Annotated in this window: 106 protein-coding genes, 2 tRNA genes and 2 riboswitches (2 of these 110 running past the window's edge); of the genes, 68 read left to right on the plus strand and 40 right to left on the minus strand. The window is 54.8% G+C overall.

The annotated features are described in order from the left end of the window. Positions 1-921 carry the end of an OmpA family protein gene (locus tag CA832_RS05425; RefSeq protein ID WP_088340512.1) on the plus strand. The gene continues 1,014 nt to the left of window position 1, outside the view, so the window shows 921 of its 1,935 coding nt (coding positions 1,015-1,935); its start codon lies beyond the left edge, outside the window; it ends in the stop codon at positions 919-921. Between the two features lie 3 nt (positions 922-924). Here the strand turns inward: CA832_RS05425 and CA832_RS05430 are convergent, their stop codons facing one another. From CA832_RS05430 to CA832_RS05470, 9 genes are all read right to left on the minus strand, one after another. Beyond that, positions 925-1,116, minus strand: coding sequence for a hypothetical protein (locus tag CA832_RS05430; RefSeq protein WP_088340513.1), 192 nt, complete (start codon positions 1,114-1,116; stop codon positions 925-927). 104 nt (positions 1,117-1,220) lie between these two features. Next, positions 1,221-2,474, minus strand: a complete 1,254-nt coding sequence (locus tag CA832_RS05435; protein ID WP_088340514.1) for an NRAMP family divalent metal transporter — start codon at positions 2,472-2,474, stop codon at positions 1,221-1,223. Between the two features lie 40 nt (positions 2,475-2,514). Further along, positions 2,515-3,150 carry a SanA/YdcF family protein gene (locus tag CA832_RS05440; protein ID WP_088340515.1) on the minus strand — a complete coding sequence of 212 codons (636 nt, stop codon included), beginning with the start codon at positions 3,148-3,150 and terminating at the stop codon, positions 2,515-2,517. Positions 3,151-3,259: 109 nt separating this feature from the next. Further along, on the minus strand, positions 3,260-4,552 hold the full coding sequence (locus CA832_RS05445; RefSeq protein WP_088340516.1) for an OmpP1/FadL family transporter: 1,293 nt from the start codon (positions 4,550-4,552) through the stop codon (positions 3,260-3,262). 352 nt (positions 4,553-4,904) lie between these two features. After that, complete coding sequence (locus tag CA832_RS05450; protein ID WP_088340517.1) at positions 4,905-6,152, minus strand: S8 family serine peptidase; 1,248 nt, start codon at positions 6,150-6,152, stop codon at positions 4,905-4,907. 305 nt (positions 6,153-6,457) lie between these two features. Next, the gene (locus tag CA832_RS05455; RefSeq protein ID WP_158211884.1) at positions 6,458-7,135 is read right to left on the minus strand and encodes a DUF481 domain-containing protein; all 678 of its coding nucleotides are present in this window, start codon (positions 7,133-7,135) and stop codon (positions 6,458-6,460) included. Positions 7,136-7,282: 147 nt separating this feature from the next. Continuing rightward, the gene (locus CA832_RS05460) at positions 7,283-8,044 is read right to left on the minus strand and encodes a DUF6090 family protein (RefSeq protein ID WP_088340519.1); all 762 of its coding nucleotides are present in this window, start codon (positions 8,042-8,044) and stop codon (positions 7,283-7,285) included. 43 nt (positions 8,045-8,087) lie between these two features. Next, positions 8,088-8,273: a hypothetical protein gene (locus CA832_RS05465; RefSeq protein ID WP_088340520.1), complete on the minus strand. Its 186-nt coding sequence runs from the start codon at positions 8,271-8,273 to the stop codon at positions 8,088-8,090. Positions 8,274-8,376: 103 nt separating this feature from the next. Further along, positions 8,377-10,746, minus strand: coding sequence for a thrombospondin type 3 repeat-containing protein (locus CA832_RS05470; protein ID WP_088340522.1), 2,370 nt, complete (start codon positions 10,744-10,746; stop codon positions 8,377-8,379). A 410-nt stretch (positions 10,747-11,156) separates the two neighbouring features. Here CA832_RS05470 and CA832_RS05475 point away from each other — a divergent pair, with 410 nt between their 5' ends. Further along, positions 11,157-13,025 (plus strand): DUF885 domain-containing protein, encoded by a 1,869-nt coding sequence (locus CA832_RS05475; RefSeq protein ID WP_088340523.1) that lies wholly within the window; start codon positions 11,157-11,159, stop codon positions 13,023-13,025. A 6-nt stretch (positions 13,026-13,031) separates the two neighbouring features. On the opposite strand, the gene arsB is transcribed toward CA832_RS05475, so the two are convergent. From arsB to CA832_RS05490, 3 genes are read right to left on the minus strand one after another with little or no spacing between them, the layout of a single operon-like run. Continuing rightward, positions 13,032-14,072: an ACR3 family arsenite efflux transporter gene (arsB, locus tag CA832_RS05480; protein WP_088340524.1), complete on the minus strand. Its 1,041-nt coding sequence runs from the start codon at positions 14,070-14,072 to the stop codon at positions 13,032-13,034. A 2-nt stretch (positions 14,073-14,074) separates the two neighbouring features. After that, a complete protein-coding gene (locus CA832_RS05485; protein WP_088340525.1) occupies positions 14,075-14,707 on the minus strand; it encodes an arsenate-mycothiol transferase ArsC in 633 nt (210 codons plus the stop codon). A gap of 29 nt (positions 14,708-14,736) precedes the next feature. Next, the gene (locus CA832_RS05490; RefSeq protein ID WP_088340527.1) at positions 14,737-15,069 is read right to left on the minus strand and encodes an ArsR/SmtB family transcription factor; all 333 of its coding nucleotides are present in this window, start codon (positions 15,067-15,069) and stop codon (positions 14,737-14,739) included. Between the two features lie 635 nt (positions 15,070-15,704). On the opposite strand from CA832_RS05490, the gene CA832_RS05495 reads away from it, so the two are divergent. The 5 genes from CA832_RS05495 to CA832_RS05515 all read left to right on the plus strand — a co-directional run bounded on the left by CA832_RS05495 (position 15,705) and on the right by CA832_RS05515 (position 19,328). Continuing rightward, the gene (locus CA832_RS05495) at positions 15,705-17,003 is read left to right on the plus strand and encodes a tyrosine-type recombinase/integrase (RefSeq protein WP_158211885.1); all 1,299 of its coding nucleotides are present in this window, start codon (positions 15,705-15,707) and stop codon (positions 17,001-17,003) included. A 216-nt stretch (positions 17,004-17,219) separates the two neighbouring features. Next, entirely contained in the window at positions 17,220-17,399 is a 180-nt protein-coding gene (locus tag CA832_RS15300; RefSeq protein WP_088340530.1) for a helix-turn-helix domain-containing protein, read from the plus strand. A gap of 11 nt (positions 17,400-17,410) precedes the next feature. Beyond that, entirely contained in the window at positions 17,411-17,815 is a 405-nt protein-coding gene (locus CA832_RS14920) for a hypothetical protein (RefSeq protein ID WP_143542337.1), read from the plus strand. Positions 17,816-18,376: 561 nt separating this feature from the next. Then, the gene (locus CA832_RS14925) at positions 18,377-18,736 is read left to right on the plus strand and encodes a hypothetical protein (RefSeq protein ID WP_143542338.1); all 360 of its coding nucleotides are present in this window, start codon (positions 18,377-18,379) and stop codon (positions 18,734-18,736) included. Positions 18,737-19,061: 325 nt separating this feature from the next. Beyond that, positions 19,062-19,328 carry a hypothetical protein gene (locus tag CA832_RS05515; protein ID WP_088340535.1) on the plus strand — a complete coding sequence of 89 codons (267 nt, stop codon included), beginning with the start codon at positions 19,062-19,064 and terminating at the stop codon, positions 19,326-19,328. A gap of 3 nt (positions 19,329-19,331) precedes the next feature. On the opposite strand, the gene CA832_RS05520 is transcribed toward CA832_RS05515, so the two are convergent. Next, positions 19,332-19,976, minus strand: coding sequence for a hypothetical protein (locus tag CA832_RS05520; RefSeq protein WP_088340536.1), 645 nt, complete (start codon positions 19,974-19,976; stop codon positions 19,332-19,334). 260 nt (positions 19,977-20,236) lie between these two features. On the opposite strand from CA832_RS05520, the gene CA832_RS05525 reads away from it, so the two are divergent. Continuing rightward, the gene (locus CA832_RS05525) at positions 20,237-20,863 is read left to right on the plus strand and encodes a hypothetical protein (protein WP_088340537.1); all 627 of its coding nucleotides are present in this window, start codon (positions 20,237-20,239) and stop codon (positions 20,861-20,863) included. Positions 20,864-20,898: 35 nt separating this feature from the next. On the opposite strand, the gene CA832_RS05530 is transcribed toward CA832_RS05525, so the two are convergent. From CA832_RS05530 to mutS, 3 genes are all read right to left on the minus strand, one after another. Beyond that, a tRNA-Leu gene (locus CA832_RS05530) sits at positions 20,899-20,983 on the minus strand. A gap of 46 nt (positions 20,984-21,029) precedes the next feature. Next, a tRNA-Gly gene (locus CA832_RS05535) sits at positions 21,030-21,102 on the minus strand. A 183-nt stretch (positions 21,103-21,285) separates the two neighbouring features. Then, the gene (mutS, locus tag CA832_RS05540; protein ID WP_088340538.1) at positions 21,286-23,901 is read right to left on the minus strand and encodes a DNA mismatch repair protein MutS; all 2,616 of its coding nucleotides are present in this window, start codon (positions 23,899-23,901) and stop codon (positions 21,286-21,288) included. Between the two features lie 146 nt (positions 23,902-24,047). Between mutS and CA832_RS05545 the strand changes: the two genes are divergently transcribed. Continuing rightward, positions 24,048-24,575 (plus strand): RNA methyltransferase, encoded by a 528-nt coding sequence (locus tag CA832_RS05545; RefSeq protein WP_088340539.1) that lies wholly within the window; start codon positions 24,048-24,050, stop codon positions 24,573-24,575. A 115-nt stretch (positions 24,576-24,690) separates the two neighbouring features. Here CA832_RS05545 and folK read toward each other — a convergent pair whose 3' ends face one another. Beyond that, positions 24,691-25,842, minus strand: a complete 1,152-nt coding sequence (gene folK / locus CA832_RS05550) for a 2-amino-4-hydroxy-6-hydroxymethyldihydropteridine diphosphokinase (protein WP_088340540.1) — start codon at positions 25,840-25,842, stop codon at positions 24,691-24,693. A gap of 98 nt (positions 25,843-25,940) precedes the next feature. Here folK and sppA point away from each other — a divergent pair, with 98 nt between their 5' ends. The 3 genes from sppA (at position 25,941) to CA832_RS05565 (ending at position 31,236) form a co-directional block, all read left to right on the plus strand. Then, positions 25,941-27,695: a signal peptide peptidase SppA gene (sppA, locus tag CA832_RS05555; RefSeq protein WP_088340541.1), complete on the plus strand. Its 1,755-nt coding sequence runs from the start codon at positions 25,941-25,943 to the stop codon at positions 27,693-27,695. Between the two features lies 1 nt (position 27,696). Next, positions 27,697-28,407 carry a queuosine precursor transporter gene (locus tag CA832_RS05560; protein ID WP_088340542.1) on the plus strand — a complete coding sequence of 237 codons (711 nt, stop codon included), beginning with the start codon at positions 27,697-27,699 and terminating at the stop codon, positions 28,405-28,407. Positions 28,408-28,521: 114 nt separating this feature from the next. Then, entirely contained in the window at positions 28,522-31,236 is a 2,715-nt protein-coding gene (locus CA832_RS05565; protein ID WP_088340543.1) for an AsmA-like C-terminal region-containing protein, read from the plus strand. 1 nt (position 31,237) lies between these two features. Here the strand turns inward: CA832_RS05565 and CA832_RS05570 are convergent, their stop codons facing one another. Beyond that, entirely contained in the window at positions 31,238-32,032 is a 795-nt protein-coding gene (locus CA832_RS05570; protein ID WP_088340544.1) for a DUF2797 domain-containing protein, read from the minus strand. Between the two features lie 63 nt (positions 32,033-32,095). Here CA832_RS05570 and CA832_RS05575 point away from each other — a divergent pair, with 63 nt between their 5' ends. From CA832_RS05575 to CA832_RS05585, 3 genes are all read left to right on the plus strand, one after another. Then, a complete protein-coding gene (locus tag CA832_RS05575; RefSeq protein ID WP_088340545.1) occupies positions 32,096-33,625 on the plus strand; it encodes a GH3 auxin-responsive promoter family protein in 1,530 nt (509 codons plus the stop codon). 154 nt (positions 33,626-33,779) lie between these two features. Beyond that, positions 33,780-34,295, plus strand: coding sequence for a hypothetical protein (locus tag CA832_RS05580; protein WP_088340546.1), 516 nt, complete (start codon positions 33,780-33,782; stop codon positions 34,293-34,295). A gap of 136 nt (positions 34,296-34,431) precedes the next feature. Further along, positions 34,432-35,004 (plus strand): hypothetical protein, encoded by a 573-nt coding sequence (locus CA832_RS05585; RefSeq protein ID WP_233131736.1) that lies wholly within the window; start codon positions 34,432-34,434, stop codon positions 35,002-35,004. Here CA832_RS05585 and clpX read toward each other — a convergent pair. The 7 genes from clpX to CA832_RS05620 all read right to left on the minus strand — a co-directional run bounded on the left by clpX (position 34,979) and on the right by CA832_RS05620 (position 42,038). After that, on the minus strand, positions 34,979-36,214 hold the full coding sequence (clpX, locus tag CA832_RS05590; protein WP_088340549.1) for an ATP-dependent Clp protease ATP-binding subunit ClpX: 1,236 nt from the start codon (positions 36,212-36,214) through the stop codon (positions 34,979-34,981). The genes CA832_RS05585 and clpX overlap by 26 nt on opposite strands. Before the next feature lie 70 nt (positions 36,215-36,284). Then, entirely contained in the window at positions 36,285-36,965 is a 681-nt protein-coding gene (gene clpP, locus CA832_RS05595; RefSeq protein ID WP_088340550.1) for an ATP-dependent Clp endopeptidase proteolytic subunit ClpP, read from the minus strand. Positions 36,966-37,083: 118 nt separating this feature from the next. Continuing rightward, entirely contained in the window at positions 37,084-38,406 is a 1,323-nt protein-coding gene (gene tig / locus CA832_RS05600; RefSeq protein ID WP_088340551.1) for a trigger factor, read from the minus strand. Positions 38,407-38,505: 99 nt separating this feature from the next. Further along, positions 38,506-38,853 carry a phage holin family protein gene (locus CA832_RS05605; RefSeq protein ID WP_088340552.1) on the minus strand — a complete coding sequence of 116 codons (348 nt, stop codon included), beginning with the start codon at positions 38,851-38,853 and terminating at the stop codon, positions 38,506-38,508. A 68-nt stretch (positions 38,854-38,921) separates the two neighbouring features. Then, positions 38,922-40,424 (minus strand): SGNH/GDSL hydrolase family protein, encoded by a 1,503-nt coding sequence (locus CA832_RS05610; protein ID WP_088340553.1) that lies wholly within the window; start codon positions 40,422-40,424, stop codon positions 38,922-38,924. A gap of 130 nt (positions 40,425-40,554) precedes the next feature. After that, positions 40,555-41,325: an alpha/beta fold hydrolase gene (locus CA832_RS05615; protein ID WP_088340555.1), complete on the minus strand. Its 771-nt coding sequence runs from the start codon at positions 41,323-41,325 to the stop codon at positions 40,555-40,557. Next, positions 41,322-42,038, minus strand: a complete 717-nt coding sequence (locus tag CA832_RS05620; protein WP_088340556.1) for a pyridoxine 5'-phosphate synthase — start codon at positions 42,036-42,038, stop codon at positions 41,322-41,324. The genes CA832_RS05615 and CA832_RS05620 overlap by 4 nt, the downstream gene beginning before the upstream one ends. Before the next feature lie 88 nt (positions 42,039-42,126). On the opposite strand from CA832_RS05620, the gene CA832_RS05625 reads away from it, so the two are divergent. From CA832_RS05625 to murI, 8 genes are all read left to right on the plus strand, one after another. Then, positions 42,127-42,783 carry a CBS domain-containing protein gene (locus CA832_RS05625; RefSeq protein WP_088340557.1) on the plus strand — a complete coding sequence of 219 codons (657 nt, stop codon included), beginning with the start codon at positions 42,127-42,129 and terminating at the stop codon, positions 42,781-42,783. 4 nt (positions 42,784-42,787) lie between these two features. Continuing rightward, positions 42,788-43,660: an NAD kinase gene (locus CA832_RS05630; protein ID WP_088340769.1), complete on the plus strand. Its 873-nt coding sequence runs from the start codon at positions 42,788-42,790 to the stop codon at positions 43,658-43,660. A 115-nt stretch (positions 43,661-43,775) separates the two neighbouring features. Beyond that, a complete protein-coding gene (gene porG, locus CA832_RS05635) occupies positions 43,776-44,471 on the plus strand; it encodes a type IX secretion system protein PorG (RefSeq protein WP_088340559.1) in 696 nt (231 codons plus the stop codon). Between the two features lie 9 nt (positions 44,472-44,480). Continuing rightward, complete coding sequence (locus CA832_RS05640; RefSeq protein ID WP_088340560.1) at positions 44,481-45,221, plus strand: isoprenyl transferase; 741 nt, start codon at positions 44,481-44,483, stop codon at positions 45,219-45,221. Between the two features lie 4 nt (positions 45,222-45,225). Next, positions 45,226-47,856 carry a BamA/OMP85 family outer membrane protein gene (locus tag CA832_RS05645; protein WP_088340561.1) on the plus strand — a complete coding sequence of 877 codons (2,631 nt, stop codon included), beginning with the start codon at positions 45,226-45,228 and terminating at the stop codon, positions 47,854-47,856. Positions 47,857-47,953: 97 nt separating this feature from the next. Continuing rightward, positions 47,954-48,778 carry an OmpH family outer membrane protein gene (locus CA832_RS05650; RefSeq protein WP_088340562.1) on the plus strand — a complete coding sequence of 275 codons (825 nt, stop codon included), beginning with the start codon at positions 47,954-47,956 and terminating at the stop codon, positions 48,776-48,778. 47 nt (positions 48,779-48,825) lie between these two features. Beyond that, entirely contained in the window at positions 48,826-49,335 is a 510-nt protein-coding gene (locus CA832_RS05655) for an OmpH family outer membrane protein (RefSeq protein WP_088340563.1), read from the plus strand. A gap of 67 nt (positions 49,336-49,402) precedes the next feature. Beyond that, positions 49,403-50,191, plus strand: a complete 789-nt coding sequence (gene murI / locus CA832_RS05660; protein WP_088340564.1) for a glutamate racemase — start codon at positions 49,403-49,405, stop codon at positions 50,189-50,191. Here murI and CA832_RS05665 read toward each other — a convergent pair. Next, complete coding sequence (locus CA832_RS05665; protein WP_233131737.1) at positions 50,188-50,700, minus strand: dihydrofolate reductase; 513 nt, start codon at positions 50,698-50,700, stop codon at positions 50,188-50,190. The two genes, murI and CA832_RS05665, sit on opposite strands and share 4 nt — an antisense overlap. Before the next feature lie 103 nt (positions 50,701-50,803). Here CA832_RS05665 and CA832_RS05670 point away from each other — a divergent pair, with 103 nt between their 5' ends. Then, positions 50,804-51,904: an aminotransferase class V-fold PLP-dependent enzyme gene (locus tag CA832_RS05670; protein ID WP_088340565.1), complete on the plus strand. Its 1,101-nt coding sequence runs from the start codon at positions 50,804-50,806 to the stop codon at positions 51,902-51,904. 164 nt (positions 51,905-52,068) lie between these two features. Next, complete coding sequence (locus CA832_RS05675) at positions 52,069-52,368, plus strand: isoamylase early set domain-containing protein (protein WP_088340566.1); 300 nt, start codon at positions 52,069-52,071, stop codon at positions 52,366-52,368. Between the two features lie 217 nt (positions 52,369-52,585). On the opposite strand, the gene CA832_RS05680 is transcribed toward CA832_RS05675, so the two are convergent. From CA832_RS05680 to CA832_RS05700, 5 genes are all read right to left on the minus strand, one after another. Next, positions 52,586-53,410 carry a thymidylate synthase gene (locus tag CA832_RS05680; protein ID WP_088340771.1) on the minus strand — a complete coding sequence of 275 codons (825 nt, stop codon included), beginning with the start codon at positions 53,408-53,410 and terminating at the stop codon, positions 52,586-52,588. 111 nt (positions 53,411-53,521) lie between these two features. Next, positions 53,522-54,898, minus strand: coding sequence for a NupC/NupG family nucleoside CNT transporter (locus CA832_RS05685; RefSeq protein WP_233131738.1), 1,377 nt, complete (start codon positions 54,896-54,898; stop codon positions 53,522-53,524). A gap of 40 nt (positions 54,899-54,938) precedes the next feature. Beyond that, positions 54,939-55,574, minus strand: a complete 636-nt coding sequence (locus CA832_RS05690; protein WP_088340568.1) for a bifunctional nuclease family protein — start codon at positions 55,572-55,574, stop codon at positions 54,939-54,941. A gap of 85 nt (positions 55,575-55,659) precedes the next feature. Then, positions 55,660-56,628: an electron transfer flavoprotein subunit alpha/FixB family protein gene (locus tag CA832_RS05695; RefSeq protein WP_088340569.1), complete on the minus strand. Its 969-nt coding sequence runs from the start codon at positions 56,626-56,628 to the stop codon at positions 55,660-55,662. Between the two features lie 36 nt (positions 56,629-56,664). Continuing rightward, the gene (locus CA832_RS05700; protein WP_088340570.1) at positions 56,665-57,411 is read right to left on the minus strand and encodes an electron transfer flavoprotein subunit beta/FixA family protein; all 747 of its coding nucleotides are present in this window, start codon (positions 57,409-57,411) and stop codon (positions 56,665-56,667) included. A 180-nt stretch (positions 57,412-57,591) separates the two neighbouring features. Here CA832_RS05700 and CA832_RS05705 point away from each other — a divergent pair, with 180 nt between their 5' ends. The 4 genes from CA832_RS05705 (at position 57,592) to CA832_RS05720 (ending at position 64,873) form a co-directional block, all read left to right on the plus strand. Next, positions 57,592-58,569 (plus strand): pyruvate dehydrogenase complex E1 component subunit beta, encoded by a 978-nt coding sequence (locus CA832_RS05705; protein WP_088340571.1) that lies wholly within the window; start codon positions 57,592-57,594, stop codon positions 58,567-58,569. Positions 58,570-58,724: 155 nt separating this feature from the next. After that, on the plus strand, positions 58,725-61,226 hold the full coding sequence (locus CA832_RS05710; protein ID WP_088340572.1) for a DUF5686 family protein: 2,502 nt from the start codon (positions 58,725-58,727) through the stop codon (positions 61,224-61,226). Between the two features lie 111 nt (positions 61,227-61,337). Continuing rightward, complete coding sequence (locus CA832_RS05715; protein WP_088340573.1) at positions 61,338-63,731, plus strand: sodium-translocating pyrophosphatase; 2,394 nt, start codon at positions 61,338-61,340, stop codon at positions 63,729-63,731. A gap of 143 nt (positions 63,732-63,874) precedes the next feature. Continuing rightward, the gene (locus tag CA832_RS05720; protein ID WP_088340772.1) at positions 63,875-64,873 is read left to right on the plus strand and encodes an App1 family protein; all 999 of its coding nucleotides are present in this window, start codon (positions 63,875-63,877) and stop codon (positions 64,871-64,873) included. 6 nt (positions 64,874-64,879) lie between these two features. Here CA832_RS05720 and CA832_RS05725 read toward each other — a convergent pair whose 3' ends face one another. Next, positions 64,880-65,494: a deoxynucleoside kinase gene (locus CA832_RS05725; RefSeq protein WP_088340574.1), complete on the minus strand. Its 615-nt coding sequence runs from the start codon at positions 65,492-65,494 to the stop codon at positions 64,880-64,882. A gap of 304 nt (positions 65,495-65,798) precedes the next feature. Between CA832_RS05725 and metK the strand changes: the two genes are divergently transcribed. The 15 genes from metK to CA832_RS05805 all read left to right on the plus strand — a co-directional run bounded on the left by metK (position 65,799) and on the right by CA832_RS05805 (position 85,806). Then, positions 65,799-67,055 (plus strand): methionine adenosyltransferase, encoded by a 1,257-nt coding sequence (gene metK / locus CA832_RS05735; protein ID WP_088340576.1) that lies wholly within the window; start codon positions 65,799-65,801, stop codon positions 67,053-67,055. Positions 67,056-67,130: 75 nt separating this feature from the next. After that, a riboswitch (SAM riboswitch) is annotated at positions 67,131-67,242 on the plus strand. Between the two features lie 84 nt (positions 67,243-67,326). Further along, positions 67,327-70,734, plus strand: a complete 3,408-nt coding sequence (gene thrA, locus CA832_RS05740) for a bifunctional aspartate kinase/homoserine dehydrogenase I (protein WP_088340773.1) — start codon at positions 67,327-67,329, stop codon at positions 70,732-70,734. Positions 70,735-70,753: 19 nt separating this feature from the next. After that, the gene (locus CA832_RS05745; RefSeq protein ID WP_088340577.1) at positions 70,754-71,932 is read left to right on the plus strand and encodes a trans-sulfuration enzyme family protein; all 1,179 of its coding nucleotides are present in this window, start codon (positions 70,754-70,756) and stop codon (positions 71,930-71,932) included. 27 nt (positions 71,933-71,959) lie between these two features. Then, complete coding sequence (locus CA832_RS05750; RefSeq protein WP_088340578.1) at positions 71,960-72,367, plus strand: RrF2 family transcriptional regulator; 408 nt, start codon at positions 71,960-71,962, stop codon at positions 72,365-72,367. Positions 72,368-72,536: 169 nt separating this feature from the next. Beyond that, on the plus strand, positions 72,537-73,160 hold the full coding sequence (locus tag CA832_RS05755) for a phosphoadenosine phosphosulfate reductase domain-containing protein (protein ID WP_088340579.1): 624 nt from the start codon (positions 72,537-72,539) through the stop codon (positions 73,158-73,160). A gap of 68 nt (positions 73,161-73,228) precedes the next feature. Continuing rightward, the gene (locus CA832_RS05760; RefSeq protein WP_088340581.1) at positions 73,229-75,328 is read left to right on the plus strand and encodes a HEPN domain-containing protein; all 2,100 of its coding nucleotides are present in this window, start codon (positions 73,229-73,231) and stop codon (positions 75,326-75,328) included. Beyond that, positions 75,312-76,100 carry a uroporphyrinogen-III C-methyltransferase gene (gene cobA / locus CA832_RS05765; RefSeq protein WP_088340582.1) on the plus strand — a complete coding sequence of 263 codons (789 nt, stop codon included), beginning with the start codon at positions 75,312-75,314 and terminating at the stop codon, positions 76,098-76,100. The genes CA832_RS05760 and cobA overlap by 17 nt, the downstream gene beginning before the upstream one ends. Continuing rightward, positions 76,097-76,690, plus strand: a complete 594-nt coding sequence (locus CA832_RS05770; RefSeq protein ID WP_088340583.1) for a precorrin-2 dehydrogenase/sirohydrochlorin ferrochelatase family protein — start codon at positions 76,097-76,099, stop codon at positions 76,688-76,690. The genes cobA and CA832_RS05770 overlap by 4 nt, the downstream gene beginning before the upstream one ends. Further along, the gene (locus tag CA832_RS05775; protein ID WP_088340585.1) at positions 76,687-77,751 is read left to right on the plus strand and encodes an NAD(P)/FAD-dependent oxidoreductase; all 1,065 of its coding nucleotides are present in this window, start codon (positions 76,687-76,689) and stop codon (positions 77,749-77,751) included. The genes CA832_RS05770 and CA832_RS05775 overlap by 4 nt, the downstream gene beginning before the upstream one ends. Positions 77,752-77,904: 153 nt before the next feature. After that, a riboswitch (SAM riboswitch) is annotated at positions 77,905-78,014 on the plus strand. A 91-nt stretch (positions 78,015-78,105) separates the two neighbouring features. Next, the gene (locus CA832_RS05780) at positions 78,106-79,173 is read left to right on the plus strand and encodes a homocysteine S-methyltransferase family protein (protein ID WP_088340774.1); all 1,068 of its coding nucleotides are present in this window, start codon (positions 78,106-78,108) and stop codon (positions 79,171-79,173) included. Then, positions 79,170-81,851, plus strand: coding sequence for a methionine synthase (metH, locus tag CA832_RS05785; RefSeq protein WP_088340587.1), 2,682 nt, complete (start codon positions 79,170-79,172; stop codon positions 81,849-81,851). The genes CA832_RS05780 and metH overlap by 4 nt, the downstream gene beginning before the upstream one ends. Positions 81,852-81,880: 29 nt before the next feature. Then, a complete protein-coding gene (gene metF, locus CA832_RS05790; protein ID WP_088340588.1) occupies positions 81,881-82,831 on the plus strand; it encodes a methylenetetrahydrofolate reductase [NAD(P)H] in 951 nt (316 codons plus the stop codon). Between the two features lie 49 nt (positions 82,832-82,880). After that, entirely contained in the window at positions 82,881-83,978 is a 1,098-nt protein-coding gene (locus CA832_RS05795; RefSeq protein WP_088340589.1) for an acyloxyacyl hydrolase, read from the plus strand. Then, positions 83,975-84,736, plus strand: coding sequence for a head GIN domain-containing protein (locus tag CA832_RS05800; RefSeq protein ID WP_088340590.1), 762 nt, complete (start codon positions 83,975-83,977; stop codon positions 84,734-84,736). The genes CA832_RS05795 and CA832_RS05800 overlap by 4 nt, the downstream gene beginning before the upstream one ends. Further along, positions 84,733-85,806 (plus strand): serine hydrolase domain-containing protein, encoded by a 1,074-nt coding sequence (locus tag CA832_RS05805; protein WP_233131739.1) that lies wholly within the window; start codon positions 84,733-84,735, stop codon positions 85,804-85,806. Before CA832_RS05800 ends, CA832_RS05805 begins: the two co-directional genes overlap by 4 nt. Before the next feature lie 50 nt (positions 85,807-85,856). Here CA832_RS05805 and CA832_RS05810 read toward each other — a convergent pair whose 3' ends face one another. Beyond that, the gene (locus CA832_RS05810) at positions 85,857-86,342 is read right to left on the minus strand and encodes a hypothetical protein (protein ID WP_198944442.1); all 486 of its coding nucleotides are present in this window, start codon (positions 86,340-86,342) and stop codon (positions 85,857-85,859) included. Between the two features lie 205 nt (positions 86,343-86,547). On the opposite strand from CA832_RS05810, the gene CA832_RS05815 reads away from it, so the two are divergent. The 3 genes from CA832_RS05815 to CA832_RS05825 all read left to right on the plus strand — a co-directional run bounded on the left by CA832_RS05815 (position 86,548) and on the right by CA832_RS05825 (position 88,983). After that, positions 86,548-87,243, plus strand: coding sequence for an SIMPL domain-containing protein (locus CA832_RS05815; protein WP_088340591.1), 696 nt, complete (start codon positions 86,548-86,550; stop codon positions 87,241-87,243). A 192-nt stretch (positions 87,244-87,435) separates the two neighbouring features. Continuing rightward, on the plus strand, positions 87,436-88,200 hold the full coding sequence (locus CA832_RS05820; RefSeq protein ID WP_088340592.1) for an SOS response-associated peptidase: 765 nt from the start codon (positions 87,436-87,438) through the stop codon (positions 88,198-88,200). A 72-nt stretch (positions 88,201-88,272) separates the two neighbouring features. Then, positions 88,273-88,983 carry an SIMPL domain-containing protein gene (locus tag CA832_RS05825; protein WP_088340593.1) on the plus strand — a complete coding sequence of 237 codons (711 nt, stop codon included), beginning with the start codon at positions 88,273-88,275 and terminating at the stop codon, positions 88,981-88,983. A gap of 15 nt (positions 88,984-88,998) precedes the next feature. Here the strand turns inward: CA832_RS05825 and gldA are convergent, their stop codons facing one another. After that, a complete protein-coding gene (gldA, locus tag CA832_RS05830; protein ID WP_088340776.1) occupies positions 88,999-89,904 on the minus strand; it encodes a gliding motility-associated ABC transporter ATP-binding subunit GldA in 906 nt (301 codons plus the stop codon). 389 nt (positions 89,905-90,293) lie between these two features. On the opposite strand from gldA, the gene CA832_RS05835 reads away from it, so the two are divergent. The 5 genes from CA832_RS05835 (at position 90,294) to CA832_RS05855 (ending at position 95,021) form a co-directional block, all read left to right on the plus strand. Beyond that, entirely contained in the window at positions 90,294-91,124 is an 831-nt protein-coding gene (locus tag CA832_RS05835) for a prephenate dehydratase (RefSeq protein WP_088340594.1), read from the plus strand. After that, on the plus strand, positions 91,121-92,311 hold the full coding sequence (locus tag CA832_RS05840) for a pyridoxal phosphate-dependent aminotransferase (RefSeq protein ID WP_088340595.1): 1,191 nt from the start codon (positions 91,121-91,123) through the stop codon (positions 92,309-92,311). The genes CA832_RS05835 and CA832_RS05840 overlap by 4 nt, the downstream gene beginning before the upstream one ends. Further along, positions 92,308-93,174: a prephenate dehydrogenase gene (locus CA832_RS05845; RefSeq protein ID WP_088340596.1), complete on the plus strand. Its 867-nt coding sequence runs from the start codon at positions 92,308-92,310 to the stop codon at positions 93,172-93,174. Before CA832_RS05840 ends, CA832_RS05845 begins: the two co-directional genes overlap by 4 nt. 3 nt (positions 93,175-93,177) lie before the next feature. Beyond that, positions 93,178-94,260, plus strand: coding sequence for a bifunctional 3-deoxy-7-phosphoheptulonate synthase/chorismate mutase type II (locus CA832_RS05850; RefSeq protein WP_088340597.1), 1,083 nt, complete (start codon positions 93,178-93,180; stop codon positions 94,258-94,260). Between the two features lie 86 nt (positions 94,261-94,346). Further along, positions 94,347-95,021, plus strand: a complete 675-nt coding sequence (locus CA832_RS05855) for a head GIN domain-containing protein (protein ID WP_088340598.1) — start codon at positions 94,347-94,349, stop codon at positions 95,019-95,021. Between the two features lie 75 nt (positions 95,022-95,096). Here the strand turns inward: CA832_RS05855 and CA832_RS05860 are convergent, their stop codons facing one another. Further along, entirely contained in the window at positions 95,097-95,537 is a 441-nt protein-coding gene (locus CA832_RS05860; RefSeq protein WP_088340599.1) for a hypothetical protein, read from the minus strand. Positions 95,538-95,630: 93 nt separating this feature from the next. On the opposite strand from CA832_RS05860, the gene rsgA reads away from it, so the two are divergent. The 6 genes from rsgA (at position 95,631) to CA832_RS05890 (ending at position 102,634) form a co-directional block, all read left to right on the plus strand. Beyond that, complete coding sequence (gene rsgA, locus CA832_RS05865; protein ID WP_088340600.1) at positions 95,631-96,560, plus strand: ribosome small subunit-dependent GTPase A; 930 nt, start codon at positions 95,631-95,633, stop codon at positions 96,558-96,560. A 1-nt stretch (position 96,561) separates the two neighbouring features. After that, a complete protein-coding gene (gene dtd / locus CA832_RS05870; protein ID WP_088340601.1) occupies positions 96,562-97,014 on the plus strand; it encodes a D-aminoacyl-tRNA deacylase in 453 nt (150 codons plus the stop codon). A gap of 79 nt (positions 97,015-97,093) precedes the next feature. Continuing rightward, complete coding sequence (locus CA832_RS05875) at positions 97,094-99,025, plus strand: DUF3857 domain-containing transglutaminase family protein (protein ID WP_088340602.1); 1,932 nt, start codon at positions 97,094-97,096, stop codon at positions 99,023-99,025. A gap of 8 nt (positions 99,026-99,033) precedes the next feature. Next, positions 99,034-101,073 carry a DUF3857 domain-containing protein gene (locus tag CA832_RS05880; protein WP_088340603.1) on the plus strand — a complete coding sequence of 680 codons (2,040 nt, stop codon included), beginning with the start codon at positions 99,034-99,036 and terminating at the stop codon, positions 101,071-101,073. Further along, positions 101,039-101,365 (plus strand): nucleotide pyrophosphohydrolase, encoded by a 327-nt coding sequence (locus CA832_RS05885; protein WP_088340604.1) that lies wholly within the window; start codon positions 101,039-101,041, stop codon positions 101,363-101,365. The genes CA832_RS05880 and CA832_RS05885 overlap by 35 nt, the downstream gene beginning before the upstream one ends. 39 nt (positions 101,366-101,404) lie before the next feature. After that, complete coding sequence (locus CA832_RS05890; protein WP_088340605.1) at positions 101,405-102,634, plus strand: 3-phosphoshikimate 1-carboxyvinyltransferase; 1,230 nt, start codon at positions 101,405-101,407, stop codon at positions 102,632-102,634. A 97-nt stretch (positions 102,635-102,731) separates the two neighbouring features. On the opposite strand, the gene CA832_RS05895 is transcribed toward CA832_RS05890, so the two are convergent. Both CA832_RS05895 and CA832_RS05900 read right to left on the minus strand, forming a co-directional pair. Further along, entirely contained in the window at positions 102,732-103,088 is a 357-nt protein-coding gene (locus tag CA832_RS05895; protein ID WP_088340606.1) for a VOC family protein, read from the minus strand. 9 nt (positions 103,089-103,097) lie between these two features. Next, complete coding sequence (locus CA832_RS05900) at positions 103,098-103,529, minus strand: META domain-containing protein (RefSeq protein WP_088340607.1); 432 nt, start codon at positions 103,527-103,529, stop codon at positions 103,098-103,100. A 263-nt stretch (positions 103,530-103,792) separates the two neighbouring features. Between CA832_RS05900 and queA the strand changes: the two genes are divergently transcribed. The 6 genes from queA to CA832_RS05930 all read left to right on the plus strand — a co-directional run bounded on the left by queA (position 103,793) and on the right by CA832_RS05930 (position 109,628). Then, entirely contained in the window at positions 103,793-104,842 is a 1,050-nt protein-coding gene (gene queA / locus CA832_RS05905) for a tRNA preQ1(34) S-adenosylmethionine ribosyltransferase-isomerase QueA (RefSeq protein ID WP_088340608.1), read from the plus strand. Between the two features lie 21 nt (positions 104,843-104,863). Next, complete coding sequence (rlmN, locus tag CA832_RS05910; protein WP_088340609.1) at positions 104,864-105,913, plus strand: 23S rRNA (adenine(2503)-C(2))-methyltransferase RlmN; 1,050 nt, start codon at positions 104,864-104,866, stop codon at positions 105,911-105,913. Between the two features lie 94 nt (positions 105,914-106,007). Further along, the gene (locus tag CA832_RS05915) at positions 106,008-106,985 is read left to right on the plus strand and encodes a polyprenyl synthetase family protein (RefSeq protein WP_088340610.1); all 978 of its coding nucleotides are present in this window, start codon (positions 106,008-106,010) and stop codon (positions 106,983-106,985) included. Positions 106,986-107,199: 214 nt separating this feature from the next. Further along, entirely contained in the window at positions 107,200-107,760 is a 561-nt protein-coding gene (locus tag CA832_RS05920; RefSeq protein WP_088340611.1) for an RNA polymerase sigma factor, read from the plus strand. Beyond that, positions 107,747-108,475: a hypothetical protein gene (locus tag CA832_RS05925; RefSeq protein ID WP_088340612.1), complete on the plus strand. Its 729-nt coding sequence runs from the start codon at positions 107,747-107,749 to the stop codon at positions 108,473-108,475. Before CA832_RS05920 ends, CA832_RS05925 begins: the two co-directional genes overlap by 14 nt. Before the next feature lie 85 nt (positions 108,476-108,560). Beyond that, the gene (locus tag CA832_RS05930) at positions 108,561-109,628 is read left to right on the plus strand and encodes a porin family protein (protein WP_088340613.1); all 1,068 of its coding nucleotides are present in this window, start codon (positions 108,561-108,563) and stop codon (positions 109,626-109,628) included. A gap of 44 nt (positions 109,629-109,672) precedes the next feature. Here the strand turns inward: CA832_RS05930 and CA832_RS05935 are convergent, their stop codons facing one another. Next, a complete protein-coding gene (locus CA832_RS05935) occupies positions 109,673-109,924 on the minus strand; it encodes a zinc ribbon domain-containing protein (protein ID WP_088340614.1) in 252 nt (83 codons plus the stop codon). 115 nt (positions 109,925-110,039) lie between these two features. On the opposite strand from CA832_RS05935, the gene dnaG reads away from it, so the two are divergent. Beyond that, entirely contained in the window at positions 110,040-112,016 is a 1,977-nt protein-coding gene (gene dnaG, locus CA832_RS05940; RefSeq protein ID WP_088340615.1) for a DNA primase, read from the plus strand. Between the two features lie 56 nt (positions 112,017-112,072). Here the strand turns inward: dnaG and CA832_RS05945 are convergent, their stop codons facing one another. Further along, a complete protein-coding gene (locus CA832_RS05945; protein WP_088340616.1) occupies positions 112,073-112,702 on the minus strand; it encodes a response regulator in 630 nt (209 codons plus the stop codon). A 175-nt stretch (positions 112,703-112,877) separates the two neighbouring features. Next, a complete protein-coding gene (nadE, locus tag CA832_RS05950; protein ID WP_088340617.1) occupies positions 112,878-113,675 on the minus strand; it encodes an NAD(+) synthase in 798 nt (265 codons plus the stop codon). An 85-nt stretch (positions 113,676-113,760) separates the two neighbouring features. On the opposite strand from nadE, the gene gldB reads away from it, so the two are divergent. The 3 genes in view from gldB to CA832_RS05965 are tightly spaced (at most 12 nt apart) and all read left to right on the plus strand, a layout consistent with a single transcriptional unit that may run on beyond the window. Next, the gene (gldB, locus tag CA832_RS05955) at positions 113,761-114,723 is read left to right on the plus strand and encodes a gliding motility lipoprotein GldB (protein WP_143542342.1); all 963 of its coding nucleotides are present in this window, start codon (positions 113,761-113,763) and stop codon (positions 114,721-114,723) included. Between the two features lie 3 nt (positions 114,724-114,726). Next, on the plus strand, positions 114,727-115,083 hold the full coding sequence (gene gldC, locus CA832_RS05960; RefSeq protein WP_088340619.1) for a gliding motility protein GldC: 357 nt from the start codon (positions 114,727-114,729) through the stop codon (positions 115,081-115,083). 12 nt (positions 115,084-115,095) lie between these two features. After that, positions 115,096-115,343 carry the 5' end (the start) of an ATP-dependent 6-phosphofructokinase gene (locus tag CA832_RS05965; protein ID WP_088340620.1) on the plus strand. The gene runs 1,072 nt beyond the window's last position, so the window shows 248 of its 1,320 coding nt (coding positions 1-248); the start codon lies at positions 115,096-115,098; its stop codon lies beyond the right edge, outside the window.

Here is a 115,343-nt window from a genome sequence, read left to right on the forward strand (position 1 = left end):
AGCCTGTTTTTTGCGTCCGATGTCTTTTACGGCCTTGGGGGCATGGATGTGTATAAGGCTGAGGAGCAGGAGGACGGGGTGTACAGCATCCCGGTAAACCTGGGCCCTGAACTCAATACGCCCCACGACGAGTTCGGCTTTATCATCCGCCCGGGAGGTGCTGGCTACCAGGGCTACTTCACCTCCAACCGCCCGGGGGGCACTGGCAGTGACGACCTTTACGGGTTTGCGGTAAACAGCAAGCCAGGTCTTAAAACCCTGGTGGTCCGCGGAACCGTGGTAGACGGATCTTCGGCCGAAGGCATTGATAAAGCACGCATACGGATGGTAGACGCATCAGGTGCTACTATAAAGGAGGCGTACACGCTGGCCGACGGATCGTTCTTTATGGAAATCCCCTGGCGCGACAACGTCCGGGTGTTGGTAGACAAAGAGCGGCATACATCGGCAGTATTAGGACCCTTCGGGACAGCCAATACCGAGGACACCACAAAGGCAGTGGAAGTAACCCTGACCCCTGTGAGCTCTTTCGTACGTGACCGGGAAGGGCATCATGAACTGAAAGCGGAGCGTTTCTTCTTCGACAAAGGGAGCGCCCAGCTCACGGCCGAAATCGCTTCTTTGCTCAATCCTGCGGCCGAGGCCCTCAAGCAGTTCCCTTCTATGCAAATCCGCATAGAGGCCCATACCGACAGCCGCGGCAGTACCCAGGCCAACCTGGCGCTATCCCAGCGCAGGGCACTGGCCATTCGGGATTACCTCTTATCACAGGGGGTGGCGGCAGACCAGATCACTTCGGCAGAAGGCCTGGGGGAAAGCCAGATCATTAACAACTGCACAGACGGGGTCTACTGCCTGGAGGTACTACACCGGCAAAATGAGCGCTACCCACTCATTGTAGAGAACTTCGAGAATCTGTAATTTTTAGTGGCTCAGGCGGCACTCGGCGCAGTCTTTCACTTCGCCGTAGTAGGTGTCCCTGTATTTATGAAGGGTCTTAAGCGGGATACCCAGCAGGGATTTACGGATGTAGGTCACACGGGTTTGCAGGGTTCCCATGTCTTTGTGGAATCGGGTTTCATTCTTGGTGCTGCGCGTAATGCGGATCAACTTCATGCTAGTGGTTTGAACTGCAAAACTCCCAAAATGAGGCGCTCATGTCAAGAAATGGATGTTAAACCTTTGTTATTCCGCAGGAATTGGGCCGGAATTAAAAAGAACTACCCCACCATCAGCCACAGGTAATACAGGGCAAAGAAAGAAAGGAAGAGAATCCCGGCATAGGTTAGCCAGCGCAGGGCCCTGCCAGGCCTGGAAGCCTCCGGGAGGTCCTCGCTTTGCACGTTTTTCAGGTTCATATAGCCCACCAAAGGGGCCAGGACAAAGGAAATAAAGGTGGCCAGGGCCACCAACTGCCCCATATTGGCACTCAGGGCCGTCAAAACCAGGTAATTGACCCCGGTGAGTCCCAAAATGGCTGCGGCGTAATGCCACTTCTCAGTGTAGCGCTTGCGCTTGGGCTGAAGGTATTCCAGCACATCGATGCTTACGCGGGCGATGGCATCGTGCGCGGTCATACACGTACTGAACATGGTGGCAAAGGCCGATACGGCAATAAAAATATAGGCCCATTCCCCTATATGGGTGGTAAAGAGCTGCACCACCTGGTCTGCAAAGATTACCGCGCTGCCGCTGAGTTCCGTCCCGGTGCCGTAGAGGGTCCTCAGCCCTATGATGAGGAAAAACACTGCGAGCAGGGCCGTGGTGATATACCCGGTATTGAATTCCTGGAGGGCTTCCTTAAGGCTGGGTTTCCCGCCCAGACGCTTGTATTTTTCAAGGCTCCAGAGGCTGATCCAGCTGCTGGCTTCCACTGCTGTTGGCATCCACCCGATAAGGCTGATGAGAAACAGGACCCCGACGTTGTCCAGGATGGGCGGGCGCACAAACCCGGGAGTGGCCTCCACGGCGGGTTTGTACAGGACAAGGACTGTGGTAACCAGCAGGGCTGCAAACAAAATGGTAACCACGAACTTCAGGGTGGTTTCCAGCAAACTATAGCGCCCTATGATGAGGGCGGCGCTGATAAAGGCAAACAACCCCAGGGCAATCAAGCTTACCGGGACGCTGCTGATGTTGAACAGGTTGGCCAGCAGCCCGGCCGTAACGACATACAGGGCGGCCAGGATGGTAAAGGTGGTAACCAGGGTGATGCCGGCATACACCCACATATACGCCTTGCCCCGCCTGGCATACCCTTCAATCAGGCTTTTTCCGGTAACGTTGGTGTAGCGGATGCCGAATTCGAAGAAGGGGTATTTAAGCAGGTTGGCCAGCAGGATGGGGATAATCATCAGCCACCCGTAGGTAGCCCCGGCCTGGGTGGAGAGGACCAGGTGGGAAGTCCCGATGGCCATGCTGGCAAAGAGCAGCCCGGGTCCCAGGTTTCGCAAGAGGGTTTTCAGTCGGTCCATAGTAGGTTGGCAACCCGTCTAAAATACGAATTCGGGCCGATTATTCGATGCGGATACGGTTTCCGTAAAACCGGGGTTCGGTGTTCAGGGCCAGGTCCAGGAAAACCTTTACCCGCGCCAGGTACTCGCGGGAGCGCACCTTAAGCCCCTGGGTGCCTTCCACTGCCTGCGCACTGAAACCGATGGCTTTCAGGCCTTTTTTGTGAGCCAGGTAGACGGCCCGTTTGACGTGGAATTCCTGGGAGATCACCGTGACGGAATCCAGGCCAAAGATGATCCGGGCGCGGATCATGGAATCCAGGGTGCGAAAGCCGGCGTAATCCATAAAGATGCGGTTCTCCGGGATCCCCCCGGCCACCAGGTCTTTCTTCATTGTGTCCGGCTCGTTGTAGTAGATGCTGCCATTGTCCCCGCTAACCAGGACATAGCCAATCTTGCCCGCCTTGTAAAGCGCCAGGGCAGCATCAATACGGTATCGGTAATAAGGGTTGATGCCGCCTTCGGGCCGGTGGCGGGCGGTGCCCAGTACCAGCCCCACCTTGTTGTAAGGGATGGCCTGCGCGTCGGAGTAGATATAGTCTTTAGCCCCCCATTCCACCAACAGGTGCGATCCGAGGATTGCCAGGAGGGGAAGCAGGGCCAGCAGGCCCAGGCGTTTTGCCCATTTTGAGATCATAGCGGCGGTTGCTATGGATTAAAAATACGCATTTCGGGCGGTTTGCACAGAATGCAATTCCCCGGAAGCACCAGCCCCCGGGGAATAACAATCCAACATGCAGTTTGGCTTACCAACTGTACTTGGCACCAAACATCAGCATGGAAGTGGTCATATCATAAGACACTTCACTGCCTGGGAGCGCACCCAGGGGCGGAAAATTCTGTGCTTGTGTGGGATCAAGAATGGGACCGGAGGTAGCATCGCCTGATGATCCGTAATGGAAAACCCCGTCAATGGTGAAGCGGTCGCTCAACTCATAGCCCAATCCAAACTGGAAGGCATTCTTGATAATAGCTGTCGCCGGCACGCTGAAGAAGGCCAACTGCTCCTGAATGGGGTTGGAGCTATAGGTATATCCTACCCTGAGTGGGAGCCGGTTGATGCCCTTGTACTGAATCCCGGCGGAGATAATGTTGATATTTTCCCAGCCAAACCCGGCTACTGAGCCAGTTTGGGTCCATCCGGAAGCTTCGAAGCCGTCTGTGTTTTCGTAATCGACCAGGCGGTAGTCCAGGGCCAGGTCTACATTACCCAGGGAATACCCGAGGCCAAAAGACCATATAGCCGGGTAATCCAGGTTGAATTCGTTGGTGCCTGTGGTGCCATCCAGGTAAACATTTTCGAACTCAAAGTCCCCGAAGGTCTGGGTAGTCTTGTAGGAAGCTCCTGCTTTGAATCCTTTGCCGGAATCAAAAAAGACCCCTACCTGTGCGCCAAAACCAAATGCGGAAGAGGCTCCGTCCGTGCTGGGATAGCCTGCTGTCTGACTGGGATTGGCAGTTGGGTTTGGTGTAAGGTCCAGGGAGCCGATATTGAAGGTGGGCTGTACCCCGACAGAAAATTTATCGGAGAGCTCATAGGCATAGGCAACTCCTACCTGGAATAAACTGTAATTGGACTCCACCCGGCCAAAACCCCTCTGGTTTTGAGGGAAGTTGATCGGGTTGGTGCTGCTTTCCGGGAAGGTTACCCCAAAGCCGCTGATTCCAAAGGCGGAGAACCCGAAGTGGTGCCTGGTTTCCGAGCCTACCTTATAGGCTAAAGCCGGCAGAGGGGAGACACCCCGGTCGTCCTCAGTGGTGCCGCTGAAAGTAGCACCGGATCCCGGATCAGTAACCGAAGAACTCAATTCCGGGGAGGAGAAGAACAACCCGATGTCAAAACGCAATTCGTCCTGGTCAAATGCAGTTATGGAGGCTGGGTTCCATTGCATGGCTCCGGAAATATCCAAGGGTTGACCTGTGGCGGCGCCCCCCATGGACATGTTTACCGAACCTACACCCTGCATGATATGCCCGGCCTGCGAAAAGGCCCAGGGAATGCAGCAAAAAACCAATAAATAGGTGCTGAGAATTCTCATCGTATAAAGATTTAATAGTTTCCTTTTAATGAACCCGGAAAGGGTTCGTCAGGAAACGGCTGAGGTTGGATTGCGCATGCAAGGTAGGTTCGAAAACCAGGGAAATTCATGATAAATATCATGCCCGGAAGAGGGCTAAGGGCCCGCTATAGCAGGGATAAGCACGTGTGGGTGTTTTGATGGCTTTTCGGAATAACAGTCTGCTGCTGGCTTCTTTCAGGGGATGGGGATAGGTTGTAGGTGGGGGGGCGGGGTCCCCGTAAAATTGCATTCTATTAGCCCGTCGGCGTTGGTATACAGAACAAAAAAACCGGGGCTGACATGCCCCGGTTCAAAATCCATTCAGGTGGTCTTACCTGGATGCAATCGGATCGGCATTTCCGTCCGGGTCTCCATTGACATTTCCGCTGGTTGAAACATTCCCCCAAAGCAGGATCCCGCAGACATGTGGCGAGGCCATGGAAGTGCCGCTAATGGTATTGTAGCCGCCGTCCTTCCAGGTAGATTTGATGGCTACGCCAGGAGCGCAGTAATCTACGGGCGGGTTTCCATAATTGGAGAAGGAGGCAAAGTTGTCATTGCTGTCCATGGCAGAAACCGTATAAATATTGTTGCCATTGGCCCTTGCGGGGGAGTGGTTGTTGGCATCATCACTTTCGTTGCCGGCCGCCAGGGCAAATTTAACCCCTCCCTGTGCTGCTGCTTCCACAGCGGCGTCCAGGGCGGTGGAAATAGGCCCGCCAAGGCTCATATTGGCCACATCACCATTTCCGGCATTGGCTCCTACAAAGTCCACGCCGGCAATCACTCCGGAATAGGAACCGCTCCCGCGGGCGCCCAGTACTTTTACGGGTACTACGGTGGCTCCGGCGGCAACCCCTACCACGCCAACGGAGTTGTCGATAGCTGCAATGGTCCCAGCCACGTGCGTGCCGTGACCGTTGCCATCGTCCAGACTCCTGCCGTCCTTACCGCTGGTAAAGGCATTAAAGCCCGCCGCGGCATCTACATTCAGGTCTTCGTGGTCCAGGTCGATCCCGGTATCCAGGATATAGGCTTTCCCGCTTCCGGTATACGTCTGGCCTCCACCTACGCGAGTAATGCCATAAGGGGTATCCTGGCCAGTGGAACCACCTCCGCCGCCTCCGCCATTTCCGGGACCTTTTCCGGGGGGAGGTGCCAGGATAATCAGGTAATCCTGTTCTATGGTCTTAACACGCGGGTCGGCACTTAAAAGGGTCAGTTGCTGTTCGGAAAGTTTGGCGCTGAACCCTTCCACGGAAAAGGCATATACGGATTTAATGGCTTCCGAATTCAGACCCGCCTTGGCAAACTGGGAGAGGAGTTGCAGTTTGCTGTTTTGGGTGGCGCTTTTATAGGCAGAGGGGCCTTTTGCGGATTTGGGGGAATCCAGGGTCCCGGGCTGCAGGGTAACTACATACTGCCCCGGAATGGCCTGGAAGTTTTGTTCCACCAGCAGGGCGTTCTGGTTTTCGAGGGTTTCGAAGATAGCTTCGTTCCCTCCCCGCTCGCAGGACGCTAAAAAGGCGAAGGCGGCCAACAGACTGCAACCCACGCCGGTTTTAAAGGATCTTTTCATGAATAAAAGGTTGTAATTAATGATTAGAATTTAACAATCGGAGCTTAAGATAGTTAAATTTTTAACATTCTTAACGATATGTTAATAAATAGGAAATAACTTACAAATAGCCCTTGGCAAGGGTTATTTGATGTGGGTTCAAGGCTATTAGTAATGAAATCGGTTGTTATCGGGATTTTATGGGAAAATTCCCGTACTGCTGGCCGATGGCAGGGAGATCTGGTATCTTGTTGATGGGGGGCGCCCCTAAAGCAATCGAACCTCCCTTGCTGCCTGTCGGTGTCCCTTCTTCAAACCCAGAACCCTTAAATCGAAAAACTCAGCCCGAAGTACACATTGGACGAACTGTCCGACACCCCGGCAGGGGTTTCACTCATCAGGAAGTAGTTGTACGAACCAGAGATACTTATGACTTCGCTTATCGGCACCTCAATTTTGAATTGCTGCAGGATCCTGTGATTACTGATGGCCCGGTATAGCGGCTGGAAATAAATCGTGTTGGTAAGGCTCACTTTTTCGTCTTTGGTAGTCAGGGAAAGGGAGAAGTAGGCGTTGTGGCGCCAGTTGTAGTTTTTCTGGTCAAAACCGGAACTCTCCTCAATCTCGTACATCACCGACTGCCCCAGGTAGGCGCTCAGGTGGTCCTTGTCCACCACTTTGAGGCGGATCCCGGCCCCGGCCAGAAAGCGGGAGTCGATGACCAATAGTTTGTTGTTCTGGTGCTGCAGGAAGGCCTCCGTCCGGAAGAGCTGGCTGATCTTGCGGTTGTACCGCCCGTGCAGCAGCCAGGAATTCTGGTAATCCTGGTCCTGGGTGCTGACCAGGCTGTAATTGCCCAGCACAAAGAATATTTCCCTGAGGTCCCGGGACTTCCATTGCCAGGTGGTATTTGCGCTCACCGAGTACACATAGTCGTCGTTTTGCTTGGAATAGTTAAACCAGGCGTCGGCTACCATAGCAAAGCGTACGGAATCCGTCTGCATTCGGCGGGTTTCGATGTTGACCAGTTGGGCGCTGGCCCATTCAGATACGAATAAAGTAAGGAGCAACAGACCCAGTCTACTGCATCGCGAATACGATTGGATTCGAAAAGGGTTTTTGGAAAGGAAGGTGCTCATAGACGGAAGCTTCTATTCATTCGATACGGGTTCTATCAATTCCAGGATGCGTTCTGAGGCCTCGAGCAGCTCGCCGTAGAAGCGTTCCAGTTGAGTGGCCTGGTAATTACGGGAAACAAGCAGGGTTTCAAGGATCGCATCGGCAAGGAAAGTTTCTGGGTCAATGGCGCGCAATGGTCTGGGGTCGTCCGCATATTTAGTGCTTAAGAATTCAAACTCATTATCCTTTTGAAAGGTTTCCGGGTAGTGATTAGTGATGTAAGGTTCGAACTTGGATTGGATATGCGTGTTTGAAATATGTTCCCGTTCATTGGTCCGCGCAATCAGGGCGTAATAGTTTAATATCGCCGTTTGCAAGTCCTGTTGGAGGAAGGGGATTTCATTCGATTGGGTAAGGGTCTGAAAAGCATTGGTGTTCGGACGGAATTCGTGTTCGAGAATCAGCAGGAGCAAATACGTTTTTAAGGCAGGGTCTACCGGAATAAGTGTTTTCATCTGCAGGAATGCGGAGTCCGATGCCATCCGGTTCTGGGTCATCGTAGACCTGAGGGCCTGTAGCTGCACCTGATCCTCTTTTATGTTCTGGCTCAGCACCGTCAGGTGGGTTTCAATGGAATGGGCTAACTGCCTTTCTTCACTCCAGGCATTGATCTGAAGGGCAATAAGGATACCGATCACTACCAGTACAATCTCCCCGGTAGCATAAAGCAAATAGTTCCGCAGCCGGTTCTCGGCGAGCAGCCGGCGCCGGATAAGTCGAAAAAAGCGCAACATGGGCCCTGTAAGTCGGTTGCCTGGGGGGCAACCTTCCCCAAACTTACTCCTTGGAAGTCAGTGAGAGGTTGATCACGATGGCCATCAGCAGCCAGATCATCCAGGTTTCCCCATGGCTCATTTCATAGGTGGAACCCGCCGCCCGGGCGATAAATAAAATAACGTAAACGACAATCGGAGAAGCCACCAGGCTGATGCCCAGTTTAGTAAGCGTCTTTTTGATATCCATGATTCGGTTGGTTTGAAGTTAAAGTAGTTAATTTTTTTGAATGTGGTGATCAAAATATCCTCACCCAGGTTATGTAGGATTTTATAATTCCGATTGATCCGAATTATTCACAATTCAAGGAATATATGTCTTCAGAATCTTTGAGCCAACCTACAGGAATATCATCTAATTGTGATTGCGATACTTTTATACAAGTCAAAGGGTTATTCGTAACATTTAATTGTGTTAGGCCAACAAATTCACTAACATCAAACGCTGTGAAATTGCAATTGGATATGTCAATTTGAGCCAAGTTGGTTACGTCATTTAATGAGGCAGGATCTGACAAGTCAAGAAATATGGTGCTTAGGTTCGGATTATTACTGGCGTTAATTATTTCCAGGTTGTTCCCTACTCCTGCATCAAAACTTATAGATTGTAAGAGATTATTATTTGATATGAAACAACTTTTGATGCCCTGTAATCCGGGAAGGGTAACCGTCGTGGGATTGTTGGAGAAGGTTAATTGGGTTGGATAGCCATCATCAAGTGTCAGATTCCTGAATACATTATTATCGCTGATTTCCAATTCCTGACTACGACTTTCTACCATATAAACGTCCGACAGACTTTGATTGTTTGAAATTGTGATTCGATTCATCTGGCTAAAAGAGAAATAAACAATTTCTAGATTTTCATTATTTGTTATGGACACATTTTGACTTGGTAAGCTGAAGTTTTCAGAGATATCGATTCTTTGAAGTTGGTTGAGACCATTGATATCCAGCCCATTACTGAATATTATCGAACCATTGAAATTTAAATTCACTAAAGCTTTACAGGCTTCTAATCCTGTGAAATCAACTTCCACCGGGTAGGGTCCGGGAAAATCTCCAGCGTTGATGCCGAGGCTTACTATCCCACTTAAATTAGCCGTCAAAACATAGTCGTCCAGAAAATCATCATAACCTTTGTCGATAAGGAATTGCTCGAAGCCGTCGTCTGGCACAAAAGTTACTTCACATCCGCTGTTGTTAACTTGTGATCCTTCGGGTGTATCCGGACAATTATCCAAGTTATCTGTCACACCATCCTGGTCGGTATCTTTCTGACTTTCGGAACACCCCAATTCGTCTACCATTTCTCCGACCGGGGTATCCGGGCACTGATCCTGGGTGTTTGAAACGCCATCTCCATCGTCATCCTTCTGACTTTCAGCACATCCTTGACTGTCCACAGGTTCTCCTGTGGGTGTTGCGGGACATTGGTCTTCAGCATCATTCACCCCGTCGTTATCTGAGTCTTTCTGGCTGTCCGAACAACCATTTTCATCTACTGTTTCCCCCACAGCAGTCCCAGCGCAATTGTCTCTATCATCGGTTACTCCATCTGCATCTGAGTCTTTCTGGCTATCCGAACAACCGTTTGCGTCTACGGACTCTCCTGATGGGGTGTTCGCGCATTGATCCCGGTCATCATTCACACCGTCATTGTCGGTATCCTTCTGGGATTCGGAACAGCCCTGGGCGTCTACGGCTTCTCCATTGGGGGTATTGGCACATTGGTCGTTTTCATCTGCCACCCCGTCTCCATCGCCATCCTTCTGGCTGTCAGAACAACCATTTTCATCTACTGTTTCTCCTGCAGGTGTTCCCGGGCACTGGTCCAGATCATTGGTGACACCATCCTGGTCACCATCCGTTTCCGCTTGGGAGCAACCAAATTGATCTACTTCTTCACCCTGAGGGGTTTGTGGGCATTGATCAAGATCATCGGTTACTCCATCACCATCAGAATCCAGTTGGCTCGAGGAACATCCGACGTCGTTAACGGCTTCTCCTTCAGGTGTGCCCGGGCATTGGTCAATGGAGTTGGGAACACCATCTTCATCAGCGTCCTTCTGACTCTCAGCACATCCGTTGGCGTCTACAGACTCACCTTCCGGCGAGTCAGGACAAAGGTCTAAATTGTCGAAGACCCCATCCTCATCACTGTCCTTTTGACTTTCAGCGCATCCGCTAGCATCAACGGATTCATCGGAAGGGGTATCCGGACAAAGATCTTTATCATCTTTTATACCATCATTGTCAGAATCCTTTTGTTTTAAGGAACAGCCGTTTTCATCGGCTATCTCACCAGGTTGGGTGTTTGGGCACAGGTCTTTATCATTAGGCACTCCATCACCATCAATGTCTTGTTTTATAAAGACAGCGGTAATTTCTATGTCTTTGTTTATTGTGAATTCCAGGGGGTTGGTTTGGCTGTTAATGTCGCCAATCCACCTTTCAAAATCATAACCTTTTGCTGCAATGGCGGATAGGGACATTGCTTTTCCGGACTCAAAGCTTCCGGAAGAGGGGTTAACAGAACCCGATCCTTCGGGGGTAACTTTAACAGAAAGCAGAAATTTCTCTGGAGATTCTTTGGAACACCCCAGGTAAAGTGTGGTTAGGGCCAGAATAGCTGCAATCGGAAGATATATTCGCTTGTTCATATAGGTCGTTTGGACGAAGGTTAGAATCCATGAGCGACCTGTCCTGAACCTGATTTACGGTAGAACCAGTGACCTAAAAGAATTGGGGATACGCAAGATAAGGCATGTTCTTTGACATCCTATGAGGTAAACCGTAATCTGCCGGTTTTTCTGTGTGATTGGTTTTTCTGGTATTAACCGCTTTACTGATAAAGCAATGCTCAATTCCATGAGATTCATGGTTTAAATGGACAACTGACTTTATTCCTTGGTGTTCGGAGGTGAGCAGAATAGCAACTGGGTAAATCATATTCAATACTAAGATCTATATGGTGCCATAAATTTTGGTTGATGCCACTTCTGGAACTTTATTTGCAATCCCGCTTTTTTCAGTCTACTTTTTGGGGATATTCACTAAATAAGATCTGCTCATGTCATCCACTCTCTCTTATCGCGCCCATTATTATCGGCCCCTGGCCTTCCTGTTCAGCTTGTTTCTGCTGCTTTCCTGTGGGGAAGAGGTGGAGACACCCCCGGACCAGAAGGAAGCGCTTAACGCCTGGTTCGATGCCAAATTCGAAGAGGAACTGCAGATGAGCCCCCTGCAACTAACCGTTATGGGTCGCAAGGAGCTGTACGACCAAATCGATGACTTCAGTATGGAAGCCCAGCAGGAGCACCTCGCCTGGAAGGAAGCCACGGTGGAGGAGTTGCGGGCCAAATTCAACTATGAAGCCCTGGACGATACGGACAAAACCTCTTACGACCTCTGGGTCTACCAGTACGAAATGGAGAAAGAGGGCCAGCCGTTCTGGGGGATGGACTATGTCTTTGACCAGATGCGGGGCATGCATGCCATGCTCCCCAACTTCCTGATCAATTTCCACCGGGTAGACAGTTTGCCGGATATGGAAGCCTACATTGCCCGCGCAGGGGAAGTGGGCCGCGCCATGGAACAGCTCACCCAGCGGGCCAAGGCCCAGGCGGCGGAAGGAATTCTTCCTCCCAGGTTCGCCTTCGAGACGGTATTAAAGCAGACCCAGGCCCTGCTGGAGGGGAAGCCGTTTTCCGATTCGGAGCAAAGCGCCCCGCTCATGGCGGATATGGAACGGAAGATTGCTGCCCTCCTGGAGGCCGGGGCAATCGACCAGCAGAGGGCCGATTCCCTCACCCAGGCCTCGGCTGATGCCCTCACCGCATCCTTTGAGCCGGCCTACCGGGGGCTGGTGGCCTGGCTGGAAGCCGAACTGCCGAATGCCCCGGAAACCCCCACCGGGGTGAGCCGCCACCCCAATGGGGAAGCGTTTTACAACTACCGCCTTAAGTCGTCTACCACCACGGCCCTGACCGCGGAGGAGGTGCACCAGATTGGCCTGGATGAGGTGGCGCGGATCCAGGGGGAAATGTTGGCGATAAAAGATAAGGTCGGGTTTGAAGGCGACCTGAAAGCCTTCTTTGAATTTGTCAACACCGATGCCCAGTTTTTCTTTCCGAATACGGATGAAGGCCGGCAGGCGTACCTGGACGAGTCCACCGCCTATCTGGATGCGATGTATGAGAAACTGCCCGACTACTTCGGGATCCTCCCCAAGGCGGGCCTGGATGTAAAGCGGGTGGAAGCCTTCCGCGAGCAGGACGGCGCCCCTCAGCACTATTACCCGGGTACCCCGGACGGGTCCCGCAACGGCACCTATTACGCCCACCTGTCGGATATGACTGCCATGCCGAAATCCACCATGGAGGGGGTGGCTTACCACGAGGGCGTCCCGGGCCACCACATGCAGATCTCCATCGCCCAGGAACTGGAGTCCGTTCCCACCTTCCGAACCCAGGCCGGTTTTACGGCCTACAGCGAAGGCTGGGGCCTGTATTCGGAAACCCTGGCCGGAGAAATGGGGGGGTATGAAAACCCGTATTACGATTTTGGGCGGTTGGTCAATGAAATCTGGCGGGCCATCCGCCTGGTGGTGGATACCGGCCTGCATGCCAAAGGTTGGACCGAGGCCGACGGCATCCGGTACTTTGAGGAGAATTCCTCCATTGCCCCCGGGGCCATCAAGGCAGAAGTCCAGCGCTATATGGTGATGCCCGGGCAGGCTACTTCCTATAAGATCGGAATGCTGAAGATCCAGGAACTGCGCCGGAAAGCCGAACTGGAACTGGGCGAGCAGTTCGATATCCGCAAATTCCACGATGCCATCCTGGGAGGGGGCGCCATGCCGCTCGAGCTCCTGGAGCGGCGCGTAAATGAATGGATCCAAGAAACCAAGGCCGCTACGCCCCCCATTAAGGAGGGGTAGGGGTGCCTAATCCTTGGAGTAATACTTTTTGCGCAACCAAAACGCTACCCGTACCAAAAGGATCAGTGCGGGAACTTCTACCAGGGGGCCGATAACCCCTGCAAAAGCCTGCCCTGAATTCAACCCGAACACGGCAATGGCCACCGCAATGGCCAGCTCAAAATTGTTGCCTGCAGCGGTAAAGGCAATGGCGGCATTTTTATCGTAGGAGGCCCCGGCTGCCCGGGTGAAAAAGAAGCCGATCAGGAACATCAGGGCAAAGTAGATCAACAGGGGAATCGCGATAAGCACCACGTCCATGGGTATTTCGACAATGAGTTCCCCTTTTAGTGAAAACATGACCACGATTGTGAATAAAAGGGCAATGAGGGTCAGGGGCGAAATGGTGGGGATAAACCGGGTACTATACCATTGCTCTCCTTTCAGTCGGACCAGCACAAGCCTGCTCAAAAAGCCCAGGGCGAAAGGAATCCCCAGATAAATGGCCACGCTTTCCGCTATAGTGCTAATAGAGATATCCACTATGGCGCCTTCGAATCCGAAATAGGGGGGGAGGACGGTTATGAAAATCCAGGCGTAAAAGCTGTACCCGAACACCTGGAAGATACTGTTCAGGGCTACGAGGCCGGCGCCGTACTCGCTGCTTCCTTCGGCCAGGTCATTCCAAACCAAAACCATCGCAATACAGCGGGCCAGGCCAATCAGGATAAGCCCCACCATATATTCGGGATACTCCCGTAAGAAGGTAATGGCCAGAACAAACATCAGGACAGGCCCAATCACCCAATTCAGGATGAGGGAGATCGAAAGGATTTTGACGTTGCTGAAGACTTTGGGCAGCAGGTTGTAATTCACCTTTGCCAGGGGGGGATACATCATCACAATAAGCCCGATGGCGATGGGGATATTGGTCGTGCCGGAGCTCAAGGCGTTAATGGAGTCGGCGATGGAAGGAATCAGGTAGCCCACACCCACACCAATTGCCATGGCGAGGAAAATCCAAAGGGTTAGAAACCGGTCCAGAAAGCCTAGTTTTTTAGCAGCCATAATCAGGGGTTAATCTGTGAAAAAACATACCATAACTCGGTAGCGATCTGAATGCTCCGCTCCAAGTATTTCCGGGATTGTTCCGGGGTATGGTCAAATGTCTTGGGGTCTTCGAAGGTAATGGGAAACCGCTTTTCGGCCCCGGGTACAAACGGACAAGCCTCATTGGCAGAATCGCAGGTCATTATGGCGGCAAATTCAGAAGCCGGATTAAAGGGGTGATCCATCTTTTTGGAAAATCCGATTATGGGAGGTTCATTTTCGGCGTATTTAATGGCATAGACCGGATTGGCTCCTTCGGAAAGTTTCAAGACGTTAAATCCCTGGGAATGCAGGGTGTCAGCCACCTTAGGGAACAGGGCGGTTTCCTCGGTGCCCCCTGAATAGCTGATGACCTTCGCAAGGCCGAAATATTGGGCCAGGGTTTGCGCCCAAACCTGCGATAAATGACTTCTGCGGGAGTTGTGTGTGCAGATAAAGTTCAGGCGGATAGCCTGCCTGGCGGTTACTTTTGATTGGATGTAAGCCGCGAGGGCGTTCAGGATTTCCCTGCGGTCTGTGGGTATAGACTCAGGGCGAAGGGATTTTAAGAAGTCCCCTATTTCCGGGAACAGAACGGATTTGGTTGGTGTCATAGCAAATTGATTAAAGCAGGCAGACTCCATTAACAACATTCCTGGCCCAGGTTCAGGTCCTGATCCAGAAATGCTTTAAACGCATCCACCCTGTTTTTCCATTGGATCTTATCAATACAATAGCAAACCCTTGTACCATCTACTTCCCCTTTTATCAACCCCATTTTCCGGAGCTCCTTCAGATGTTGGGAAATGGTCGGTTGTGCCAGACCAATCTCATCCACCAAATCCCCGCATATACATGCGTTTACAGCAATGAGGTGCTGTAAGATGGCAATCCTGGCCGGGTGGGCAAAGAGTTTGGCTATTTGCGCCAGCTCATTCTGGGTTTCTGTGAATATTTCGGTTTTAGTAAGTCCCATATCTCATATTAATCGCAATAATACGATTAAAAGTTTTTTGATACTAATTTGGAAGCAAAAAGGGGTGTAAATCCCGGTTTGATGCCACCGTTATACAGGGGATGTAGCATCGCGCGTCCTGCCCGAACGAATTGAAAGAGGAAAAGCCAGGTTTTGAGGATGGGACGGGAATTCCTCGTTCCTTCGGAACTTCGCGAGTCCCGCCCGAACGTGTTGAAGAAGGTATGTCAGTTATTGGAAGACGGGAATTACCTCTCCCGATAGCTATCGGGATCGGTGAGTCCCGCCCGAACGTGTTGAAAATAAAAACCTGAGCCCGTTGGGCTCGGGTTTTTTGTTTCGCTCCTGTGTTCGCTCAAGCGAGCTTGGCTCCACAGTTTCGAAACAAAAAACCAGCGCACCTGCGCTGGTTTTTATTAATCCGTACTCGGGACGGGACTTGAATATAAGTGATATACAATCGACCCAAGGCTTAGTGAGTATGCGGGATGTACTGGTATAAGGCCTGCTATGATGAATTTTAGACATCTTTGACATGTAGTGCATACTATTTCCTGGTGGATTATAATTTGGCAAATATGTTAGGAAGACGTTAGGAAATATGATAAATTAAGGCCAAGCAAAAATAGATGGCCATGGCTAAAATTAAGTGCAGACTAAAAACCAACGCTACCAATGCATCTATATTCCTTCAACTGTCAATGGGCAGAGGAAAAGTATACGAGCGTAAAACGGGCTGGAATATTGATTCACGGGCATGGAGTAAGGAAACAGGCTACCCTAAGCAGAACTTAGCCGAACATAAGAAATTGGCCCAGGATATAAAGGGCCTGGAGTTAGCCATTTACAAAGAGATAAACAAAGCAGAGACAAAGGGGGATATTATCGATGGTAATTGGTTGTCAGATTGCATAGATGTCTTCTTTGGCCGAAAATCTGAAAAGGGATATAGTGAGTCGGTTATATTCTGGATAGACCACATTTTAGAAAATGCAGAATTGCGGAGGAACTCTAAGGGAGGTCTTGGCCTTAGTAAAAGTAGGATCCAACAATACAAGCAACTAAAGGACAAGTTTGCAGAGTTTCAAGGCAATAAGAGCATTAGAATAAAAGAAATAGACCAGGCTTTAGGTCAGGAGTTTTTTCGGTTTCTCTACAAGACTAAGAACTATAGCGAATCCTACTCCCTAAAAATATTAGAAAATCTTAAATCCGTGTGCTATGAAGCGGGGATGTATGTTGAGGTCTCACCTCAACTTAGAAAGATAAAAAGCGGTAAAGTAAAAAGTAAGTTTATCGTCTATTTAAGCCCTGAAGAATTAAAGAAAATTGCTGATGCTCCCATAATGTCCCCTCATTTAATTAATGCCCGTAAATGGCTTATTTTGGGTTGCTGGGTAGGGCAAAGGGGAAGCGATTTACTGAAAATGACAGAGGACTCCATAAAGGAGGAAAAGGGATTTAAATACTTCCAAATAATACAAGGCAAAACGGGCAAGAGGATTCAGGTTCCTTTATTACCAGAAGCACAAAGGATCATAGAAACCGGATTTCCTCATAGAATAGCCATCCAAAATCTAAACAACTATATAAAAGAAGTAGGCAAAATAGCAGGTATTGACCAATCAATTAAAGGCAGTAAGAAGGATCCCGCAACCAACCGAAAGGTAGAGGGAACTTATCCTAAATATGAACTTTTAGGCACCCACGTATGTAGGCGTTCATTTTGCACAAATCTCTATGGAGAATTACCAACCCCGGTAATAATGCAGGCTTCAGGTCATAGCACGGAAAAGGTGTTTTTGGGGTATATAGGTAAGTCAGGAGTAGTAGGCTTTAGAGAGCATTGGCAAAGACTAATGGATCGGCATATAAACAAAGAGAGGAATACGCCTCAATTGAAAATAATCACTAAATCCACAAGCGGCACATAATCAGCATTGTATCTCGACAACATCAATAATAACTATGCTGTTAATAATGTTAATAAATAAGTTTTATACCGCAAGTGCATAGTGGTATCTTAGTGGTGCCTACAATGAAAAAAGGCGAAGTCCTACGTAGGCAGGAGCAACGCCCTTTGAAAATAAAGCACTTCAAAGATACTGTTCCTTAAGGACTTTGCCATAACATTTTAATGCTTTTTAAATATGGCAAACGAAGAACTAAACGAAAGGTTCCTTACACGACGTGAGGTTGCTGAAAAATTCCGTGTAAACGAATCTACGGTTTACAGATGGCGGCAAAAGGGGATAATTAAGGCCTATGGAATCCAAGGCCGAGTCCTCTATAAGCAAAGCGAAATCCAAAAGCAACTTATAGAACTTTAAAAACTCCGGTCATGGGAAAAATTCCAAGGCCGGTGATCCATCTATACGATGAGGTCAGCCCTGGCAAATTTGCCACGGTACGGCATTTTCAGTTGTGTGAAACAGTATCTAAACCGCCTGCACTTTCTCCCCATCTCAACATTGCAGAGAATAGGAGTTTTGCAAAATCCAACCCTGTTTATTGGGTAAAAGAAAGGATAGGTAGTGTCTGGTCTAAAAAGGCCTTAACGGGGATATGGAAGGCGCCTGTGGACGGGTTCTTTTACGGGGATTCCAACAGAAGGCAAAACCTTTTACTATTTCAGTTTGTAGGGGAGCATTTAAGGGTGTATTTCTTTCGGGATTACTATACCCGAGATATATCGTCTGTTATACAGAGTCTTGCCGGTACTTCGGGACATGGTCTAAGAAATTGAGACAGTCCAGGACGTACAATGGTAGATTACCTAAAAGCAGACGTTTTAGGCATGTCTCCCGATGTGCTAAAGTCAAATGGGCTATTAGACTTCAATACCCAGGTTTCTTTAAGAACTGGAGTATTGGGGTCTTTTGCCCAGGCTTTTTATAATGGGTTGAAGTTCCGTGTATATGAGCCTACAGATACATACCCTATGGGTAGAGTCACGATAGAAGGTAGCCTACATAAATACTGGAATGATGGGCGTCATAACTATAATGATTTTAGTCTAAAAGGGAATCACCAGGCGTTATCAGACATTCAAACGAGGTTTAGCATATCGCCACAACAAATTTCGCTAAGACAACTTGAATTAGGACTGAATCTTTCAATTGACCATAGCCCTGAAGCAATTATAAAAAACATGATGTTCCACAGAACCGATAGGATATGCAGCCCAATTCCGAGTCATCGTGGCACCTATTTTCACGTTGCCAGAAGCCAGAAAGTGCTAAAATGGTATAATAAGTCGAAGCACATGAATAGCAGCGGTATAAAGGCTCCGGAAAACCTATTCCGTATGGAAAACAAATACCTAAAGATGGCTGAAATCAACGGAATGGGTATTTATTCCCTATCGGATCTTATTTGTGCCGATTTGCCATGCCTGGTTGAAAATATCCTACTAAGAGAATGGGAGGGGGTAATTTATTATGATGAAAGGGCCCTTGAAGGGCATAAGCACAAAGAGCAATACGGAAACCTACGCTTTTGGGAAGGTCTGAAGTACGAGAACTTTAAATACCACAGGAAGCAACTAAAAAGAATTTATACCGATAATCCGCAATGCGTTAAAGAAATCATCAGGCGTAAGATCGTAGAAAAATGCAGGCAGTTAAATGACTATACTACCGAAATTGACACTTTATGTATAAGGTAAATTCCGGTAGTGATTATGAATACGACTCTTATTTGTACGAATCAAGCCAAAGCAGCCTTTAAGATGTGATTATTCTAAATGGAAACAAAAGGCATATACATTATTCAAATGTCGTCCTCATCGGACTCACTAAACATAGCGTCCCAATGTTTTTTTGCACCCTTGAACAAGAAGGCAACAATGAAGATGGCTAATAGGATTGACCCTCCAATAACATACTCCATATGATATTTTTTTGGAAAATTATAGGACATGAAAGCCTTATCCTTGCGGTAATCCGTAAAGACTATATTCTTACAAGGTTGAATAATCAAAAAAAATCAAAATGAGCCGTGGAGGTGTAAGACCTGGAGCCGGAAGGAAATCCAAGGCTGAAGAACAAGAGTTAGTAGAGAAATTAAGCCCTTTAGAGCCAATAGCCTTTAAAGCACTTACAGAAGCCCTGTCAGAGGGCCAGAGATGGGCTGTAAGGCTCTATTTTGAATATATGTATGGTAGACCTGCACAACAGGTTAATCGTAGTGAGTTTGTTGAGCAGCCATTGTTCGGGGATATTGAAATAAGGAGGGAAGTTGTATATAAAGAAATATAATTGCTATAACCCTCCAAAGGGATCTTCATAATCAATGAAATCTTCTGGTTTATACCATTTTAATACATAAGAGCAATTACAACCCAAATCACCAAATGGCTTTTTGGTACAATTATTCGGTATCGGTCTTGATTCAATCAATTCTTCAATTGTAAACCTTTTTCCCTTTTGAGACCTTCCAAAATCGCAGTATTCATCTTGGCAAGTAATCTCAATTCCCCATTCTTCTGGATTAGTTTTTTGGTTTAACTCTATTTTATAAAGAGTAAGTAATTCACTATTCGCTTTTGTTAAATAATCAATTGGACTAACTCCCTCATATTTCGCTACAAACTCGCCCATAGCCCTATAAGTGAACCAATTCTTAAAGTGTATCTCCTTCCTGTCCCTATTGACATCGTTCTCCAGGACTCTCTTAAACATACCCATTACTATTTTCCTTAATTCCGGCGGACCATTTTCATATTCCTTATCCCAAGCCATCAACTGGTACAAAGTATCCTCCCAATAATCATTGAAATTTTCAAAATCATTTCTTCTTTCAAGAAAATAAGACCAGTTAAAATTTACATAACCTTTATCCAGGTATCTGCTAAATAATCCGCCGTAGTCCCGAACAACCTTTTGAATGGTTAGTTTTTCAGTCATATTGCATGAATCTAAATATCAATCAAAATAAAGTTAACCATATTGTACTCTTTGAGTCCAATACGGTCGCGTTTATTATGAAGAATTTACTTCAGGAATGATGAGTGCCATCAACGCCTTATTTTATGGCTATGGCCAAAATGTAATTACATTGTAGGCTTCGCACTAAATGTTGAGGGCTTTAAAGTGGATTCGGTTCTTTTAAACCTTATGGAAAGGTGCTGGGAGGCTGTTTCTATTGATTCGTAAACCTATCCTAAATGAAAGAATTTACCCTGAAAAGAGGTTGGAATAGAAATAAGCATCTTTTTAAAGTTGTGTTAGGTTGGGACTGGGCTGATCTTGAAACGGATTACAAATCCCTAAAAATGAAGAAGGATATATCCGAAAAGGACTATTTCTGGGGTTTGTTAAACCGAATGCTGGTTAGGTCCGATGATGACACTCAGAATATACATTCTCTTAATAAGAGCATTTACCTCACAATGGCCTGGTTTGTTCATTGGTATGAAGGTAAATCTGGCCTGCCATACTCCAGGCTTATGATTCAGGCCGAAATAATGGACTGTAAATTTGGTCATATTCCCAATAGTCACGTGATGTACGAAATTGCAGTTATTCCGGATCCAGAATGTACATATGCGCGAAGTTTAAAAGACACAAGATACCCTATAGATGTTGATGACATTCCTTTGGCAACAAATGACTGTTTACGTCCAGTATGCCGATGTTGCCTAAGCGTGGTCCCAAAAAGGGACGAAAACGGGCGACTTGTTTTTAAAAACAGGCCCTCAAATGGGGAGTTAGTTACAAAAGTGCCCGAAAGAATAGGTTTTTGGGCTATGGTTCGGAAGATGTTAGGAAAAAATAATAAAACAAACCCCTAAAAACTTGTTTATAAAGTCAATAGGGGTTTGAAAAGTACTCGGGACGGGACTTGAACCCGTACGGCCACAATGGCCATTGGATTTTAAGTCCAACGTGTCTACCAATTCCACCACCCGAGCAGGGGCGAACAAAAAAACGCTGACAGGCAGCGTTTTTTAAGCTCTGAGCGAAAAACGGGATTCGAACCCGCGACCTCCACCTTGGCAAGGTGGCGCTCTACCAACTGAGCTATTTTCGCGTGTTGCGAAATTGCTTCCGAGCGCGATTCGAGTTTTCGAAGGTGGCGCTCTACTCCCGATAGCTATCGGGAAGCTATTTTCGCATGTCAATAAGTCTTGATGCTCCCGAAGGATGCGGATGCAAATTTAATACATTTTGGGGAAAAGCAAAGAACTTTTTGGCGAAAAAGGAAGGTTCTGGATCAGGAGGAAGCCCGTTTTTTAGCCGCGAGCAGCCGCTTGATTTCGTTGAGTTTCATCAGGGCTTCCACGGGGGTAAGCTGGTCGATGTTCAGGTCCAGGATTTCGTCCCGGATCTGTTCCAGCAGCGGGTCGTCCAGCTGGAAAAAGCTCAGCTGCATGTCGTTCTGGGCCTGTTGCAACCCTTCGGTGAGCTGGTCGGCGGAGTGGCTTTGTTCGAGCTTTTCCAGGATTTTCTGGGCCTTGCGCACCACCTGCCCGGGCATCCCGGCCATTTTGGCCACGTGGATCCCGAAACTGTGGTGGCTTCCCCCGGCCTGCAGGGTCCGTAAAAACAGCACCTTGTCCTTGAGCTCCTTTACCGCCACGTTGTAATTGCGGATGCGCGGAAAGCGGGAGGCCATCTCGTTGAGCTCGTGGTAATGGGTAGCAAACAGGGTTTTGGGCCGGTCCGGGTGTTCGTGCAGGTATTCGGCAATGGCCCACGCGATGGAAATCCCGTCATACGTACTGGTACCCCGCCCGATTTCGTCCAGCAAGATCAGGCTGCGGCTGGAGAGGTTGTTCAGGATGGAGGCCGCTTCATTCATCTCCACCATAAAGGTGGATTCCCCCAGGGAAATATTATCGGAGGCCCCTACCCGGGTAAAAATCTTGTCTACCAGGCCCAGGGTGGCGCTTTCGGCCGGGACAAAGCTGCCGATCTGCGCCAGCAGGCAAATCAGGGCTGTTTGCCGCAGGATGGCCGATTTACCGCTCATATTGGGTCCGGTGATCATCAGGATTTGCTGGCTTTCCCGGTCCAGCCACAGGTCGTTGGGGATGTAGGACTCCCCGGCGGGGAGCTGGTGTTCAATCACCGGGTGGCGGCCTTTGGTCATGCTCAGGTCCGTCCCGTCGGTCATGGCCGGCTGGACATAGTTGTTTGCAGCGGCCAGGGTGGCAAACCCACACAGACAGTCCAGCTGTGCCAGGGCGGCTGCGGTTTCCTGAACCGGCCCGATGTACTCCTGCATCCACACCACGAGTTGGGCAAAAAGCTGCTGCTCCAGTTCCAGGATGCGCTCTTCAGCCCCCAGGATGCGCGATTCGTATTCCTTGAGCTCTTCGGTGATGTAGCGCTCGGCATTGACCAGGGTCTGCTTGCGGATCCATTCCCCGGGCACCTTGTCTTTATGGGTGTTGCGTACCTCAATGTAGTACCCGAAAACGTTGTTGGAGGCAATTTTAAGGGAGGGGATGCCCGTGCGGGCCGATTCCCGTTCCAGCATCTGGTCCAGGTAGTCCTTCCCGCTGTGCGCCAGCCCCCGCAATTCGTCCAGTTCCGGGGAAAACCCCGGGGCAATGGTGGTGCCCTTGCCCACCTGGGCCGGGGCCTCCTCCATGAGCATGGCTTTGATCCGATCCCTCAGGGCGTCGCAGGGGTCCATCTCCCCGGCCAGTTCGGCCAGGGCCTGGGATTCGCAATCCTGGAGGGCGCCTTTAACCGGTAGCATGGCCTCCAGGGAGTTTTTCAGGTGGACCGTTTCCCGCGGGCTTACCTTCCCGGCGGCTACTTTGGCGATAAGGCGCTCCAGGTCCCCCATGCGCCTGAGCTGCTCCTGGGTTTTTGACAGGTCCTTGTCGTTGGCTTTCAGGAAGGCCACGGCCTCGTGGCGCCTGCGGATGGGTTCCAGTTGTTTCAGGGGCAGGGCCAGCCACCGTCGCAACATGCGCCCGCCCATGGGGGATCGCGTTTTGTCGATCACCTCCAGCAGGGACACCCCTTGCCCGTTGCGGCTGCGGAACAGCTCGAGGTTCTCGGTGGTAAAACGGTCCATCCAAACGTAGTCTTCCGTAGAGAGCCGTTTAATGGCGCGGATATGCGCCAGCTGCCGGTGCTGGGTTTCCGCCAGGTAGTGCAGGATAGCCCCGGCGGCGATAATGCCGGCTTTCTGGTTTTCCACCCCGAAGCCCTTAAGGCTGGTGGTTTTGAAATGCCCCGTGAGGGTTTCCTTGGCGTAGTCCTCCTGGAAGACCCAGTCGTCCAGGTAAAAGGTGTGGTAGCGCTCGGGAAAGGTTTCCCGGAACAGGGCGCGCTGGTTTTTCGGAACAAGTACTTCCTTGGGCCCCATATTCTGCAACCACTTGTCCGCGCCTTCCGAAGAGGCCTCTGCCAGGAGGAATTCCCCTGTGGAGATGTCCAGGAAAGCCACCCCCATCCGGCGCTGTGAAAAGTGCACCGCAGCCAGGAAGTTATTGGCTTTGGCCTGCAGCAAATCGTCGCTCAGGCTTACCCCTGGGGTCACCAGCTCGGTAACGCCCCTTTTGACGATGGTCTTGGTCTGTTTGGGGTCTTCCAGCTGGTCGCAGATGGCCACCCGCTGCCCGGCCTTGACCAGCTTAGGCAGGTAGGTGTTCAGGGCATGGTGGGGAAAACCCGCCAGGGCCGTCTTATCGCCCCCGTTGTTCCGATTGGTGAGTACAATGTCCAGGATCTCGGCGGCTTTCTCGGCGTCGGAGCCGAAGGTCTCGTAGAAATCGCCCACGCGAAAGAGCAGCAGGGCATCCGGGTATCGGGTTTTGATACCGTTGTACTGCTTCATCAGCGGGGTTTCCTTCTTGCTTTTCGATGCCACGGGCCTGGGGTTTGCGCAATGGAACGAAAATACAGGATTCCCCTTGCCTTCCCAATGCCTGTTGATATTTTCGGATAACTTGCCAGGAAGTGATCTGGCCTCCCATTTCCAGCTTTTATGGTACTTTTGGCCCTCAACCTTTTTCCATGCGCAAGTTAACCAACGAGGAACTCGACAGGCTCGACCCCGAAGGCTTCCAGAAGGCCCCGAAAACCCCGGTGGTGGTAGTGCTGGACAATGTCCGCAGCCTGCACAACGTAGGGTCGGTATTTCGCTCTGCCGATGCCTTTCGAATCTCTGGGATCTACCTCTGCGGCATTACGGCAACTCCACCCCATAAAGACATTCGCAAAACCGCCCTGGGGGCTACCGAAACGGTAGCCTGGGAATATGCCGAGGATACCGTAACGCTGCTCCAGGAGCTCCGCAAGACCCACCAGTGCTGGGCCGTGGAGCAGGCTGAAGGGGCCGTCCCCCTCACCGATTTCCAACCGGAGGCCGGCAAGCCTTACGCCCTGGTAATGGGGCACGAGGTAAAGGGGGTGGGGCAGGAGGTCATCAACCTCTGTAACGGGGTGGTGGAAATCCCGCAGATTGGCACCAAGCATTCCCTGAATATCTCGGTGGCAGCGGGGATAGTTCTCTGGGATTTCTGGAGTAAGACCCGGACATAAAAAAACCCGGCTCCAGAGGAGCCGGGCTGCATATATACATGCTTTGAGTTAGTTGGGTTCGTTTAAACGGACGCGCAATTACGGTTTTTACTTCCAGATTTGCAACTTATCCCCTCTATTTAACAGCATCCCGAAGGTGGTAGGCCAGCATCTGGTCCAGGATTTCCAGGTAATCTTCGTCCCGCTTCACAAAATCTTTCCCTTCCAGGTCAATCACCAGGGCATTCAGGTGAGGGGCGTTTTTCATAAAGTCGAAGTACCCCCGGTGTATCTGTTCCAGGTATTCTGCCGGGATGCCCTGTTCGTAGGAGCGGCCCCGCTGGGCAATCTGTTGCAGCAGGCGCTCGGTGCGCTGGTAGAGGTAGACATAAAGGCGGGGCTTGCGCACTTCGGAATACATCAGCTCAAAGAGTTTCCGGTAGAGTTTGTACTCGTCTTCCTGCAGGGTGATCTTGGCGAAAATCAGGCTTTTGTAGATGTCGTAGTCGCTCACCATGAACGGGCGGAACAGGTCCAGCTGGGCCGTGTCGTCTATATACTGTTGGTAGCGGTCGGCCAGAAATGACATCTCCAGGGGGAAAGCATAGCGCTCCCGGTCCTCGTAGAATTTCGGGAGGAAGGGGTTTTCCGCAAAGCGCTCCAGGATGAGTTTGGCATTCATCTCTGAGGCCATACGCCTTGCCAGGGAAGTCTTGCCAGCCCCGATATTCCCCTCTATGGCCATAAAACCAATATCTGCAAAGGCTGCTGCCCGGTCCGGGTGGAGCCCCAAGGAAGTCTTTTCAAGGGCCGAACGGTCTTTGCAGGCCTGCAGCATGTTGCGGGTATCCCGTTGCAGTTCCGGGTGGTAGTACTGGGGGGCGAGGTCCGCCAGCGGCTTCAGGACAAAAGCCCGCTCCGGGATTCGGGGGTGGGGGATCCGGAGCCCTGGCTGGTCTACAATGGCCTCCCCGTAATACAGGATGTCTATATCCAGGGTCCGGGAGTGGTACCCCGGCCCGCGGTGGCGCTCCCTGCCCAGTTCCCGCTCAATTTCGAGCAGGACCTCCAGGAGGGCCTCCGGGGAGAGAGCGGTATGCAGTTCCAGGCAGGCATTCAGGAAGGCATCCCCCTCAAACCCCCAGGCCGGGGTCTGGTATACCGGGGAGAGGGCGGCTACCCGCCCGGCCTGGGTACCAATCCGGAAAACAGCTTTCTGCAGGGCCCAGGCCCGGTTTCCCATGTTGCTGCCCAGGGACAAGTAAACTCGTGTTTTTCGCACTGCCATAGTGGGGCAAAGTACGTAAAAACACCTGGAATGAGACCACACAGAGCAGAACGCAATTTCCTGTGCGAATGGTTATCTTTGCACTTCCACAAGTGTATATGGCATTTTTAAGAAATCTACTGGCAGCAATCCTCGGGAGCCTGATCGCTTTCGGGCTCGTGTTTTTCCTTTTCCTGATCTTCGCCAGCCTGGCAGGGGCCAGTGAATCGGTGGTGGTCCGGGAACATTCCGTGTTGGAACTCTCATTTCCCTATCCGGTTAGCGAATATTCGGGCCAGGACCCGGACGATCCGTTCGCAGCCTTCTACGACCCTTCCCAGGGCCTGGATGAAATCACCAAGGCCATCCGCCTGGCCAAAGACGACGACCGCATTGCCGGGATTAGTCTGAGTACCCCCAACCTCATGGCCGGGATGGCGCAGACCCGGGCTATCCGGGAAGCCCTGAAGGACTTCCGGGAGTCGGGCAAGTTCGTCTATGCCTATGGGGATTTCTACATGCAACGGGGCTACTACCTGGCCAGCGTATCGGACAGTGTGTTTATCAACCCCAGCGGCACCTTCGATTTCAAAGGCCTTGCCGCCGAGGTCCTTTATTTCGGGGATTTCCAGGAAAAGTCGGGGTTCCGTATGGAGGTGGTCCGCCACGGCAAGTATAAAAGCGCGGTGGAGCCGTTTCTGGGCGACACCATGAGCGAGGAGAACCGGGAGCAGATCGGGCAGTTGCTGCAGTCGGTATGGGAAAATATGCGGGAAGAAATGGCCCAGAGCCGCGACCTTTTAGGGGAGGACCTGGACCGCATTGCCGGGAACCTCTCGGCGCGCAGCCCCAGTAAGGCAGTTGCCTCCGGCCTGGTAGACGGGGTAGCCTACCAGGACGAGTACGACCAGAAACTCTGGGAGGCCGCAGGCGCTTTCGGCAGCCGCCTGAGGGTAACCTCCCTGGAGGATTATATGCGGGCCACCCGGAACAAACGGGTCTATAAGGGTGCCGACCGCATTGCAGTAATTTATGCCCAGGGGGAAATCCTCTATGGGGAAGGCGGCCCGCAGTATATCGGCCAGGGCCAGATGCTGGAAGCCTTGCGCAAGGTGCGGGAAAACGACCGCATCAAAGCCGTGGTGATCCGGGTAAACTCCCCTGGCGGAAGCGCCCTGAGTTCTGAAATTATCTGGCGGGCCATCAGCGAGACGCGCAAAGAGAAGCCAGTTGTGGTCTCCCTTAGCGACGTGGCGGCCTCCGGTGGGTACTACCTGGCAGTAGGGGCAGACCATATTGTGGTGGAGCCTACGAGCATTACCGGGTCCATTGGGGTTTTCCTTACCGTGCCCAATATCAGTGAGCTCAGCAAAAACATCGGGATCAATGCGGAACAGGTGGGCACCCACCCACTTGCCCTGGACTATTCGCTCTTCGAGCCAATGAGCCCGGAATTCCGCGAAGTACTCCGCGAAGGGGTGGAGGAAACCTACCAGACCTTCCTGCAGCGGGTGGCCGATGGCCGGGGCATTTCCCTGAGCGAGGCAGACAGCGTGGCCCAGGGTCGGGTCTGGAGTGGTACAGAAGCGGTAGCTAACGGACTTGCCGACGCGTTGGGCGGCATGCCGGAGGCCCTGGACAAGGCAGCCGAGCTGGCGGGTCTCGAATCTTTCCGACTGGAGTCCTACCCCAAGTACAAAAGCGGTCTGGAGCGCCTCATGGAAGATTTCGGGGGCACCAGCGCCGCCACACCGTCCCGGGTTCTGGAGCGGGAGTTGGGGGAGGAATGGGCACAATTGCTGAAACAACTCAAGGGCCAGCTGGAGCAGCAGGGGATGCAGGCGCGCCTGCCCTTTACCCTGAAAATCCAGTAGGATGAACCTGAAGGACCAAAAAGCGGCATACCGGATATACCTGTTCCTGGGGGCGCTTTTTATTACCTCCCTGGTGGTTTCCAACCTGATCTTCCAGAAGTTTTTTGCCTGGCAGCCTTTTGGGGAGGCCACCCTTTTCGGGGCCCCTTTATTTGTGCTCTCTGTCGGGATTTTGCCTTACCCCATCACCTTCCTGATCACGGACCTGATCTCCGAGATCTTCGGGCAGAAAAAGGCCAACCAGGTGGTAACTGCCGGGATTTTCGCTTCCTTTTTCTCCATGGGGATTATCCTCTTGGCGAACATAGCCCCTGCAGCTGCGGATTCCCCGGTAAACGATGCCGTGTTCAGCACCGTTTTTGCCCTTTCGCCCATCGCTGTGCTCGCCTCCATGATGGCCTACCTGGCAGCCCAGTATATCGATATTGCCATTTACCATTTCTGGAAGCGCCTCACCCGTGGCCGTCACCTGTGGCTGCGCAATAACTTCTCCACGTTTTCCTCCCAGGTGGTGGATACCTTTACGGTGGTCTTCCTGCTCTGTGTCTTCGGGGTTTTGCCCTGGACGTCCTTCTACGGGCTGATTGTCTCCGGGGTGGTATTCAAGGTTATGGTAGCTGCCCTGGACACCCCCTTGTTGTATTTGTTTGTCTATCTGCTGCGCAAGCGTTTCGGCCTTGCTGCCGGCGAAGAAATCCGCATGGCATTCTAAAACGTATGTAAGGTGCGGTTTTCAGTGGCCTTGCCATACGTTTCCCGGGCAATCATGCGTTCTTGGAAACAGTAGGTGGAAAAGCGCCCCTGCGTACCCTAAACAAAAAGCAAAATGAAGCGGAAAAAAGGATTGAGGATTGTTTTTGGGGTTGTACTGTTGGTCGTTGGTGTTGCCATTTTTGCCCCGGTCTTTCTCCAGGCTAAATTCGGGGCCATCCTCCGGGAGAAGGTCAACCAGAACATCCAGGGCCAATTCGACTTTGAATCGGCGCGGCTCAGCCTGTTCCGCGATTTCCCCAATGCCCGGGTTTCCCTGCAGGGCGTTTCCCTCACTACCCTGGCCCCTTTTGAGGGGGACACCCTCTTTGCCGCCCGCGAGGCCTACCTGGTCATGGGGATCCGGGAACTTTTCAAAGGCGCGGGCCAACCCATTGGCATACGCGAGATCTATGTGGAAGGGGCCGATTTACGCCTGGAGGTGGATGCGCAGGAGCGGGTCAATTACCTCATTGCCAAAACGGAAACTCAGACACCCCAACCGGCAGATCCGGCAGAAGGCTTTACCTTCCAATTGCAGCAGTACGCTTTGGTAGACGGCCACGTCAGCTATACCGACCTGGCTTCGGGTCTTTCCTTTAGTATGGGGGGCATACAGCACAATGGCAGTGGGGATCTGGCCCAGGACCAATCGGAGCTGCGCACCCATACCGAAGCTACGGTGAGCCTGATAATGGACAGTACGGCCTACCTGGAGAACAACCATGTAGAGTTGGACGCCCTTTTGGGTATTGACCTCAGTACCGACACCTACCGCTTTTTGGACGGGAAGGGCAAAATCAACCAGATGCCGCTGGTGGTAGACGGCTTTGTGCAACTGGTGGAGGACGGCCAGGAGGTGGACCTTACCTTCGGTACCCCCAGTTCGGAATTCAGGAATTTCCTCGCCCTGGTCCCCGGGGCGTATGCCCAGAACCTGGAAGGGGTGGAGGCTCGCGGCCAGTTTGTCCTGGAGGGACGTGTACAGGGCCGCAATACGGATCCCCGGATCCCCGGATTTGAGATCCGTATGGAGGCTTCCGATGCGGCATTCCGGTACCCCAGCCTGCCCAAAGGCATGGACGATATTCAGTTCCGGGCTGCGGTGTACAATACCACCGGCCTTACCGAGGACACCTACCTGGAAATCCCCACGGCCCGTTTCCGCATAGACCGGGACGAATTTGCCCTCAGCGCGGTGGTGCGTTCCCTTACCGGGAACCCCCGGGTCGAGGCGGCCCTGAAAGGTACTCTGAACCTGGAACACCTCAGCCAGGCCTACCCGGTAGACCTGGCCCCGGGCATGAGCGGCCTGCTTACGGCAGACCTCACCACCGCCTTCGATATGGCCGCCGTGGAAGCCAGGCGCTACCAGGATACCCGTACCTCGGGGACACTCGGGCTGCGGGCAGCCAGTATCCAGACCGAATCCTTCGGGGCCCCGGTACGGATCGAAGCGGCCCAACTGCGGTTTAATCCGGCTTCCGCCCAGCTCGAAAAACTTTCCGGCAGCTTGGGCCAGAGCGACTTTCAGGTTTCCGGCACCCTGAGGGATTATCTCGGATATGCCCTTGCCGATGCCAGATTGCAGGGGGATTTTACCCTGGAATCCAGGAAACTGGTGGTATCTGATTTTCAGAGCAGTACCGGTGAAGGGGGCACTTCGGACACTGAGGGCGGCGCCGCGGCGTTCAGCCTCCCGGAAGACCTCGACCTCCGGATAAAAGGGAAGGCAGCTGAGGTGCTCTACGATAGCCTGCCCATGCGCAATGTCTCCGGGACCCTCCTGCTGAAGGACGCCAGGCTCCAGCTGCAGGACGTGCGTTCGGATATGCTGGACGGGGCCATGGCCCTAAACGCTGCCCTCACGGCCCGGGAGGGCAAACCCGTCTTCGAAATGGATCTGGGGCTGGACGGCTTCCGGATTGGGGAAGCCATGGAGTCCCTGGAGTTATTCCGCACCCTGGCGCCTGTTGCCTCCCTTCTGGAAGGCCGGCTGAATTCCAAACTCCGCCTCAGCGGGGCATTGCAACCGGACTTCAGCCCGGACCTGATGGCCCTCTCAGGCAACGTTGTGGCCGAAGTCCTCGCTTCCCGCCTGAGTGGTAAGAAACCGCCCGTGGTGGAGGCCCTGGACGCCCGCATGGATTTTATCGATATGGATGCCCTGGACCTGAAAGGACTCAAGACCGCACTGGCGTTTGAAAACGGGCGGGTGGCGGTCCGTCCCTTCCAATTCGCCTACCGGGATATCACGGTAAATGTGGAAGGCGGCCATACCTTCGACCAGCAACTCACCTACACCGCCACCTTAGATGTGCCTGCCAAATACCTCGGAAATGAGGTGAACCGACTTATCACAGAACTGCAGGAGCCCGGCCTGAAGGAAGCCACCGTCCCCGTAGGAGTAAGCATCGGGGGTACTTATACCGCCCCCACGGTGCAGACCGACCTGAAACAGGCCGTCACCGGACTTACTTCCCGTTTGGTGGAAGCCCAGAAACAAAAACTGCTGGCTACCGGAAAGGACAAGGCCCAGCAACTGATCGGGAACATCCTGAAGGAGGAAACAGACCGTCCGGCCACCCCGGCCGATTCTGCACGTACCCGTGTGGGGGACCTGGTGCAGGGTGTTCTGGGGGGCAAGCAATCCGACAGCACCAGAACCAAGCAGGATACGGCTGCGCCTGCGGCCGGAGGCCAGGTCAAACAGGCAGCACGGAACATCCTGGGCGGCCTGCTGGGTAAAAAGAAAGATACGGCGCAGGTGAAAAAGGACAGCGTGCAGTAGGCTAGCCCAGGCGGATGTCCACCACATACCCCTCACTCCCGCGGACGTTGAAAACGGTGTTGTCTTCAAAGATGAGGTACTGCCCTTTGATCCCCTTTAGGACCCCGGAGAAGGATGGGGTTTTGTCCAGGTTGAGGCTTTTGATTTTTTCAGGGTACCGGAGCACCGGGAATTCCAATTGGATTTCTTTAGCGGTTTCCAGGTAATACGGCGCTACCGCTTCGGGCAGGAATGGCCGGAGCCGATCCCGCCACTGGGCCAGGTCCAGGTCCTCCAGCTGGTTGGTGAGCATCCGCCGCCAGTTTGTTTTGTCGCTTACGTGTTCTTTAAGGGCCACCTCAGCAATCCCGGCCAGGTACCGGTTGGGGGTCTCGGCCACGATGATGGCCTCGTGTGCCCCCTGGTCGATCCACCGGGTAGGGACCTGGGATTTCCGGGTCACGCCCACTTTTACATTGCTGGAATTGGCCAGGTAGACCACGTGGGGCTGAAGCTGCATTTTCTTCTCGAAGTCCAGGTCGCGGTCTTCCTCCCCCAGGTGGGCCCGGCTGCGTTCCGGGTGCATGATCCACTCGCCTGCCATGGGGGTGTCGAAAAAACAGCTGCGGCAGAACCCCTGGCGGAAAATGGGGCGGTCCAGCCCGCAACTCAGGCACTGGTAACCCACGAGTTCCAGCCCCATGGGCTGGTCCAGAAGCGGGTTCATGTGGATAAAGTCCGATGGCAGCAACAGGTAATACTGGATGGGGCTTCCCATCTCGGTTTCCATTTTCTTCAGGACGCCCTGGTATTGCATAGTGCGGGATAGTGAACTGGTGATAAAATGCTATATTTAGCCGCGGTCCCAAAGATACCAAAAATGCCCATTCCGCTCTTTAATTCCATTGCCTCCTGGCTGCTCAAGAAGCGCTACCACCAGATAGAGCTCTTCTTGAAGTACCCGGCGGAAGTCCAGAACGAGCTGTTATTCCAACTCCTGGATTTTGCCGATGAGACCGAGGTGGGTAAGCAGTATGGTTTTGAGGGGATGCAGCACTACGAGCAGTTTGCCGCGGCCTTGCCGGTGGTGACCTACGAGGACGTGGAACCCATGATAGAGCGGTCCCGCCAGGGCCAGCAAAACGTATTCTGGCCCACGGAGATCCGATGGTTCGCCAAGAGCAGCGGCACCACCAATGCAAAGAGCAAGTTTATCCCGGTGAGCGAGGAAGCCCTGGAAGACTGCCACTACAAATCGGCCAAGGATTTACTCTGCCTCTACCTGAACAACAACCCGGATTCCCAACTATTTACCGGGAAAGGCCTGCGCCTGGGGGGCAGCAAGGAACTCTACAAGCACAACGGGACCTATTTCGGGGACCTCTCTGCCATCCTGATCGACAATATGCCCTTCTGGGCCGAATTCAGCAGCACTCCCAGTAACAAGGTGTCCCTGATGAGCGAATGGGAAACCAAGCTGGAGGCTATCATCACCGAAAGCATTGCGGAAAACGTGACCAGCCTGGCAGGGGTGCCTTCCTGGATGCTGGTGTTGCTCAACAAAGTGCTGGAGCGCACCGGAAAGGAGGACCTGCTGCAGGTCTGGGAGAACCTGGAAGTCTATTTTCACGGGGGGGTCAATTTTAACCCGTACCGGGAACAGTTTCGCAGCCTGATGCCCTCAGAGCGGGTCAAGTACTACGAGATCTACAATGCTTCGGAGGGCTTCTTTGCCATCCAGGACCAAAACGGGAGCCAGGACCTGCTGCTCATGCTCGATTACGGTATTTTCTATGAATTCATCCCCATGGACACCTATGGGACCCCGGGCCAGCGGGTGCTGCCCCTTTGGGAAGTGGAATGCGGGGTGAATTATGCCATTATCATTACCACCAATGCGGGGCTGTGGCGCTACCAGATAGGGGACACGGTGCGGTTCACCAGTACCGATCCCTACCGCATCCGCATCACCGGGCGTACCAAGCACCACATCAATGTTTTCGGGGAAGAGCTCATTGTGGAAAATGCCGAGGAGGCCCTGCGCAAGGCGTGTGGGGTATGTGACGCCAGTATCTCCGAGTATACCGTGGCCCCGGTCTTTATGTCCGGCCGGGAGAAGGGCGGTCATGAGTGGCTCGTGGAGTTCAATTCCGCCCCTGCAGAATTGGATGTTTTTGGCAGGGCTCTGGACGATGCCCTGAAGGCGGTGAATTCCGATTACGAGGCCAAACGCTACAAGAACATGACCCTGATGCCGCCGCGAATCCACCGGGCACGGCCCAACCTCTTTTACGACTGGTTGAAAGCAAAGGATAAACTCGGGGGGCAGCACAAGGTGCCACGCCTTTCCAATTCCAGGGAGTACCTGGAAGAGTTGCTGGAGCTGAACCGCGGGGTAGGTGCCCTCTAATCGGTTGCTTCTCCCAGGTAAAGAATTCCCCTTCCCGCCTTAAGGCGTACCCTGTTTTACCGCGTTAGCCATAGCATGATGTTTTGTCGGTTATTTTTGGGGCCCGCAGACTTTTCTCAATACTTTTATCCCACTAAACATTAACCACCCTGCCATGAAACTGAAACTTGCCCTCTGTGCCCTTTTGCTCTCCTTTGGGGTGTATGCCCAGGAGGATGCCGCCGACCCCGGCTTGGCCCGGAACGAATTAAAAGGCAACCTTTTGTTTACCCTGCTGGAGTTCCCGGAGATCACCTACGAGCGTGTGCTGGGCGAAGAATCCGCCATGGGGCTCAGCATTGGGTTTCCATTAGATTCCGATATCGATTACCGCTTTGCTGCCTTGCCGTATTACCGCTTCTATTTTGGGAAGCCCTGGGCCAAGGGGTTTTTCCTAGAAGTGAATGCTAATGTGGCCTCCGTTCGAGATTCCGAGTTTATCGATTTCGACAATGTGGTGGAGGATAACCAGGTGCTTTTCGGACTCGGGGCTGCAGCCGGGGTAAAATTCATGTCACGTTCCAATATCGTCGGGGAGGTCTTCCTGGGCCTGGGCAGGTTCTTTAATGAAACCGATTCCATCGAATGGGGGTACCCCAGGGTCGGCATCACCATAGGGAAGCGTTTCTAATAACGTCGCAGTCCCGGTTTCCGGGCTTATATCGACAAATACCCACCGCTTGACCAAATTTTGAGGATTTCTCAGGGGTTTGCTGCAACTTGAGATCACCAAATTAACCTGCTACCTCTATCTAATCGCTACCCCTATGGCAGAACGTCTCGTTGTTTTATCGGATATGTGGGGCTCCCGAAAGGGCCTCTGGATTACCTCTTACCTGGGCTACCTCCAGCAGTATTTCGACATTGTTTACCACGACAGCCAGGTCCTGGCAGACCTTCAAAACGTGGTGAAAACCCCTGAAAGCCTTTGTGAGGCATTCCTCAAGGGCGGGTATGACCGGGCGGTTTCCGAGCTGTTGCGCAAGGAACAGGAAGAAAGCCATTACCTGACGTTTTGCGCGGGCGGGACCATTGCCTGGAGTGCTGCCCTGCGCGGGCTCCCCATGAAGTCCCTCCTGGCGGTATCCCCCCTATGGATGCACCAGCAGACCGAAACCCCTCATGTTCCGGTAAAGCTCATGTACGGAGAATATATGGACAACCGTCCTTCCGAGGCCTGGGCCGAACAGATGGGTGTACAGATGGAAGTGGTGCCGCGGTTTGGCAGGGAACTCTACTCGGATGAAAAAATCATCCAACTGGTTTGCCGCGAACTCCTGGAGCGAATCATCCAGAAGAAGCACAGCCTGCCGGTTATGAAACCGCTTTCAGTTTATTGATCGTCTCGAAGGAGAGTTTTTCCTGGGCATAGGGCTTGGTGACCTTAAACTCGGTTTCGTCCGAGCTGGGCAGGTCGAACATGGCGTCGGTGAAGACGGCTTCACAGAGAGAACGCAACCCCCTCGCTCCAAGCTTGTATTCAATCGCCTTATCCACGATATAATCCAGGGCCTGTTCGGTAATCTCAAACCGGATCCCATCCATGGCAAAGAGTTTCTCGTACTGCTTGATAATGGCATTTTTCGGCTCGGTAAGGATGGCCCTGAGGGTTTCCCGGTCCAGGGGGTTCATGTGCGTGAGCACGGGGAGGCGCCCGATAATCTCCGGGATTAGCCCGAATTCCTTCAGGTCCTTCGGGATAATGTACTGCAATACATTTTCGGCATCGATGATGTCCTCCCGTTTGGAGGCGCTGTAACCGATGGCCTGCATATTGAGTCGCTTGCTGATGATGCGTTCAATCCCATCGAAGGCACCCCCTGCTATAAAGAGGATGTTTTCGGTATTGACTTCGATGAATTTCTGGTCCGGGTGCTTCCGCCCGCCTTTGGGCGGCACATTGACCATGGTCCCTTCCAGTAACTTCAGCAATCCCTGCTGCACCCCTTCCCCGGAAACGTCCCGGGTAATGGAGGGGTTGTCGCTCTTGCGCGCAATTTTGTCGATCTCGTCGATAAAGACAATGCCGCGTTCGGCTTTTTCCAGGTTGTAATCTGCGGCCTGCAGCAAGCGCGTCAGGATACTTTCCACATCTTCTCCCACATAGCCGGCTTCCGTCAGTACGGTGGCATCCACAATGGCCAGTGGTACATTGAGCATTTTGGCAATAGTCTTGGCCATGAGGGTCTTCCCGGTTCCGGTTTGCCCCACCATGACGATGTTGCTCTTCTGGATTTCAATTTCGTCCTGCTTGGACCCCGGTTGCAAGAGCCTTTTGTAATGGTTGTAAACTGCGACGGACAGTACCTTCTTGGTGCGTTCCTGCCCGATGACGTAGGTGTCCAGGAACCCCTTTATCTCACGGGGTTTTTTCAGGACCAGTTCCGCGCTGAGGTCATCTGTGCGCGACTGACGGGATTCCTCGGCTACGATGCCGTGGGCCTGTTCAATACAACGGTCGCAGATATGGGCGTCCAGCCCCGCGATAAGCAGGTTGGTCTCGGGCTTTTTCCGCCCGCAAAATGAACACTCCAGGTTTTCCTTCGCCATAATAGCCTACACTTTCTGTATTAAAACGCGATTTTCACCAAAAATTGCCTAATTCCGGCAGGATACGCTGTTATTCGGCGTCCCGCTCAAGGATTTCGTCTATCATCCCGTATTTCCGGGCTTCTTCGGCCTTCATCCAGAAATCGCGGTCGCTGTCCTCGTAAATTTTGTCGAAGGGCTGGCCGGAATGGTCTGCAATGATGTGGTACAACTCGTCCCTGAGTTTGAGGACCTCGTTGGCCGCAATTTCGATATCGCTGGCCTGCCCCTGAGCCCCGGACATGGGTTGGTGGATCATCACCCGGCTGTGTTTCAGGCCGGAGCGCTTCCCTTTTTCCCCGGCACAGAGCAACACGGCTGCCATAGAAGCGGCCATCCCGGTGCAGATCGTGGCCACATCGGGCTTGATGAACTGCATGGTATCGTATATCCCCAGGCCGGCATAAACACTGCCCCCGGGGGAGTTGATATAGATCTGGATATCCTTGGAGGAATCCGCGCTGGCCAGAAACAACAGCTGGGCCTGCACGATATTGGCCACCTGGTCGGAGATGCCGGTCCCCAGGAAGATGATGCGGTCCATCATCAGCCTCGAGAACACGTCCATGGCGATGGCGTTGAGTTGCCGTTCTTCAATGATATTGGGGGTCATCCCCACCGGGTACATACTGCTCAGCGTCTGTTCCACATACAGGCTGCTCATGCCCCTGTCCTTTACGGCGAAATTCTGAAATTCCTTGGCGTAGTTCATGTATCAAGCACAACAAGAGGTTAAAAAAAAGGTGCCGAAAAATCGATTTCCGGCACCGTAAAGATACTCAATTTCGGCGTAAAGGCCCGGCTCTGCCCAAAGTTTGGGAGGACGGGGCTTATCCGTATACTTCCTTGACGAACTGCTCGTAGGTAACCTCCTTGGTCTTGAGGTTGGCCTTTTCCTTGTACAGTTCCAGGAGTTTCTGGCTCATGAGTTGCTCGGAAAGGCGTTTTACCTCGTCCTGGTTGCTCATGACCCGCATGGCAATCTGCTCGAGGTCCTCCTCCTTGGGGTTGGCCTGTCCATACTGCATCATCTGGGAACGGATAAAGCCTTTGGCAAAGTCCTTGAGCTCGTCGAACTGGATGTTCAGTTCGTGGTCCTTGATCAGTTTTCCTTCAATCAGCTGGTAGCGCAGCCCTTTTTCGGAACGCTCAAACTCATCGTTGGCTTCCTCCGCGCTCAGGGGCTTTTCGCCCGTGTTTTGCATCCACTTCTTAAGAAAGGCGGTGGGCAGGTCAAACTTCACCTCCTCGATGAGTTTTTCGGTAACATCGTTGAGGAGTTTCTGGTCGGACTGCTGCTGGAACTGGGCTTCGGAATCTGCCTTGATCTTCTCCCGCATTTCCTTTTCTGAACTCACCTGGTCTTTCCCGAAGAGCTTATCGAAGAGCTCCTGATCCAGGGTGGCGGGTTCGCGGTGGTTGATTTCCGCTATGGTAAAGGTTACGGTGGTATCCAGGCCTTCGGCTTTGTCCCGGGCGATGCCCAGGGTGCTGGGCAACAGGTAGTCTTCCTTGAACAGGCCTTTGGTCTTGAGGGCTACGCTTTCACCCACCTTCTTTCCCTTGAGCGCATCCAGGGCTTTTTTGGCCTTTACCTTGCTCAGTTCCACAGTGGTCTTGTGGTCGATTTCATCTGCCTCGCTAAAGAACTGGCCCGTAACTTCATCTTCGGTGCCCACGGTATCTTTGCTCACCAGTTTCCCGTATTGCTTGCGGATGCGGGTCACCTGGTCGTCGATCATTTTCTTGTCGGCGACAATCTTGTAATGGGGAACCGCTTTTTTGGTCTTCAAAGAAACCTCGAATTCCGGGGCAAGGCCCAGTTCGAATTCGAAGGCCAACTGGTCGGCATCCCAGTTGAAATCGTCTTTCTGTCGGGGCAGGGGGTTGCCCAGCACATCCAGTTTTTCCTCAACCAGGTATTTATTGAGGTTGTCCTGCAGGAGCTTGTTGATCTCATCGACCAGCACGGCTTTCCCATACTGCTTCTTGATGAGCCCCATGGGGACCTGTCCCTTGCGGAAGCCCGGGATATTGGCGTTTTTACGGTAGTCTTTCAGGATCCGGTCTACCTTCTCCTGGTAGTCTTCCTTGGTGATTTCCACCTTCAGGACGGCATTCAGCGCGTCTATCTGCTCTTTGGTAATGTTCATTATAACTCTACGGTTTGCGTCTCAAAACGGGATGCAAAAGTAGCGCATTTTACGTGCGCAGACAAGTTTTTAACCCTTTGTGTTCCAAAGCGTCAGGCCTCAGCGCTTTTCTTCCTTCAGGAAAGAAAACAGAATGGCCTGGAACAGGGAAAGCAGCAGGGAAAAAGCCAGGGCCCACCAGATGCCGTCCACGCTGAAACCGCCTACCAGGGCATCGGCCATCAGGATGATCAGCGCGTTGATAATGAGCAGGAAAAGCCCAAGGGTTATCAGGGTAACCGGAAGGGTCAGAATAATCAGTAAGGGCTTTACCAGCACATTCAGCAGGCTGAGGACTACGGCTACGATAATAGCCACCCAATAGGAAGCCACGGTAACCCCGGGAAGGATGTTGGCCAGGACCACCACGGCCAGGGCAGACAACAGGATGCGAAGGAGCATTTTCATAGGAAATGGTTTCAAATAAAAAGGGTGTCCCTTTTGCGGGACACCCTAAAGATATATCATTTTCGGGCTTAGTTAATATAAAGCCCCGTGTAGGCCAGCGGGTCCACCTCAGGGAGTTCGGCCCCGTATTTGGCTTCGATGGCCGCTATGAACTGGTTGGCCAGCAAGGCATACCCCCGGGGGGAGGGATGCACCCCGTCCAGGGAGAACCCGCCACCTGTGCCATAGGAGGCAGTTACCACGCTGCCATCGGCCAGGGGTACCCCGGTGTCGGCAATGGTCTCCAGGTAGGCGTTGGCATCTACAAAGGCCAGGTCGTAGGTTTGGGCCAGGGCCTGGATGGTCTGGTTAAAGGCTGCGGTAGCCTGGGCCACGCTGGCTTGTTCTTCCGGGGTCAGTACCCACTGGTCTGCCAGCGGAACGGCCACCCCGTTAATACTGGTGGGGTCCTGGGGGTTGGCCAGCGTCCCGATAATGGTCTGGGAGGTGAACACCAACAGGTCTTCGGCCGTAGCCTGGCGCATATTGACCAGGGCAGGGTTGAAGGCTGTGAGGTCTGTCAGGTCTTCATCGAGTATGACTACGGCGTTGCCGGCACCTGCGGTGAAGGAGATGGTCCGGCGCTGTACCTCCTCGGCAGAAATCAGCCCAAGCCCCTGCAGTTGCTGCAGCCCGCCGTTATATGCGGCGTACGCGCCGTTGAGGAGGGCGGCGGTGCCTTCGTCCAGGGGTACCGGGTTGTGCGGGACGGTGGTGAAAAAGGGAATTTTGGTTACATCCGGGATGTTGGCCACCACGCCCTTGGCCCCATTGGCCGTTAGCGTTTGCAGTACCGTGTTGTACACGTTTGCAAATACGTTGGGGTCGGTAATGTCATTCCCCCCGTACGTGCTCGGGTCGAGGTTGCCGGCCTGGTCCATACCGGCTCCCCCGGATGTCGCAAAACTCAGGACGTCGTTGTTGCCCAGCCAGAGGGTGAAAAAGCTGGGGCCCTGTGCCGCGGCGTCGCCCAGGACGGTAGCCCCGGGATTACTGGCAAAACGTGCATAATACGGGTTGGCCAGCCCGGCTGCCACCCCTGCTACGTTTCCGTAGCCCGGCGCCACCAGGTGGAAGCTTTTGGCTCCGGGGACCCCCATGTTGTTAAAGGAGCCACTCAGGGTATTGGTGATTTCTGTGGCACCCTGGCCCGAAACAGGTACCGGGGCGGGAGATCCGGACGAAAAATCCAGGATCAGCCGGTTTCCGGCTATGGGCGTGCCCCCAAGGGTCATCCCCCCGAGGTTGTCTGCCATAAAGGGGATGTTGAAGTCCCCACCGCCGGCTTCGGCAAAACTCCCGGCCAGCATGTTGGGGAAGGAAGCGGTCTGCCCGTCTACAAATAGGGCGGCATCCGAATACCCGGCGGTGAGGGAATTCCCCAGGGCCACGTAGTTGGAAAAGTCGGCAGATCCGCTGCTATAGGCTATGGGATCCGGATCCTGGGGGCCCGGGTCCACGATGGTGTCATCGTCGCTACACGCAACAAAAAACAGGCTTACAAAGGCCAGAAGGGCCAGAAGTTTTTTCATGGGAATCGTTTTGAGTTAGTTCGTCTTGAAAGCCCTGATTTCAGGTAGGAATCAAAATTAACCAAATTTGCGACACTCGCAATAAAGCGTATTAAAATAGTATGCATGCACAATATTGACCCCCTGGTATTCAGGATTTGATAAAATCCAGGACCTTTTCCAGGAAGGCTTCCGGGGCTTCTGCGTGGAGCCAGTGGCCCGCGCCTTCCAGGGTTTCCAGGCGTGCGAGTGGGAAATGCGACTGGATTTCAGGCCAGTCCTCATCCCCGATATAGGGGGATTTCCCTCCCCTGAGGAACAGGGTTTCCCCTTCGAACCGGGCATTGGGCGGCAGGGCAGCGCCTATGGCTTCCATACTCTCCTTCAGCACCTCCAGGTTAAACCGAAAACCCAATTGGCCCGGTTTTACCCAATACAGGTTTTTCAGCAGAAACTGGCGGATACCCCAGTCCTTGAGGGATTCTGCCAGCAGGGTGTCGGCTTCCGAACGGGATTTGAGCGCAGCCACGGGCAGGGATTCCAGGGCGTCCAGGATGTACTTATGGTGCGGGGGGTAATATTTGGGGGCAATATCGGCCACCAGGAGTTTGCTAACCCGTTCCGGGTAGGCGCACGCCAGGGTCATGGCGGTCTTGCCCCCCATAGAGTGGCCCAGAACAAGGGCATTGCCCACGCCTTTGGCGTCCATATACCGCACCACGTCTTCGGTCATAAGGGCATAGGAGAACCGGTCCGACCAAAAGCTGCGGCCGTGGTTGCGCTGGTCTACCAGGTGGACCAGGAGCCCGCTGCTGGCCAGTTGCCTGCCGAGGGTTTTCCAGTTGTCGGACATGCCCAGGAAGCCGTGGAGGACAATCAGGTCCGGGCCGTTTCCCTCTGTGTTGGCGTGGAGCAGGTTCATTCCTGCAGGTGTTTGAGGTACAGCCCGATCACCTTTTCCAGCCCCAGGTAGAGGGACTCGCAGATCAGGGCATGCCCTATGGATACTTCCAGCAGGTGGGGTACCTGCTGGCGGAACCACCGGATGTTGTCCAGATTCAGGTCGTGGCCGGCATTAAGGCCGATACCTACTGCTGCCGCAGCCTCAGCGGCGCGCCGGAATGGGGCCACCGCGGCCTCGGGGTCCTTCCCGAAGGCACTGGCATAGCTTTCTGTGTAGAGTTCCACCCGGTCGGTCCCCGTATCCCTGGCTGCCCGTACCATTTCGGGGTCCGGATCTACGAAAATCGAGGTGCGGATGCCCTCCTTTTTAAACAGGTCGATGACACCTTTCAGATACTGCCCGTGGGCGCGGGTATCCCACCCGGCGTTGGAGGTTATGGCGTCCGGTGCATCCGGTACCAGGGTTACCTGGTCCGGGCAGACCTCCAGTACCAGGTCTATAAATTCCGGGACCGGGTTTCCTTCTATGTTGAGTTCCGTGGTGACCGTTTTTTTCAGGTCCCTGGCATCCTGATAGCGGATGTGGCGCTCATCCGGCCTGGGGTGGATGGTGATCCCCTGGGCGCCGAAAACCTCGATGTCCCTGGCTGCCTGGACTAGGTCCGGCATGTTGCCTCCCCTGGCATTGCGCAGGGTGGCAATTTTGTTCACATTCACACTGAGTCGGGTCATGGGATGTCCGGATTTGGTTTGGAGCCCAAAAATACAAATTCGGCATGCCTTTTGTGCCCTAAAAAATTAGTAATTTGCAGCATTGCACATGGAAATGCAGGACCATATCATATCGACCATCCCCGTCTTCGACAGTGAAGACTCCCTGAAAGAGGTCATCCACTTCTTTACGCATTCCACCTATTCCCATGTGGCTATTACGGAGGAAGGCAAGTTTTTGGGGTTGCTGGGTGAGGCGGACCTCGATGCTTTTCAGGAGACCAGCCCGGTGTCGGAATTCCGCTACCAGCTGGAAGGGTTTACCGTACCCCCTGAGGCCTCCTGGCTGGACATCCTGGAGGTTTTTACCCGGAACGAGGCCAACCTGGTCCCCGTGGTGGACGCTGCTGGTGCGGTCCTGGGTTATTACGACCTGAACGATATCGTCGGGATTTTCACCGACATGCCCTTTTTTACCGAACCCGGGGTAATCCTGGTAGTGGCCAAGGCTCTGAAGGACTATAGCTTCAGCGAGATTGCTCAGATTGTGGAAGGGAGTAACACCCGCCTGCTGGGGGCGTTTATTACCCAGATCCGGGGGGAGGTGGTGCAGATTACCCTGAAGATGAGCGACAACAACATCAACGATGTGTTGCAGACTTTCCGCCGCTACCGGTATTCCATCCTTTTCGGAAGTGTGGACGACCAGTTCCTGGAGGAACTGCGGGAACGCTCCATTTACCTGGATAAATATTTAAATGTCTGACCCCATGAGAGTGGCCATATACGGTTTGCCGTATCACGACGAGGTGCGCGGCCCCGTGGAGGAACTCCTGGACGAGCTGCAGAAGGCCGGGGCACGCGTAGCCCTGGAAGAAGGTTTTGCCGAATTTCTGGGGATGGCAGGAGACTATGACTGTTTTGGGTTGAACAAGGGCCTGGACCCCGGTTTCGACCTCTTTGTCAGTTTCGGGGGAGACGGGACCATCCTGCGCGCCATTACCTATATCCGCGACCTGGGCATCCCCATTGTGGGGGTCAATACGGGTCGCCTCGGGTTTCTTTCCACCTTCCGGAAGGAGGAGGTGCGGACCCTGGTGCGGGAATTCGTGGACGGGCACTACCACCTGGTAGACCGCAGCCTGGTGGCCGCGGACCTGGAGGGGGAGGTCCCCGGGGGCGACCGGCTGAATTTTGCGCTAAATGAAGTTACCGTAAGCCGGAAGGATACGACCTCCATGATTACTGTGGAAACCTTCCTGGACGGGGAATACCTCACTTCCTATTGGGCAGACGGGCTCATTGTGGCTACCCCGACGGGCTCTACCGGCTATTCCCTCAGTTGCGGGGGGCCGGTTATCATGCCCACTGCACGCTCCCTGGTGATTACCCCTATAGCCCCGCACAACCTGAACGCCAGGCCCCTGGTGATCTCAGACGACACCGAAATCCGCCTGCGGGTTTCCGGGCGGGAACCCCAGCACCTGCTGTCCCTGGACTCCCGGATTGCGACCGTGGACAATGGCACGGTCATCACCGTGAAACGGGCGCCTTTCCAGATCCGGATGGTGGAATACCACTCGGAGAGCTTCTTCAAGACCATCCGCAATAAACTCCTCTGGGGGGAGGATCGTCGCAATTGAGCGCAGGAGGGGCAATAAATACCCCCAAATCCTGTTAATCAAAAGAAACCAAGTCGAGCGCCTTTCTTGCCCGCCAGGGGCATGAAATTGCTATATTTGCAAACTTTCGGAATTGATGAGGATTGTTTTTTCCGCCCTCTTATTGCTGATCATCTCCAATATGCAGGGGCAAACCTACGAGGTGGGAGTCTTTGGCGGCGGGGCCAACAACATAGGGGACATCGGACGGATGAATTACATCCTCCCAAGCGGCCCGGCCTTTGGCGCCCTCTTCAAATGGAATCGCAGCAAGCGGTATGCCTGGAGGGCCCACGCGATGTACGGCACCTTCACCGCGGATGACACCCGTTCAGATATTCCGGCAAGGCAACAACGGGGCCTTCGGATGGAAAATAGTATTTTCGAAGTCTCGGGGGGCCTTGAATTCAATTTTGTGGAGTACAACCTTCACAAACTAGGGCCGGCATTTACCCCGTACCTGTACACAGGTGTCACCTATTTCAGGTACGATTTTAATTATTTCGATGCCGGGACCATGATCGAAACCAGCCAGAGGGACGGCGCATTTGCCATCCCGATGGTGGCAGGGGCCAAATACCGTCTGAACCAGTTCCTGATCCTGGGGGCTGAGGTCGGGGCCAGGTACACCTTTACGGATAACCTGGACGCGAGCAACCCGGAAGGGACGAACTTTGAACAGTTCTCAGACGGCCCGTTCGGCAATGTGAACAGTGACGACTGGTACGTATTTTCCGGTCTCACCCTGACATTTACCTTCGGACGCAAACCCTGCTGTGACGCTTTTGAATAGCAGCGCGCGATGAACACTATTGAGGACATTAAAAAGGGTCGCCTGCCCGGGCACCTGGCCATTATTATGGACGGGAACGGCAGGTGGGCCAAAGAGCGCGGAAAACTCCGCGTCTTCGGGCACCAAAATGGTGTGGAAGCCGTCCGGCAGACTGTCGAAACGGCCGCAAAACTCGGGATAGGCCATCTCACCCTCTACGCCTTCAGCACAGAGAACTGGAAACGCCCCAAACTGGAGGTGGATACCCTGATGCGGCTGTTGGTTACCTCCCTCAGGAAAGAACTCAAGACCCTAAACGAAAACAACATTTCTCTGAATGCCATCGGCCGGGTGGATACCTTGCCGGAAAAGGCCCTCAAGGAGCTCCGGGAAGTCATCCGGAAGACCTCCGAAAACGATGGGATGACCCTCACCCTTGCCTTGAGTTACGGCTCCCGCGATGAGATTACCACGGCTGTAAAAGCCATCGCTTCCAAAGTTAAAAATAGCATAATTTCCCCCGAAATAATTGATGAATCCATTATTAATGATCATCTTTACACGCGCAATTTGCCCGATGTCGACTTGCTAATCCGAACCAGCGGAGAGTACCGGATTAGCAATTTTTTACTTTGGCAGATCGCCTATGCTGAATTGTACTTTACAGACGTTTTTTGGCCGGATTTCAGTGAGCAGCACTTGTTGGAGGCCTTAAAAAGTTATCAGAACCGAGAACGACGATTTGGAAAAATTAGCGAACAACTTAACTAGTGGTATGCGGGCATACATATCACTGAAACACCTTGTTTTTACCCTCTTCCTTTCCCTTCCCTTACTAACCCTCTCCCAGGAGGTCGACTACCAGAGCGGTAAGACCTACATATTGGGTGGGTTACAGGTAACCGGGTTACAGAGCTATAACGAGCAGACGGTAAAAACCTACACCGGCCTTCTGGAAGGCCAGCCCATTACGGTGCCCGGGGACAAGATCAGCGAGGTGATCAAGAAACTCTGGAACCTCGACCTTTTCAGCGACGTTACGTTTTATATAGACCGGGTGGAAGGGGACCGTATTTTCCTGGAACTCGCCATCCGCGAGCGCCCTTCCCTTAATAATGTCACGTTTTATGGGGTTCCCAAGCGGCAGATTCAGGATCTGGTGGAAGATACGGACCTTAAGAAGGGCAAGAAGATTACCGAAAGCCTGATTTCCAACAGCCGGAACTATATCGAGAACAAATACCGCAAGCAGGGTTTCCTCAACGCCAGGGCCCAGATCGCGACTACGGTGGATACCTCTGAGACCAATGCCCTCAACATGGTAGTCAACGTGAAGCGGGGCGACCGGGTAAAGGTTAAGGATATCGTCTTTAGCGGGAACGAAAAACTCGCCGATGCCAAGCTCCGCAAGGCGATGAAGAAAACCAAGGAGAAGCGCCCGGGTCGTTTCTGGAAGAAGTCCAAGTACATCGAAGCCGATTACGAGGAAGATCTTAAGCTCCTCATAGACAAATACGCCGAGAACGGGTATCGGGATGCCCGGGTAACCATGGACACCATCGTACCCCTGGACGAGAAGAATATCGAGGTGCGCATCGGGGTGGAAGAGGGAGACAAGTATTATTTCGGGAACATAGATTTTGTCGGGAACACCGTTTATACGGACAGGCAGCTGAACCAGATCCTGGGAATCGACAAGGGCGACACCTACAACGGGGTACTGCTGCGCAAGCGAATTGCAGACGACACCAAACCCGATGGGGAGGACCTCACCAACCTGTATCAGAACAACGGGTACCTCTTCTCGCAGATCAACCCTATAGAGGTCTCGGCTGAGAACGACACTATCGATTTTGAAATCCGTATTATAGAAGGGAAGGAGACCTTCCTGAACCGGGTAGACGTGGCCGGGAACAACAAGACCAACGACCATGTTATTTTCCGCGACATCCGCACCAAGCCCGGGCAGAAATACAGCAAGGAGGATATCATCCGGACCATCCGGGAACTGGGGCAGCTCGGGTTTTTTGACCCCGAGAACATCCGTCCGGAAATCCAGAACCCGGACCCCAATGCCGGGACGGTAGACCTGAAGTTCGATTTGGTGGAGTCCGGCGCCAGCCAGATCGAGTTGCAGGGCGGTTACGGAGGGGGTGGCTTTATCGGAACCCTGGGGCTGTCCTTTAACAACTTTTCCATTCAAAACCTGTTCAACGGGGAGGCGTATAAGCCTGTGCCCATGGGGGATGGGCAGACCTTTGCCCTGAGGCTTCAGGCCAGCCGGACCTTCCGGGTGTATTCCCTGAACTTCTCAGAACCCTGGCTGGGTGGCCGCAAGCCGGTCCGTTTCAGTCTTTCCCTGTCGCGTACCCAGCAGTTCCTGGCCTCCTTCGGCAGCAACGGACGGGTACAGGTAGACAAAGACCAGCAGTTTTCCATTACCGGGATCTCCCTGGGCCTGGCCAAACGGGTGCAATGGCCGGACGATTTCTTTGTCCTGAGCCACGCCCTGAGCTACCAGCTGTACGATTTCCGGAACTACCGCACCGGCCTGTTTAACTTCGGGAACGGGCAGTCCAACTCCCTGGCCTATACCCTGGGGATTTCCCGAAACTCCTCCGGACCCAGCCCGATCTTCCCGCTTTACGGAAGCCGGATGGAATTCACCGCAAAGTTTACCCCCCCGTATTCCCTGTTCAGCAAAAAGGATTTCGCCGCCTTGAAGGGCGAAACAGAAGAGATCATAGCGGAACAGGTGGAACGCGCCCAGTTGGGGCTCAGCGGGGAGGCGCGCGATACGGAGCTCCAGAGCCGCCTCGAAGAACTGGACCAGGAGCGTTTCCGCTGGCTGGAATACTATAAGATCAAGTTCGGGGCAGACTGGTACAACCGCATTGTGGGCAAGCTGGTACTTCGGACCAATGTGGAATTCGGGTTCCTGGGGGCCTATAACCAGGATGTGGGATACGTTCCTTTCGAGCGCTTTTTCCTCGGGGGAGACGGCCTGGGCCGGAACTTTACCCTGGACGGTCGGGAGGTGATTCAGCTCCGTGGGTACGAGAACAACTCCCTGACCCCGGTAGACCCCATAACCCAGCAACCTGAAGGGGGTATCGTCTACAATAAATACTCCGTGGAACTCCGCTATCCGCTTACCTTAAAGCCAACGGCTTCCATCTATGCCCTTGGTTTTATGGAGGCTGGTAATGCCTTCAACAATTTTCAGGACTTTAATCCGTTTGAAATAAAGAGATCGGCCGGGATAGGGTTGCGTATTTTCATGCCCGCTTTTGGCCTGTTGGGGATCGATTTCGGTTACGGGTTCGACGAAGACCTGAGACCCGGTTCTGCAGGTACAGGTCCGAGTGGTTGGCAAACACACTTCGTGATAGGGCAGCAATTCTAATTGGGTTTTTCCTCCTGGTCCGAATTGTTAAATCGTTCATTATAAAAGATTTAATAATTTTGGCACGATATTTTCTATCCATAAATACCGTTCTGTGATGAATTGGAGAATAGCATTTTTCATCCTGGTGTTGGGCGTATGCGGTTGGAGCAACGCACAACGCGGCGTCCGTATCGCTTATGTGGATATGGAGTATATCCTCGAGAATGTGGAGGAGTACCGGGAGGCAAGCGCGCAATTAGACAACAAGGTGCTGCAATGGAAATCCGAGATCGAGGACCGGCAACGGGCCATCGACCAGCAAAAGAAGGACCTGCAGGCCGAGCGCGTACTGCTCACTGACGAGCTCATCTCGGAACGGGAAGAGGAAATTGAAATCCTGGAAAAGGAATTGCTGGATTACCAGCAGGACCGCTTCGGCCCCCGGGGAGACCTGGTGCTTCAGAAGCAGCGTCTTATCCAGCCCATACAGGACCAGGTTTTCAACGAAGTACAGAAAATTGGAGCCAATAAAAAGTATGATTTTATTTTCGATAAATCGGCGGATGTTGTAATGTTGTACTCCGAAAATCGGCACGATATCAGCGACTTGGTCCTCAGGAGTATCTCGCGGACCCGCAGGGTGAGTGCACCGGCCAAAACCCGCGAGGATAGGCTGGAAGCCTTCGAGGGAGAAACCGAGGCTCCGGTGTCCGAAGCCCTCCAAGAGCGGCAGGATCGGGCCCAGCAGGCCGAGGAGGCACGGAACCAGGCTGCAGAAGAGCGCCGCAACGAGCAACTACGCCTGAGAGAAGAACGGAAAAAGGCCTACGAGGCAAGGCGGCAGAAGCTCCTGGAGGAGCGGGAAGCCCGCCGTAAAGAAAAAGAAGATGAACGGCAAAAGGCCGTGGAACAAGAAAAAGATACAGTTGTAAACAACTGAGAAACCCGAATCCATAAATACTAAACTCAAATATCAAATTAGACATCATGAAACAATTAGTTAAGGTAGCTGTTGCGGTTGTAATGTTGGTTGCCTTCACCGCTGGGGTGCAGGCGCAGAGCAAAACAGCCCACATTAATGTGCAGGAGCTTTTGTCGCAGATGCCGGAGATGAAAGCTGCCCAGGCGGAACTTAAGAAACTGGAAGAAACCTACCGGGCCGATATCCAGGGTTCCCTGAACGAACTGCAAAACAAGTTTACCCAATACAACAACGAGGCGAGCTCCCTTTCCCAGGAGGAAAACCAGAAGCGCGCCCTGGAGTTGCAGGGGTACGAGCGCAACATCGGTGAGGCCCAGCAAGCTGCACAACAGGAGCTGGCAAAGAAACAGCAAGAACTCTTCGAGCCCATTTCCCAAAAGGCGCAGGCAGCCATCCAGAAGGTGGCAGCGGCCCAGGGCTTCGATTATGTCCTGGATGCCAGCCCAGGGTCTGGTGTTATTGTGGCCACAGGCAAGGATCTGTTGCCCGATGTGAAAAAAGAAATGGGATTCTAAAAGCGTCCTTTCAGCTAAAGCCGCCCTACCAGGGCGGTTTTTTGTTTCCACCAAAACGGGGCAATCCATGCAAGAAGCACCAATTGGGATATTCGATTCCGGGGTAGGCGGCCTTACCGTATGGGCCGATATTGGGCGTTTGCTACCCGCCGAGGACACCATCTACCTGGCTGATAGTGCCCATGCCCCTTATGGGGAGAAACCACCCGCTGCCATTGTGGAAAGGAGCCTGGCCTGTACCCGGAAACTCCTGGACCTGGGGGCGAAACTCATTGTGGTAGCCTGCAATACCGCCACCACCAATGCCATTAGCACCCTGAGGGCGCAGTTCCCGGTCCCTTTTATCGGGATAGAACCTGCCATAAAGCCGGCTGCCCTGCAATCCGACAGCGGCACCATTGGGGTATTGGCCACCCGTGGGACGCTTTCCAGCGCCCTTTTTGCCACTACCTCCCGCAGCCATGCCCGCGGGATCCGCCTTGTGGAACAGGAGGGTAAAGGCCTGGTACAGGCTATTGAATCCGGTAAGCTCGGGGCCGAAGACCTGCAGGACACCCTGCGGGAATTGGTGCAACCCATGCTGGATGCCGGGGTAGACCACCTGGTGTTGGGTTGTACGCATTATCCCTTCCTGAAGCCTATCCTGGCTGAGGTCCTTCCGTCAAACGTACGGGTGGTAGACTGCGGGGAGCCCGTGGCCCGTCAGACCCGTGCCGTTCTGGAGCGGGAAAACCTCCTGTCACCAAAGACTACTGCTGGCAGCCATTTGTTTTATTCCAATGCGGACCCCAGCGTCATGCAGGCCCTGCTCAGTCGCCTGGGAAGTACGTCCCAGGCCCGTCGCCTGGATTTCTAGGGGCGCCTGCAGAAAGTCTGGTAGGTAAAGGCATAGGAATGCCGCTCGTCCCTGGGGTGGTAAACCGCAGTTCGAAGTTCCCAGATGGCCGGGTCCAGTTCCGGGAAATGGGTATCTGCCTCGAAAGTCCCATGCACGCGGGTGAGCTCTACACTGGTAGCCAGCGGCAGGGCCTGGGCATAAATTTCACCCCCGCCTATGACAAAAACCCGGCCGTGCTCCCTTGTGGCCTCCAGGGCTTCTTCCAGGGAGTGCACCACGCGGCAAAGCGGATGTTCTGCGGCATAGGACTTCCTTCGGGTTATAATAAGGTGCTCCCTTCCGGGAAGGGGTTTGGGAAAGGTCTCGAAGGTTTTCCGCCCCATGATCATGGGGTGGCCGGTGGTTAGGAATTTAAAGCGTTTAAAATCGTCCGGGAGGTGCCAGGGCAGGTCGCCTTCCTTACCGAGCTCATTTTCCTGTCCGGCGGCGGCGATCAGAATAACTTCCCGTTCTTTTTTGGGGTCCAAAGGGTGGAAGTGTTTAGGGGCCAATGAGACGCACCTATAGGGCGGATGCGTCTGGAATGGCTTATATTTAGCGCTAAAGATACAAGAATTCCACCCTGCTCCGATGACCGATTTGCTCAAGTTCCGAAAAGGATTCCCCGTCCTCTCCCAATATACCTACCTCAATACGGCGGCCTGGGGCCCCATGCACGAAGACCTGCACGCCTGGCGGGGCGAACAGGAGCTGGATTTCCTGGTGGGCGGCAGCGATTTCAAAATAGACTCCCTGAGCCTGCTGGACCAGGTCCGTGAGCGCATCGGGGTGTGCTTTGGATGCAGCCAGGACCGCATTGCCCTGGTGCCCAATTTTTCCCTGGGGTTAAATATGTTGCTGGATGGGCTTCCGAAACAGTCCAGGGTTGTGCTCCTGGAAGGGGATTATCCTTCCCTAAACTGGCCGTTTGAGGACCGGCCATTTCAGTGCCGTCATCTGCCTGCCGATACCCGGGTGGAAGAACGCATCCTGGAGAGCCTCAGGGCCGAGCCGGCTGAAGTGCTGGCCATAAGCCTGGTGCAGTGGATCAATGGGTTACTGATTAGCCCGGAGTTCCTCGCTACCCTTAAGGAGGAATTCCCGGGACTGCTCATAGTAGCAGACGCCACCCAGTATCTCGGGGCCTTTGACCTGGATTTTGACGCTTCCGTAATCGATGTCCTGGGGGCCAGTGGGTATAAGTGGATGCTGGGGGGCAACGGCAATGGTTTTCTCCTGCTTTCCGAGGAGGCTACAACCCGCTTTCACGTTAGGACCATTGGGTTCCAGTCGGTGTTTCATGACCCAAGGCGTAGGGAAAGCGTCTCCCTGGCCCAGCGGCTGGAACCGGGCCACCTGGATACCCTGAGTTTCGGGAGCCTGTGGTTTGGCCTGGGCCTGCTGCAGGAAGTGGGCCTGGATCGGGTGGAGGCCTACAACCGCGAGCTCTGGGGGAAGGTCCTCAATGCCCTGGATTCGCGCGGGTTGCTTGCTCCCGGTATAGCCGGCAGGCCGGTACACAGCGGGATTTTCAGCATCCCCAACCGGGAGGGCTGGTTCGATGCCCTTGGCGAGCAAGGGGTGGTCTGTTCGCAGCGGGGCGGGGGCATCCGCCTGAGTTTTCACTGCTACAATACGGATGCCGACCTGCAGACTGTACTCGAGGTTCTGGACCAGAAGGGCAATCGTTGAATAACCCGTAATCCGCACAAGCGTAAAATACAAAGGTGAACGCTTTGTAAAGGGAATTTTACGAAATCCATAAATCTGGGATAACAAATTGTCTTTTAGGCCATTTTGATGTTGTTTTGCGGTGAAAATCGGGACGTACATTAATCACTTAAAAACACCTGATCATGGCAATCAAAAAACAATACCTGAAATCCAAGCCGGTATGCAAAGTAACGTTTACTGTGCCGGCAGAAGAAGCGAGCAAAGTTGCCGTTGTTGGCGATTTCAATAACTGGAACCCCAAGGGCAGCATGCTCAAGAAACTCAAGAACGGAACCTTTAAAGGTACTTTCGACCTCCCCCAGGAGCAGACCTTTGAATTCCGCTACCTGGTAGACGGCAGCACCTACATTAATGATGAGGCTGCAGACCGTTACCAGTGGAACGATTACGCCGGTGCCGAAAACGCGGTACTCGAGCTGTAAGGGACGACTATCCCATTGCAAAGCAGGAAGGGGCCGGCATTAGCCGGCCTTTTCTTTTGGGGTCACTTGGAAAGCCGGAAGGCGACCGGGATGGTGAACGCGTAGGCATTCAGCGCAAGCCTTTCTGGAGCCTGCCCCCATCCATTACAAAAAACAAGAAAGAGGCAACATAGGAGGGTCAGGGTTCGCAGCATGGTCTTTGGATGCTTGGTGTGGCCTAGACGGCAACCGCTCCTTTAATATGCGGGTGCGGGTCGTAATTCTCCAGGGTAAAGTCTTCGAATTTGAAACTGAAAATGTCCCGGACCTCCGGGTTGAGTTTCATACTGGGCAGCGGGCGGGGCTCCCGGCTGAGCTGGAGCCGGATCTGTTCCATGTGGTTGCTGTAGATATGCGCATCCCCGAAGGTGTGGATAAAGTCTCCGGGCTCCAGGTCGCAGACTTGGGCCATCATCAGGGTGAGCAGGGCATAGGAAGCAATATTGAAGGGCACGCCCAGGAAAATATCGGCCGACCGCTGGTAGAGCTGGCAGGAGAGCCTGCCATTGGAGACGTAAAACTGGAAGAAGGCATGGCAGGGGGGGAGGGCAGCCTTTCCATCGGCTACATTCTGGGCAAAACTCCGGGAGGTATCCGGCAAAACGGAAGGATTCCAGGCGGCCACCAGCATCCTTCGGCTGTCCGGGTTCTGGCGGATGGTCTCCACTACCTGGCGGATCTGGTCGATCCCCTCGCTATTCCAGTTACGCCATTGGTGGCCATAAACCGGGCCCAGGTTGCCGTTTTCGTCTGCCCATTCGTTCCAGATACGCACCCCGTTTTCCTGCAGGTACCCAATGTTGGTATCCCCGCTCAGGAACCAGAGCAATTCATGGATAATCGATTTCAGGTGGAGTTTCTTGGTGGTCACCATAGGGAAGCCTTCCTGCAGGTTAAACCGCATCTGGTACCCGAAAACACTCAGGGTTCCGGTTCCGGTCCGGTCGGTTTTGGATTCCCCGTGTTCGAGGACGTGGTGCAACAAGTCGTGGTATTGTTTCATCGGGTCAGTATTGGAAATGACGCCCGGGAGGCAGCCTCCCGGCATTGCTCAAAAATAGGGAATGGGATAAATGCAGGGCAACTGCCCGCAACACGGACTTTTCAAAACTTATCAACCCAGGATCATTCCGGCCATGGTGGCGGAGAGCAGGGAGGCCAGGGTACCGCCCAGGACGGCCTTCATCCCGAATTCCGATAGGGTCTTGCGTTGGCCGGGGGCCAGGGAACCAATCCCGCCGATCTGAATCCCGATGGAGGCAAAATTGGCAAATCCGCAGAGCATATAGGTGGCCATGATGATGGATTTCTGGTACCCCAGGTGGGCGCCGGAAGCGATGTCTTTCAGCTCGGCCAATTGGATGTAACCCACAAACTCACTGGCAGCCAGTTTAATTCCCAGCAGTTGCCCCATGAGCATGATATCTGCCGAGTCTACCCCGATCAGCCACATGACGGGCGCAAATACGGCGCCCAGCAGGGCTTCCAGGGACAGGCCGTCGTATGGGGAGTTGGCCGCGATCCAGCCGTTTACGGAGGTGAGGCCGCCTACCCAGTCCAGGACCCCGTTGATCATGGCGATAAAGGCCACAAAAACCAGGAGCATCGCACCGACATTTACAGCCAGCTTCAGGCCCTCGGTGGTGCCATTGGCAATGGCATCCAGTAAATTGGTACCTATTTTTTCCGTGCTGACCCGTATAGTGGTGTCTACCGGTTCGGTTTGGGGTTGCAGCATTTTCGAGACGACGATGGCCCCGGGCGCAGCCATTACGGAGGCGGCGATAAGGTGCCGTGCGAATTCCAGTCGCATCTCAGGGTCGTTGCCCCCGAGGAATCCGATGTAGGCTGCCAGAACGCCCCCGGCCACCGTTGCCATCCCGCCAATCATGACCAGCAGGATTTCCGAGCGGTTCATTTTTTCGAGGTAGGCTTTGATCAGCAGGGGGGCTTCGGTCTGCCCCAGGAAGATATTCCCCGCCACGCTGAGGCTTTCAGGCCCTGAAATCCCCAGGAAACGCGTTAGCAGCCAGGCCAGCCCTTTGACGATTTTCTGGATAATGCCCAGGTAATAAAGGACCGAGGTCAGGGCGGAAAAGAAGATGATGGTGGGCAGGATCTGGAAGGCAAAGACGTAGCCGATGTTGGCGTTGTCCAGGTCCATGAGGTTCCCGAAAAGGAAGGTACTCCCCGCGGCGGTGAATTCCAGGATGCCGTTGAAAAATGCCCCCAGGACATTGAAAAACCACTGGACTGCCGGCACCTTGAGGATGCCTATGGCCAAAAGCAGCTGGAGCCCTAGGCCCACGCCCACGGTCTTCCAGTTGATATGCCTCCGCCTGGCGCTGAATGCCCATGCCATAAGCAGGATCACGGCCATACCCAGGGCGCCGCGAAGCAGGGATTGCAGGCTGAAGCCCTGGTTGGGCACAATGCCTTCATGCTGGGCGGCCAGCCCGGCGGGGAGCAGCACCAGCAGCACGATCAGCATGGCCTTATGGCCGTGCCTCCCTACCCGGTTAGGGGCCGGTTTAATTTTTGTTGCGTTTGGAAATTTCATCCCTGAGGTGGGCTGCCTTTTCGTAGTCTTCGCTGGCCACGGCCTTTTCCAGCTCTTTGTGGAGTTCCTCCATGGTCATTTCCTTGTACGGGGCCGCCCCTGCCGAGTCGATTTCAACAGGTTCGTTTTCCTGCAGGATTTCATCGACCATAATACTGTCGTCCCCTTCCTCCTTATCCTTGTCCTTGGAGGAGAACTTCAGGAAGATCCCGGCCTTGTCCAGGATGGTCTTATAGGTAAAGATGGGGGCGTCGAACCGCAGGGCCAGAGCTATGGCATCGCTGGTACGCGCATCGATGATTTCCTCGATTTTGTCCCGCTCGCAGATGATGCTCGAGTAAAAAACCCCGTCCACCAGTTTATGGATAATGACCTGTTTGATCACGATGTCGAAACGGTCCGCGAAATTCTTGAAAAGATCGTGGGTGAGGGGGCGTGGGGGTTTGATTTCCTTTTCCAGGGCAATGGCGATGGACTGCGCTTCGAAGGCCCCTATGACTATGGGCAGCTTGCGGTCTCCTTCCACTTCATTCAGGATTAGGGCATAGGCCCCATTCTGGGTCTGGCTATAGGAAATCCCTTTTATCTTTAACCGTACAAGGCTCATAAGCAGAAACGAAAAAAAAGGGGAAGCTAAATAGCAGGTAGGTCCTGTTATTTAACAGCCCCTTAAAAGGACAAATTAACAAAAATTAGGCGTTCTGGGCCTTAAATTCCTTTAATTTTTCGATGAGTTCCGGTACTACTTCGAAGGCGTCGCCCACAATACCGTAATCGGCTGCTTTGAAGAAGGGCGCTTCCGGATCGTTGTTGATCACCACCTTGACCTTGGAGGCATTCACCCCGGCCAGGTGCTGGATAGCACCGGATATCCCGATGGCGATGTACAGGTTGCTGGCCACCGGTTTTCCGGTCTGCCCAACGTGCTCGCTGTGGGGCCTCCAGCCCATGTCGGATACGGGTTTGGAGCAGGCAGTGGCTGCGCCCAGGACACCAGCGAGTTCTTCGATCAGGTTCCAGTTTTCAGGCCCTTTCAGGCCGCGCCCGCCGGAGACAACGATGTCGGCATCGGCGATGGCGATTTTGTCGGTGGCCTTGTCTACCGATACGCTCCGGGTCCCGAAGGCGGCATCGGAAACCTCTGGGGCAAAGGCTTCCGCCCGGGCATCGCCCTGGGCCTCCACAGTGCCAAAAGCATTGCTGGATACCCCTATAATAGCGGTGTTCCCACTGAGTTCGGTATGGGCAAAGCCCTTGTTGCTGAATACGGTACGCCGCACCACCAGGGGGGAGGTGCTTTCAGGCAGGGCCACTACATTGGGGGCATACCCGGCCTTGAGGTTCCCGGCCAGGATGGGTGCCGCAAATTTGGCATCGGCGCTGGAACCTACAACCACTACGCGCGCACCGGTCTCGGCTACCGCTTTTTCCAGGTAGGTCGCCGCAGCACGGGCATTGAAGGTGTCCATGCGCGGATCGTTTACCTGCAGGACGCGGGCTACCCCGTAGCTGGCCAGGGCAGAAGGGTCCGTTACATTAATAGCAAGGGCAACGGCTTCGGTGCCCATGGCCTTGGCCAACTGGGCCCCGTAACTGGCAACCTCCCACGCATTTTTCCTGAAGGCGCCGTTTTCGGATTCGGTATATATAAGTACTGACATGATATCTCGTGTTAAAGGGTTATGCGAATGCCGCGGTTAGAGGACCTTGGCTTCTTTGTGGAGAAGTTCCACGAGTTGGCCAACCTGGGAAGGGTCTACCAGCTTTACCGGGCCTTTGGCCGGCGGTTTCTCGAAAGACACGTCTTTGGTGCCGGCACCCATGTCCACAGGGGGTACCACGTTGAGTTTTTTCTGGCGGGCCATCATAATGCCCCGCATATTGGGGATGCGAAGGTCGCTTTCCTCCACCAGGCCTTTTTGCCCTCCGATTACCAGGGGCAGGGAGGTCTCGATGGTTTCCTTCCCCCCGTCGATCTCGCGCACCGCCTTGGCCGAAGTGCCCTCTATTTCGAGGCCAATGCAGGTATTCACAAAATTCATATCGAGCATGGCCGCCAGCATCCCGGGGACCATCCCGCCGTTGTAGTCGATAGATTCCCGACCGGCGATGACCAGTTCGTAGCTGCCGTTTTTGACTACTTCAGCCAGCTGGCGGGCCACAAATAACCCGTCTGTAGGCTCGGCATCGATGCGGATGGCTTCGTCTGCGCCAATGGCCAGGGCTTTACGCATGGTGGGTTCCACCCCGGGACCACCCACGGTGGCTACGTGCACGGTGGCGCCCTGTTTTTCCTTCATCCACATGGCCCGGGTAAGGCCAAATTCGTCGTTGGGGTTGATCACAAACTGGACCCCTGTGGTATCGAAGGCCGACTGGTCGGCGGTAAAGTTAATTTTAGAGGTGGTATCAGGGACGTTGCTGATACAGACAAGTATCTTCATATCTCGGTTTTTTAGTCCGTAAACGGGTCGCTAAGATAGCTATAATATTTGAAAATTACTATGCATGCATAATAAAAATTTTCCCATTTTTTGGCCCATCCCAAAGGGGAGTTGCCCGATAATTTCTATTTTTGTGCCCGCTCGGGCACTACAGGCCCGGGGTGAAAAAGCAAGACGCATATGAGGACGATTCAATTCAGAGAAGCCATTGCCGAAGCCATGTCGGAAGAGATGCGCCGGGACGACTCTATTTACCTGATGGGCGAGGAGGTAGCCGAATACAACGGTGCCTACAAGGCTTCCAAGGGGATGCTGGACGAGTTCGGGCCCCGCCGGGTGCTGGATACCCCCATCTCCGAGTTGGGGTTTGCCGGGGTTGGCGTGGGTTCTGCCATGAACGGAAACCGTCCGATTATCGAATTTATGACCTTTAACTTCTCCCTGGTGGGAATCGACCAGATCATCAACAATGCGGCAAAGATGCGGCAGATGTCCGGGGGGCAGTTCAACATTCCCATCGTGTTCCGCGGGCCCACTGCCTCAGCCGGCCAGCTGGCCGCTACCCACTCACAGGCTTTTGAGAGCTGGTTCGCCAATTGTCCGGGCCTGAAAGTGGTAGTGCCTTCCAACCCCTACGACGCCAAGGGACTCTTGAAATCTGCTATCCGGGACGATGACCCGGTCATTTTCATGGAATCCGAGCAGATGTACGGCGATAAGGGCGAAGTGCCGGAAGGGGAATATACCATCCCCCTGGGAGTAGCCGAGATCAAAAGGGAAGGGACCGACGTCACCATTGTTTCCTTCGGAAAGATCATTAAGGAAGTATATACAGCAGCGGAGAAACTGGAGGAAGAGGGGATCTCCTGCGAGGTCATTGACCTGCGTACCGTGCGCCCCATGGATATTGACAGTATCCTGACTTCGGTAAAGAAGACTAACCGCCTGGTTGTGGTGGAAGAAGCCTGGCCTTTTGGCAATGTGGCCACGGAAATTACCTACCAGGTGCAGGACAAGGCGTTCGATTACCTGGATGCCCCGGTGGTAAAAATCAATACGGCAGACACCCCTGCTCCCTATTCCCCCGTATTGCTGGAGGAGTGGCTGCCCAACAGCGAGGATGTCATCAAAGCTGTTAAGAAAGTGTTATATGCTTAGGGCATCGGAAATCTAACCGTAATTTAGTATCGCCGGCCCTAAAGCCGGCGAACCTTTTTTACTCCTGCCTATCCGACACAATTTTACCCCCGGAAAAGAATAATGGTTTTAAAGCGCCTTAAGGACTATACCTCAAGGGCGAAAAACAAGATACAATGCCCATACGCAAATGGTTGTGGTTTGCCGGTATGGTTATGGGGCTGCTGTCAGCCCAGGCCCAGACCAAGGTAGGCGGAATCGTAGTGGACCAGGACGATGTACCGGTGGCCTTTGCCAACGTGGTGCTGGCCGGGTCCTCGGACGGGACCATCACCAATGACAACGGGAGATTTTACCTGGAGTCCGATGGGGTGTACGATACCCTGGTAGTCTCCTTTGTGGGGTATGCCACACGCGAAATCGCCTTGCCGGGCCGCGTCAATATGGAGATGCGGATTGTCCTGGAGGAGGGCACCCAGTTGGACGAGGTGGTGGTCTATGTGGGGCGCCAGTCCAAAAAGAACAACCCCGCGGTGGAAATCCTCCGTAAAATCTGGGCTAAGAAGCGGGCCAACGGACTTCGGAAATTCGACCAGTATACCTACGACGAGTACGAGAAAATAGAGTTCGATCTCAATACCATAGACAGCGCCCTGATGCAGAGCCGGGTGTTCCGCGGTCTGGAGTTTGTCTTTGACGATTTAGACACTTCCCGGATTACAGGGAAGACTTACCTGCCTATTTTCCTGAACGAGAAGTTTACCCGCGTGCATGGAGACAATCGCATGGGGCTGGAAAAAAGGGATATCCTGGGGAACAAGAATTCCGGGTTCAACAACAACCAGGCGATAATAGCCTTTGTGCAGGACCTCTACTCCCAATACGATATCTACGACAACTACCTGAAGTTTTTCGACAAGAGTTTTACCAGCCCGCTTTCGCGCACCGGGGTGGACACCTATAACTATGTTCTGGCAGACAGCGCCTTTATTGACAATAAGTGGTGCTACAACATCATCTACTACCCGCGCCGCAAGAACGAACTCACCTTTAAGGGGGATTTCTGGGTTAACGATACTACCTACGCCATCAAGAAAATAAACCTGGAAGTTACCCGCAGTGCCAACATCAATTGGGTAAAGGAAATCTACATCGAGCAGGAATTTGACGTGCTGTCGGATTCGGTTTTCCTGCTCAAACGGGATTACATGCTGAGCGACTTCTCCTTCAACAAGAAGGAATCCTCCCGGGGGGTCTATGGCAAGAGGACCACGGTATACGACAACTACCGGTTTGACCAGCCCAAACCACGGGAATTCTACAGCGGGGAGGCAGACCCCTTCGACCCCGGCGTGTATGAGCGCCCGGACGAATTCTGGGCCACCAACCGCCTGGAATCCCTCAACAAGGACGAGAAGGGGATTTACGCCCTTCTGGATACCCTGCGGACCGTCCCGAAATTCCGGTCCTATTACAATTTGGTAAGTATCCTGGGTTCCGGGTATGTGGAAATAGACAAATGGGACATCGACCTGGGTGATATTTACAGTGTAGTAGGGTTTAACGATGCTGAAGGCTGGCGGTTCCGAGGGGGGGCGCGGACGTTTTTCGGGCAGAATGACCCCTGGCGCCTGGAGGGGTATATGGCCTACGGGTTCTCGGACCAGAAATTCAAATACGGCATTTCGGGTAAATGGCTGCTGGACAGAAAGCGGCGGCTGATCCTCTCCGGGGGTAACCGCAGGGATGTGGAACAGATGGGCCTGAACCTGACGGCCACCACGGATGTGCTGGGCCGCAGCATCGCTTCCGGCTCCGTGCTGACCGTGGGCAACAACGACCGCCTGACCAACATCAACCTTACAACAGCGGCCCTGGAAATGGAACCCCTGCGCAACCTCCGGCTGCGCTTTGGGGGCTCGTTCCGCACCCTGAAATCGGCCTTGCCGGAAGCCTTTAGCCTGGATTACCTGGATCCGGAGGCCCCGGGCGGCATCGCCTCCCAGATCAGGCAGTTCGACCTGATTACGACTCTGATCTATACGCCGGGGCGGCGTACCCTGGGCTACGGGGTGGAGCGCCGGGACGTCAATGACAACTACAGCACCTTGTTTTTACAATACACCCGGGGCCTGGAAGGGTTCCTGGAGAGCGACTTCGATTATGCCAAATGGCAGTTTTCCTATACACAGCCCTGGCAATTGGGCGGCTTCGGCCGCCTGCGCACGACCCTGGAGGCCGGGAAAACCTTCGGGGAGGTGCCCCTGGGCCTGCTCAGCGTGGTGCCCGGCAACCAGACCTTCTTTTCCATCTATACGGCCTTCCCGAACCTGGATTTCTATGAATTCGTGACCGACACCTATGTGGCGGCACACCTGGAACACAATTTCAACGGAAGGCTTTTTTCCAGGATTCCGCTGCTGCGGGAGCTCAACCTCAGGGAGATAGTGGGCCTGCGCGGGGTCTGGGGGGAGTTGTCGGAGGCCAACCGCCTGCTGAGCAGCCCGGCCAACATTCCCCTGCGCGCACCGGACGAGCGCATTTACTGGGAATACTCCTTCGGGGTGGGCAACATCTTTAAAATTTTCCGCATCGATTTTAATTTCCGGGGCAACTACCTGGGCCTCCCCGATGCGCGTGCCTTTAGCGTAACCGGGGCCTTCGGCTTTCATTTCTAGGTGTTTGCGGAAGGGCTGCCGCATGGGCCTGCAACCGGAAAAAACCCTTTTAAAATCTAAACCGTTTTTACTACTTTTGCAGCCGTTTCAAACCTCTAAATAACTGACATAATGGAACAAATCGTAAATTATTTGTGGGCATTCGGCCTGTTGGGGCTGCTCTTCGTGTTCGTAAGGAACGCCTGGGTATCCAAACAGGAAGTGGGCGATGCCAAGATGGCGCGTATTGCCAAAAACATCGCCGACGGGGCCATGTCCTTCCTGAAAGCGGAGTACAAAATCCTCGCGATTTTTGTAGCGGCCGTAGCCGTGCTGCTCTTCTTTAAAGGAGAGAGTGAAGCCGGTTCCAATGGAATGGTTGCCGTATCCTTTGTGGTAGGGGCCATCTGTTCCGCCCTGGCCGGGTTTATCGGGATGAAGGTTGCCACCAAAGCCAATGTTCGCACTACCAACGCCGCCCGGACCTCCCTGGGCAAAGCCCTGGAAGTGGCTTTTGCCGGAGGTTCTGTAATGGGGATGGGCGTTGTAGGCCTCGGAGTTCTGGGCCTGAGCGGTTTGTTTATGATCTATAGCGGCCAGGGCTGGGCCATTTCCGAAGTCCTGAACGTGCTGTCCGGATTCTCCCTGGGCGCTTCTTCCATTGCCCTCTTTGCCCGTGTGGGTGGGGGGATCTACACCAAGGCGGCCGACGTAGGTGCCGACCTGGTTGGGAAGGTTGAAGCCGGTATTCCGGAAGACCACCCCCTGAACCCTGCTACCATTGCCGATAACGTTGGGGACAACGTTGGGGACGTAGCCGGTATGGGTGCCGACCTGTTTGAGTCCTATGTAGGCTCCATTATCGGGACCATGGTGCTGGGTGCCACCTTTGTAGGCATTCCGGAGTTTCAACAGGCCTTCGAGGGCCTTGGGGCTGTTTACCTGCCGCTGGCCCTGGCGGGGGTAGGGATTGTGATGTCCATTATCGGGACTTTCTTTGTCCGGGTAAAGGACGGAGGATCTCCCCACACGGCACTGAACATCGGGGAATTCGGTTCGGCCGGTCTGATGCTGATCGCGTCTTACTTCCTGATTGACGGCATGCTGCCGGAAAGCTGGATGGAAGGCGGAAAAGAATTCACCTCCTTTGGCGTTTTCCTGGCTACCATTGCCGGTCTGGTTGCCGGCCTGCTGGTTGGTAAGGTGACCGAATATTATACGGGCACCGGAACCAAGCCGGTAAGCTCTATTGTGCGTCAGTCCGAAACCGGATCCGCGACCAATATCATTGCCGGACTGGGCGTGGGTATGATGTCCACCGCCATCCCGATCCTGCTGATTGCTGCTGCCATCCTGGTATCGCACTACTATGCCGGGCTGTACGGAATTGCGATTGCAGCCGTAGGGATGCTGGCCAATACCGGAATTCAGCTGGCTGTTGACGCCTATGGACCGATTTCCGATAACGCGGGCGGAATCGCTGAAATGTCCGAACTGCCTAAGGAGGTGCGTGAGCGCACCGACAAACTGGATGCCGTGGGGAACACCACAGCTGCCATCGGGAAAGGCTTTGCGATTGCTTCTGCTGCCCTGACAGCCCTGGCCCTCTTTGCTGCCTTTATGAAGACAGCCAACGTAACCTCTATTGACGTAAGCCAGCCGGACATTATGGCCGGACTCCTGGTAGGTGCCATGCTGCCGTTTGTGTTCTCTGCCTTGGCGATGAATGCCGTTGGCCGCGCTGCCATGGCCATGATTGAGGAGGTACGCCGCCAGTTCCGCGACATCCCCGAGCTGAAAAATGCCCTGGAGGTGATGCGTAAGTACAACTCCGATATGAGCAAGGCCTCTGCCGAAGACCGCAAAGTATTCGATGCTGCGGATGGCAAAGCCGAATACGAGAAATGTGTGGCCATTTCTACAAAAGCTTCCATCAAGGAAATGGTACTGCCCGGCCTGCTGGCCATTGCCGTACCTGTTGCCGTAGGCTTTATCGGCGGGGCCGAAATGCTCGGCGGGCTGCTGGCAGGGGTTACCTCTGCCGGGGTGCTGATGGCGATCTTCCAGTCTAACGCCGGTGGCGCCTGGGACAACGCCAAGAAGATGATCGAGGAGCAGGGCCGCAAGGGTACGGATGCCCACAAGGCAGCTGTTGTTGGGGATACTGTTGGGGATCCATTTAAGGACACCTCCGGACCTTCCCTGAACATCCTGTTGAAACTCATCTCTGTTGTGGCCCTGGTTATTGCCCCCAGTATTGCCCTCTCTGCGGATTCCGCCATAGCGTATGCCGAGCAGAAGTCCGAAGTGAGCAAGCGGGTGGAAGTGAAGATGGAGTCTAACGAAGACGGCACCTACACTGCCCTGGTGACTACTACCACAGAGCAGGACGGGCAGCAGCAGGTCAGTGAGGAGCAGTTCACCGGAGACCTGGAATCTGTAAAGGCCCAGGTCGAGCAACTCGGAGAAGCCTCCGGGGCGAAAATCCGAGTGGAGAAAGAGGTAAAGATCGAACAGCAACAGTAACCGGTTCGTTACCATAAGTACCAGGACCCCGGCCATTCGGCCGGGGTCCTGCTTTTTTGGCCCCCGGGTTTGCCCGGTCCGTCCGGTGTGGGTATCTTCAGCCTGCCGGGGCGCAGGTGTTCCGGCCTGTAAACGAAAAGCGAATGGGCTGGCTGGGAAGAAAGGATCCGCTTCAGATTGTGACGTTCCGCAGTTACGGGACGTCCTCCCACCTGTATGCCCGGGGCCGCGCCCTGGAAGACGAGGCCATAGACCTGGGCCGCAAAGGGACCCTCCAATTGCTGCTGAGCACCTGGAAGCGCTTCGAAACCGATGAGGTGCGCAACACCCCCTTGCACCTCACCCTGGGGGGTGCCTCCTACGCCCTCCAAACCGACAAGGACGGGTACTATCTCCTGGACCAGGCGCACCCGGGCCTGAATGCCCTGGCCGATGCTGAGGGCTGGGTGCCCTATACGGTTTCCTATGTTCCGGAAGGCCTGAGCCGGCCCATTCTGCGGGAGAACCGCTTCGGGGGGGAGTTGCTGATCCCACCCCAAACGGCCCGCTTCGGCATTATTACAGACATCGATGATACCATCCTCCACACCGGGGTTACCTCCTACCTGAAATGGCAGGTGATTGCCAATACGGTATTCAAGCGGGCAGAGAGCCGGATTCCCCTGCACGGGGCACCGGAACTCTACCACAAACTCCACGGGGGTGTGGGGGGGCAGTGTGGCAATCCCGTATTCTATGTGAGTCACAGCCCCTGGAACCTCTACCGGTACCTGGATTACTTCCTCACCCGCAATGCCTTTCCAAAAGGCCCCATTCTGCTGCGGTCCATGGCGAGTTTCCTCTCGCGTCGCCGGGGCGGGGCACCCCATAAACAACACGAAATCGAAAACATCCTGAAAACGTATCCGGATCTTCCATTTGTGCTTATTGGGGACAGCGGGGAGCGGGACGCGGATATCTACCTGGAGCTGGCGGGCCGATTTCCGGGGCGTGTGGCGGCGATTTACCTCCGCTCCGTAAGGCACCGGGGCCGCATGCGGCGGGTGCGGGAGCTCATTTCACGGGAAAAGGAGGTGCCTGTTTTACTGGTTCAGGAGTCGGAAGAGGTGCTGCACCACGCCAGAGGCCTGGGCCTTGTATAAGGCACCCTAAAAAAGGCCGTGGATTTCGGCGTCTATCTTGTTTATGACTTCGCCTAGGTGTTCGGGGTTATCCACAAAATCCAGGTGGTCTACGTCTATGATCAGCAGGTTCCCTTTTTCGTACCCGTGCACCCAGGCCTCGTAGCGTTCATTCAGGCGGCTGAGGTAGTCAATGGAAATGGAATTTTCATAGTCCCGCCCCCGCTTGTGGATTTGGTTGACCAGGTTGGGGATGGAACTGCGCAGGTAGATGAGCAGGTCCGGGGGTTGCACCAGGGATTCCATGAGTTCAAAAAGGCTGATGTAGTTCTGGAAGTCGCGGTTGGTCATCAGGCCCATAGCGTGCAGGTTGGGCGCAAAGATGTGGGCATCCTCATAGATGGTGCGGTCCTGGATCACATTTTTCCCGCTTTCGCGGATTTTGAGGATCTGCCGGTAGCGGTTGTTCAGGAAGTAGATCTGCAGGTTGAAACTCCACCGCTCCATCTGGGTGTAGAAATCGTCCAGGTACGGGTTGTCCACGACATCCTCGAAATGGGCCTCCCACTTGTAGTGCTTGGAAAGCAACTGAGTGAGGGTGGTTTTACCGGCGCCGATATTGCCTGCAACCGCAATGTGCATCTGAGAAATGGTTTAAGGTTGGTCGTTTAAAAACAGGGGGTAATATACAAAGATAAGACGGACCCTGAAAGGAGAACCGGGTGGGAAAAACCCCAAAAAAAACCGAAGCTGCCGCGGTTTGATTTTCCCGCAAAACCCTTACCTTTGGCCTTGCGAATAACGAGGATAGATTTGACTGATTGCAACCTCGGGCCACACCAGCCGCCAAAAATGCTAAAGCAGTTTGCGATCCTTCCCGCTTCGGGGGCCTGCGCCACTGTTTCCGGCATTTTCCTTCAGTCTGCTGTCCCCAAAGAAATCCAATATGGCATATTTGTTTACCTCGGAGTCCGTAAGCGAGGGGCACCCGGATAAGATTGCGGACCAGATCAGCGATGCGCTCCTCGATAATTTCCTGGCCTTCGACCCGGAGAGCAAGGTGGCTTGTGAAACGCTGGTTACCACCGGGCAGGTGGTCCTGGCCGGCGAAGTCAAGAGCCATACCTATGTGGACCTGCAGCAAATTGCGCGCGATGTCATCAACCGCATCGGCTATACCAAAGGGGAATACCAGTTCAGCGGGGATTCCTGCGGGGTGATCTCCCTGATCCACGAACAATCCCCCGATATCAACCGGGGGGTAGACCGGGGGGAAAAGGAACTGCAGGGCGCGGGCGACCAGGGCATGATGTTCGGGTACGCCAGCCGGGAAACAGATAACTATATGCCCCTGGCACTGGAGATTTCCCATACCATCCTCAGGGAACTGGCCGACATGAGGCGCGAGGGTACCCAGATCCCTTACCTGCGCCCGGATGCCAAGGCCCAGGTAACGGTGGAATATTCGGACGACAACCAGCCCCTGCGGGTGGATACCATTGTGATTTCCACCCAGCACGACCCTTTCGATGCCGATGAGGATGCCATGCTGGCCAAAATCAAAAGCGACATGATTGCTTTGCTGATGCCACGCGTCATCGGGCAGTTGCCCGAGCGGCTGCAGAAGCTGTTCGGCCCGGACATCACCTATCATATCAATCCTACAGGCAAATTCGTGATTGGCGGGCCCCATGGGGATACCGGCCTTACCGGCCGTAAGATTGTGGTGGACACCTATGGGGGCAAGGGAGCCCACGGGGGTGGGGCCTTCAGTGGGAAGGACCCCAGCAAGGTGGACCGCAGCGCGGCCTACGCCGCACGCTATGCGGCGAAAAACCTGGTAGCGGCCGGGGTAGCCGACGAGATCCTGGTACAGGTGAGCTACGCCATCGGGGTGGTGGAGCCCACCTCGATCTACGTCAACACCTACGGGACGGCACAGGTAGGCCTTTCCGACGGGGATATCGCCCGGAAGGTGGCCGAAGTGTTCGATTTCCGCCCCTTTGCCATCGAGGAGAAATTGAAATTGCGCCAGCCTATATATGAGGAAACAGCGGCTTATGGCCATATGGGGAAGGCACCCGAGGTAAAAACCAAGGTGTTCGAGTCCCCGTACAACGGAAAGGTCAGCTGCGAGGTGGAGTTGTTCACCTGGGAGAACCTCGATGCGGTGGAAGATGTAAAGAAGGCCTTCGGGCTTTAAAAAACAAGGGGGCATAGGCCAATTTCCCGGCGGGTTGCCTATATTTGCCCCCATACGTTCCGTAGTATACTGTTTACGTTATCAAGAAAGGCGGAGGGACTAGACCCTGCGAAGCCTTAGCAACCCTTCGGTTTTTAGCCGATGAAGGTGCTACGTTCTAACCCGGTTTTGCCGGGGCAGATAACACCCCCGGGGCACTCCCGCTTCCATTTCTTCTTAACGTCATTTTTTTTGAACCGATCCGGCCGGGATGGCCGGAAAATGTGCGCTTATGGAAGCCAATGCCTTGCAACATATCCACCTGGATGCCTATACCACCTTTAGCGGGGTGACCCAGCCCATCCGCCTTTCATACCAGCATTTCGGGCAACCCCTGGAATCGGCCCCTGTGGTACTGGTTAACCATGCCCTGACCGGCAACTCCAATGTGGCGGGTCCTGACGGCTGGTGGACCGCCCTTGTGGGCCCCGGGAAATGCATCGATACCGGGGTGTATGCGGTTTTGTGTTTTAACGTGCCCGGTAATGGGTATGACGAGTTCCTGATAGACAACTACAAGGACTTTGTGGCGGCCGATATTGCCCGGATTTTCCTCTCGGGCCTCGATGCCCTGGGGGTAGGCAAATTGTACGCCCTTATTGGCGGTTCTTTGGGCGGAGGGATTGCCTGGGAAATGGCAGCGCTGCGGCCCGGCCTGGCCCACCACCTGATCCCGGTGGCTTCGGACTGGAAGTCTACGGACTGGCTTATTGCCAACTGCCAGATTCAGGAGCAATTCCTGGTCAATTCCAAACAACCGGTCCACGATGCGCGCATGCATGCCATGCTCTGCTACCGGACCCCGGAGTCCTTCAAGCAGCGTTTTCAGCGCAGTACCAACCAGGAGTTGCAGGTCTTTAATGTGGAAAGCTGGCTCTTGCACCATGGGAAAAAGTTGCAGGAGCGTTTCCAGCTGGCGGCCTACAAGCTCACCAACCAGCTCCTGAAAACCATAGACATTACCCGCAACGGGGAGGCAGCCTTCCAGGCCTTGCAGCAGTCCGATACCCATATCCATATCATTGGGGTGGATTCCGACCTGTTCTTTACCGCAGCCGAGAACAAGGAGACCTATAAACAACTGGCACAGGCCAGCAGCAAGGTTACCTACGGGGAAATCCGGTCCGTGCACGGGCACGATGCTTTTTTGATCGAGTTCCGGCAAATGGAGGAGCTGCTGCGCCCGGTCTTTGCCCCGGATGGGGAGACCCGTGGGCTCCGCGTACTCAAGTTCGGGGGGAAATCCCTGGCCAATGGGGACGGGATTGAACGGGTCCTGGATATCATTTGCGAAAAGGTGGAGCAAGGGGAACGCCTGCTGGTGGTCCTCTCGGCCCGCGAAAAGGCCACCGACCAGCTCGAAGCCCTGTTGCAGCGGGCCTCGGAGGGGAAGCCTTACCAGGAGGACCTGGAAGCCTTCCGCACCTACCAGGCCCCGGAAGGGGTACAACCCGGCCTGCAGGACGCCTTCCAAAACCTGGAACGTCTGCTGGAAGGCGTACAGCTACTGGGGGATTACAGCCTCAAAGTAAAGGATGAGGTATTGGCACAGGGCGAGCTTATCTCTGCCCGGTGGGTGACGGGCCTGTTGCAGGAGCGGGGCATCCCGGCTGTGATGGCCGATGCCCGGGAACTCCTGCAAACCGATTCCGGGTTTGGCAATGCCCGGATAGACGAGGAGGCTTCGCGCCGGAAGGTAGATGCATTCTTCAGGGAACTCCCACGGGGAAGCGTCCCGGTTGTTACCGGCTTTATCGCATCCAATGCCCAGGGGGAAACCACCACCCTGGGGCGGAATGGGAGCAACTATACCGCTTCCCTGCTGGCCAACTACCTCAATGCCGAGGAGTTGCAGAACTTCACCCATGTGGACGGGATTTACACGGCCAACCCGGAACTGGTACCCGATGCCCGCCGGATAGAGCAACTCTCTTTCGACGAGGCCAATGAGCTGGCCAATTTCGGGGCTACCATCCTCCATGCGAAGACCATCATCCCTCTCCTGGAAAAAAACATCCCCCTGCGGATCCTCAATACTTTCGGGGCGGGCAGCGGTGGCACCCTGATCAGTGCCAAACCCAGCCCGGAGGGCATCCGGTCCCTTTCCGTGATTGAGCAGGAGGCCCTGATCCACCTGGAGGGGCGCGGGCTTCTGGGGAAAGTCGGGGTGGATGCCCGGATCTTCCGGGCCTTAGGCCAGAGCGGGGTAAGCGTGGGAATCATTTCCCAGGGGTCGTCGGAACGGGGCATTGGCCTGGTGGTAAAAGCGCAGATGGCTAACCGGGCACGCGCGGCCCTGGAAGCGGAGTTCGAAGAGGATTTCCGCCGGCGCGATATCAGCCGGATCCATATAACGGAAGACGTCTCTGTCATCTCCATCGTGGGGCAGGACCTGAGCACCTTCCACAAACCGTATAACGCCCTGATCCGCAACCAGGTGGTGCCGCTGCTGTTCAACAATGCGGTTACCGGGCGCAATGTGAGCCTGGTGGTCCGCAAAGCCGATATGCTCAAGGCGCTCAACGTGATCCACGGGCAGATTTTTGGGATCAGTAAGAAAGTAAACCTGGCCGTGTTTGGCGTAGGGCAGGTGGGCGGTACCCTGGTGGACCAGCTGCTCGCTTCGGCGGCCAAGATCGAAGCCAGGAAGGGGATACGGCTCAATATCTTTGCCCTGGCCAGTTCCAGGCGCCTGGTTACCGACCACAAGGGGGTTGGCCCGGATTGGCGGGACCGCCTGGAAGGGGCACCGGAGGGGTATGACCTGAAGGATGTCTTCGCCTACGCCCGGACCCACCACCTGGAGAACCTCATTGCAGTAGACAATACGGCTTCCCGGGAGTTTGTGGGTCATTACGAGGCCTTTGTTCAGGGGGGGTTCGACCTGGTTTCCTCCAACAAGGTAGCCAATACCCTCCCATACGGTTCGTACCGGGGGCTGAGGGAAAAGCTGCAACGGCATCAGAAGCAGTACCGGTATGAAACCAATGTGGGCGCCGGCCTTCCCCTGATCGATACCATAGCCCTGCTGCACCTCTCCGGGGAGAACATCACCCGTATCCGGGGGGTGTTTTCGGGATCCCTGAGCTATATTTTCAATACCTTTTCGACCTCGGACGCCCCGTTCAGCGCCATTTTGGAGGAAGCGGTAAAGCGGGGGTATACGGAACCGGACCCCAGGGAAGACCTCTCGGGGAACGATGTAGGCCGCAAACTCCTGATCCTGGCCCGGGAGCTGGACCTGAAAAATGAATTTGAGGATGTCCGCATCCAAAACCTGATCCCGGAAGCCCTCAGGGAAGGGTCTTACGAGGACTTTACCTCCGGTAGTACCCTTTTGGACCGTACCTTCGAGGCCCAGCGACAGGCCCTGGAACCCGGGCAGGTCCTGAGGTATGTCGGGGAGCTTTCCGGGGACCTGCAGCAGGACCGGGGCACCCTGGAAGTCAAGCTTATCGCAGTTTCCGAAGACACTCCCCTGGGGCAGGTCCGCGGGGCAGACAGCCTTATTGAGATTTATACCGAATCCTACGGGGAAAACCCCCTGGTGATCCAGGGTGCGGGGGCAGGCGCCGCCGTAACCGCCCGGGGAGTCTTCGGGGATATCCTCCGGATTGCCCAGAGGGGACATACACATTAACCTATCAGAAATCTGAACCATGAAAAAGAACCACCCGGAAACCGACGCCATCCGAATCCAGCTCGAACGCTCGGACTTTATGGAGCACTCGGCCCCCGTTTACCTGAGTTCCAGCTTTGTTTTCGAAGATGCGGAGGACATGCGGGCGTCTTTTGCAGAGGAAAAGGACCGCATCCTGTATTCCCGCTATTCCAACCCCAATACCTCAGAATGGATCGAGAAAGTCGCCCGGATGGAAGGGGCCGAAGCTGGTTTTGCCTTCGCCTCCGGGATGGCTGCGGTTTATTCCACCCTGGCAGCCCTGCTGGACAGTGGCGACCACATCCTGGCCAGCCGCTCCGTCTTCGGGTCCACCCATACGCTGCTGACCCAGATCTTCCCCAAGTGGAACATAGACCACTCCTATTTCCGGTTCGACCGTTTGGAGGAGGCCGAGGCCCTGATCCGGCCCAATACCCGGATCCTGTATGCGGAATCCCCCACCAACCCGGGGGTGGATATCCTGGATCTGGAAGCCCTGGGGAAGCTGGCGAAAAAACACGGCCTGCTGCTGGTTATAGACAACTGTTTTGCCACCCCGTATCTGCAACAGCCCATCCGTTTCGGGGCAGACCTGGTGATCCATTCCGGCACCAAACTCATGGACGGTCAGGGCAGGGTCCTGGCCGGGATTACCGTGGGAAGCCACGACCTGATAGACCGGGTGTACCGTTTTGCGCGGATTACCGGCCCGGCCCTTTCCCCGTTTCACGCCTGGCTCCTTTCCAAGAGTATGGAAACCCTGCCCGTCCGGGTAGACCGGCATTGCGATAACGCCCTTAAAGTGGCTGAATTCCTTTCGGCCCACCCCAAGGTAAACTGGGTAAAATACCCGTTTTTAAAGAGCCACCCCCAATACGACCTGGCGCGTAAGCAAATGAAAGCCGGGGGCTGCGTAGTAGCCTTTGAGGTTGCCGGGGGAGTGGAGGGTGGCCGGACCTTTTTCGACCACATCCGCTTGCTTTCCCTGTCTGCCAATCTGGGGGACACCCGAAGCATTGTAACCCACCCGGCCTCCACAACGCACAGTAAACTCAGTGCGGAAGAACGGGCGGAAAGCGGTATTACGGATGGGATGGTGCGTATTTCGGTAGGATTGGAACACCCGGAGGATATTTGTGCGGACCTGGGTCAGGCTCTGGACCATGTTGGGGGGTAGGAGCATCATTTTTCGTACCTTAGCCCTATGCTCTCCAAGAAAACCAAATACGGGTTAAAGGCCCTGGCCTACCTGGCCAGCCGGAAGGACCGCCAACCCGTGCAGATCGCCGAAATAGCACGGGAAGAAAACATCTCCCAGAAGTTTCTGGAGAGCATCCTGCTGACCCTGCGCAAAAACGGGTTTTTAGGTTCCAGGAAAGGTAAAGGCGGGGGGTACTACCTCATCAAGGACCCCAAAGACATTCCAATGACCAGCGTAATGCGGGTTCTGGAAGGCCCTATTGCCATGGTACCCTGTGTGAGCCTTAACTTCTACGAACCCTGTGCCGATTGCCCGGACGAGGCCTCCTGTGCCGTGCATAAGCTCATGTTGCAGGTGCGGGACAGCGCCCTTGAGGTCTACCGTCACAATACTTTGGCCGATATCCTTTAGATTCCGCAAACTCCGTGGCCAGCGGTAACATAATCCATAAAAACCCCTCACGTTTTTTATAAATCTATAAAAACGATAGGATTTATGTGAAAATTAACGCAGTTTGGTATTGGGTTTCCGAAAAGTGATGTAGATTTGAAAAGTCTACCAAATCAATAGGATAAATAAAATGAAGTTTGACGGCGCGCAAATCCGACACCTCAACCAACAGCTTCGGGGCATACCCCCGGAGGAGATTATTTCCTGGGCCATAGAGCATGCCCGCAGGCCGGTCCTGACTACGAATTTTGGCCCGTATGCTGCAGCCATCCTCCATGCCGTAACCGAAATCCGCAGGGATATCCCCGTCATCTGGTGCGATACCGGGTACAATACCCCCCAGACTTACAGGCATGCGGAAGTCCTTATGGAACGGCTGGACCTGAATATGCGCATCTACATCCCGGAAATCACCGCGGCCCGTCGGGATGCCCTGATGGGGGTACCGGATATCGATGACCCTAACCACGCCCGCTTCACGGAGCAGGTGAAGCTGGAACCCTTCCGTCGTGCCATGGCCGAGCACCAGCCCGATATCTGGTTTGCCAACCTGCGAAAGGGGCAGACCGCCCACCGGGATACCCTGGACATCCTCAGTATTGGCAGGGACGGGGTTTTAAAGGTAAGCCCGTTTTACCACTGGAACGATGCAGAACTGGATGTCTACCTCAGCCGCAACGGCCTGCCAAACGAGCACCAGTACTTCGACCCAACCAAAGTCCTGGCCAACCGGGAGTGTGGTTTGCACATCTGACTTTTAAATAGAGTGTATCCGGTTCTTTTGCGCTTATTAGTCTATATAACCTATCGGAAAAATATATAATGAAAAGTTTTCAAACCGAAATCGAAGACCCCGTCGTTGCCCGCGACATCATTGAACTGGAGCGGAAGATCCGCGCATTCCGGGAGGGTGGGGTCGATGAGGAAAAGTTCCGCAGCCTGCGTCTGGCCCGGGGCGTTTACGGACAACGCCAGCCCGGGGTGCAGATGGTGCGGATCAAAATCCCCTATGGGAAGCTCACGGCACGGCAGCTGGAGCGTATTGCAGACGTCTCCGACCGGTACTCCAATGGCAAACTCCACATTACCACCCGCCAGGACATCCAGATCCACCATGTAGACCTGGAGGATACCCCGGAGCTCTGGGCCGAGTTGGAACAAGACGCCGTAACCCTTAGGGAAGCCTGCGGGAATACGGTCCGCAATGTGACCGCCAGCGAAACGGCCGGGATCGACCCCCGGGAACCCTTCGATGTTTCCCCATATGCCCAGGCGGTTTTTGAATACTTCCTCCGAAACCCGGTAGGGCAGGAAATGGGCCGGAAATTCAAGGTTTCCTTTTCCGCCTCCGAGGCCGATACAGGCCTGTCTTACATGCACGACCTGGGTTTTATTGCCCGCCTTCAGGGCAAGGTGCGCGGGTTTAAGGTTTTGGTTGGCGGGGGGTTGGGTGCCCAGCCCCGGCACGCGGATACGCTTTATGAGTTCCTCCCGGAAAATCAGGTTATCCCATTAATGGAGGCCATCCTCCGGGTGTTCGATCGGTATGGCGAGCGAAAAAGCCGCGCCAAGGCCCGCATGAAATTCCTGCTGAAAGACTTAGGTCTGGAGGCCTTCCGCGAGCACATTGAAGCGCAGTATCCGGCCCTTACGTTCAGGGAATACCCCATAGATGCAGCGGCATATCCGATACCGGCACCTGCCGTAAGCGCCCCTGAAATCCCCGCGATAGCGGATACAAAGGCCTTTCGTGCCTGGAAAGCCACCAACGTCATCCCCCAGAAACAAGCCGGGTATTGTGCCATCGGGCTGCGGGTCTTCCTGGGGAATTTTACCACAGACCAGGCCCGCCTACTCGCGGCCCTGGTCCGGCAATATGCTGCAGGGGAACTACGCCTTAGCCTTCGGCAGAACATCCTGATCCCCTTTGTAAAGGAACGGTGGCTCCCCTATTTCTACCTGCAGCTCCGGGAGCTGGGTCTGGGAGCTGCCGGCTACAACACGGCAGCCGATATTACGGCCTGCCCGGGAACGGATACCTGTAACCTGGGTATTGCCAGCAGTACCGGCATCGCTACGGAACTGGAACGCGTCCTGGCCGAGGAATATCCGGAATACCTGGGCAACAGCGATGTGGTAATTAAGATCAGCGGGTGTATGAACGCCTGCGGGCAGCATACCATGGCCCATATCGGCTTCCAGGGGATGTCTATCCGGACCCCGGACAAACGGGTGGCCCCGGCCCTGCAGGTCCTGCTAGGGGGTGGAAACCTCGGTGGCGGGTCAGGGGTTTTCGCAGACAAAGTCATTAAGATCCCATCTAAGCGCGGGCCTCAGGCCCTCAGGGATATCCTGGACGATTATCGGGAGAACGGCAAGGGACAGCCCTACCACGACTATTACAGTAGTCAGGGACAAGCTTACTTTTACAACCTGCTGAAACCCCTTTCAGAGGTCGAGGCCTTGTCGGATTCGGATTTTATCGATTGGGGCAGCCGCGAAAAGTACGAGAAGGCCATTGGGGTGGGGGAATGCGCCGGGGTGGTGATAGACCTGGTAGCCACCCTCCTGCTGGAGGCAAGGGAAAAACTGGATCAGGCAGGGGAAGCCCTGGCTCAGGGAAAATGGGCTTCGTCCGTGTATTGGGCCTACAGCGCCCATATCCACGCCGCCAAAGCCCTCCTTACCGCCGGGGATATCCCGACCAATACCCATGCAGGTATACTCCGGGATTTCGATACCCACCTGGGGCAGTCCCTCCGGATACCGGGCAGCGAATCCTTCTCTGAAGCGGTGTTCCGGATGAACCGTCATGCCCCGGATGCCGGGTTTGCAGCAGACTACCTGAAACAGGCTACAGATTTTGTGAAACTGGCGGAAACCTTCCGCGCCCAAACCCTGGCCCATGATACCGCGAAGTAAGCTCACCCTGGTGGGGGCGGGTCCGGGAGATCCGGAACTCATTACCCTGAAAGCCATCCGGGCCCTGGGGCAGGCGGACGTAGTCCTGTACGATGCCCTTGTGGCCACCGACCTGTTGGCACACGCCCCCAAGGCAGAACACATCTTTGTGGGCAAACGCAAAGGCTGTGCGGCCTACCTGCAGCCCCAGATCAACGAGCTGATCGTGGAACTGGGACGCACCCGTGGCCATGTGGTGCGCCTTAAAGGGGGAGACCCTTTCATATTCGGCAGGGGTTCGGAAGAGATGGAATACGCGGAGGCCCACGGGATGGAAACCGAAATTATCCCCGGGCTGTCTTCTGCCCTGGCCGTACCGGCCCTGCGACATATCCCCCTGACCCTCAGGGGTGAAGCCGAGAGTTTCTGGGTGGTTACCGGCACCACCAGGGACCACCAGCTCAGCCGGGACGTGGCCCTGGCGGCCAAGTCTTCCGCTACCGTTGTTGTCCTCATGGGGATGTCCCATCTGGGGCAGATCATGGCCTGCTTTGCAGCCGAGGGAAAGGCCGGTTTGCCCGTTGCCGTTATCCAGGAGGGGAGTACCCGGGCCGAACAGATGGTAGTGGGTACCGTATGCGACATCCGGGAGCGGGTAACCCGCGCAGGACTCCGCAGCCCGGCCGTTATCGTGGTCGGGGAGGCCGTCCGGTTGCACCGGAATGTGACCCCGCTGCTCAACGAACTGAAAACCGCCGGGTTCTCCGACCCGGCCCTGATACGCACCGCATGAAACGAAATAACCTGTATCCCATTTTTTTGAAAACCTCCCAGTTGGAAATCCTTATCGTTGGCGGGGGTTATGTGGCCGAGGAGAAACTACATTTCCTGACCAAATCCAGCCCGGATGCCCGGGTAACCCTGGTGGCCCCTTTCTTCAGGGAAGGCACCCGGGAGGTGGCCGCTCAATTCCGGGCACACCTGGTCCACGGGGAGTACCATGCCGGCTTCCTGCAAGGCAAGCATATGGTCATTGCTGCCACAGACCACACAACAGTCAACGAGCGCATTTACCGGGACTGCCGCAGCCGGCATATCCTGGTCAATGTGGCCGATAACCCGCCCCTGTGCGATTTCTACATGGGAAGTATCGTGACCAAGGGGCACGTAAAGGTGGCTATCAGCACCAACGGGCAGTCGCCCACCACGGCCAAGCGGTTGCGGGAGTACTTCGAGGCCGTCCTCCCGGAGGACATCAGCCAGCTGGTGGAACACCTCCGGGCCTACCGCCAAACCCTGGCGGCCAGTTTTCAGACCAAAGTGGAAGAGATGAACCGGGTAACCCAACAGCTGGTTGCCGACAAAAGCGAAACAGCATCATGATACAAACCGATTTACTCATTATTGGGGCGGGCCCTACCGGGCTGTTCACCGTATTTGAAGCCGGGCTGCTGGGCCTGAGGTGCCACCTGATAGACGCCCTGGCCCAACCGGGTGGCCAGTGCGCCGAGATTTACCCCAAGAAACCCATCTACGATATCCCGGCCTACCCGGAAATCCTGGCAGGCGACCTGGTAGAGCGGCTCATGGAGCAGATCCGGCCTTTTCGTCCCGGGTTTACCCTGGGGGAACGGGCCGAAACCCTCGAAAAAGGGGAGGATGGGCAGTTTACCGTACGGACCGATAAAGGTACCCCCCACCGGGCGCCGGTAGTGGTCATTGCCGGGGGGCTGGGCTCTTTTGAGCCCCGCAAACCGCAGATCCCGGACCTGGAGCAGTTCGAAGACCGGGGGGTAGCCTATATGGTTAAGGACCCGGAGGCGTACCGGGGTAAGAAGGTGGTGATAGCAGGCGGGGGGGATTCTGCCCTGGACTGGGCCATCCACCTGGCCCCCCTGGCTTCCGAGTTGCACCTGGTCCACCGCCGCAACGAATTCCGCGGGGCTCAGGACTCGGTAGACAAGGCCTCGGCCCTGGCGGCAGGGGGCAGCATCCGGTTGCACACCGAAGCCCAGGTGAACCGGCTCATCGGGGACCACAACGGCCTGAAGGCCCTTGAAATAACCCACAACGACCCGGCCAAAGCCCAGACCTATGTGGAGGCGGATGCCTTTATCCCCCTGTTTGGCCTTTCCCCCAAGCTCGGGCCCATCGGGAACTGGGGGCTGGAAATCGAGAAGAATGCCATTAAGGTGAACAACGCCTACGATTACCAGACCAACATCACGGGGGTGTATGCCGTTGGGGATGTCAACACCTACCCGGGAAAACTCAAACTCATCCTTTCCGGCTTCCACGAGGCAGCCGTTATGTGCCAGAGCGCCTACCAGGTGGTCCACCCCGGTAAACGCTATGTGATGAAGTACACTACCGTGGGGGGTATCAACGGGTTCGACGGCAGCAAAAAGGAAGCGAAAAAAGAAGTGGTTCGCGCCATCGCCTGAGGCTGTTTGCGCAAAAGAGCGACCGTTCCGCCTTGTGCCCAATGGGGTGCCGGGCGGTTTTTTTTGGCGCTGAACATCGTAAAAATCCCCGGGATAGCTTGCTTTTAAAGGGGTGGTGCCGTTACTTTGCGCCAGTTCATTGCCACCCTGTTTTGGTTATCGAGAAAGGTGGAGGGAATAGACCCTGGGAAGCCTTAGCAACCCTTCGGCCGTGTGCCGGAGAAGGTGCTACATTCTATCCGGCCTGCCCGGGCAGATAACGACCTGGCGAACAGCCACCTCTTCTCCTTTTCTCGTATTTCCCAAAACGGTGCCCGGGCCCTTGTATGAAGGCCCAGAAAACCGATGACGATTATGCCGGATATTCGATCCATACTGAACCAACGCATCCTGGTACTGGACGGTGCCATGGGGACCATGCTGCAGCGATATGCCTTTACCGAGGCCGACTTTCGCGGCGAGCGGTTCCGGGACTGGCCCTCTTCCCTGAAGGGAAACAACGACCTGCTCTCCCTGACCCAGCCCGGGGCTATCTCGGAAATCCACCGCAAATACCTGGAAGCGGGGGCAGACATTATAGAGACCAATACTTTTTCCTCCACCTCCGTGGGGATGGCGGATTACGGGATGGAGGACCTGGCCTACGAACTCAACAAGGCCTCCGCCGCCCTGGCCCGGGAAGAAGCAGACCGTATGACCCGGCTAAACCCAAACAAGCCGCGATTTGTTGCGGGGAGCATTGGCCCCACAAACAAGACCGCGAGTATGTCCCCGGACGTCAATGACCCGGGGTACCGGGCCATCACCTTTACGCAGCTCCGGGATGCCTACCGGGAGCAGGTCGAAGGGCTGCTGGACGGCGGGGCCGACCTGCTGCTCGTTGAGACGGTCTTTGACACCCTCAATGCCAAGGCTGCCCTTTTCGCTATTGAAGAAGCCCTGGAAGCCCGGGGGGAGGATATCCCGGTCATGGTAAGCGGTACGATTACGGATGCTTCCGGCCGCACGCTCTCCGGCCAGACCCCGGAAGCCTTCCTGATCTCTGTCTCCCATCTGCCGCTGTTGTCCGTAGGGCTTAACTGCGCCCTGGGGGCCAAGCAACTGGTGCCCTACCTGGAGGTGCTGGCCAAAAGGAACCCCGGTGCGGTTTCGGCCCACCCGAATGCCGGCCTTCCCAATGCCTTTGGGGAGTACGACCAGACCCCGGAGCAAATGGGCGGTCAGATCCGGGAATACCTGGAGAAGGGCCTGGTGAATATTATCGGTGGCTGTTGCGGCACAACCCCGGACCATATCAGGGTGCTGGCCGAACTGGTGAAGGAATACGCTCCCAGGAAGGTGGAAGTGGAATTGGATTCCAAATCCCACCCCGAATACGCAAGGGGCCAAAATCCAAAATCCAACAACAGGACTAAAGGATGAGTGGAGAAGCGCGATACCTGAAACTCTCGGGCCTCGAGGCCCTGGTCATTACCCGGGAAAGCAATTTCATCAACGTGGGGGAGCGCACCAATGTGGCCGGGTCCCGGCGTTTTCTCAGGCTCATCAAGGAAGAGCAGTACGAGGAGGCCCTGGAGGTTGCCCGCGAACAGGTGGAAGGCGGGGCACAGATCATAGATGTGAACATGGACGATGGCCTTATTGACGGGAAAAAGGCTATGGTTACTTTTCTGAACCTGATGATGGCGGAGCCCGATATCGCCCGGGTCCCGGTCATGATAGACAGTTCCAAGTGGGAAATCCTGGAGGCCGGCTTGCAGGTAGTCCAGGGGAAGTGCGTGGTGAATTCCATCAGCCTGAAGGAAGGGGAAGCTGTTTTCCTGGAGCAGGCCCGGAAGATCCGCCGCTACGGGGCCGCTGTCATCGTCATGGCCTTCGATGAGGTCGGGCAGGCGGACACCTACCAGAGGCGGATTGAAATCGCCGAACGGTCCTACCGCCTCCTGACCGAAAAGGCGGGTTTTCCGCCGGAAGACATCATTTTCGATTTAAATATTTTCCCTGTGGCCACCGGGATGGAGGAGCACCGCCGCAATGCCGTGGATTTTATTGAGGCCACCCGGTGGGTACGCGAGAACCTTCCCCATTGCAGTGTGAGCGGGGGGGTCAGCAACGTCTCCTTCAGTTTCCGGGGGAACAACACGGTGCGGGAAGCCATGCACTCGGCCTTTCTGTACCACGCCATCCGTGCGGGTATGAATATGGGGATTGTGAACCCCACCCTGCTGGAGGTGTACGACGACATCCCCGGGGAACTCCTGACCTATGTGGAGGACGTCCTGCTGGACCGGCGGGAAGATGCTACTGAGCGCCTTCTGGAGTATGCCCAGACGGTGGAAGGGGCCCAGAAGGAGCGTACCGAGGACCTTACATGGCGGGAAGCCCCCTTGCAGGAGCGCATTACCCGGGCCCTGGTAAAAGGGATAGACGCCTATATCGTGGCGGATGTGGAGGAGGCCCGACAGGCGGCGGAAGAACCCATTGAGGTTATTGAAGGCCACCTGATGACCGGGATGAATGTGGTGGGCGACCTCTTTGGCAGCGGGAAAATGTTCCTGCCCCAGGTGGTTAAATCGGCCCGGGTAATGAAAAAGGCTGTGGCCTACCTGACCCCCTTTATCGAGGAAGCCAACGCCGGGAAGGCTTCGGCCGGCGGCAAGGCCGGCAAGGTGCTGCTGGCTACCGTGAAGGGTGATGTCCACGACATTGGGAAGAACATTGTTAGCGTGGTGCTGGCCTGCAATAATTATGAGATCACGGACCTGGGGGTTATGGTCCCCCCGGAAAAAATCCTCGCTGCAGCGCGGGAACACCAGGTGGATATGATTGGCCTTAGCGGGCTGATTACCCCTTCCCTGGACGAAATGGTCTTCCTGGCCTCCGAAATGGAGCGGGAAGGGATGCAGCTCCCATTGCTCATTGGCGGGGCCACTACAAGCAAGGCCCATACGGCCGTAAAAATCGATCCGGTGTACAACGGCCCAGTGGTCTATGTGACCGATGCCAGCCGCGCAGTTACCGTTGCCGGGGACCTGTTGAACAAGAAAGAAGGAGAAAGGTATGCCCGCTCGGTGAAGGAATCCTATGCCGAATTCCGGGAAGGGTTCCAAAAGCGCGGGAAGGCCAAATCCTACCTGGGGCTGGAGGCCGCCAGGGAAAATCGCCTTCGGTTGGAATGGAACCCATCGGATATCGCGGTGCCCCGTCAGTTGGGCGTGCAGCGCCTGGACCTGATAGACCTTCGAAAGCTGGAGCCCTATATAGACTGGTCCCCGTTTTTCAGGGCCTGGGACCTGCATGGAAGGTATCCGGATATCCTGGAGGACAAGGTTGTGGGGGAGCAGGCGAAAAGCCTTTATGCAGATGCGCGGGCCATGCTTCGCCAGGTGATCCGCGAAGGTTCCCTAAAAGCCCAGGCGGTTTTCGGGCTGTTTCCTGCCAACACGGTAGGGACAGACGACATTGAAATCCGCCGGGAGGGCGCCCCCCCGGAGCGCTTCCTCACCCTGCGCCAGCAAAGCGGGAAAAAGGAGGGGGTACCCCACCTGGCCCTGGCCGATTTTATCGCCCCTGCCGATACCGGCCTGACGGATTATATGGGTGGGTTCTGCGTTACGGTCCACGGGGCGGAAACCCTGGCCGCAGCGTACCAGGACAACCTGGACGACTATCGCAGTATCCTGGTGAAGGCCCTGGCCGACCGCCTGGCGGAGGCAGCTGCGGAATACCTGCACCGGGAAATCCGCATCCGCTACTGGGGCTATGCGCCGGAGGAAACCTTAGACAATGCGGCCCTGATCCGCGAAGCCTACCAGGGTATACGCCCGGCCCCCGGGTACCCGGCCTGCCCGGACCACCTGGAAAAGAAAACCCTCTGGAAGGTCCTCGATGTGGAAAACCAGATTGGGGTACGCCTCACCGAGAGCCTGGCCATGTGGCCTGCCGCCAGTGTTAGCGGGTATTATTTTGCCCACCCCCAGGCCCGGTATTTTGGGCTTGGCAAGATTACCCGGGAACAGGTGGAAGACTATGCCGAAAGGCGGAGGATACCGGTCGAGGAAGCGCTAAAATGGCTCCAACCCAACCTGGCACAGACGTAAAAAAAAGAATGGAATCAGCACGTTAGCAGATGAAAGTTACCGAACATATCGCCAAGGCCAAGGAAACCCTGTTTTCCTTTGAGGTAATCCCCCCTGTAAAGGGGCGGAATATCGAGGAACTCTACAGCAATATAGACCCGCTTATGGAGTTCAACCCGCCTTTTATCGACGTCACCACCTCCCGGGAGGAATACGTCTACATCGATCGGGACGGGCTCTACGACAAGCGGGTGACCCGCATGCGTCCGGGGACCCTGGGTATCTGTGCCGCCATTATGCACAAATACGATGTGGACACCATCCCCCATGTGCTTTGCGGGGGGTTTACCCGGGAGGAGACCGAGTACCTGCTGGTAGATTGCCAGTACCTGGGCATCGATAACGTCATGGCCCTCAGGGGGGATGCCATGAAGGAGCAGAAGTATTTCGAACCAACCCCGGGCGGGCATACCTATGCCTCCCAACTGGTAAAGCAAATCGCCGACCTGAACCAGGGTAATTATCTCCACGATGTGGTGGAAACAGACAATGCCCCGGATTTCTGCATTGGGGTGGCCGGGTACCCGGAAAAGCACATGGAAGCGCCCTCCCTGCCTTCAGACCTGAGGTGGCTCAAGCACAAGGTGGATTTGGGGGCCGACTATATTGTGACCCAGATGTTCTTCGACAACCGCAAATATTTCGAGTTTGTGGCCCTCTGCCGGGAAGCCGGCATACAGGTGCCTATCATCCCGGGGATCAAACCCATTGCGGTAAAGCGCCACCTGCAATTGCTGCCACAGGTCTTCCGTACGGAACTGCCGGAAGTGTTGGTAGAAGCCGTGGAGGCCTGTAAGGACAACCAGGCCGTGAGGGAAGTGGGTATTGAATGGGCCATCGAGCAATCGCGCGAACTCCGCGAGGCCGGGGTCCCCGTATTGCACTATTATTCCATGGGGAAATCGGACAACATCAAGGCTATTGCCCGGGCCGTTTTCTAGGCTGGCACGCCCGTGCCCCGGCATCTAAAAAGCCTTACCTTTGGCCTGCATGAGAAGCGCAGGTGTCATTCTGTTATGCGGGCTTTTGGCTATCCCGTGCCTTCGGGGCCAGGAGTCTGACCGCCATACTACTCTGGATTTTAATCCGTTTTACGGGTCCATCCTCCTGCACAACCCGGATATTACCCACCTGATACAGGGCCATCCGGCAGGCTTTATCCTGGGGTGGAATACCAAAACCTTCGGGGAAGAACCCTGGCAGGGGCGCTTTAACTACCCGGACACCGGGGTATCCCTGATCTACCAGGATATGGCAGAGCCTACCCTGGGTCATAACCTGGGCCTTTACCTCCATTACAATTTCTATTTCCTCCGGCGCCAGATGCAGTTCCGCATCGGCCAGGGGATCGCCTATAACACCAATCCCTACGATGCGGAAACCAACTTCCGCAACAATGCCTACGGGACCCACCTGCTCAGCTCTACCTACCTGATGCTGCAGTACCACCGCGAACGCCTTTGGGGCCGCCTGGGGCTGCGGGCCGGGATCGCCCTGGTCCACTATTCCAATGCCAATGTAAAGGCCCCCAACACCTCCACCAATACCCTCGGGTTGACCGCCGGGTTGGTCTACCACCTGGGGGAGGGGGAGCTGCCCGAATACCGAATGGCCGAAGACCCGTTTACCCCGGAACCCGTACGGCTGAACCTGGTTTTTCGCTCCGGGGTAAATGAAAGCGACGTCATCGGGTCCGGGCAATTCCCTTTCTACATCTTCTCGGCCTATGCAGACAAGCGCGTGGGCCGCCTCAGTGCCTTCCAGATAGGGGCAGATGCCTATTTTTCCAATTTCCTGAAGGAACTGATCCGGTTCCAGGCCACAGCCTTCCCGGAACTCTCGGTAGACCCCGGGTCCGATTACCGGCGGGTGGGCCTCTTCCTGGGCCATGAACTCTTTGTCAATAAAATCAGCGTGATAACTCAGTTGGGCTATTACATCTACTACCCCTTCGATTTCGAGGGGCGGGTATATAACCGCGTGGGCATCAAGCGGTATTTCGGGAAACAGTGGTTTGGTGCCATAAGCCTCAAGTCCCACGCGGCAAAGGCTGAAGCCCTGGAATTCGGAATCGGGATCCGCCTATGAGATTAAAGTATATCCATATCGTCCTGCTGTGCATCCTGGCTCTGGCCGGGTGCGGGGAGAATGCCCCGGATTGCCTGCAATCCTCCGGGAAGACCGTTGAGGTGGAACTCGACGTCCCCTCCTTTGAGCGCATTACGGTATTTGAGCGCATCCGCCTGGTGCTCCGGCAGGGGCCCCAACAGGAGGTGCGGGTTCAAACCGGGGAAAACCTGTTGCCTGAGATTTCTGCAACCGTAGTGGACGGTACCCTGGAGCTGCGCAATGAAAACACCTGTAACCTTTTCCGGTCTTATGGCAATACCACCATTTGGGTCACAGTGCCCGACCTGTCCGAGGTACGGAGCAGTACCGGGCTCCCCATAGTAAGCGAAGGCCCCCTTGGGTTTACGGACCTAAGGCTCATCTCCGAGAGTTTCCAGAATGAGGAAACCGAGACTACCGATGGCACCTTCGACCTGGAACTGTCCGGGGGTCGGGTACGGGTCGTCTCTAACGGGATTGCCTATTTCCGCTTGCGCGGTACGGCCAGCCTGCTGGAAGTGCGGGTGGCTGCCGGCGATTCCCGGGTGGAAGCTGGCGGGCTGCAAGCCGGAATCGTGCGCATTGACCACCGGGGGAGCAATGCCATGGAAGTGTACCCGACAGACCGGATTGAAGGGGTAATCCGGGGGTATGGGGATGTGCGCGCCTTTAACCGTCCGGATGAAATTTCGGTGGAAGAATTATTCCGCGGCAGGTTGTTATTTGTAGGGGAATGAGCAACGGGTTCTGGAATACCATACTGGGATTTTTTGGGGTTTCGGAGACCACTTCCTCCAGGCCGGAACACCCTGTTGCCGGGGAGGCCGACGCCATGTTGCAGGCTCTGGTCACGGAAGGCCGGGTTCCCGGACTGGCGGTTGCTGCCATCCGGGATGGAAGGCCGGTCCTGGTAAAGGGATATGGCTATGCCTGCCTGGAAAGCAATACCCCTGTCCGCCCGGAGCAAACCGTTTTCCGCGTGGCCAGCGTTTCCAAGCCCATCACAGCTACGGCCCTGGCCCGGATGGTCGCTGCCGGGCAGCTTGGTCTGGACGACCCTCTGGAACGCTATGTCCCGGAATTTCCCCATAAAGGCATCTCCCTGAGACAGCTTGCCGCCCACACGGCCGGGCTCCGCGGTTACAGGGGAAAGGAATGGGCTCTGAACCGCCCATATAGCATCGCGGATAGCCTGGAGGTCTTCCGGGATGATCCCCTGCTCTTCCCCCCGGGTACGGGTTTCCAATACAACAGCTTCGATTTTATCCTGCTTTCCCTGGCCATGGAGCGGGTGGCAGGGATGCCTTTCCACAAACTGGTCCGAAAACAGGTTACCGAACCCTTTGGCATGGTGCAAACCACCCAGGAGGTCCCGGGAAGCAGGGTGCCGGGGCAGGCAGCATGCTACACCCGGCAACGCAGAGGGTTTCGTCCGGCCATCCCCGTAGACAACCGGTTTAAACTGGCAGGGGGCGGGTACCTTTCCACCGTTTCGGACCTTACCCGCCTGGGAAAGGCCTATCTGGAGGGGCGTGTAGCCCCGGAGCCCGTCCTGAGGGAGTTCCTCAAAGGGTATACGGCAGGAGGAACCCCTACCTGGTACGGGTTGGGCTGGCAGGTCAGTCAGGATGCTTCGGGCAGGCGGTACTTCGGGCATATTGGCAACGGAGTAGGAGGGTATAGCAACTTTTTCATCTACCCGGAATCGGGCTGGCTGGTCAGTATCCTTACCAATTGCACCGACCCGGGCATCCAACCCTACCTCGATCTGGTGATCGCATCCCTGCTGGATACCCCATCCCCATAAAAAAAGGAAGGCCTGCAGCCTTCCTTTCCTTTTATTGAATCTCTGGCTTTTTAAAGGGCCAGTAACAGACCAATATTGAAGTTCCCCCAAGTGGCGGCATCCGAAACCGTCTCGTAGGAAGCGTTCAACTCCAGGATATCCAGAATGTCCAGGCCTACCACCGGTCGGAAATAAAACCCGCCATCCAGAAAATCGGAAATCCCAACGGCATATCCGACATCGACTCCCCCGGTAAGGATGCCCAGCAGGGTGATGCGGGCCGCACCCCCAATGGGAAGGAAAGTACCGTCGTCTATGCTGATGCCCGGGGAGATTTCATCCCCGAAGTAATTCCGGATCCCCACGGTAGGGCCGAAGTTCAGGAGGGCATCCTCCTTTTCGAACATGTAGTAGACATCCCCGCCGAGCATAAAGGTGGAAATGTCGGCAGCATCGGCAGTGGGAATCCCCCCGACTACCCCGATTTTAAATACGCCCTGGGCCTGAAGGCTGCCAAAGGCGAGGACGGCAACTAGGGTAAAAAACGCTTTTTTCATGTTTTTGATGAATTGGTTTCTACATAAATGTACGAAAAAACAGGATGTGAAGCATATGTGATCAGGTTAAGGCAGCCTTACTTACTCAATGGATGTGCAATTTCACTGATGGTTCGATGGGCTTTACCCAGCGGCGGTACCAAGTCTGTCTATCCCGGTGTACCTTTGGTAAAAACACGAATCCATTTTTAAGAAAAATCCATCCATGAAAACGTATGCCTTCCTTTTGTGCCTGGTCGTACTGACACAGGCCTCCGCCCAAACCAAATCGTTCCTGGACATCCCGTACCTGGAAACGGCAGCTACCTCAGACACCCTGGTGGTGCCGGACCGGATTTTCCTGGGGATCCATCTGCAGGAGGCCGACTCCAAAGACCGGGTGACGCTGGAAGTCCTGGAACAGCGCCTGGTCGGCGCCCTGGGCAGTTGCCAGGTCGATACGCAGAAACAACTCTCGGTATCCGGCCTTTCCAGCGATTTCCGCACCTATTTCCTGAAAGGGCAGAAGGTGCTGAAGCAAAAGTATTTTGAGTTGCTGGTTTACGATGCGCAAACGGCCGGCTGCGTGCTTTACGAACTGGAGCAGGCAGGGATATCCAATGTCCGCTTTCTGAGGTCCGAGTTCGCCGGGATGGATGCCCTCCAAACCACCTTGAAAGCCAGGGCGGTAGCAGCCGCACACCAGCGGGCCTCGGCCATGGCAGGTGCCGTGGGCCAGGCCGTGGGCAAGGCTGTCTACATTTCCGATACGGGGAGCTATGGCCCGGTGTATTCCCCTACGCCCATGCCCCGGATGGCCATGGCCGAGGCGGATGCTGCCGCTTCGTACAAGGCCATCGATGCCGAATTCCGCAAGCTCAAAGTGGAGGTACAGGTGCAGGTGAAGTTCTTGCTCGAATAACGCCTCCCGATGTATGGCGTTCCCATACCCATAGGGAAGTACCTGCAAGGCCTTCAGGGGAATGCGAGTAGGATAATGGCCATGTAGCGGGAAGCCCTCATTTTGCTTGCGGATTGCAGGGAGTTCTGTTACCTTGGTGCTGGGGTGGGGGTAGGTGCCCCCAGAAACTACCTGTAAAAACAGCATTTCCCTATGTGTTACGACATCAAGGCAAGCCTGGAAGGCCAGCTAAAAAGAGCGCTGAGAAGGGGCGATGAGGAGGCCGCTGCGGAAATCCGCGAAAAACTGCTGCCCGATACGGATTTGCCTCTTTTTCACGCTTCGGGCTTCAACCACCCCAGGCTGCTGATCTACCCGGACGACAGTCCGGATTTTCCCGTGGTGGCCACCTGGGGCCTGGTACCGCATTGGGTCCGGGACAACGCCCAGCGGCAAAAACTGTGGAACCAGACCCTCAACGCACGGGGCGAAACCATTTTCGAAAAGCCCTCCTTCCGGCAGGCAGCCCGGCAGCACAGGTGCCTGCTCTACATAGATGGGTTTTACGAACACCACCACCACGACGGGGCCACCTACCCCTTCCATATCCGGAGAAAGGACGGGGAGCCCCTGGCCCTGGCCTGCCTGTACAGCGACTGGAAGGACCCCGAAACCGGAAAATGGCTGACGTCCTTCAGTATTGTGACCACCGAGGCCAATACCCTTATGGCCCGTATCCACAATAACCCGAAGCTGGCCGGACCTAGGATGCCCCTGATTTTGCCGGATGCCCTGGCAGACCAGTGGCTGGCCCCCCTGCAGGACCCCCTGGACCGTAAGGAACTTGAAGGGCTTGTACAGCCCTATCCGGAAGGGGAGCTCGAGGCCTATACCGTGGGGAAATTAAGGGGCAAGGCCTACATGGGAAATATCCCTGAAATCTCAAGCCCTGTGGCCTACCCGGAATTGCAAACCTGACGTCCGCAGCCGCAAAAGCGACCGTATATGATTATAAACCCGCCGGCCCCGGCCGGCAAAATCTAAACACCCATGAAATCACCTTCCCTGATCCCGGCAGTAATCCTTGCCCTTGGCCTTGCCCTCGGCGGCTACTTTATCGGCAATACCTACCTGAAGGGCAAACAGTTTGACCGCATTGTAAGCGTTAAGGGCCTTAGCGAGCGCGAGGTTCCGGCAGACCTTGCGGTATGGCCCATCAACATAGTACTTACCGGGAACGACCTGCAGACCCTGAGGCGCGAAATCGAAAAGCAGAACCAACAGGTACACGATTTTTTCAGGGCCCAGGGGTTCGATGCCACGGAAGTATCCGCAGGGGTGGTGAACATCAGCGATGCCCAGGCGAATATCTATAACACCAATGCCCAGTACAGCGCCTACCGCTACCTGGCCAAATCCGAACTTACCGTCCGGACCTCGGATATCCCCAAACTGCAGAAGGCCCTCAATGCCAGCCTGCAACTGCTTTCCGAGGGTATCCTCTTTGCCTCCAAGAACGAATGGCAGCCGGTGGAATATATCTTCACGGGCCTTAATACCCTAAAGCCCGAAATGATTGAGGAGGCTACCATGAACGCCCGGGAGGTAGCTGCCAAGTTCGCCCGGGATTCCGGTTCTGAGGTAGGCCCCATCCAGACCGCCAACCAGGGTTTGTTTTCCATTAACAGCCTCGATGCGAACACCCCCCAGATCAAAAAGGTCCGGGTGGTTTCCACCATCAATTACCAATTGATAGACTAAAGGCCGCAGCCTGCTTTACGGGGTAGGTTGTGTGGTAAGCTGGGAGAAGAGTTGTTCCAGGTTCTGGGTCTTGCGCGTGAGCTGGAGGGTTTTCAGCTGGTTGTCGTGGGCGAAGTCGAACACCATGGGTCGCATATCCTTGGTGGTATCGAATTGCAGTTCGTAGACAAAGCCTCCGGTGTTCTTTACATGGGTTACATGGGGCAGGCGTAGCAGCAGGGGTTCCTCCACCCGGTAGTCGAATTCCACCTCGATGACCTGGGTCTCGCCTTCCCGGAGGGCCTCCATGGATTTGTCTGCCACCAGCCGTCCCTGGTTAATGATCAGCACACGGTCGCAGACGGCTTCCACTTCCTTCATGATGTGGGTAGACAAAAGGATGGTTTTGTCCTGGGCAATCTCGCGGATGAGTTTCCGGATTTCCACCAGTTGGTTGGGGTCAAGCCCTGTGGTGGGTTCATCTAGGATTAGCACCTCGGGGTCGTGGAGCAGGGCTGCTGCCAGGCCCACGCGCTGGCGGTACCCCTTGGAGAGCTGCCCGATTTTTTTATGGGCCTCCGGCTGCAAACCCGTCTGGGCAATGACTTCTGAAATCCGTTCGCGTCCCAGGCCAAAGACGCGGGCGCAGAACCGCAGGTATTCCTTTACGTACAGGTCCAGGTAAAGTGGGTTGTGTTCGGGGAGGTAGCCCAGGCTTCGCTGAACCTCCCGGGGTGCCTCCACCACGTCGAACCCGTTTACCGCTGCTGTGCCGGAGTCTGCCCGGTAATAGGTGGTAAGGATTTTCATCAGGGTGGATTTGCCTGCGCCGTTAGGCCCCAAAAAGCCGACAACCTCACCCTTTCCCACGGAAAAACTTACCTGGTCCAGGGCTTTCTGGTCCCCAAACTGCTTGCTTATGTTCGATACGCTGATGGACATCTGCCGGTTTTTGCCAAAAATACGCATTGCCGGGCAAAAGCAGGTATGCCGGGTGCCTGCGGAAGGAGATTCTGTTCCGATGGGGGCAAGGGTAGTGCAGAATTCCTAAAAAACGATTCGTTTGGTTTAAGAAAATTCAGCCGCTAAATGGAATTGCTTATATTTTTCAAAAATTTCGGGGAATAACGGGTAAATTCAATTTAATACCTACATTAGTGCCGACTAAAGACCTATGAACCATACGTTTTTCTATAGCGGATTTTTCTTTTACTTCTTTTACAAGGGGAGTACGGGGCCGTTATAGATAGTGCGCAACACCATATCTGAGGTCCCGTTCTGAAACGGGACTTTTTTTTTGGCGGTAACACTAGGGTATAAGCAAAACGCAAATGAAGCCACTGCGCGTAGCCATTCAGGGAGTACTCGGCTCCAACCACCACATGGTTGCCCACGAGTATTTCGACCAGGAGGTCGAACTACTGGAATGCCTCTCGTTCCACGGGATGGTAGACAGCCTGGTCTGTGGGGAGGCAGACAAGGCCGTTATGGCCATTGAGAATTCCATTGCCGGATCCATCATCCCCAATTATGCCCTGGTCTGCGAAAACGGCCTGCACATTATCGGGGAGCATTACCTGAATGTCCACCACAACCTGATGGCCCTGCCCGGGCAGCAGCTTTCCGATATCCGGGAGGTCAGGAGCCACCCCATGGCCCTGTTGCAGTGCCGGGAGTACCTGAAGACCCTCCCCGGGATCCGGATGGTGGAAGATGTGGATACGGCCGAGACGGCCCGACGGATCCGGGAAGAACAGCTGAAGGGGATAGCAGCCATCGCCCCGGCCCTGGCAGCCGAGCGCTATGGGCTTGACATCCTGGCCCGGGATATACAGACCATCAAGAACAATGCTACCCGCTTTATTATCCTGAAGAAGGTAAACAAGGAGTGGCCCAAAGAAGTCATCAATAAGGCGAGTATGCGATTTCTTACCGACCACAAAAGGGGAAGCCTTGCCACGGTTCTCAATGTGATGAGCGACTGCAACCTGAACCTGACTAAAATCCAGTCGCTTCCGGTTATCGAAACCCCCTGGAAGTACTCCTTCTTTGTGGATGTCACCTTTGAGGCCTATGACCATTTTGACAAAGCTAAGTCCCTGCTGCAGATCATGACAGAAGATTTCAGGGTGCTGGGGGAATACAAAAACGCTAGGATATGATTCGCGAAGCAGACCGGCTAAACCACGTCCAGGAATACTATTTCTCGACCAAGTTGCGGGAGGTGCGGGCCATGGTGGCCCAGGGACATCCTGTGATCAATATGGGTATCGGGAGCCCGGATTTAGCACCCGCCCCGGAGGTGCTGCAGATGTTGCAGGAAGCCACCTCCCACGCGGGGGCACACCAATACCAGAGCTACCAGGGCCTTCCGGAACTCCGCCAGACCATAGCAGCGTTTTACGAAAACAAATTCGGCGTCCACCTCGAGGCAGATACCGAGGTACTGCCGCTGATGGGCTCCAAAGAGGGGATCATGCATATCAGCATGGCGTTCCTAAACCCCGGAGACCGGGTGCTGATCCCCAACCCGGGGTATCCCACCTATGCCTCCGTAACCCGCCTGGTAGGGGCCGAGCCCTTGTTCTACGAACTCACCGAAGCTGGGGGGTGGTTCCCCGACCTCGACGCCCTGGAGGCTTCGGGCCTGGACGGGGTAAAACTGATGTGGGTGAGCTACCCCCATATGCCCACCGGGGCCTGCGCCACCCGGGAACAGCTGGCGGCATTGGTCAGTTTTGCCCGAAGGAACAATATCCTGTTGGTTAACGACAACCCCTACAGCTTTGTCCTGAGCCGGGAACCCCTCAGCATCCTCGGGGCGGCCGGGGCCGGGGGGCATGTGCTGGAGCTCAACTCCCTGAGCAAGACCTTTAATATGGCCGGCTGGCGGGTGGGGATGGTCCTGGGGGCGGCCCCGCTGATCGCATCGGTCCTCAAGGTGAAGAGCAACATGGATTCCGGGATGTTTTACGGGATTCAAAAAGGGGCCATTGCAGCGCTGAAAAGCGGCCCGAAATGGTTCGAAAAACTCGATGAGGTCTATCGCAACCGCCGTAAAGCCGTGTTTGCCCTGGCAGACCTACTTGGGTGTTCTTACGACCCGGGTGCCGTGGGGATGTTTGTTTGGGCCCGCCTGCCAGAGGGCAGTGCCGATGCGGAAACCTACATCGATGCCCTGCTGCGGGAGAAACACATTTTTATTGCCCCGGGAACTATCTTCGGCTCGGCCGGTGCCGGGTATGTGCGCTTTTCCCTTTGCGTACCCGAGGAGAAAATCAGGGAGGCCATCCGGCGGCTGACCGTGGATAAGCCGGCCCAAAAGCCGGAGCAAAATACAGAGGCATGAAGATTGTTATTATTGGCATAGGACTTATCGGGGGCTCTATGGCCCGGGATATGCGAACTGCACTCCCGGGGGCGGCCATCCTCGGGATGGACCGCAATGCAGACCACCTCCGGGAAGCCGAATCCATCGGGCTAATAGACCGGGAGGCCAGGCCCGAAGACCTGGCCGGGGCAGACCTGGTGGTCGTCAGCATACCGGTAAACCACATTACCGAACAGCTCCCCGGGATCCTGGACGCAGTGGGGGACGATACCCTGGTGATCGATGCCGGTTCTACCAAGGGGCCTATTTGCCAAAGCGTATCCGGCCACCCGAAACGACGGAACTTTTTGGCCTGCCACCCCATTGCAGGGACCGAATTCACAGGTCCGGGGGCCGCGGTCAGCGGGCTGTTCCAGGACAAGGTGAACATCATCTGTGAGGTAGAGCAGACCGCTTTTAAAATTCAGGAGCGGGCCCTGGAGCTGTTCCACAAGCTCGGCATGCGTATCCGCTATATGAACCCGGAGGCGCACGACAGGCACATTGCCTATGTATCCCACCTTTCGCATATCAGTTCCTTTATGCTGGGCAAGACCGTTATTGAGAAGGAGCAGAACGAGCGGGATATTTTTGATATGGCCGGTAGTGGGTTTGAGAGCACGGTCCGCCTGGCCAAGAGCTCCCCGGCCATGTGGACGCCCATATTCGAGCAGAACAAAGAAAACGTGCTGGAAACCCTGGACGAGTATATCGCCAACCTCCGGGATTTCCGGGACAAGCTCCAGGCCGGGGCCTACGAGGACCTGTACCAGCAAATGGACCATACCAACCGGATACGAGATATTTTAAAAGGAATTCCATCGAACAAAAACAATTCATAAACCATGGAAAATTCAAAGCAAATGCGCAATTGGCTGGATCAGATGAACCTGCCGCACCCCCTGGTCATTGCCGGGCCCTGCAGCGCCGAAACCGAGCAGCAGGTGCTGTCCATAGCCCACGAGCTTAAGGATACGGATGTGAACTACTACCGGGCGGGGATCTGGAAACCCCGTACGCGCCCCGGAAATTTCGAGGGCGTGGGGGCCATTGGCCTGAAATGGCTGCAGAAGGTGAAGGAGGAAACCGGGCTGAAAACAGCCACGGAGGTAGCCAACAAAGCCCATGTGGACCTGGCCCTGGAACACGATATAGACCTGCTTTGGATCGGGGCGCGCTCTACGGTGAGCCCGTTTATCGTGCAGGAAATTGCCGATGCCCTGGAGGGTACCGATAAGATTGTGCTCATCAAAAACCCGGTAAACCCCGACCTTTCCCTCTGGCTGGGTGCCGTAGAGCGGCTCTATTCGGCAAACATCCAGAACCTGGGGGTTATCCACCGCGGGTTTTCCACCTACCAGAAAACCAAATACCGGAATATCCCCGAGTGGCAGCTGGCCATTGAACTGCAGACTCGTTTTCCGGACCTGCCCCTGATCAATGATCCGTCTCACATAAGCGGGAAGCGGGACCTGATTTTCGATGTTTCCCAGACGGCGCTGGACCTGAATTTCGACGGGCTTATGATCGAGACCCATACAGACCCGGACAATGCCTGGAGCGATGCCGCCCAGCAGGTAACCCCCCAACGACTGGTACAGATCATGAAAGACCTGAGAATCCGTAAGGAAACTGACCAGGAAGCCGAGTACAATTCCAAATTGGCCAACCTGCGGGCCCAGATCGATGTGATCGACAACCAGCTCCTGGACATCCTGGGTAAGAGGATGAAGATCTCCGACGCCATAGGGGAGCTGAAAAAGGAGCGGAACGTAGCCGTGCTGCAGACCGGGCGCTGGAATGCCATTTTGGGCAGTATGATCCTGGAAGGGGAGAGCCACGGCCTCAGCGAGGAATTCGTCCTGCGCATGTTTAAGGCCATCCACCAGGAATCCATCAACCACCAGGAGAAAATCATCAACGCCTGAGGCGCCGCCGGAATTTTTCGTATCGAAAAAGTGTAACAATGGACCCGGGCCTGCGTCTTTCGTAGCGGAACCAATTAAGAATCCCTATGAGAACACTAGTATTGGCCCTGATGCTGTCTGCCGGCAGCGCGGCCCTGGCGCAACGCACCATAGACCGGGAAGTGGGCGATTTCCACGAGATCAAGGTCTTTGACCTGATTGAGGTCAACCTGATACAATCCGATGAAAACCGCATCCTCATCAAAGGGGAAAATACGGAAGACATCCATTTTGTAAACCGGGACGGGGTGCTCAAACTCCGGATGGAGCTGGAAAAGAAATTCACCGGGGAAGACACCTTTATAGAGGTCTATTACACCGACCTGCAGGTAATCGACGCCAATGAAGGCGCCCGGGTGGTCACCAATGCCCTGGTGGAGCAGGACCGCATCGAACTCCGGGCCCAGGAAGGGGCTCAGATCGAAATCGGGATGCAGGTTCGGGATGCCGATATCCGCGCGGTAACCGGGGGTATTGTAAAAGCTTCCGGTCTGGCCCAAAACCAGGTGATCCGGATCAATACCGGGGGTATTTTTGAAGGCCGGGAACTCAAGACTGACTACAGCGATATCCGCGTATCCGCCGGAGGGGAGGCCGAACTCTATGCCTCTGAGGCCGTGGATATTGAAATCCGGGCCGGGGGGGATGTGTATGTCTACGGCAACCCCAGGCGCATCACTAAAGACCGCATGTTCGGGGGTCGGATCTATATCCGGGATTGACCTCCTCCTAGTTTAAGTGAAAAACCCCCGCGGACTTCTCCGCGGGGGTTTTTGATTCAGGCTTCCGACGGGGGCCTACTTTCTGAAGATATACCGGGTGATGAATATCCCCTGGCCGTCTCCCTTTCCGCCTTCGCTTTCCACGGCGCTGGTGACAAAGGCCAGTTCCCACCCATTGGCAATCATATCGTTGATCATGGAGGTAATCACGGCATCGTTGGCGGCGATATTCTGAAACCGGATCCCGCCCAGGTTATAGAAGTTGAGTAATTTGGTTTCCTCAAAATTCTTGACGCGGATTTCCCCCCGGTCCGATTTGTTCCGGGTGTTGTCGTCTTCGGTTTGCACGCTGGTGAATTCCTTGTAGTCCTTTTCCTCGAGGGCGTTGACGATGCGGGAGCGCCCGAGGCCATTCGGCACGATGGATTCCACACTGGTAATGACCTTGTAGGTCTGGGCGCTCATGTCCCATTGCAGGGCCAGGACCACCAGGGCAAACAAGAATACTTTTTTCATAAGAGTTGATCTGAAAGTTATTAGATAAGGCTATAGTTGACTCCCTACAATGTTACGGGAATATTCTTATTTTGCGAAGCACCAACGTGTAAAATGCAGGGAACCGTTTATAAATCGACAGGAAGCTGGTACCAGGTGAAAGCCCGGGACGGCTCCTTCCACGACTGCCGCATAAAGGGAAAATTCCGGATCCAGGACATCAAAAGCACCAACCCCGTTGCCGTAGGGGACGAGGTGGTTTTTGAACTGGAAACCGTGGCCGGGGAAACCGTGGGCCGTATAGACGAAATCCTCCCCCGTCGTAACTACCTGGTGCGCAAATCGGTCAAGCTCTCCAAGCAAACCCATATTATTGCGGCCAATATAGACCAGGTCTTCCTGCTTATTACCCTGGATAACCCCAGGACATATACCGTATTCATTGACCGCTTCCTGGCCGCTGCCGAGGCGTATTCCATTCCTTGTATCCTGCTTTTCAACAAGGCCGATACCTTCAGCGCGGAAACCGGGGCCTCTACCCAGGAGCTTATGGAGTTGTATACCAGCATCGGGTATGAGTGCCTGGAGATCTCGGCTAAAACCGGCCGTAACGTGGAGAAGGTTGTAGCGCGGATGAAGGGAAAAACCTCCATGTTTGCCGGGCATTCCGGGGTAGGAAAATCTACACTCATCAACCGGATAGCTCCGGAGTTGGCCCTGCGCACCATGGAGACCTCCGAGCAGCACCGGCAGGGGCAGCACACTACCACCTTTGCCGAGATGTTCGACCTGCCTTTCGGTGCGCGGATCATCGATACCCCGGGTATCCGGGGCTTCGGTTTGGTCGATATGGATAAAGAGGAGATCGGGGATTATTTTCCCGAGCTGTTCGCCCTGAAATCCGAATGTAAATTCAACAATTGCCTGCATCTGGACGAACCCAAATGCGCCGTTAAAAAGGCGGTGGAGGAAGGCCGGGTTCCCGAAAGCCGGTACCATTCCTATTTGCAGATTCTCACCGGGGAGGACGAAACCTACAGATAATATGCGAGCCGTTATCCAGCGCGTACGTGAAGCCTCCGTTGTGGTGGAGGGTCGGAAAGTCTCAGAGATCGGGCCGGGCTTGCTGGTCCTGTTGGGTGTGGAAACCCAGGACAATCCTTCCGACGCCGAATGGCTGGCCCACAAGATTGCCAACATGCGGATCTTCAACGACCCCGAAGGCGTCATGAACTGCTCCCTGCTCGAAACCAGGGGCGACCTGATCGCCGTGAGCCAGTTCACCTTGCTGGCATCAACCAAAAAAGGACACCGTCCTTCCTACATCCGCGCCGCCCGCCCGCCGGAGGCCGTACCCCTTTACGAGTACTTCAATGAGCAAATGGAGCATCTATTGGGAAAACCCATCGGTAAGGGGGTCTTTGGGGCCGATATGAAGGTCCACCTGGTAAACGACGGGCCGGTAACCATCACCATAGACAGCAGGAAGAAGGAATAGGCTTTTTTATCGAAAAGTATGCGGGAATTTGTAAGAAAAAGCACAAATTTAAGTTGCATACCTAGCCAGATTTTACTTTATGAACCGAATTCGCATCCTGCTGTTCGGAACGTTTTTTTCGTTTCTTACCCTTGCCCAGGCCCAGAATCTTGAATACCAGGCCTTAGTACTACCCGATACCCTTACCCGGCATGCCGATGCCATTGTGCGGCAGGAATCCATGGTAGTCCATATCCGGAACCCTTTCCGTATGGAGATCGAAATGGAACGCGCCGTAACCGTTTTAAACGGCAAGGGGGACGCCCATGCCTTGGCCATGGTTTCCTACAACAAAAGCCGGAAGGTGGGGTATATCAGTGCCGCGGCCTACGATGCCCTGGGGCGGGAGACTCAAAAATACAAACAGCGGGATTTCCGCGACCTGAGTGCCGTAGACGGGGGCACCCTGTATTCGGATGCCCGGCGGTTGTATCTGGATTATACACCGGTTTCTTACCCGTATACCCTGGTGGTTCGTTATACGCTCGAGGATGCCAATACGGCACCCCTTCCCAATTGGTATTTCCTGAGTGGCTACCGGGTAAGCACCCAGGAAAGCCGTTTTGAGCTTCGGTACGACTCCCCGGAACTTCGTCCCGATTTCCAGGAATCGCACCTGGAGGGCTATGCCATAGAGAAGGAATCCTTCCACAACGGGTTTCGGTATGTAGGGCGTAACCTGCCGGCGATCCGGGATGAGAGCCTCAGCCCTCCCTTTACCGAAGTGGCACCCAGTGTAATGTTGCGTCCGCGCCGTTTCGGATACGAGGGGATCGATGGGGAGGTAGACACCTGGCAGGATATCGGGAAGTGGATGCACCAGCATATGCTCGATGGCCGGGATGCCCTTCCCGAAGCCACCAAACAAAAGGTCCGGACCTTAGTACAGGACACCCGGGATACCCTGGAACGCGCGCGGCGGGTGTACCGGTTTGTCCAGGAAAATACCCGGTATATCAGTGTACAGGTGGGGATAGGGGGCATCCGCCCCATAAGCGCCATAGAAGTGGACCGCGTAAAATACGGCGATTGTAAGGGGCTTTCCAATTATACCAAGGCCCTGCTGGATGCGGTAGGGGTAACGGCCTATTACGTCCACGTGGAAGCGGGGCAGGTCAAGTCCGACTTTAAGCCCGATTTTGCGGATCTCGCCCAGGGCAACCATGTAATCCTGGCGATTCCCTACCAAGGGCAGCTGCACTGGATAGACTGTACCTCTCAGACCATCCCCTTCGGATTCCTGGGGGATTTCACCGATGACCGCCTGGTGCATGTCATCGACCCGGAGGGCGGGTATCTGGTTCGCACCCCCCAGTACAAGGACGAGGCAAACGGACAGGTTACCGAAGCCCGGGTTCGCCTGGATGCTGAGGGTACTCTTGCCGGAAGCGTGGAGGTACGGACCTCGGGTATCCAGTACGACAGCCACTATGCCATCCAGGACCTCAAACCCGACGATCAGGTGGCCATCTACAGACGGCGCTGGGGGTACCTGGAGAACCTCCAGCTGGAAGACCTCAGGTTCAAGAACGACACGGATTCGGTACGCTTCACCGAAACCCTGACCCTCAAAGCAACCAATTACTGGAAGAAGGCCGGGAATAGGATCCTGCTGACTGCAAATGCCTTTAATCGTCTGCGGTATGTGCCGGACCGGTACCGGGACCGTACCCTGCCGTTTCAGGTCCTCCGCGGGTACCAGGACCGGGAGCATTACCAAATTGAGCTGCCCGAAGGATACAAACCGGAGGCCATTCCGGGTCCGGTGGCCATCGAAAGCCCGTTCGGATCGTATCGGATGGAGGTGCAATACCTCCCGGAAGAACACATTCTGGAGTACAAGCGGGAGGCCCTGGTCCGGGAAGGCCGTTATGACGCCGAGCAGTATGAAGCATACAGGGACTTTCACCGGCAGGTGGCCCGGGCCGAGTCGGCCCAGGCAGTCCTGATACAAACCCAAGAATCCAAATAACCCTAACCATGAGAAACCTTTTGATTGTACTGACCCTGTTGGCAGCAACAGCCATGCAGGCCCAGGATGTGAAATTCGGGAAAGTGGACGATGCCTTGGTCGCCCTCAAGGCCCACCCCGCCGATTCGTCCGTGGTGGCCTCGGTGGTGCACCGCAGTGTATATGTGTATTATAAATACGTGGAAGGGGATGGCTTCCACCAGTACCGGGATGTGCACGAGCGCATCAAGATCTACACCAAGGACGGGTACGACTACGCCACCGTAAGCGAAAGCCTGTACCACAATGGAGGCGACCGGGAAGGAATCAGTTCCGTTAAAGGAATCACCTACAATATGGTAGGGGGTAAGGTGGAAGAGGACAAACTCAAAAAGAGCGACCAGTTCGACGAGAAGGTCAACGCCTATTACGACCGCCTGAAATTCACCATGCCCAATGTGCGGGAAGGGAGTGTTATCGAGTACGAGTATACGGTCCATTCCCCCTTTGCCTACAGCATCGACGAGATTCCCATGCAGTACGATATCCCTATCGAACACCAGCGGGTACGGGTAGAAATCCCCGAGTTTATCGTCTTCAAGCCCCGGTATAAGGGCTACCTGATGCTCCAGCCGGAATTCGGCAAGCGGAGTGGTAAGATCAATCTGGTCTATAATACCAACGACTACCAGTACGAAGCCGGGAACTTCCGCACCGCAGCGGTAGACTACGAAATCAATACCATTACCTACGACATGAAGGATGTCCCCGCCCTGGAGCAGGAGCCTTATGTGAACGATATGGATAACTACCGATCTGCGGTAAATTACGAATTGCTTTACGTACAGTATCCGGACAGCCCCAGGGAGAACTTCAGCACCTCCTGGGACCAGGTGGTGGAACGCATCTACCAGAACGACAATTTCGGGTACCAGCTCAACCGGACCAATTATTTCAAGAAATCCCTGGAATCCCTGCTGAGCCCGGAAATGGGCCCGATCGATAAGCTGGCCGCTGTTTTCTTCCATGTTCAACAGCGGATGAACTGGAACGGGCTTTACGGCTATATCACCGACCAGGGGGTGCGGAAGGCCTACGACCAGCAGACGGGCAATGTGGGGGATATTAACCTCATGCTTGTGGCCATGCTCCGCGAGGCCGGCCTGGATGCGCGCCCGGTACTGATCAGTACGCGGGACCACGGAATCCCGTCCATGCCTACCCAGGAAGGCTTTAACTATGTGATTGCCCAGGTGGTCCTGGACCAGGGGTATGTTCTGATGGATGCCACCAGCAAATACACCAAGCCCAACCTGTTGCCCGTTCGGGCCCTGAACTGGTTTGGCCGGTCCATTTCAGAAGATGGATCTTCCAGCAGCCTTTCGGTGTTTCCCTCGGCACCTTCCAAGGAACTGCACTTTGTCCAGATGGACATGCAACCCGATGGGAGCATTAGCGGAAAAATGCGCAGCCAGTATACCGATTACCGGGCCTATACCTACCGCAACCGCTATGGTACCCTTTCCGAGGAGGAGTATCTGGAGGACTACGAAAACCGGCGGAAAGGGATGGAAGTCGGGACCCTGGAACGCAAGAACCTCGGAGCCATCGGGAAACCGGTCATGGAAGTCCTGGATTTCACCCTGGAAGACGGCATAGGGGTGGTGGCAGACAATATCTACCTGAACCCCCTTATGTTCTTTACCATGGCCGAAAACCCGTTTAAACGGGAGGCCCGGGAATACCCTGTGGATTTTGCATACCCCTGGCAGGAAAAGATGAACATCAGCATTAACCTTCCCGAGGGCTACCAGGTATCATCCCTCCCGGAATCGGTGGCCATGGGCCTGCCCGAAGATATCGGGAGCTTCAGTTACCATGTGGGCCAGCAGGGCAACACCCTCCAGCTGGTGGTGGAACTCAACATCAACAAGGCGGTGGTGCCGTCCACGTATTACCAGAGCCTGCGGGAATTGTATAAAAATGTTGTGCAGAAAGAATCGGAACAAGTAGTTTTGACAAAAATCGGTTCCGATGGAGATCAAAAACGCACAACAGGCGGTAGATAACTGGATAAAGGCACACGGGGTTCGGTATTTCAACGAACTGACCAATATGGCCCAGCTCACCGAGGAGGTGGGGGAGGTAGCCCGTATTATTGCGCGCCGGTACGGGGAGCAGAGTGAGAAGCCCTCGGACCGGGACAAGGACCTGGGTGAGGAACTGGCCGATGTGGTCTTTGTGGTGCTTTGTTTGGCCAACCAGACCGGGATTGACCTGCAGACGGCCTTCGACCGGAAGCTCGAGCAGAAAACCCGTCGGGACCACGATCGCCACCAGGGCAACGAAAAGCTCAAATAGGCTATCTTTGGCCCTTTGCCAACTATAAATCCAGGACCATTGGACATAGTGCTATCCGGCCCCCGGCCTGCCCATTTCGACCACGAGGTTAACATTACCGGCTCCAAGAGCGAATCTAACCGGTTACTGCTCCTGCAAGCCCTGTTTCCCGGCCTGACCATCGAAAACCTTTCCAATTCGGACGATGCGGAGGTGATGCAAAAGGGATTGCAATCCCAGGGCGATTTGGTGGATATCCACCACGCGGGGACTGCCATGCGTTTTCTGACCGCCTATTTTGCCAGCCGACCGGGACGGGAAGTGACCCTAACAGGGTCTGCCCGGATGAAGCAAAGGCCCATACGGGTGCTGGTGGACGCCTTACAGGAGCTGGGCGCGAAGATCGTTTACCTGGAGGACGACGGGTGCCCGCCCCTGCGGATAACCGGTGCCCGATTTGAAAAAAGGCAGGTAAGCCTGCCCGCCGATGTCAGCAGCCAGTACATTTCGGCCCTGCTGCTCATTGCGCCTTCCCTTCCCAATGGGTTGGAGCTGACCCTGAAGGGGACCATTACCTCGGTGCCCTATATCCGGATGACTTTAAGTTTGCTGACCCGGCTGGGCATCCCCAACCATTTTGAAGGGAATACCATTGTGGTAGACCCCGTGGATAGCCTTCCAGCACAGGACTGCGTGGTGGAATCCGATTGGAGTTCCGCCTCGTATTTCTTCAGCCTTGTAGCCCTTTCCGGCGAAGGCAGCCGGGTGCGGCTTGGCTCCTACCGCAGCGATTCCCTCCAGGGAGACAGTGTACTCCCTGAAATCTTTGGCCGTCTGGGGGTGGCTACCCGCTTTCAGGGGAACCGCATGGAATTGTTGCGCACCGGCGACCCTTCTGTCCAGTCGTTGGAGCTGGACTTAATAGAGGTACCGGACCTGGCACAAACCCTTGCCGTATGTTGTTTCGGCCTGGGGCTGGGGTGCGACCTTGCCGGGCTGCACACCTTGAAAATCAAAGAGACCGACCGGCTGGTGGCCCTGGAGAACGAGCTCACCAAACTAGGGGCGGAAATCCGTGTTACCCAGGATTCCCTGCATCTGGAACCCAGCCGCAGGATTGTTCCCATGCAGCGTATTGCCACGTATAACGACCACCGCATGGCCATGGCCTTTGCCCCCCTGGCCCTGAAGACTGACCTGATCATTGAGGATGCCGGGGTAGTCTCCAAATCCTACCCTGATTTCTGGAAGGACCTGGCACAGCTGGGTTTTCACAGTAAGGCGTTATAACCGGATCTCAAACGGTAAAATGGGGTGCTTCCCTGGAGCCTGATTGGGGGTTTCAGGGGAGGGGTGTATATTGAGTTCGGGTGGGTGGGGGAAGTGTTTATCCCGATTGCTCCGGGTCTTCCGACCATACAGCCAGTTCATTACCGCCCGGGTCCCGGAAGTGAAACCGCCGGCCCCCGGGAAAGGAAAATATTCCCTGTGTAATCTTACCCCCGAGGGCTTTTACCTGAGCCAGAATTTCCTCCAGGTCCTGATGGTAAAGGACTATCAGTACGCCGTCCTGCACAGGGCCCTCCGTTTTGCGGAAACCACCGGTAACCCCGCTGTTTTCGAAGGATACATACTCCGGACCGTAGTCTGTAAAAGACCACCCGAAACACTGGCTGTAAAAAGCCTTTACGGCCGGGATATCCAGGGTCGGGAATTCGATATAGTCAATGTGGTTGTTCTTCATGGTGTTTGGTTATTCCGGATTCGGGATCTTTCGAAACCCCATCAGAAGGATTTCCCCATGGAGCAATTGCAATTTCCCATCCGCAGTGAGTTCCCAAAGGTCTGCCTGCTGCAACATTTCACGGAAAAGACCTTCTCCTTCCCCGCAATACATCAGGGTGGACGGCCCCGGCGTTCCAAAGGAAAGGGAAGCCCCTGATACCTCTATAGGGGCAGCATATCCGTTGCACCCGCTGTTGCCCATTGCCTTTTTGGAATCTGCCTCAAAAATCAGGTAGGGTTTGCGATCCGGGAATAGGGCATCGGGCTCTGGCCCACTGCTGCCAAGGTATGCGAGTTCCCAGGCCTGGTTATACGGGAATAGGTCCTGCTGGATTTTAGACCCTCCGCACGCGGCGATCAGAAGGCCAGCCAGAACACCGAGAATTCGTAGGCTTTTCATAGTTACTAAACCAGGGTTTTATACTTAAAGGTACTGAATTCCAAGACAGGAATAGAGGTTAAACAAAAGAAGAGGTGCTTGCTAATAATAGCGAAATGAAGTTGCGGGGAGACGGGGGCTTATGGGAAATCCAGTGAGGTTTTTACAGTGTTACAGACTGCAATATCCTATCGGTTTGGGGAGATATCCCGGCATTTACTTGACTTCCCTTGCCTGGGGGTCGTATATTTGCACCCGCAAAAATCGATAACGTACCCAAACGCATGAAGCTATCACATTTCAATTTTGAATTGCCCAAGGAACTCCTTGCCGAATACCCTTCCGAGAACCGGGATGAGTCCAAACTGATGGTTATCCACAGGGATAGCGGCAAAATTGAGCACAAACTCTTTAAGGACCTGATCGATTATTTTGACGAGGGCGATGTGATGGTGCTGAACAATACCAAGGTCTTCCCGGCCCGCCTTTACGGGAATAAGGAAAAAACCGGGGCCCGGATTGAGGTGTTCCTCCTTCGGGAACTCAATGAGGAGCAGCGCCTCTGGGATGTGCTGGTAGACCCTGCACGGAAAATCCGTATTGGCAACAAACTCTATTTTGGAGACGATGAAACACTCGTGGCTGAAGTCATCGACAATACCACCTCCCGCGGGCGTACCTTGCGTTTCCTCTACGACGGGTCCTACACGGATTTCCGCCGCAAGCTCAGGGAGCTGGGGCAGACCCCCTTGCCGAAATACATCAAGCGCGACCCGGAACCGGAAGACGAGAGCCGCTACCAGACTATTTATGCCAAGCACGAAGGTGCTGTGGCAGCCCCAACAGCCGGGCTGCACTTCTCCAAGCACCTGTTGAAGCGGTTGGAGATTAAAGGCATCGATTTTGCAGAACTGACTCTCCACGTGGGCCTGGGAACCTTCAGCCCGGTTGAGGTGGAGGACCTCTCCAAGCACAAGATGGACTCCGAGGAGCTCATTATTGACGAGAAGGCCACGGAAATCGTGAACAATGCCAAACGGGGCAAACGCAAGGTTTGTGCCGTGGGAACCACGGTAATGCGTGGGCTGGAGAGCGCTGTATCTTCCGAACAAATGCTCAACACCTACCAGGGGTGGACCAACAAGTTTATATTCCCCCCTTATGATTTCAGCATAGCCAACTGCATGATCACCAACTTCCATCTGCCCAAGTCCACACTGCTGATGATGATATCGGCCTTTATGGGACATGACCTGATGAAGCGTGCCTATAAGGAGGCTATCCTGGAGCAGTACCGTTTTTATTCCTACGGGGATGCCATGCTGATCCTCTAAGGGTTCAAGCCCGAATTGCGTATGAACGCGGAAGCCAAAACCGATATAAGAGCCCTGAGCCTGGATGCGCTCCGGGCTTTCTTTATGGAACAGGGGGAGCAGCCCTTCCGCGGCAACCAGGTATACGAGTGGCTTTGGAAAAAAGGGGCGCACCGCTTCGAGGATATGACCAACCTCTCCAAACCCCTCAGGGAAGCCCTGGAGGAGCGCTTCACCATAAACCATATCGCGGTGGACCAGATGCAGCGCAGTGCGGATGGAACCATAAAAAATGCGGTAAAGCTCCACGACGGCCTGGTGGTGGAATCTGTCCTGATTCCCACGGATTCCAGGACCACAGCCTGTGTTTCGAGCCAGGTGGGCTGTAGTCTGGATTGCCGGTTTTGTGCCACGGCCCGCCTCAAACGCATGCGCAACCTGAACCCGGACGAAATCTACGACCAGGTGGTAGCCATAGACCGCCAAAGCCGGCTGTATTTTGACCGCCCGCTGAGTAACATCGTCTTTATGGGGATGGGGGAACCGCTAATGAACTACCCCAACGTGATGAAGGCCATAGAAAAGATCACCTCGGAAGACGGCCTGGGTATGTCGCCCAAACGCATCACTGTATCTACTTCCGGGGTGCCCAAGCTGATCCGTAAAATGGCAGACGAGCAGCCCCGCTTTAACCTGGCGGTCTCCCTGCATTCGGCCATTGAGGAAACCCGTACCCGAATCATGCCCTTCAATGAGAAGATGCCCCTTTCCGAATTGCGGGAAGCGGTGGTGTACTGGTATGGGAAAACCCGAAGCCGCATCACTTACGAATATGTGGTCTGGGAAGGGGTAAACGATAAGGCAGTTGATATCCGGGCACTGCTGGATTTCTGCAAGGCCGCCCCCTGCAAGGTAAACCTGATCGAGTACAACCCCATAGACGACGGGGAATTCCGGCAGGCCTCACCCGAGGCCATAGACCGCTATGTGCAGGCCCTGGAAGGTGCGGGGGTAACTGTCACGGTCAGGCGCTCCCGCGGGAAGGATATCGATGCCGCCTGCGGGCAACTCGCCAACAAATCGCAGGAATAGTACGAGGGTTGCCCCCGGCATTTCCTCTGAGGTCTTTCCGGCCTTTTTCCCTACTTTTACGACAGCTAAACAGCCAGACCCAAAACACCCCTCCTTGAAGATCAGTGCGCAGATCCGCCAGCCCATTGAACGGGAAATGGAACTTTTCGAGAAGAAGTTCCATCAGTCCATGTCTTCCAGTGTCCCCCTGCTGAACCGCATTACGTATTACATCGTTAATCGCAAGGGGAAGCAGATGCGGCCGATGTTTGTTTTTCTTACGGCCAAGTTGCTTAACGAGGGAGTGGTTAATGAAAGGACCTACCGGGGGGCATCGGTCATTGAATTGATCCATACCGCCACCCTGGTGCATGACGATGTGGTGGACGACAGCTACAAACGCAGAGGGTTCTTTTCCATTAATGCCCTTTGGAAGAACAAAATCGCGGTCCTGGTGGGCGATTACCTCCTCTCCAAGGGCCTGCTGCTCTCCATAGACAACGGCGATTTCGACCTGCTTCGGATTATCTCAGTTGCCGTTCGGGAAATGAGCGAGGGAGAATTGCTGCAAATTGAAAAAGCGCGGAGGCTTGATATTACAGAGGACGTCTATTTTGACATCATCCGCCAGAAGACTGCCACCCTTATTGCCGCCTGTTGTAGCCTTGGCGCGGCTTCGGTACGCCCGGAATCCGAGCACGTAGAGGCTTTCCGTAAATTCGGGGAATTATGCGGGATGGCGTTTCAGATCAAAGACGACCTGTTCGACTACGGGCAGGAACGCATCGGGAAACCCACAGGGATCGATATCAAGGAACAGAAAATGACACTTCCCCTCATTTATGCCTTAAACCAGGCCACCCCCGACCGCCGCAAATGGCTGATCAACTCGGTTAAGAACCACAACAAAGACCGCAAAAGGGTACGGGAAGTGATTGAGTACGTAAAGGATTCCGGCGGCCTGGAATACGCTTCGGGAAAGATGCAGGACTTTAAGACTGAGGCCCTGGCCCTGTTGGGGGGATATCCCGAATCGGCCTACCGGGACGCACTGGAGCTGATGGTCAATTACGTGGTAGACCGGAAGCAGTAAAAGACTTTGCTTTGGGAGGTATTGCTTCTTGCACCCCCCGGGGGCCTGCCCCCGCCCCCAAGCCCGAAGAAAACGGTTCCCGCTGTAACATCCTTTCAGTTGGCCCCGCAAGAGCATTTTTTTGGCCTGTTTCTTGCACCCCTAAAAAAGTTGACTTCCCGGGCAACGGCTGTGGAAGTATTTACGTCATACCTATAGAAACCGACGAGAACCCTTGAAAATCATTACCCTCTTCCGGAACGAAAAGGCCCTGATCCGAAAGGCTGCTGCAGGCGACAGGGATGCGCAGCGGGCGCTCTATGAGCAACTGGCTCCCCGCATGCTCGCCACCTGCCGGCGTTATATCCGGGACAGGCATTTTGCCGAGGATGTAATGGTGGAAGGGTTTGTGAAGGTTTTTAAAAACCTTGGTCAGTACCGGTTCGAGGGGGCATTTGAAGCCTGGGTACGGCGTATAATGGTGCGGGAATCCATCGATTACCTCAGGAAAAGGCAGTTTGTGGTCTTCCAGGAGGAATTGCCGGAGCCCCAGACCAGGCCAGCCCCGGCATCGGACTTCCTGGAACTGGAACAGATAGAGGCCTGTATTGATGCGTTGCCCGAAGGCTACCGGATGGTTTTTATCCTGGCTGCCGTGGAAGGGTATTCCCATCCGGAGATTGCCCGGATGCTCGACATTTCCGAGGGGACTTCCAAGAGCCAGCTTTACAAGGCACGCCAGGTCCTGCAAGCCCAATTGTCAACACTAGCAAAACACCGTTATGGCACCCGTTGAATTCGAAAAGAAAATCAGAAATGCTCTGGAAAAAAGGGAAATCCAACCTTCTAAGGAGGCCTGGCAACGCATTGCCAATCGACTGGATAAAGAGGGGCCGGCTCCATCCAGATCCCGCAGCACCTGGTGGTACCTGGCAGCGGCTTGCCTGGTTCTGCTGATCGGAGCGCGCATCTTCCTGGTCGAAGAAGAAGGAGCCTTGCCACTGCCCGCTCCTCAGGTGGCTGCCACCCCAGGCGAAACGCCGGTTGCGTCCCCGGCCACCCAGGAGCCTGTCCTGGAAATGGTCGTAACCACTCAGGAAGCGCCCATGGACCAGGAAACTGTTTCCCAACCTGAGCCCGTACAGCCCAGGCTTCCGGAAACCATTGCCGATGCCGCGATAGCGGTGGCCCCTGAAGGTGTAAACCAGCCGGATACCCTGGACCTGGACGCCCGCATTGATGCGGAGGTGGATCGGTTGGTGGCAGCGGTTGCCGCCCTGGAAGCCGGGGAAGGCACCGTTACCGATGCTCAGATCGACTCCCTGCTCCAGGCCGCCCAGGCCGATATTGCCCGTACCCTTCCGGGAGTGACTTCCGAATCTACGGATCCGATGGCCTTGCTGGCAGAGGTGGAGGACGACCTGAACCGCAGTTTCCGGGACGATATTTTCAACCGGCTGAAGAACGGGTTTATAAAAGTGCGTACCGCCGTGGCTGCCCGAAATCAATAACAAACGACTAATCCGGATTTTACAGGGGAATCCCGGAGGTTCCCCAGGACGTTTATTCATCAATCATCATCAAAAATCAAAAACCATGAACACTATTACCAGACTGCTTATTCCTGTTTTGTTGCTGTTTTCCCTCCAGGCCTTGCTGGCCCAGGAAGATTACGCCGAAAGGATACGGGTACTGCGCCAGCAACGGGAAGAAGTTTCTCTTCAGGAGAAAGAAGCCCTGAAACAGGAAGTCCTCGCCATTGAGGCCCGCCTGGAGGCCGGTGAGATCAATACCATAGAGGCGCGTGAACTCAAGGAGGAGGCCGCCCGTAAGCGGGCTTTGAATATAGAGGACAGGAGGCAAATGATAGATCGGGAGATAGCCCTCCTCCAGCGTAATGAAGGAGAAATAGCCACCGGCGAGGTCAGCGACTTTTCCGACGAGACGGACCGCATCGAGTTGAGTCTGGGTATCGGGGAACAGGACTGGATCCGTTGGGAACGCCGCGACCGACCTGTCAAGTACGACCGGCGGACCTATTCCGATATGGTATTGGCCTTCGGGTTTAACAATGCCATCATAGAAGGGCAGGGCCTGGAGGATTCACCTTACAAGGTAGCTGGCAGCCGCTTCTTTGAGATTGGATGGGCCTGGCGGACGCGTGTATTCCAAAACTCTAATTTTATGCGCCTCCACTACGGTTTTTCATTCCATTTTAATGGGCTTAAGCCGGAAGGCAACCAGTATTTCGAGACCGATGCAGGGCAAACCACCTTGCAGGAATTCGATGCCGAACTCACCAAATCCAAGTTCCGTATGGATAACCTCGTCATACCCGTACACCTGGAATTCGGCCCGTCCAAATACCGGGAATACGAGGACCATGTGCGCTATTCCCTGCACAACAAGTTCAGGATCGGGATCGGAGGCTATGGAGGCGTTAACCTGGGGGCGCGCCAGAAACTGAAATACCGGGAAGACGGCGAACGCGTTAAAGACAAACTCAAAAGGGATTACAATACCAGCGATTTCGTCTACGGCCTGAGTGCCTACATGGGTATAGAGGGGGTTTTGCTCTATGCCAAATACGACCTGAATCCCATTTTCGAAAATGCAGCTGTGGAACAGCGCAATATTTCCTTCGGGCTTCGCCTGGACCTTTAAGCCTGGGATGACCCATCATCAAAAGGCGCCATAGGGCGCCTTTTTTAGTCTTCCAACCGCTGTAGTTCCCGCTCCATCTCTGCCGTAAAATCCGAGGCTTCATAGCCTTTTTTACAATGGCTGCAGGTAATCAGCCGCCAGGGCCTGAGGCGATATACCGGGACCCAGAACAGGTGCACATAATGCGGGATGACCTCGGCCTGGAGGTGGCCCGAAAGACCACAATGGGGGCAGGAGGTCTGGGGAAGTGGAAAGGTCTTTCCCTTGCCCGCACGGGTGCCGAAAAAGAGGATCACAGCTATTGGGTTTACCCCTAAAGGTACGAATCCTGTCCATGGGAAGGACTCCGCAAAGTACCTTTCCGCGTCGGCTGCGTTTTTAGTACATTTATCCACTGGCTTTAGTCCGCCCATGATTACGAAAAGCACCATAGACAAGGTTTACGAAGCAGCCCGCGTGGAAGAGGTGATCGGGGATTTCGTGCAGTTGAAGAAATCCGGCTCCAATTTCAAGGGCCTCAGCCCGTTTACCGACGAGCGCACCCCCAGTTTTATGGTCTCTCCCGTGAAGCAGATCTGGAAGGATTTTTCCAGCGGGAAGGGAGGCAACGCGGTGGCCTTTCTCATGGAGCACGAGCATTTCACCTATCCGGAGGCCATCCGCTACCTGGCAAAGAAGTACGCCATTGAGGTAGAGGAGACCCAGCAGACCGATGCGGAAAAGGAAATGGCCAGCGAGCGGGAGAGTATGCTCCTGGTTACGGAATTCGCCCGGGATTACTACGAACGAAGCCTTTGGGAATCGGAACCGGGAAGGGCTATCGGCCTCTCGTATTTCCGGGAGCGGGGCTTTTCAGAGGATACCATTCGCACCTTCCAGCTGGGCTATAACCCGGACCAGTGGGATGCCCTTACACAAGCTGCCCTGGACAAGGGATACCAGATCGAGTTCCTGGAAAAGACGGGGCTCAGTATCGTGAGGCCCGCCGAAGGCGAGAAGCCGGCCCGGCAGTTCGACCGCTTTAAAGGCCGGGTCATGTTCCCCATCCATTCCATGAGCGGTCGGGTCCTGGGCTTTGGGGGTCGGACCCTTCGCTCGGACAAAAAGGTGGCTAAGTACATGAACTCGCCGGAAAGCGAGATTTACCACAAGAGTAAGGTGCTTTACGGGATTTATCATGCCAAACAGGCAATTGCCCGGGAAGACAGATGCTACCTCGTAGAGGGGTATACGGACGTGATCCAGCTCTACCAGGCCGGGGTGGAGAATGTGGTGGCTTCCAGCGGGACGGCCCTTACCCCGGAACAGATTCGGTTGGTGCGGCGCCTGACCCAGAATATCGTAGTCCTCTTCGACGGCGATGCGGCTGGGCTTCGGGCTTCCCTCAGGGGGGTCGATCTGATCCTGGAGGAAGGGATGAACGTAAAGGTCTGTACCTTTCCCGAAGGGGAGGACCCGGATAGTTTCGCCCGTAAAAACTCCCGCGACGCCATAGAGGCGTACCTGGAGGAAAACGCCAGGGACTTTATACAGTTTAAAACGGCGTTACTCACCGAAGAGGCCGCTCAGGACCCCATTAAACGGGCCGATATGATCCGGGATATCGTTTCCAGTATCTCACGGATCCCGGACCGGATCAAACGGGAAGTGTATATCCAGGAATGCGCTTCACTCATGCGGATTTCCGAAGATGTTCTTTTCAACACCCTGGCCCAGATGGGCCGCAAGCAACAGCAGGATGCGGCGCGAAAACCCCAGCGGCAGGAGATGGAGGTGGTGCGGCCCGAACCTGGGGAAACCCGGGTGGATGTGCAGTATGAGCTGGAACGCAAGATTATCGAACTATTGCTACTCTACGGGACCCAGACAGCGGAATTCGAAGACCTGGTGCTAAAGGAGGCCGAATCCGGCGAACTGGTCATGGAACCTGAAAGCAAACAGGTGCGGGTTTTTGAAAAGGTCTACCTGGACCTGCAGGAGGATGAGATCGAATTGAGCCATGAGCGCTTCAGGAGTATTTATTTCCGCCTTATCGAGCGGATGATCGCCGATGCCGGCTTCGATCTGAATACCTTTATTGCCGAAATGGATGCCGATGGGGTACAGGAAATCTCATCCATCCTCATGGAGGAGGAAAAGTATCGCCTGCACAGTTGGGAGCGGAAGGATATTTATCCCAAGGACAAGCGCGATGGGCTGGCCCAACTGGTAACAGAAACCATCCTTTCCCTGCGGTCCTTCCTCATTAAAAAGCGAATTGAACAGTTGCGCAAGGATACCGAGGCCCATGCTGCGGAAACGAACCGGGAGGTCCTGGAGGAAATCGTAAACTACCTCCAGCTCAACAAGTTGCTCAGCCAGAAACTCAACCGGATCTTATCCTGTTAGGGGAACAAAAAAAGCCCGGCAAAAGCCGGGCCTTAAGAGTGCGGGTTATACGCTTATTAATAGAGTTCCAGGGCTTTGGCCTGTTGCAGCAGGTCTACCATGTTGTCTACATTGAGTTTTTTCATGAGCCTGGCCTTGTAGGTGCTCACCGTTTTTTCGTTCAGGTTCAGCCCCTGTGCCACTTCTTTGTTACGCTTGCCTGAGGCCAGCATTTTAAGGACTTCCACCTCCCGTGTAGAGAGCTTGCGGAAAAAGCGCCGGGGTTTTTGGGTTCCTTCGTCGAAGGCCAGCCGCTGTGCCAGTTCGTTGGTGATAAACATCCCCCCTTCGCTCACCTTCAGGACGGCATCTGCCAGGTAAGACAGATCGGCAGCTTTGGACAGGTACCCACTGGCACCACTGCGGATGGTACTCAGGGCGTAGACATCCTCGGACTGCCCGCTGTAGATCAGCACCTTTACATTGGGGTGATCTTGTTTCAGTTTCCTTAAGGCGGCAATCCCGTTGATTTCGGGGATATCCATCTCCATAACCAGGACATCGGGTTGCTTTTTACCGAGGGTGTGGAAGAGTTCCGAGGTAGTGCCCACATCGCCCATGATATGGAAGCTGGGGTGTTGTTCCAGGGTCGATCGGATACCGTGGCGGACAACCGGGTGGTTGTCGGCAATGAGAACTTGAACCATAATTATCGTGTTTTCGGGGGTAGGGTTGGGTGTCCGTTTTTCGAAAACTTTTTGTCCTTAAAAACTGACACGCAATGTAGGTTTTAATTATCTTAATCTGTAACAAAGTTGACAAAAAATTCCTGCACCTGACCGAAACCACGTGTAAAAATCGTGCTAATGCACTGATTTATAGTTAAGATGTAATTTTGAGGGTTTCCGGTATCTCGCACACCGGGATAGGAAGCATTTTATGTCGATTAACGGTATTCAAATGCTTGTAAATACGAAATACCTCGCGCTGGCGGCCTTCAAAATCGGATTCCTTGCGCCCGGCTTCGTCCATAGCCATGGCCCATTCCAGTTCCGGATAGGTTGCCCCAATCTGGTCCTCGTCCGTCCGGTCGTCCCCCCAAAGGCCGTCGGTAGGGGCCGCTGTTAAGATTTCCTCATTGATACCCAGGTGCCGGGCCAGGGCGTACACTTCGGTTTTCAACAGGTCTGCGATGGGGCTGAGGTCTACCCCGCCATCCCCGTACTTGGTATAGAAACCAACCCCGAAATCCTCCACTTTGTTTCCGGTGCCCGCCACCAGTTTTTTCTCCAGGGCGGCGAAGTAGTACAGGGAGGTCATCCGCAGGCGCGCCCGGGTATTGGCCAGGGACATAAAGCGGCTCTCTTCCTCTTCCACCGGGGGGAAACTGGCAATGAGCTCGTCGAATACGCCCGTGAGGTTGATCCATTCCGAGCTCACGTTGGGGAAACGTTCCTTGAGCCAGAAAATATGGTTGGCGGCCCGGGTAACCTGGTTCTTGGATTGGTGGATGGGCATCTCCAGGCAAAGGACCTCCATCCCCGTCATGGCGCAGAGCGTTGAGGTCAGGGCGGAATCGATGCCCCCGGAAACCCCCACCACAAAACCATTCATCCCCGCATCGGAGGCGTATTGCTTTAACCAGTTCACAATGTGTTCTACAACGGCTTTGCTTTGCATTCGTGCTTCGGATTGAGAGTGAAAACTACTACCTTTACCCAGTAAAAATACGACCTGTACCCTTAAAAAGGAAACCTTGGGAAGAATACAGAATACCTTTTTGGCGGTTTTAGCGGTTTTGTGGTTCTCGGGCTGTGCAGATTCCAAACCAGAGGTCGCCGCGGAAGTCCGGGAAATCCCCCTGGAACTCAGTGTACAGCGCTTCGACAGGGACTTCGATAAAATGGGGCCCTCCCAGCTGCCTGCCTTGAAACAAATGTATCCCTACCTGTTTCCGGAGCAAGTACCGGACAGCATCTGGCAGGCCAAACATCGGGATACGCTCCAAATTGAAATCCGCGCCCAGGTCGATTCTGTTTTTGCCGATTTCGGACCCTACCAGGCAGACCTCGAGCTTTTCTTCAAACACGTAAAATATTATTTTCCGCAGGCGCCCGTCCCAAAGGTGGTCACCCTTACCTCCGATGTCGACTATCAGAACCGGGTAATCCTGGCGGACAGCCTTCTGTTACTGGGCCTGGACAATTACCTGGGGCCGGGGCACCGCTTTTACGGGAATATGGACCGGTATATTGCGGCCGAACTGCGTCCGGACTACCTGACCAGCGATGTGGCCAGCGCCTTTGCCGGGAAGGTGATACCTCCGCCGCGGGACCGCTCCTTCGTGGCGCAAATGGTCTACCATGGTAAAAAGCTATACCTGAAGGACCTGATGATGCCTCTGGCTGCGGATTCCGTGAAGATCCGCTACTCGGCAGACCAGATGCAGTGGGCCAAAGATAACGAGGGCCAGATTTGGAGGTATTTTGTGGAGCGGGAGCTCCTTTATAGTACCGATCGGGAACTGGGACCCCGGTTCCTGGACCCTGCGCCTTTCAGCAAATTCCGCCTGGTGCTCGATAATGAATCGCCCGGGAGGCTGGGGCGCTACATCGGGTGGCAGATCGTGAGAGCCTATGCTGCACAGCATGAAGGCACCCTTCAAACCCTCCTGGAGATGCCGGGAGAGGAACTATTTAAAGCGTCGAACTACAAACCACCGAAATAAGATATGTCCAAATTACACACCTCGGAAATCAAGCTCAGGGTTACTCTGGACGAAAACCGGGTCCCGGAAGCTCTCCACTGGTCGGCAGAGGACGGCGGGATCAACAACGAAGAGGCCAAGGCCATGTTGTTGTCCGTTTGGGACCAAAAGAATCAAGAGTCTCTCAAGATAGACCTCTGGACCAAGGATATGCCGGTGGATGAGATGAAAGTCTTTTTCCACCAAAGCCTAGTGGCCCTGTCCGACACCTATATGAAAGCCACACAGGATGAAAAAATGACCGCGACGATGAAGGATTTCTGCGATTACTTTGCAGAGAAACTTGAACTGCGCGGGAAACCGCCCGGCAGGGACGCCTAATACCGTAAACCCATGTCTGAGAACCGTTTTGAGATTCGCCATTTGGGCGAACCCACCCATATGTCCCCCCTCCCCCTGAGCAGTGAATCGGGGGATAAGCTCTTTAACTTTGTAGACGACGGGCAACAGGTGCTCTTTAGCACAGAAGCCTCTGAATTCAACCGTTGCCTCCGTTCGGGTGAACCACCCCTGGTGCTGCAAAAAGCCGGCCCCCGGCAAAAACTCTATTTTGACCCTGAGCAAACCACTGCGGCTATTGT

Source organism: Robiginitalea sediminis (assembly GCF_002198115.1).
GTDB classification, from domain to species: Bacteria; Bacteroidota; Bacteroidia; order Flavobacteriales; family Flavobacteriaceae; genus Robiginitalea; species Robiginitalea sediminis.

Excerpts from the sequence above, each read along its gene's own strand:
- CA832_RS05430 (WP_088340513.1), bottom strand. The coding sequence starts at position 1,116 with ATGAAGTTGATCCGCATTACGCGCAGCACCAAGAATGAAACCCGATTC.
- CA832_RS05435 (WP_088340514.1), bottom strand. The coding sequence starts at position 2,474 with ATGGACCGACTGAAAACCCTCTTGCGAAACCTGGGACCCGGGCTGCTC.
- CA832_RS05440 (WP_088340515.1), bottom strand. The coding sequence starts at position 3,150 with ATGATCTCAAAATGGGCAAAACGCCTGGGCCTGCTGGCCCTGCTTCCC.
- CA832_RS05445 (WP_088340516.1), bottom strand. The coding sequence starts at position 4,552 with ATGAGAATTCTCAGCACCTATTTATTGGTTTTTTGCTGCATTCCCTGG.
- CA832_RS05450 (WP_088340517.1), bottom strand. The coding sequence starts at position 6,152 with ATGAAAAGATCCTTTAAAACCGGCGTGGGTTGCAGTCTGTTGGCCGCC.
- CA832_RS05455 (WP_158211884.1), bottom strand. The coding sequence starts at position 7,135 with ATGCAGACGGATTCCGTACGCTTTGCTATGGTAGCCGACGCCTGGTTT.
- CA832_RS05460 (WP_088340519.1), bottom strand. The coding sequence starts at position 8,044 with ATGTTGCGCTTTTTTCGACTTATCCGGCGCCGGCTGCTCGCCGAGAAC.
- CA832_RS05465 (WP_088340520.1), bottom strand. The coding sequence starts at position 8,273 with ATGGATATCAAAAAGACGCTTACTAAACTGGGCATCAGCCTGGTGGCT.
- CA832_RS05470 (WP_088340522.1), bottom strand. The coding sequence starts at position 10,746 with ATGAACAAGCGAATATATCTTCCGATTGCAGCTATTCTGGCCCTAACC.
- CA832_RS05475 (WP_088340523.1), top strand. The coding sequence starts at position 11,157 with ATGTCATCCACTCTCTCTTATCGCGCCCATTATTATCGGCCCCTGGCC.
- arsB (WP_088340524.1), bottom strand. The coding sequence starts at position 14,072 with ATGGCTGCTAAAAAACTAGGCTTTCTGGACCGGTTTCTAACCCTTTGG.
- CA832_RS05485 (WP_088340525.1), bottom strand. The coding sequence starts at position 14,707 with ATGACACCAACCAAATCCGTTCTGTTCCCGGAAATAGGGGACTTCTTA.
- CA832_RS05490 (WP_088340527.1), bottom strand. The coding sequence starts at position 15,069 with ATGGGACTTACTAAAACCGAAATATTCACAGAAACCCAGAATGAGCTG.
- CA832_RS05495 (WP_158211885.1), top strand. The coding sequence starts at position 15,705 with ATGGCTAAAATTAAGTGCAGACTAAAAACCAACGCTACCAATGCATCT.
- CA832_RS15300 (WP_088340530.1), top strand. The coding sequence starts at position 17,220 with ATGGCAAACGAAGAACTAAACGAAAGGTTCCTTACACGACGTGAGGTT.
- CA832_RS14920 (WP_143542337.1), top strand. The coding sequence starts at position 17,411 with ATGGGAAAAATTCCAAGGCCGGTGATCCATCTATACGATGAGGTCAGC.
- CA832_RS14925 (WP_143542338.1), top strand. The coding sequence starts at position 18,377 with ATGGAAAACAAATACCTAAAGATGGCTGAAATCAACGGAATGGGTATT.
- CA832_RS05515 (WP_088340535.1), top strand. The coding sequence starts at position 19,062 with ATGAGCCGTGGAGGTGTAAGACCTGGAGCCGGAAGGAAATCCAAGGCT.
- CA832_RS05520 (WP_088340536.1), bottom strand. The coding sequence starts at position 19,976 with ATGACTGAAAAACTAACCATTCAAAAGGTTGTTCGGGACTACGGCGGA.
- CA832_RS05525 (WP_088340537.1), top strand. The coding sequence starts at position 20,237 with ATGAAAGAATTTACCCTGAAAAGAGGTTGGAATAGAAATAAGCATCTT.
- CA832_RS05545 (WP_088340539.1), top strand. The coding sequence starts at position 24,048 with ATGCGCAAGTTAACCAACGAGGAACTCGACAGGCTCGACCCCGAAGGC.
- folK (WP_088340540.1), bottom strand. The coding sequence starts at position 25,842 with ATGGCAGTGCGAAAAACACGAGTTTACTTGTCCCTGGGCAGCAACATG.
- sppA (WP_088340541.1), top strand. The coding sequence starts at position 25,941 with ATGGCATTTTTAAGAAATCTACTGGCAGCAATCCTCGGGAGCCTGATC.
- CA832_RS05560 (WP_088340542.1), top strand. The coding sequence starts at position 27,697 with ATGAACCTGAAGGACCAAAAAGCGGCATACCGGATATACCTGTTCCTG.
- CA832_RS05565 (WP_088340543.1), top strand. The coding sequence starts at position 28,522 with ATGAAGCGGAAAAAAGGATTGAGGATTGTTTTTGGGGTTGTACTGTTG.
- CA832_RS05570 (WP_088340544.1), bottom strand. The coding sequence starts at position 32,032 with ATGCAATACCAGGGCGTCCTGAAGAAAATGGAAACCGAGATGGGAAGC.
- CA832_RS05575 (WP_088340545.1), top strand. The coding sequence starts at position 32,096 with ATGCCCATTCCGCTCTTTAATTCCATTGCCTCCTGGCTGCTCAAGAAG.
- CA832_RS05580 (WP_088340546.1), top strand. The coding sequence starts at position 33,780 with ATGAAACTGAAACTTGCCCTCTGTGCCCTTTTGCTCTCCTTTGGGGTG.
- CA832_RS05585 (WP_233131736.1), top strand. The coding sequence starts at position 34,432 with ATGGCAGAACGTCTCGTTGTTTTATCGGATATGTGGGGCTCCCGAAAG.
- clpX (WP_088340549.1), bottom strand. The coding sequence starts at position 36,214 with ATGGCGAAGGAAAACCTGGAGTGTTCATTTTGCGGGCGGAAAAAGCCC.
- clpP (WP_088340550.1), bottom strand. The coding sequence starts at position 36,965 with ATGAACTACGCCAAGGAATTTCAGAATTTCGCCGTAAAGGACAGGGGC.
- tig (WP_088340551.1), bottom strand. The coding sequence starts at position 38,406 with ATGAACATTACCAAAGAGCAGATAGACGCGCTGAATGCCGTCCTGAAG.
- CA832_RS05605 (WP_088340552.1), bottom strand. The coding sequence starts at position 38,853 with ATGAAAATGCTCCTTCGCATCCTGTTGTCTGCCCTGGCCGTGGTGGTC.
- CA832_RS05610 (WP_088340553.1), bottom strand. The coding sequence starts at position 40,424 with ATGAAAAAACTTCTGGCCCTTCTGGCCTTTGTAAGCCTGTTTTTTGTT.
- CA832_RS05615 (WP_088340555.1), bottom strand. The coding sequence starts at position 41,325 with ATGAACCTGCTCCACGCCAACACAGAGGGAAACGGCCCGGACCTGATT.
- CA832_RS05620 (WP_088340556.1), bottom strand. The coding sequence starts at position 42,038 with ATGACCCGACTCAGTGTGAATGTGAACAAAATTGCCACCCTGCGCAAT.
- CA832_RS05625 (WP_088340557.1), top strand. The coding sequence starts at position 42,127 with ATGGAAATGCAGGACCATATCATATCGACCATCCCCGTCTTCGACAGT.
- CA832_RS05630 (WP_088340769.1), top strand. The coding sequence starts at position 42,788 with ATGAGAGTGGCCATATACGGTTTGCCGTATCACGACGAGGTGCGCGGC.
- porG (WP_088340559.1), top strand. The coding sequence starts at position 43,776 with ATGAGGATTGTTTTTTCCGCCCTCTTATTGCTGATCATCTCCAATATG.
- CA832_RS05640 (WP_088340560.1), top strand. The coding sequence starts at position 44,481 with ATGAACACTATTGAGGACATTAAAAAGGGTCGCCTGCCCGGGCACCTG.
- CA832_RS05645 (WP_088340561.1), top strand. The coding sequence starts at position 45,226 with ATGCGGGCATACATATCACTGAAACACCTTGTTTTTACCCTCTTCCTT.
- CA832_RS05650 (WP_088340562.1), top strand. The coding sequence starts at position 47,954 with ATGAATTGGAGAATAGCATTTTTCATCCTGGTGTTGGGCGTATGCGGT.
- CA832_RS05655 (WP_088340563.1), top strand. The coding sequence starts at position 48,826 with ATGAAACAATTAGTTAAGGTAGCTGTTGCGGTTGTAATGTTGGTTGCC.
- murI (WP_088340564.1), top strand. The coding sequence starts at position 49,403 with ATGCAAGAAGCACCAATTGGGATATTCGATTCCGGGGTAGGCGGCCTT.
- CA832_RS05670 (WP_088340565.1), top strand. The coding sequence starts at position 50,804 with ATGACCGATTTGCTCAAGTTCCGAAAAGGATTCCCCGTCCTCTCCCAA.
- CA832_RS05675 (WP_088340566.1), top strand. The coding sequence starts at position 52,069 with ATGGCAATCAAAAAACAATACCTGAAATCCAAGCCGGTATGCAAAGTA.
- CA832_RS05680 (WP_088340771.1), bottom strand. The coding sequence starts at position 53,410 with ATGAAACAATACCACGACTTGTTGCACCACGTCCTCGAACACGGGGAA.
- CA832_RS05685 (WP_233131738.1), bottom strand. The coding sequence starts at position 54,898 with ATGCTGATCGTGCTGCTGGTGCTGCTCCCCGCCGGGCTGGCCGCCCAG.
- CA832_RS05690 (WP_088340568.1), bottom strand. The coding sequence starts at position 55,574 with ATGAGCCTTGTACGGTTAAAGATAAAAGGGATTTCCTATAGCCAGACC.
- CA832_RS05695 (WP_088340569.1), bottom strand. The coding sequence starts at position 56,628 with ATGTCAGTACTTATATATACCGAATCCGAAAACGGCGCCTTCAGGAAA.
- CA832_RS05700 (WP_088340570.1), bottom strand. The coding sequence starts at position 57,411 with ATGAAGATACTTGTCTGTATCAGCAACGTCCCTGATACCACCTCTAAA.
- CA832_RS05705 (WP_088340571.1), top strand. The coding sequence starts at position 57,592 with ATGAGGACGATTCAATTCAGAGAAGCCATTGCCGAAGCCATGTCGGAA.
- CA832_RS05710 (WP_088340572.1), top strand. The coding sequence starts at position 58,725 with ATGCCCATACGCAAATGGTTGTGGTTTGCCGGTATGGTTATGGGGCTG.
- CA832_RS05715 (WP_088340573.1), top strand. The coding sequence starts at position 61,338 with ATGGAACAAATCGTAAATTATTTGTGGGCATTCGGCCTGTTGGGGCTG.
- CA832_RS05720 (WP_088340772.1), top strand. The coding sequence starts at position 63,875 with ATGGGCTGGCTGGGAAGAAAGGATCCGCTTCAGATTGTGACGTTCCGC.
- CA832_RS05725 (WP_088340574.1), bottom strand. The coding sequence starts at position 65,494 with ATGCACATTGCGGTTGCAGGCAATATCGGCGCCGGTAAAACCACCCTC.
- metK (WP_088340576.1), top strand. The coding sequence starts at position 65,799 with ATGGCATATTTGTTTACCTCGGAGTCCGTAAGCGAGGGGCACCCGGAT.
- thrA (WP_088340773.1), top strand. The coding sequence starts at position 67,327 with ATGGAAGCCAATGCCTTGCAACATATCCACCTGGATGCCTATACCACC.
- CA832_RS05745 (WP_088340577.1), top strand. The coding sequence starts at position 70,754 with ATGAAAAAGAACCACCCGGAAACCGACGCCATCCGAATCCAGCTCGAA.
- CA832_RS05750 (WP_088340578.1), top strand. The coding sequence starts at position 71,960 with ATGCTCTCCAAGAAAACCAAATACGGGTTAAAGGCCCTGGCCTACCTG.
- CA832_RS05755 (WP_088340579.1), top strand. The coding sequence starts at position 72,537 with ATGAAGTTTGACGGCGCGCAAATCCGACACCTCAACCAACAGCTTCGG.
- CA832_RS05760 (WP_088340581.1), top strand. The coding sequence starts at position 73,229 with ATGAAAAGTTTTCAAACCGAAATCGAAGACCCCGTCGTTGCCCGCGAC.
- cobA (WP_088340582.1), top strand. The coding sequence starts at position 75,312 with ATGATACCGCGAAGTAAGCTCACCCTGGTGGGGGCGGGTCCGGGAGAT.
- CA832_RS05770 (WP_088340583.1), top strand. The coding sequence starts at position 76,097 with ATGAAACGAAATAACCTGTATCCCATTTTTTTGAAAACCTCCCAGTTG.
- CA832_RS05775 (WP_088340585.1), top strand. The coding sequence starts at position 76,687 with ATGATACAAACCGATTTACTCATTATTGGGGCGGGCCCTACCGGGCTG.
- CA832_RS05780 (WP_088340774.1), top strand. The coding sequence starts at position 78,106 with ATGCCGGATATTCGATCCATACTGAACCAACGCATCCTGGTACTGGAC.
- metH (WP_088340587.1), top strand. The coding sequence starts at position 79,170 with ATGAGTGGAGAAGCGCGATACCTGAAACTCTCGGGCCTCGAGGCCCTG.
- metF (WP_088340588.1), top strand. The coding sequence starts at position 81,881 with ATGAAAGTTACCGAACATATCGCCAAGGCCAAGGAAACCCTGTTTTCC.
- CA832_RS05795 (WP_088340589.1), top strand. The coding sequence starts at position 82,881 with ATGAGAAGCGCAGGTGTCATTCTGTTATGCGGGCTTTTGGCTATCCCG.
- CA832_RS05800 (WP_088340590.1), top strand. The coding sequence starts at position 83,975 with ATGAGATTAAAGTATATCCATATCGTCCTGCTGTGCATCCTGGCTCTG.
- CA832_RS05805 (WP_233131739.1), top strand. The coding sequence starts at position 84,733 with ATGAGCAACGGGTTCTGGAATACCATACTGGGATTTTTTGGGGTTTCG.
- CA832_RS05810 (WP_198944442.1), bottom strand. The coding sequence starts at position 86,342 with ATGAAAAAAGCGTTTTTTACCCTAGTTGCCGTCCTCGCCTTTGGCAGC.
- CA832_RS05815 (WP_088340591.1), top strand. The coding sequence starts at position 86,548 with ATGAAAACGTATGCCTTCCTTTTGTGCCTGGTCGTACTGACACAGGCC.
- CA832_RS05820 (WP_088340592.1), top strand. The coding sequence starts at position 87,436 with ATGTGTTACGACATCAAGGCAAGCCTGGAAGGCCAGCTAAAAAGAGCG.
- CA832_RS05825 (WP_088340593.1), top strand. The coding sequence starts at position 88,273 with ATGAAATCACCTTCCCTGATCCCGGCAGTAATCCTTGCCCTTGGCCTT.
- gldA (WP_088340776.1), bottom strand. The coding sequence starts at position 89,904 with ATGTCCATCAGCGTATCGAACATAAGCAAGCAGTTTGGGGACCAGAAA.
- CA832_RS05835 (WP_088340594.1), top strand. The coding sequence starts at position 90,294 with ATGAAGCCACTGCGCGTAGCCATTCAGGGAGTACTCGGCTCCAACCAC.
- CA832_RS05840 (WP_088340595.1), top strand. The coding sequence starts at position 91,121 with ATGATTCGCGAAGCAGACCGGCTAAACCACGTCCAGGAATACTATTTC.
- CA832_RS05845 (WP_088340596.1), top strand. The coding sequence starts at position 92,308 with ATGAAGATTGTTATTATTGGCATAGGACTTATCGGGGGCTCTATGGCC.
- CA832_RS05850 (WP_088340597.1), top strand. The coding sequence starts at position 93,178 with ATGGAAAATTCAAAGCAAATGCGCAATTGGCTGGATCAGATGAACCTG.
- CA832_RS05855 (WP_088340598.1), top strand. The coding sequence starts at position 94,347 with ATGAGAACACTAGTATTGGCCCTGATGCTGTCTGCCGGCAGCGCGGCC.
- CA832_RS05860 (WP_088340599.1), bottom strand. The coding sequence starts at position 95,537 with ATGAAAAAAGTATTCTTGTTTGCCCTGGTGGTCCTGGCCCTGCAATGG.
- rsgA (WP_088340600.1), top strand. The coding sequence starts at position 95,631 with ATGCAGGGAACCGTTTATAAATCGACAGGAAGCTGGTACCAGGTGAAA.
- dtd (WP_088340601.1), top strand. The coding sequence starts at position 96,562 with ATGCGAGCCGTTATCCAGCGCGTACGTGAAGCCTCCGTTGTGGTGGAG.
- CA832_RS05875 (WP_088340602.1), top strand. The coding sequence starts at position 97,094 with ATGAACCGAATTCGCATCCTGCTGTTCGGAACGTTTTTTTCGTTTCTT.
- CA832_RS05880 (WP_088340603.1), top strand. The coding sequence starts at position 99,034 with ATGAGAAACCTTTTGATTGTACTGACCCTGTTGGCAGCAACAGCCATG.
- CA832_RS05885 (WP_088340604.1), top strand. The coding sequence starts at position 101,039 with ATGGAGATCAAAAACGCACAACAGGCGGTAGATAACTGGATAAAGGCA.
- CA832_RS05895 (WP_088340606.1), bottom strand. The coding sequence starts at position 103,088 with ATGAAGAACAACCACATTGACTATATCGAATTCCCGACCCTGGATATC.
- CA832_RS05900 (WP_088340607.1), bottom strand. The coding sequence starts at position 103,529 with ATGAAAAGCCTACGAATTCTCGGTGTTCTGGCTGGCCTTCTGATCGCC.
- queA (WP_088340608.1), top strand. The coding sequence starts at position 103,793 with ATGAAGCTATCACATTTCAATTTTGAATTGCCCAAGGAACTCCTTGCC.
- rlmN (WP_088340609.1), top strand. The coding sequence starts at position 104,864 with ATGAACGCGGAAGCCAAAACCGATATAAGAGCCCTGAGCCTGGATGCG.
- CA832_RS05925 (WP_088340612.1), top strand. The coding sequence starts at position 107,747 with ATGGCACCCGTTGAATTCGAAAAGAAAATCAGAAATGCTCTGGAAAAA.
- CA832_RS05930 (WP_088340613.1), top strand. The coding sequence starts at position 108,561 with ATGAACACTATTACCAGACTGCTTATTCCTGTTTTGTTGCTGTTTTCC.
- dnaG (WP_088340615.1), top strand. The coding sequence starts at position 110,040 with ATGATTACGAAAAGCACCATAGACAAGGTTTACGAAGCAGCCCGCGTG.
- CA832_RS05945 (WP_088340616.1), bottom strand. The coding sequence starts at position 112,702 with ATGGTTCAAGTTCTCATTGCCGACAACCACCCGGTTGTCCGCCACGGT.
- nadE (WP_088340617.1), bottom strand. The coding sequence starts at position 113,675 with ATGCAAAGCAAAGCCGTTGTAGAACACATTGTGAACTGGTTAAAGCAA.
- gldC (WP_088340619.1), top strand. The coding sequence starts at position 114,727 with ATGTCCAAATTACACACCTCGGAAATCAAGCTCAGGGTTACTCTGGAC.